The sequence below is a fragment of the Rhodococcus sp. NPDC059179 genome, from assembly GCF_042754885.1.
Classification (GTDB): Bacteria; Actinomycetota; Actinomycetes; order Mycobacteriales; family Mycobacteriaceae; genus Rhodococcus_G.
The window spans coordinates 321,105-436,447 of the sequence record NZ_JBHZBV010000003.1 but is presented as its reverse complement, the minus strand read 5'-3'; the positions used below and the strand labels follow the sequence as shown (position 1 = coordinate 436,447).

Sequence of the window (115,343 nt, the reverse complement as noted above, 5' to 3'; positions counted from 1 at the left end):
CGGCTGGCCAGGGTCAGGTCGCACACCACGTGCAGGGAGTGCCCGCCGCCCGCGGCCCAGCCGTTGACGAGGCAGATCACCACCTTCGGCATGAACCGGATCAGGCGCTGCACCTCGAGGATGTGCAGCCGGCCCGCACGCGCCTTGTCCACGGTGTCGGCGGTCTCGCCCACGCGGCCGGTGGCCGCATCCCGCTCCGTGTACTGGTAGCCGCTGCGTCCGCGGATGCGCTGGTCGCCACCCGAGCAGAACGCCCAGCCGCCGTCCTTGGGGCTGGGGCCGTTGCCGGTCAGCAGCACCGCGCCCACGTCGGCGGTCATCCGGGCGTGGTCGAGCGCGGCGTACAGCTCGTCGACGGTGTGCGGCCGGAACGCGTTGCGCACCTCGGGACGGTTGAAGGCGACGCGGACGGTGCCCTGCGTGATGTGCCGGTGATAGGTGATATCGGTGAGGTTCTCGAACCCGGGAACCGGACGCCACAGCTGCGGATTGAAGGTCACGATCGCCAAGGATATGCCCCGCGCCGCACGGGTCGCCGAAGGGCCGCACGACCCCGCTCGGCGGGTGCGAGGATGACCGCATGCTTCCCGCTCACCGCCAGGGTGCCTACCGGATCCGGTTCGACTGGGGTCCGGCGGGCGCCGCGGCCCTGGTGCCGGACTGTGATGTCGCGGTGGTCGTCGACGTGCTGTCCTTCACCACGACGCTGACCGTCGCGTTGGACGTGGGTGCGACCGTCTACCCGTACCGCTGGGATCCCGACTCAGCGGCCGACTACGCCGCCGAGCGCGAGGCGACGGTGGCGGTCGGCCGATCACGAGCCCTGCCGGGCGATGTGAGCCTCTCGCCCGGCTCGGTGCGCGCCGCCGCGAACCTCGACCGGCTCGTGCTGCCCTCGCCGAACGGGTCCGCGCTGTGCTTCGGGCTCGCGGATGCCGGGGTCGACGTGGTGGGGGCCTCACTGCGAAACGCCGCCGCGGTGGTGGGCTGGCTGTCGCGGCGCGCGGCGCCGGGTGCCCCGCTCCGCGTCGCGGTGATCGCCGCGGGGGAGCGCTGGCCGGACGGGTCGCTTCGGCCTGCGCTGGAGGATCTGTGGGGAGCAGGCGCGGTGCTCGCCGGGCTGGGAGCAATCGGCGGCGCAGGCGCGTCGCCCGAGGCCCGCGCCGCGGCGGAGGCCTTCGCCGCGGCCGAACCGGATCTGCCGGCGCGGCTGCGAGACTGCGCGAGCGGCCGGGAACTCGTCGCGAAGGGGTTCGCGGACGACGTGGAGATCGCGGCCGAGGTCGACACCAGTGCCGTTGTCCCGCTGCTGCGGGGCGAGGCGTTCGAGGATGCGGCAGCGTCATGATCGGAGGAACAGCATGACCAACGCCGCGCCGCTGCCCCCGCTGGACGAAGTGCGTGCGGGGGCCACCGTGGTGAGCCTTCCGATGCGAGTCCGGTTCCGCGGCATCACCACTCGCGAGGTGCTGCTCCTGCGCGGGCCCGCCGGCTTCGGCGAGTTCGCACCCTTCCCCGAGTACGCAGACGCCGAGGCCGCGGCCTGGCTGCGCTCGGCGATCGAGGCCGCGTGGCTGGGTCCGCCCGCGCCGCTGCGCGCCATGGTGCCGATCAACGCGACGGTGCCCGCGGCCCCGGCGGCGCGGGTGCCCGAGATCCTGTCCCGGTTCCCTGGTGCGCGGACGGCGAAGGTCAAGGTCGCCGAGAGGGGCCAGTCGCTCGCCGATGACCTGGCCCGGGTCGCCGCGGTCCGCGAGCACATCGAGCATGTGCGGGTCGACGCGAACGGCGGCTGGAGCGTCGACGAGGCGCAGCAGGCTCTGCTGGCGCTGTCCTCGGACGGGCCGCTGCAGTACGCGGAACAGCCGTGCGCCTCCGTCCCCGAACTGGTCGAATTGCGCAGGCGCCTCGCCGATCACGCGACGGCGACCGGAGGGGTGCGGGTGCCGATCGCCGCGGACGAGAGCATCCGGCGGGCCGAGGACCCGATGCGGGTCGTGCGCGCGGGCGGGGCGGACGTGGCGGTGGTGAAGGTCGCGCCCCTCGGCGGCATGCGGGCTCTGCTGCGGCTCGCAGGGGAGCTGGCCGGGCACGGGGTGCCGGTGGTGGTCTCGAGTGCCCTGGATTCAGCGGTCGGGATGGGGGCCGGGCTGGCGGCGGCCGCCGCGCTGCCCGACCTCGAGTACGCCTGCGGGCTCGGCACCGGCGGCCTGTTCGAGGCGGACGTCGCGGCGCCGCGCGAGGTGGTGAACGGGTCCATGTCGGCGTCGACGGTCGCGCCGGATCCCGCGCGGGTGGCCGCCCTGCTGGCCGCGCCGGAACGGACACAGTGGTGGCTGGCACGGCTCGCCCGGTGTCATGGACTGCTCGATGGATGCTGAGTAATCCCGGTGGGCTCCGCGTCGTATAGGGTCGGGCCTCGATATTCAAGTCAACATCGGAGGCATTGAAAGTGGTTGCAGCACTGAATGACACCCTGCTCGACCCGTCCCGGCTGCCCGCCGTGGTCGCGGACGTGCAGGATCTCATCGACGCCGAGGTCTCGGACAAGAAGGGCGCCTCGGGCCTGGCAGTCAAGGGCGGCTACGGCGCGGTGAAGAAGGTCGGACCGTCGATCGTGCCGGACGCCGTCGAGGGCCTGCTGCCGGGATTCATCTCCCGCCTCGAGCCGTTCTGGCAGGACTTCGGCGCGGCAGGCGGAGCCGGATTCGGCGACTTCCTCAGCGCGCGTAGCGATCAGGTCGCGGACGCGCTGCTCGGGGTGACCGACGAGAAGATCGAGGGCACCGACAAGGGCGCGATCAAGAAGGTCTACGCGACCATGCGTCCCTCGGCGAAGAAGAACGTCATCGAGGCGCTGCCGCGACTCGGTGCGCTCGTCGAGAAGCACGCGAGCTAAGCAGCTTCGCCGCCCGTGCGTGGATAACGGGTCTATGGACCCGCTATCCACGCACAGGTGCGTCAGCGCCAGTATCCGGTGAACGAGATGTCGGACTTGGGGAACTTCCGCTCGTTCACCAGGTGCCTGCGCAGCCCGGTGGCCAGTTCGGACTCGCCCGCGAGGAACGAGTAGGACGGACCCGACGGCAACTCCGCCCGCTGCACCGTCTCGAGCGCGAGCGCGCCGGGGCGCGCCGTTGGATCGGTGCGCACCAACCACTGCAGATTCACCCCCGCGGGGATCGCGACGTCCTGCGCGTCGTCCGGGTGCGCGATCTCCACGAACACCTCGGCGCGCAGATAGGCAGGAGCCGAGCCCAGGATCCCGACGATCGCGGGCAGCGCACTCTCGTCACCGACGATCAACTGCCACTGTGCTTCTGGCGTCGGGTTGTAGATCAGTCCTTCGTCCAGCAGCGCCATCTCGTCGCCAGGAGACACCGAGTTCGCCCAGTCCGACGCGGCCCCGCCGCCGTGCGAGGCGAAGTCGATGTCCAGTTCCGGCACGTCCATGCCGAACAGGGAATCCTCGGCACGCCTGAAGGCTCGCACCGTGTAGTTGCGCTGTTCCGGACGCGTGGCCTTCGGTATCGCGAGGAACTGGGCGTACCAGAGCATGCTGGTCGCGCTCGGCAGTCGCAGCTCGCTCTGGCCCGCCTGCGGGAAGAACATCCGGAACCAATGGTCGAAGCCCATCGGCGTGAAGCCTGCGAGCTCCTCCCCGCCGACGGTGACGCGAACGAAGTTCGGGCTGATCTGCTTGCTCCCGAGCACCCGCGCCCGGATGAACTCGCGGTGCTCGGGCTTGATGAACTTGCTGCGCTTGGCCATGGTCTCGTTCCTCGCGGGTCGGTTAGCTCAGGCAATCCTAACTGACGGTGTGGCCGGACCGCCGCCCGTCGGGAGGCGGCCGTCTGACACCCTTGATCCGTGAACCCGTCCACAGCCCAGGCCACCGCCGTCGTCGACGAATTGATCCGCGGCGGGGTACTCGATGTGGTGCTCTGCCCGGGCTCGCGCAACGCGCCGTTGGCCTTCGCCCTGCAGGCCGCCGACACTGCCGGGCGGATGCGGCTGCACATGCGGATCGACGAGCGCACCGCCGGATTCCTCGCGGTCGGCCTCGCCATCGGCAGCGGCCGCCCGGTGCCGATCGTGATGACCTCCGGCACCGCCGTGGCGAACCTCGGTCCCGCGGTGCTGGAGGCGAACTATGCCCGGGTCCCGCTCGTGGTGCTCAGCGCGAACCGGCCCTACGAGCTGCTCGGCACCGGGGCCAACCAGACCATCGAGCAGCTCGGCCTGTTCGGCAGCCAGGTACGGGCGACCATCAGCCTCGGCCTCGCCGAGGACGGCAGCGCTGAAGGGTCGCTCCGCGGGCTCCGCGCCAGTGACCAGAACAGCCAGTGGCGCTCGGCGGTGTGCCGGGTACTCGCGGCGGCCAGGGGTGCGCGGTCGGGCAACGCGGGACCCGTGCACTTCGACGTGCCGCTGCGGGAGCCGCTGGTGCCGGACGTGCACGTCCAGGGCCCGGTGCACGAGGGGCGCCCCGACGGCGCCCCCTGGACGACCACCGCGCACGCAACCCTCGACGTACCGCTCGAGCTGGACCTGACGCCGGACACCGTGGTGATCTCCGGCCATGGCAGCGGTCACCGGCCGGAACTCGCGGGCCTGCCGACCGTCGCCGAGCCGACCGCGCCCCTGCACGGGCTGCCGCTGCATCCACTGGCACTGCCCCAGCTCAAGCCCCGCCAGGCGGTGATCACCGGCAGGCCGACGCTGCACCGCCCGGTGGCCAAGCTGCTCGCCGACCCCCGGGTGTCGGTGTTCGCGCTCACCACCGGCCCGCGCTGGCCCGACGTGTCCGGCAACGTGCTGGCCACCGGCACCCGCGCCGTCACCTCCGGCGCCCCGGAACAGGCCTGGCTCGACCGTTGCAGGCATCTGACGGAACATGCGGACAAGGCTGTGCGGCAACAGCTCTCGGCGCACCCGAAGCCGACCGGGCTGCACGTGGCCAAGGTCGTGATGGACTCGCTGTGCGACGGCGACCAGCTGCTGCTCGGTGCCTCGAACCCGGTCCGGGACGCGGCGCTCGTCAGCTATCCGCGGCCGGGCGTGAGGGTGCTGTCGAACCGCGGCGTCGCGGGCATCGACGGGACCGTGTCCACGGCGGTCGGCGCGGCGATGGCCGCCCCGGGCGCGGACACCCGCACCCTCGCGCTGATGGGCGACCTGACCTTCCTGCACGACGCCTCCGGCCTGCTGATCGGCACCGGCGAGCCGAGGCCGCGGGACCTGACGATCGTGGTGGCCAACGACGACGGCGGCGGCATCTTCGAGCTGCTCGAGCAGGGCGACCCGCAGTACGCGGGCGTCTTCGAGCGGGTGTTCGGCACCCCGCACGGGATGGACCTGGCCGCGCTCTGCGCCGCCTACCGGGTCGAGCACCGCGCGGTGAACCCCGAGCAGTTGGCGGTGGCGCTGACCGAGCCGAACACCGCGGGCATCCGGGTCCTCGAGGTCGCAACCGAACGATCCGGACTGCGGGAGCTGCACGCCGCGGTGCGGGCGCAGCTGTGACGCCGAAGGCCGCCGGACGGGTCCGGCGCGGAATCCTGGCCGCCGCGATCGGCCTCTCGGTGCTCGCCGTGCTGCTGGTGGTCGCGGCCTGGCGCAACGACCTGACGATCGAATCCGACAAGGGTGTGGCCACCGCCGAGGTGCTCTCGGCTGGTGCGTTGCGCTCGGCGATCAGCTTCGTCACGCCGGACGGTGTCACGAAGAACCCGCGGCTGGGCGTGCTGTACCCGACCGAGCTGACCGTCGGCCAGCGGATCGACGTTGAGTACGCCAAGTCCGATCCCGATCTGGTCCGGGTGTCCGGCCGCGACGTCCGGGTTGCGCTGATCCCGGCCGGTTCCGTGATCGCGGTGACGTGGCTGCTCGCGTTGCCGGCCTTGTGGCTGGTCCGGCGGCGCACGGTCGCTGCCTGAGCCGGTAGCCGAGGTTTCGCCGGAACTTTGCCGGCGCGACACCTGCGCCGCCCCGTCCCGGCCAGCGCGGCGCGGACACTGGTGTGGTGCGAGTAGCCATCGTCGCGGAGTCGTTCCTGCCGAACATGAACGGGGTCACCCACTCGGTGATCCGGGTTCTCGAGCACCTCCGGCGCCACGGACACCAGGCGCTGCTCGTCGCCCCCGACACCGTCGCAGGCAGGCCTGCCGCGCCAACCGAGCACGACGGATTCCCCGTGCACCGCGTGCCAGCCGTGATGATTCCGAGGATCAGCTCCCTGCCGGTCGGACTTCCGCAGCCGGGGATCACCTCGGCGCTGCGTTCCTTCGACCCGGACGTGGTGCACCTCGCGTCGCCGTTCGTGCTCGGCGCGGGCGGGCTGGCGGCGGCGAACCGGCTGGACGTGCCGGCCGTCGCGGTCTACCAGACCGATGTCGCCGGCTTCGCGGAGAGCTACGGGCTGGGACTGACGAGCAGGGCGGCGTGGCGATGGACCCGACGCCTGCACCGCGGCGCCGCCCGCACCCTCGCCCCGTCGACCGCGGCGGCCCTGGCGCTCGAATCGCGGGGTGTGCCACGGGTGTTCCGCTGGGCCCGAGGCGTGGACACCACCCGGTTCGCGCCCTCCCGACGCAGCGCCGCGCTGCGGGCGAGCTGGTGCGATGGCGACCGGCTGGTGGTCGGGTTCGTGGGACGGCTGGCACCGGAGAAACACGTCGAGCGACTGGCCGCGCTGGCCGCCGACTCCGGCCTGCAACTGGTGATCGTCGGCGACGGTCCCGAGCGGGCGCGCTTGCAGCGGTTGCTGCCGTCTGCCGTGTTCACCGGGCAGCTCGGGGGCGACGAGCTGGCCCGCGCCTACGCGAGCCTCGACCTGTTCGTGCACCCGGGCGAGCACGAGACCTTCTGCCAGGCGGTGCAGGAGGCGTTGGCGAGTGGGGTCCCGGTGATCGGCCCGGATGCGGGCGGCCCCCGCGACCTCGTCGGGCACTGCAGCAACGGGTACCTGCTGCCGGTCGAGCGCTTCGAGGAGCTGTTGCCCGGTGCCGTGATCGCGCTGCGGGACCGGGCCACCCGCGCCCGGTTCGGGGCGTCCGCCCGGCGGTCGGTGCTCCACCGCACCTGGCCGTCGGTGTGCGGCGAGCTGCTCGACCACTACGCGGACGTGACGGGGGCGTGCGATGTCCACGGGCGGCGCTCGGCCTGAGCGGGTTGCCCGTGAACTGGGCGCAAGGTGCCGGACGCGCGCCTGTACCGTCAACGGTGTGGCAACAACACACGGCTCGAGGGCGTCGCTGGAGAAGGATCCGCACGAGGTGGCGTCGATGTTCGACGGCGTCGCCAAGCGCTACGACCTCACCAACACGGTGCTCTCGTTCGGTCAGGATCGCAGTTGGCGCAAGGCGACCCGCGCGGCGCTCGACCTGAAGCCGGGGGAGCGGGTGCTCGACCTCGCGGCGGGCACCGGGGTCTCCACCGTCGAGCTCGGCAGGTCCGGCGCCTGGGTGGTGGCCACCGACTTCTCCAAGGGCATGCTGCACGCGGGCGCGCAGCGACGGGTGCCGATGGTCGCGGGCGACGCGATGGCCCTGCCGTACGCGGATTCGGTGTTCGACGCCGCGACCATCTCCTTCGGGCTGCGCAACGTCTCCGACTTCGAGGCGGGTCTGCGGGAGATCGCCCGCGTGACCAAGCCGGGCGGGCGCCTGGTGGTCAGCGAGTTCTCCACGCCGACCTTCGGCCCGTTCCGCACGATCTACATGGAGTACCTGATGAAGGCGCTGCCGATGGTGGCGCGCGCGGTGAGCAGCAACCCCGACGCCTACGTGTACCTCGCGGAGTCGATCCGGGCCTGGCCGACCCAGCAGGAGTTGGCGGTCAAGATCGAGGCGGCCGGCTGGAAGAACGTGAAGTGGCGCAACCTGACCGGCGGCGTCGTCGCGTTGCACCGCGCGCAGCGATAGCGACCGCGCGCGGGGTCTACGGGTACCGTGAACCCACAGGGGACCGTGGGATGAGAGTGGCCGTTCGATGGTGCTCGCCGTGCGGGGCAAGGCCGGAAACCTGCCCCTCGAGCTGACCAGTTTCGTCGGCCGTCGCCGCGAGGTGACCGAGGCGAGGCGGCTGCTTTCTGTCTCGCGCCTGGTGACGTTGACCGGGATCGGCGGGGTCGGCAAGACCCGGCTCGCGCTGCGGGTGGCCGCGGATTCTCGGCGCGCATTCGACGACGGTGTCTGGCTCGTCGAACTCGGTGAGGTCCAGGACCCAACGCTGGTGGCGGACACGGTGGCCGCGGCACTCGGACTGCGGGACCAGCCCGCTCACACCCTGGCCGACGTGCTGGTGGAGCATCTCGCCGCCCGCCACCTGCTGCTGGTGTTGGACAACTGCGAGCACCTGGTCGATGACGTCGCGGCATTGGCGGAGGCGCTGCTCAGGTCCTGCCCCGAGCTGCGAATCCTCGCCGCGAGCCGCGAAGCCCTCGGCATCGGCGGAGAGGCGGTGCTGCGGGTGCCGCCGCTGACGGTCCCCGACACCGAGCGAACGCCGTCGCTACAGGGCCTTCCCCGGTACGACGCGGTGGTGCTGTTCACCGAACGGGCCGCGGCCGCGGTTCCCGAGTTCACCCTCACCGAGGGCAACCGGCACGCGGTCGCCGGGATCTGCAATCGGCTGGACGGTCTGCCGCTGCCGATCGAGCTGGCCGCGGTGCGATTGCGCGCGATGTCCGCCGAACAGGTTCTGCAGCGGCTGACGGACCGCTTTCGGTTGCTGACCCTGGGCAGCCGGGGCGCGCCGACCCGCCAGCAGACGTTGCGGTCCAGCATCGAATGGAGCCACGACCTGTGTTCGGATCGGGAACAGGAGTTGTGGGCCCGGCTGTCGGTGTTTGCCGGTGGGTTCGAGTTCGACGCGGCGGAGGGGATCTGCGCCGGGAATCTGACGCCGGACGACCTGCTCGATGTGCTGGCGTCGTTGGTCGACAAGTCGATCTTGATCCGCGAGGAGCCGGACGCGGTGGTGCGGTTCCGGTTGCTGGAGACCCTCCGCGACTACGGCAGGGAGAAGCTCCGGGAATCCGGTGACGAAGACGTCGTGCATCGGCGGCACCGCGACTGGTACGCGCGGCTGGCACGGCAAGCCGAGGTCGAGTGGGTCGGGCCCTGCCAGGCTGCATGGATCGCCCGGCTGGAGCGGGAACAGCCGAACCTGCGTGATGCGCTGCAGTTCAGTCTGACTGCGCCGGGCGACGCCGAGGCCGACGTCTGCCTGCGGATGGTCAATTCCCTCTACCTGTTCTGGAACTGCCGCGGCCTGGTCGGTGAGGGGCGGCGCTGGCTGGACCGAGCTCTGGCGCGGTCGCGCGGTCGGCGGACGGCGGACCGGGTGTTCGCGCTGTTCGGGGACAGCGTGATGGCGGGCTTACAGGGCGAACTCGATGCCTGCGCCACCGCGGTGGTGGAGTGCAGCGCCCTGGCCGACGAATTGGGCGATCCCGTGGTGCTGGCCGCAGCCGGGTACGCGACCGGCTTCTTGTCACTGTTCAGGGGCGATCTCGCGGGCGCGGAAGGTTCGTTCGAGGATGCCCTGGAGAGGAGCAGGCCAACGGGAGAACTGCTGCGGCCGATCGGAGGGCTGCTCGGGTTGGCGGTCGCCACCGGACTGCTCGGCAACGAGGCTCGGGCCGTCGCCTGCCACGAGCAGGTTCTCGCCATCACCGAACCGCGCGGTGAGTCCTACTACCGCGCGTACTCGCTCTGGGGGCTCGGGCTGGCGGCGCTGCATCAGGGCGACCCGGGGCGGGCAGCCGCGCTGATAGCGCAGGGACTGCGCCTGATCCGGCAGGTCCATGACCCGATCATCGCCACCTGGTGCCTGGAGGCGATGGCGTGGATCGCGGCGGTCGAGAACGCGCCAGAACGCGCCGCCGTCCTGTTGGGCGCGGCCGACGCGCTGGCGAAGTCGGTGGGGAGCGCTGCCGTCACCCTGCCGAACCTGCTCGCCCACCACGCGAAATGCGAGCAACGGGCGCGCGCGGCCCTCGGGGACCGGGAGTTCGAGGAGGGGTTCGGCAGGGGCGCGCGGAGGGGCTTCGACGACGCGGTGGCATACGCGCTCGGGGAACGGAGCCCCGACGCGACGCAGACCGAGGTGGAGGCGGTGAGCCTGACCCGGCGTGAACTGCAGGTCGCCGACCTGGTCGCGCAGGGCCTCACCAACAGGGCGATCGCCGCGAAGCTGGTCATCTCGCCGCGGACGGCCCAGGGGCACGTCGAGCACGTCCTGGAGAAGCTGGGGTTCAACTCGCGGACACAGATCGCCGCCTGGTTTGTCGAGCGAACGCGGGGTCGGGCTCCGGAAAATCAGGTCGGATCCGACCAGAAACAGGGTTCCTGACCAGAAACAGGTATGCCCCCGGGTAGTTCTGCCCTGACCGACGGGGTGCATACCGGGCAACGTGTGCTGGGTCATATCCGCCACCGTGAAGCCGAGGTCCCGATGCTGCCGCACCCGACATCGCATCCCCAGATCGACAGCCAATCCAGGAACATCAGCTGGACAAACACCCTCGTCGAGGGTCGGGCGGCGTCCTACGGCGTCGCGGGCACGGGCGCGCCGGTGGTGTTCCTGCACGGGTTCGGGCTCACGCCGCGTTCGTACGAACGCGCGCTGCTGCGGATGGCGAGTCAGGGAGTGCGGGTGTACGCGCCTGCCCTTCCAGGATTCGGCGGCACGGCCGAACTCCCGGAACGGGAGCGGAACCTGGCCGGGTACGCGCGCTGGCTCGGCGGATTTCTCGACTCGATCTCCGTCGCCGGACCGGTGACGGTCATCGGACACTCGTTCGGAGGGGGGGTCGCGATCCAGTCCGCGCACGACCTCGGTCCCAGGGTGGCGCGGCTGGTGCTGGTCAATTCGGTTGGCGGGGCGGCATGGTCCCCCTCGGGCGGGGGCGTACGCCCGATCGGCGAGCGGCCGTTGTGGGATTGGTGCGCGGCGGCAACCGTTGACGCGCTGGCCATTCGCCCGTCCGCCGCGGGCATGCTGGCGATCACGGCCGACGCGGTGGGCAACCTGCTTCGCAATCCGCTGGCGATCTGGCGGCTCGCGCACCTGGCCAGGACGGCGGATCTGCGGGGTGAACTCGACGAGTTGGCCGAGCGCGGCCTGCCGGTGACGCTGCTCTGGGGCTGCGACGACACGTTCATCCCGCGCGCCAGCTTCGAATCCCTGTGCTCCGCGCTCCGCAATCCCACGGTCGTCACCGTCGCAGGCAGCCACGGCTGGCTGATCGACGACCCGCACGGATTCGGTACCGCGATGGCGACCGTGCTCGATGCGGGGCAGGGGAACGCGGAGCCGATGGCGCGGGCGGGGGCGAGGTCGTGACGGCCCCGGGCGGGACCCACCTGTGGCCAGGCTTGGCTGGCGGCGCCCTGATGATCCGGCGCTGTGAATGCTGCGCACTGCTGCTGGCGCCGGTCGCGGTGACCTGCTCGTCGTGCGGGAGCGGCCACCTGTCGCGGGTGCCGTCGTCCGGGGTCGGGTCGATGATCACGTGGAAAGTGGCCGAACGCGTGCGGGTCGGTTCGTACGACGACGCCATGCCGTGCATGCTGGCCGTCGTCGCGCTCGATGACGGACCCTGGATCTGCAGTTGGATCGAGGGCGAGGTCGCGATTCGGCCCGGCCGGTCGGTTCGGGTCCAATTCGATCACCTTGAGGCGGACGAGCGGTACCCGGTATTCCATGGATGTCAGCGGGTTCCCGCCGTGCAGGTCGCCTGAGACGGGCCCGCTGGGACCGGCGCCGGGGGTACCGTCGACGGCAGGGGACCGCGCGAGTTGAGAGTGACGTTCGATGGCGCCCGCTGTTCGGGGCAGGGTCGGGAACCTGCCCCTCGAGCTGACCAGTTTCGTCGGCCGTCGCCGCGAGGTGACAGAGACGAGGCGGCTTCTTTCTGTCTCGCGGCTGGTGACGCTGACCGGGATCGGCGGGGTCGGCAAGACCCGGCTCGCGCTGCGGGTGGCAGCGGATTCGAGTCGGGTATTCGAGGACGGGGTGTGGCTGGTCGAGCTGGGCGAGCTGCAGGAGGACGTCCTGCTGCCCGCCATGGTGGCCGCCGCGCTCGGGTTGCGGGAGCAGTCTGCCGATCACGGGCTGGACTCGTTGGCGGAGTATCTCGCCGATCGACGGTTGCTGCTGGTGCTGGACAACTGCGAGCACGTGCTCGACGCGGCCGCGGCGCTCGCCGACGCGCTGCTGCGGCGCTGCCCAGAACTGCGAATCCTGGCGACCAGCCGCGAACCGCTTGGCATCGGAGGCGAGGCCTCGCTCCGGGTGCCGCCGCTGTCGGTCCCGGATCAGGACCGGCGCTCGCCCCCGCGCGGGCTGCCCCGCTGTGACGCCGTGACGCTGTTCGCCGAACGAGCGTGCGCCGTGGTGCCCGACTTCGGGCTCACCGAGGACAACCAGGTCGCCGTGGCCGGGATCTGTCAACGGTTGGACGGACTGCCGCTACCCATCGAGTTGGCGGCCGTTCGCCTGCGGGCGATGTCCGCGGAGCAGATCCTCGACCGGCTGAACGATCGGTACCGCCTGCTGACCGGGGGGAGTCGTGGCGCGCCTTCGCGTCAGCAGACGCTGCGACTGTGCATCGACTGGAGCCACGAGCTGTGCACCGAGCGGGAGCGGATGCTGTGGGGGCGGATGTCGGTGTTCGCCGGTGGATTCGAGCTCGATGCGGCCGAGGGCATCTGCGCGGGCGACCTCACCCCGGACGACCTGCTGGACGTGGTCGCGGCGCTGGTCGACCGGTCGATCCTGATCCGGGAGGAAGCGGGCGCCGTGGTGCGGTATCGGCTGCTCGAGACGCTGCGCGAATACGGCCGCGAGAAGTTGCAGGAGTCCGGCGAGTACGCGTCGATGCGACGACGGCACCGGGATTGGTACAAGCAGCTCGCGTCGCGCGCGGAGGCCGAGTGGATCAGTTCGGGGCAGGTCGAGTGGATCGCGCGCCTGGGGCGGGAGCAGCCGAACCTGCGCGAAGCGATGGAGTTCTGTCTGACCGAGCCGGGCGAGGCGGAGGCCGGTCTGCGGATCGCCAACGCCCTCTACCTGTTCTGGCTTTCCCGCGGCCTGCTCGGGGAGGGCAGACACTGGCTCGACCTCGCACTCGACCGCCAGGCCGGACAGCCGACCGCAGAGCTGGTCAGAGCCCTGTACGCGGCCAGCATGCTGGCAGGCAACCAGGGCGACATCGCGGCGGGGGCGTCGCTGCTCGAGCGGGCCCGTGAGGTGGCGGAGGCCCTCGACGATGCGTCGCTGCGCGCCATCGTCACCCACGGAGTCGGGCAGCTCGCGATCTTCAGCGGCGACCTTCGCCTGGCCGTCGCCTGCTTCGAGGAAGTGCTCGACACGTTCCGTGCCGACAAGAACCCGCTGAGGCGGATCGCGACCCTGCTCGGACTCGCGCTGGCCTGCGGTCTGCTCGGCGATGCGCCGCGTGCCGTCGCCTGTCAGGAAGAGGCACTCGCGATCACCGAATCCCGAGGCGAATCCGCTTATCGGGCGTACTCGCTGTGCACCCTCGGGCTGGCGCTGTGGCAGAGCGATCCCCGGCGGGCGACGGGGCTGTTCGAGCAGGGCCTTCGGCTCAGCCGGGCCGTGGACGACCTGCTCGGTTCGGCCATCTGCGTCGAGGCGCTGGCCTGGATCGCCGCGAGTGATCGGCGCACCCGGCGCGCCGCGGTGCTGCTCGGGGCCGCCCAGTCGCTGTGGCGGGCCGTGGGGAGCCACGGGGTCGTGGTGCCAACCCTGCTCGGCTACCACGAGGAATCCGAGCGACAGGTCCGGACCGCGCTCGGCGAGCGGGCCTTCGACGCGGCCGTCGGTCAGGGCACGAGCCTGAGCTTCGACGACGGCGTCGCGTACGCGCTGGACGAGCAACCCCAGGCCGCCGAGCCGACCGCAGGCGCCGCCCCGAGCCTGACCAGGCGTGAGCGACAGGTCGCCGACCTGGTCGCGCAGGGGCTGACCAACAAGGCGATCGCCGAGCAGCTGGTGATCGCCGCGCGCACGGTCGAGGGCCACGTGGAGCACGTCCTCGCCAAGCTCGGGTTCACCTCCCGCGCGCAGATCGCCGCATGGGTCGTCGAGCGGACCCAAGTCGACGGTCAGCCGCCTTAACCGGGCGTGGGGTTCGGTACCCGACGAAAAACAGGTACCTACCCCGGTGGTTCCACCGTCGCCGGAAACCCGGACAAAAGGAACAGTGTGACTTGTCGCACTGGATCCGTTGAAACCGAGGTTCCCGATGTTCGAGCAGCAAACGCAGTACGCCGTTGCAGGCGCGGGTGAGGTCCGGGCCCGGCACCGGGCGCTGATGATCCTGCGCTGCGAGCAGTGCTCGACGCTGCTGGCGCCCGAGGCGGCGGCATGCACATCGTGCGGGCGCAACGAGCTCGAGCGGGTGCGGGCCACCGGCACGGGGACCGTCGTGTCCTGGACGGTGGTGGACTGCTCGTCCGCCGACCTCCCGCTCACACTGGTGCCCTGCACGCTCGCCATCGTCGAGCTCGACGAGGGCCCGTGGATCTACACGTGGATCGAGGGCGAGCTGTCGATGCAGCCGGGTCGGTCGTTGCGCGTGGAATTCCGGGAAGCGGAGTCGGGGGAGCGGTTCCCCCTGTTCGTCATCAGTCAGCGCTGATCCACCAACACCCGAGTCAGCTGAACGGCGGCCGGGAGTCGAACCGAAGCGAGGACGACCCCGACGCCCGCCACGCCCGCGCGGTCAGGTCGAGGTCGGCGTCCGTCACGAGATTGCCCATCACCCGGACCGCGATCGTCATCAACGCGCGCGAGCGCATCGCCAGCGGGCCTGCGGCGGGCAGCACCCGCGGCACGGTGAGCAGGCCCGCGAGCCGGCGCGCGATCGAGAACGCCTGCCCGTAGCGCTCCCGCAGCAGCGTCGGCCACAGCTCGGTGAGGTCGCCGGCCCCGAGCACCCCGGCCACCATCGAGCCGGTCTCCAGGCCGTAGTCGATGCCCTCGCCGTTGAGCGGATTCACGCAGGCCGCGGCGTCGCCGATGATCGCCCAGTTGACGCCCGCAACCCCGGACACCGCCCCGCCCATCGGCAGCAGCGCCGACGCGACAGCGCGCACCTGGCCGTCGAGACGCCACTCGTCGCGGCGCTGCTCCGCGTACAGCTCGATCAGCGGGCGCAGTGCGCCGGGTGCGGGCCGCTTCGCGGTGGCCAGGGTGCCGACCCCGAGATTGACCTCGCCGGTGCCGAGCGGGAACACCCAGCCGTAGCCGGACTGCAGGGTCCCCTCACGGTCCCGAAGTTCGAGGTGCGAGGTGATCCACGGGTCGGTGCTGCGGCCGGAGCGGATGTAGGCGCGCGCGGCCACCCCGTACGCGGTGTCGCGATGCCACTCGCGGCCGAGACGCTTGCCGAGGGTCGAGCGCACACCGTCGGCGACGATGAGGTGCTCGCACCGAACCGTGCGCGTCCCCTCCGCCGTCTGCAGCGTCACCGACCGCACCCGGTTACCGTCCCGGTCGGCGTCGACGGCCTTGGCGCCCTGCACCATCCGGGCGCCCGCATCGAGCGCGACCTGCCGGATCCGGTCGTCGAGTTCGGTTCTCGGGACGGCGCTGCCGGTGCTCGGCAGCGACCCGCCGGGCCACGGCAGCTGTAGCTCCTGCCCGAACCCGCTCAGCCGGAGACCGTGGTTGGTGGCGCGGGTGGCGAGCCAGTCGCCGAGGCCGAGATGCTCGAGTTCCGCCACGGCGCGCGGGGTGAGTCCGTCGCCGCACGTCTTGTCCCTCGGGAAGGTCGCGGAGTCGGCGAGCAGTACGTCGCGGCCGGCGCGCGCCGCCCACGCCGCCGCCGCGGAACCGGCGGGACCTGCACCGATCACCACCACCTCGGCGTGCGCGGGGACGTCGTCGGGCGCCACGGACGGGGCGGCGGAGGGATCGGAGTCGACAGGCGGGGGCACCACCCCAGTATCTTCTCAGGCCGGGGGCGACCGCTGTGGTCAGCCCGACGGGCCGCGAACCCGATAGGTTCACTACCGTGACAGTTATGGCATCGGTTGCTGGGCATCACGCGAGACGGGATGGGAACTGAGATCGTGAGCACGAGCGAAGCGATGGGCACGGTCGTTGCAGGCGTGGATCTGGGGGATCCGGCGCTGGCCGAGGTGGTGCGTGGGGGCCTCGCAGAGGTCGAGAGCCTGCTGGTGAGCGAGCTGTCGGACGGTGAGGACTTCCTCACCGAGGCGGCGCTGCACCTGGCGAAGGCGGGCGGCAAGCGGTTCCGGCCGCTGTTCACCCTGCTGACGGCGCAACTAGGCCCGAACCCGACAGATCCGGCCACGGTCACCGCGGCCACCGTCGTCGAGCTGGTGCACCTGGCCACGCTCTACCACGACGACGTGATGGACGAGGCGACGATGCGCCGCGGCGCCCCGAGCGCGAATTCGCGCTGGGGGAACTCCATCGCGATCCTGGCGGGTGACTACCTGTTCGCGCACGCGTCCCGGCTGGTGTCCACGCTCGGACCGGAGGCGGTGCGCATCATCGCCGAGACCTTCGCCGAGCTCGTGACCGGGCAGATGCGCGAGACGATCGGCGTCAAGGAGCAGCAGGATCCCGTCGAGCACTACCTGAAGGTGGTGTGGGAGAAGACCGGATCGCTGATCGCGGCGTGCGGGCGGTTCGGCGGAACCTTCTCCGGAGCGAGCGCCGAGGACGTGGTCCGCCTCGAGCGGCTCGGCGACGCGGTCGGCACCGCATTCCAGATCTCCGACGACATCATCGACATCTCCTCGGTGGCCTCGCAGTCCGGCAAGACGCCTGGCACCGACCTGCGCGAGGGCGTGCACACCCTGCCGGTGCTCTACGCGCTGCGCGAGGAGGGCCCCGACGCGGATCGCCTTCGGGTGCTGCTCGACGGTCCGGTCACCGACGACGACGCCGTCGCGGAGGCGCTGGCGCTGCTGGAGCGTTCCCCCGGCATGGCGGCGGCGAAGGCGAAGCTGGCGGAGTACGCGGATTCGGCGCACGCGCAGCTCGCGGAACTTCCGCAGGGACCGGCGAACGATGCGCTCGGGCGCCTGGTGGACTACACGATCGCGCGGGTCGGCTGACGGTGGCATCTGGCGTGGGAACGTCGCTCGGGGCTCTTTCGTTGATTAACTGAGTGTTCCGCGAGAGAGGGGCCGACGTGCACCGGTATTCCAACGGGTTGAAGACCTTTGCGTTGCTGGTGGGGATGTCCGCGCTGATCGTGTTCATCGGGGCGCTGTTCAACAACAAGAGCATCCTGATCTTCTCGATCGTCCTCGCGGTCGGGATGAACGGCTACGCGTACTTCAACAGCGACAAGTTGGCGCTCAAGGCCATGCACGCGCAGCCGGTGACCGAGGTCGAGGCACCGGTCATCTACAAGATCGTGCGCGAGCTGGCGACCACCGCGCACCAGCCGATGCCCAGGCTCTACATCAGCCCGACGACCGCGCCGAACGCCTTCGCGACCGGTCGCAACCCCCGTAATGCGGCGGTGTGCTGCACCAGCGGCATCCTGCAGATCCTCGACGAGCGGGAGCTGCGGGCCGTGCTAGGCCACGAGCTCTCGCACGTGTACAACCGCGACATCCTGATCTCGTCGGTCGCGGGTGCGATGGCGGCGGTGATCTCGGGTCTTGCCAACATGGCGATGTTTGCGTCGATGTTCGGCGGCCGGGGTGAAGGCAGGCCGAATCCGCTGGCGCTGCTGCTCGTCTCGTTGCTCGGCCCGATCGCGGCCTCCGTGGTGAAGATGGCGGTTTCGCGCTCGAGGGAGTACCAGGCCGACCAGTCCGGCGCCGAGCTCAGCGGTGACCCGCTGGCGCTGGCATCGGCGTTGCGCAAGCTGGAACGCGGCGTCGAGGCCGCCCCGTTGCCGCCGGAGCCGAAGATCGCCGCGCAGTCGCACATGATGATCGCGAACCCGTTCCGAGCCGGCGACAAGATGAGCCGGATGTTCGCCACGCATCCGCCGATGGCGGACCGCATCGATCGCCTGGAGAAGATGGCGGGCCGTCGGCTGCCGGAGTGAGCTGAATCCCGATCTCGTTGGGGCTCAGGGTCGTTCGTGGGTATTGACGCGGAGGGGCCGTACGGCCGTCGCGGCACGTGCGGCCCCTTCGCGAGGTTCTGTGATCAGCGATAGTTGACGAACTGCAGGGCGATGCCGAAGTCCTCGCCCTTGAGTAGCGAGATGATGGCCTGCAGGTCGTCGCGCTTCTTGCTGCTGACGCGGAGCTCGTCGCCCTGGATCTGCGCCTTGACGCCCTTCGGGCCCTCGTCGCGGATCTTCTTGGAGATCTTCTTGGCGTTCTCGGTGGTGATGCCCTGGACAAGGGTCCCGCTCAGCTTGTAGATCTTGCCCGACTGCGCGGGCTCGCCTGCGTCGAAGGCCTTGAGCGAGATGTCCCTGCGGATCAGCTTCTCCTTGAACACCTCGAGCGCGGCCAGCAGCCGCTCCTCGGTGTCCGCGGTCAGGGTGATCGCCTCCTCGCCGGACCAGTCGATGCTCGCCCCGGTGTTGCGGAAGTCGAAGCGCGTCGACAGCTCCTTGGCTGCCTGGTGCAGTGCGTTGTCCACTTCCTGTCGGTCAACCTTGCTCACCACATCGAAGGACGAATCCGCCACGGCAACTCCCTTGTTCATCGTGCGCGAGCCTGCGCTCACGCGTGAGAACCCCACGATAACCACACGGTTTGCGTTTACCCGCCTGGGTAGAGGTATTCTCTGTCCGCACCAGAGAAGGTCCGGATCGCTTCGGATCGGACCTGGATGTCACCCGGCAGATTGCCCGAGCGGCCAATGGGAGCGGACTGTAAATCCGTCGGCTTATGCCTACGTAGGTTCGAATCCTACATCTGCCACAACCGGGTCCCGGTGAGCGCGAGCTCGCCGGGACTCGTTGATTACATGGATGGAAAGAGCTCCTGACCTGCGGGTTTGGCACTCGGCCCCGCCGCTGTGTAATCTCTTGGAGGCTTCAGCGCATGAACGAAGTGCGCGGAAGCATGCCCCCTTAGCTCAGTCGGCAGAGCGTTTCCATGGTAAGGAAAAGGTCAACGGTTCGATTCCGTTAGGGGGCTCGCTGGATTGGGTGTCCATTGACTGGGCGCCGATGCACCGAGGCGGTGTAGCTCAGTTGGTAGAGCAAACGACTCATAATCGTTGTGTCGCCGGTTCAAGTCCGGCCATCGCTACACAAGTGGACACAAAGCACACTCCCTGATTGACCCCGATCAGATTTATCCGAAAGAAGGCATACCGTGGCCTCGACTGACGTTCGACCCAAGATCACCTTGGCCTGCGAGGTATGCAAGCACCGCAACTACATCACCAAGAAGAACCGGCGCAACGATCCCGATCGTCTCGAGATCAAGAAGTTCTGCCCGAACTGCGGAACGCATCAGGCGCACCGCGAGTCGCGCTAGTACTCTTCGAGTCGACGCGGAGATCGTAGGGGTCGGATCACGGCTTCCTGGCCTAAGCTGCGTCCCAAGCAGATAGGTTGCGTTTCGGTGAAACTGAGTTCTGATCTCGTTGGCCTGCACCACAGGTTCAGCGACTACTACGAGGTCGGTCGTGAGAAGGTGCGCGAGTATGCGCGCGCCGTCAAGAGCGACGACCCGGTCTACCGCGACGAGGCGGCCGCCAGGAAGATCGGCTACGACACGCTCGTGGCCCCGCTGACCTTCATCGCGGTCTTCGGCTTCCTCGCACAGGAAGAGTTCTTCAAGGCCCTGGACGTCGAGCTCGATCTCAGCCGCGTTCTGCACACCGACCAGCGTCTGGTCTTCCACCGTCCGATCAAGGTCGGCGACCGTCTGTACTGCGACGTGTACGTCGACTCGATTCGTGTGATGGGCGGCAGCGACATCGTCGTGACCCGCAACGAGATCACCGACCAGGACGGCCAGCTGGTCCAGACCACGTACACCACGTTGGTCGGCCGGCATGCAGAGGAAGGCGAGTGATGTCCGTACGCGATTTCACGGAGATCTCCGTCGGCCAGGAGCTGCCCGAAGAGACCGTTTCGTTGACCCGGTCCGATCTGGTCCAGTACGCAGGCGTTTCGGGCGACCCGAACCCCATTCACTGGGACGATGCGACGGCACAGAAGCTCGGCCTCCCCAGCGCGGTTGCGCACGGCATGCTCACCATGGGCATCGGTGCCGGCTACGTCACGTCGTGGCTCGGCGATCCCGGTGCGGTCACCGAGTACAGCGTCCGATTCACCAGCCCCGTCGTCGTACCCAACGACGGTAAGGGCGCCGACATCGTGCTCACCGGCAAGGTGAAGTCCGTCGACGAGGAGACCCGCTCCGCCGTGGTCGCCATCGTCGCCAAGGTGGACGACAAGAAGATCTTCGGTCGCGCCACCGCGACCGTCCGCTTCGGCTGAGCAACCGGCCGGATTGGGTTTGTTCGACTACCGTGAAGTACACTGAGATTTCTGGGATCACTCAGCGCTGCGCGCTGCCCTACGAGCCCGTTCGGGCCGCTGAGGGTGGCGCGCGTGTTGTGTGGTCACGGAGAGGTTGATCGGTTCGGATCATGAAGATCCGGACGCGTCGGTCAACCAGAGGGGCGTAGCTCAACTGGCAGAGCAGCGGTCTCCAAAACCGCAGGTTGCAGGTTCAAGTCCTGTCGCCCCTGCCCCGGATGTCAGCGACTGAGAGGAACGACGGTGAGCGAGGATCGCGGAAAGGCCGACAGCGCGGCGGGGTCTCCGGACGTCGACGCCACTTCGGCCGGCGCGAGTGATTCCGCTCCCGTCGCCTCTCGGCCGACTGGAAAGCGTCCGGGTCGTCGTACCAACGCCGCGCAGGCGTCGACCGAGTCGACTGCCGCGAAGGGCGCAGGCACTCCCGTGGCCACGAAGGCCAAGCCGGAGAAGCCGCGCAAGGAGAATCTCTTCAAGCGCCTGAGGAAGTTCCTGCGTGAGGTGATCGCGGAGCTCCGCAAGGTGATCTGGCCTAACCGCAAGCAGATGATCACCTACACCACCGTTGTCCTGGTGTTCGTGGCCTTCATGGTGGCGTTCATCAGTGGATTGGACCTGGCGTTCATCAAGGGCGTCAGTTGGCTGTTCGGCTGACGCCGGACACCGAACGCGATGAGAGGAAGCGAGTGCGCCAGTGAGCACCCCCGAGAACGACGCAATTGAGGCTGCAGCCGCGGAGCATGTTGCCGATGACGCGGTCGCCGCGGAGTCCGCTGACGCCGCAGTCCTCGGCGAGGGTGACGCTCCCGAGGCCGACGCTCCCGTCGAGGAGACCGCCACTCCCGCAGACGACACCGTCGCCGACGAGGCCATCGCCGCCGAGTCCGAGGAGCCGGTCGATCCCGTCGCCGAGATGAAGGCCGCGCTGCGGCGCGCCCCCGGCGACTGGTACGTGATCCACTCGTACGCCGGGTACGAGAACAAGGTGAAGACCAACCTCGAGACCCGCGTGCAGAACCTGGACGTCGGCGACTACATCTTCCAGGTCGAGGTCCCGACCGAAGAGGTCACCGAGATCAAGAACGGCCAGCGCAAGCAGGTCAATCGCAAGGTGCTGCCCGGCTACATCCTGGTCCGGATGGAGCTCAACGACGAGTCGTGGGGCGCGGTCCGCAACACCCCCGGTGTGACCGGATTCGTCGGCGCCACCTCGCGTCCGTCGCCGTTGACCATCAACGAGGTCGTCAAGTTCCTGATGCCGCAGGAGGGCGCGAAGAAGCCCGTCGCCGCTGCCGCCGGAACCGGCGACGCCGCAGCCTCCGTCGCGAAGCCGCTCATCGAGGTGGACTTCGAGGTCGGTGAGTCGGTCACCGTCATGGACGGCCCGTTCGCGACGCTGCCCGCCAGCATCAGCGAGGTCAACGCCGAGCAGCAGAAGCTCAAGGTCCTCGTGTCGATCTTCGGTCGCGAGACGCCGGTCGAGCTGTCCTTCACGCAGGTCGCGAAGATCTAGCCACAAACTTGCACTGCAGTAGCAAGACACACACAAGAAATTAGGAACGAAAGATGCCCCCCAAGAAGAAGAAGCTCGCCGGGCTCATCAAGCTTCAGATCCAGGCCGGTCAGGCTAACCCTGCACCGCCCGTGGGTCCCGCGCTTGGTCAGCACGGCGTGAACATCATGGAGTTCTGCAAGGCCTACAACGCGGCGACCGAGTCGCAGCGCGGCAATGTGATCCCCGTGGAGATCTCCGTCTACGAGGACCGGACCTTCGACTTCAAGTTGAAGACCCCGCCCGCCTCCCGCCTGCTGCTCAAGGCTGCCGGTGTGCAGAAGGGCTCCGGCGAGCCGCACAAGACCAAGGTCGCCACGGTGACCATGGACCAGGTGCGCGAGATCGCGAAGACCAAGCAGGAAGACCTCAACGCGAACGACATCGAGCAGGCCGCGAAGATCATCGCCGGCACCGCACGCTCGATGGGTATCACCGTCGAGGGCTAAGCAGCTTCGCTGCTTGTGCGCGCGTCTCACCCCGATAGGGGTACAACTCGCGCACAGTTCCAGATCGCGTGGGAGGGCCTGCCAGGCCCGAAACCACAACTGAACCGTTAGTAAGGACAGAACAAATGGCAAAGCGCAGCAAGGCGTATCTCGCCGCCGCCGAGAAGGTCGACCAGACCAAGCTCTACAGCCCACTGCAGGCTGCGAAGCTGGCCAAGGAGACCGCCTCCACGAAGATGGACGCGACCGTCGAGGTCGCCGTCCGTCTTGGCGTCGATCCCCGCAAGGCGGACCAGATGGTCCGCGGCACCGTCAACCTCCCGCACGGCACCGGTAAGACCGCCCGTGTGATCGTGTTCGCAGTCGGCGAGAAGGCCGCCGAGGCCGAGGCCGCAGGCGCCGACGCCGTCGGTGCGGAGGATCTGATCGAGCGCATCCAGGGCGGATGGCTGGACTTCGACGCCGCGATCGCCACCCCGGATCAGATGGCCAAGGTCGGCCGTATCGCCCGCGTCCTCGGACCGCGTGGCCTGATGCCGAACCCGAAGACGGGCACCGTCACCGCTGACGTGACCAAGGCCGTCAACGAGATCAAGGGCGGCAAGATCAACTTCCGCGTCGACAAGCAGGCCAACCTGCACTTCGTGATCGGCAAGGCGTCCTTCGACGACGCCAAGCTGGTGGAGAACTACGGCGCAGCGCTGGACGAGATCCTGCGTGCGAAGCCGTCCTCCGCCAAGGGCCGCTACGTCAAGAAGGTCACGGTTTCGACCACCACCGGTCCGGGCATCCCGGTGGACCCGAACCGCACCCGCAACCTCCTCGAGGATGCCGACGCGTAAGCAGTCTCAAGCAACGAAGAAGGCCGGTACGGATTTCCGTACCGGCCTTCTTCGTGTCTGGCTTCCCTACTCCTGCCGGTCGGCATCGTCTGTCCGCCAGGCGAGCAGGACGGCGTTCTCCTTGGACGGCGCCCACGGCAGGAATATCGCGACGATGACCGCGCAGACCACCACCGCGCCGGTCGCGACGAGGGAGGCGGTCTGGGAGCCCTGGAGAACCGCAGTCTTCATCGCCGTGATGAGGTTCTCGCGCTGCGGTTCGAGAATCGTGGGGATCTCCCGCTTGCGGATCTCGAGGACACTGAGCACGGTGGCCCGCGCGAAACCCTTCTCGTCCTCGTTCATGAGCATGTCGGGCACGCGGTCGATGATCGGCGAGATCTTCGTCGAGTAGTAGGAGGCCACGATGGACCCGAGGACTGCGACGCCGAGGGTCCCGCCGACCTCGCGGGTGGTGTCGTTGACCGCGGACCCGGCCCCGGCCTCATCGAGCGGGAGCGAGGACATGATCGATTCCGTTGCGGGTCCCTGGACGATCGCCAGGCCGAGAGCCATCGAGACCATCGACGGCAGCACGTCGGCCAGGTAGGTGCTGTCGACGTCGACGAGTCCACCGAGATAGAGCCCGACACCCGTCAGCAGCAGCCCGAAGACGATCACCGCGGTGGTGCCGATGCGCTGCGCGAGCAGCGTGGCGATGGGCGCGCCGACCGCCACACCCACCGCGAAGGGGAGCGAGGCGATCCCGAATTCCAGTGGTGTGTACTCGCGCACTCCCTGGAAGTACTGGGTGATCAGGAACAGGAAGCCGAACATCGAGAAGTATGCGATCGCGATCGCCAATGCGGGCAGTGAGAACCGGCGGATCCGGAACAGACGCATGTCGAGAATGGGGGAGTCCGTGCGCAGCTGCCACCAGACGAAGGCGCCGAGGAGTGCCGCTGCGACCGCGATGCCGCCGAGGGTGGCGAGGCTGACCCAGCCGAAGCGCGGGGCCTCGATGATCGACCAGACCAACAGCGTGATCCCCGCGATGGACAGCGCGATCCCGAGCGGGTCGAGGCGGCCGACGATGGCGGCCTTGGACTCCGGGACCAGGAGCAACGTCGCGATGATGGCGACCACCGCGACGGGGACGTTGATCCAGAACACCGAATGCCACGAGAAGTGCTCGAGCAGCCAGCCGCCCGACATCGGTCCGATGGCGATGGCGAACCCGGCCATCGCCGTCCATGCCGCGATCGCAAGCGCGCGTTCGCGGACGTCGGTGAAGATGTTGATGATCAGGGCGAGCGTGGCAGGGAAGACCGCGGCGGCGAACACGCCCATCGCGGCGCGCGCGGCGATGACCTCGCCGAGGGTCTCGGCGTTGGCGCCCGCCACGGACATCACCCCGACGCCGATGAGGCCGATGATCATGATTCGGCGCCTGCCGTACCGGTCGCCGAGGTTGCCGCAGGCCAACAGCAGGCCGGCGAAGGTGAGTGTGTAGGCGTCGACCACCCACTGGAGTCCGCTCACCCCCGTGTGGAGTTCGACGCCGATCGAGGGCAGGGCGACGTTGACGATGGTGTTGTCGAGAACCACCAGGAGTTCCGCCAGGCAGATCACGGCAAGCGCCGCGAATCGACCGGCGCGCGAGGAGATCAGCTCGACCCTGGACTCGGGTGGGTTGGTGTGTTCCAACGTGGTCATGGTTCGCCACGGTACAGCTATGTGTAACTACATATAACAGTCATTGCGTGAGTCCTCGGTCACCGAGGCGGCCAAATGTGATGGCCCCCACTGTCGCCCTGTCGGGGGCGCCCTCGTTTTGGATGGTCGCGATAGTTCCGGTACTCTCTCGGGAAGAGTTCGATCTATTTCGAGTTCACCCCAAGAAGTTCTACCCAAGACCGTTGGTCACCGATGTCGCGAGACATCGGTTGAAGGTTCGGGATATTGCCCGGCGGCCCACGCAGGAGGACGAGGCAGGGGAGTGGTGGGCCTTCGCGTGAGCTGGGTCCGGATCTCTTCGTGACGCCCCGTGTGCCTGCACCGGGGCGTTTTGCATTGTCACGGCCCGCGCCTGCACGTCAGGTGCGCCAACACGATGTCACGAGAGGAGGCGAAGTATGGCAAAGCCCGAAAAGATTTCCGCAGTCACGGAGATCACTGAGCAGTTCAAGGGTTCGACTGCCGCCGTGATCACTGAATACCGTGGTCTGTCGGTGACCAGTCTGACGCAGCTGCGACGCGCGCTCGGAGCAGGCGCAACCTACTCCGTCGCCAAGAACACCCTGGTCAAGCGCGCCGCCGCAGAGGCGGGCGTCGAGGGCCTTGACGACCTGTTCGTCGGACCGACCGCCATTGCGTTCATCAAGGGCGAGCCGGTTGACGCAGCGAAGGCCATCAAGGCCTTCGCGAAGGACAACAAGGCGCTCGTCATCAAGGGCGGCTACATGGACGGCAATGCGCTGTCCGTGGACGAGGTCAACAAGATCGCGGACCTCGAGTCCCGCGAGATCTTGCTGGCCAAGCTCGCCGGCGCGATGAAGGGCAACTTGGCAAAGGCCGCTGGCCTGTTCAATGCCCCGGCATCGCAGGTGGCCCGTCTGGCCGCCGCGCTGCAGGAAAAGAAGGCCGCGGAAGGCGGAGCCGTCGAGGCTCCCGTCGAGGTTGCTGCCGAAAGCTGATCCGCACCCGCGCATCACTGCTATAACCCCGCCCGGTCGCGGATCAGCGACATGGGACTTACAGGAAGGACCGCCACAATGGCGAAGCTCAGCACCGAAGAGTTGTTGGACCAGTTCAAGGAGCTCACCCTCCTCGAGCTCTCGGAGTTCGTGAAGGCGTTCGAGGAGACCTTCGAGGTCACCGCTGCCGCGCCGGTCGCCGTTGCCGCCGCCGGTGCCCCGGCCGCCGCCGCTGACGCCGCCGAGGAGCAGGACGAGTTCGACGTCGTCCTCGAGTCGGCCGGCGACAAGAAGATCCAGGTCATCAAGGTCGTCCGTGAGGTCGTCGCGGGCCTGGGCCTGAAGGAGGCCAAGGACCTCGTCGAGGGTGCGCCGAAGGCGATCCTCGAGAAGGTTGCGAAGGACGCGGCCGAGGCCGCCAAGGAGAAGCTGGTCGCCGCAGGCGCCACCATCTCCATCAAGTAAGACCGCCGCGTCACGACGCAGCGCTCACGCTCGAAAAGAGGGTTGTTCCCCGGAAGGGGAGCAGCCCTCTTTTTCGATTTCGGAACCAGGTCCAAACTGGACGCTCGATCAGTCGATCCTGGGCTTGTTTCCGCAGGTCAGCACGGCTAAATCTACCGCGCACGGGGTGGATTGCCATTGGTACTTACTCGTGAGTAGTATTCGCAGTCACAGGTACCACTTCGATGCGATAGAGTGACCCAACCCACATTGGGTCCGGGTGTCGAAAAGCGTGGAGGTTTTCGGTGGGAGTAGAGGTAGTCGTCGAGGGACTCACGAAGTCGTTCGGCTCGCAGAAGATCTGGCAGGACGTCACATTGACGCTCCCCCCAGGAGAGGTCACCGCCCTCCTCGGTCCGTCAGGTACCGGTAAGTCGGTGTTCCTCAAGTCGCTGATCGGGCTGCTCCGGCCGGAGCGCGGCTCGATCGTCATCGACGGGACCGACATCTTGGAGTGCTCCAGCAGGGAGCTCTACGAGATCCGGAAGATGTTCGGGGTGCTGTTCCAGGACGGTGCGTTGTTCGGGTCGATGAACCTGTTCGACAACGTCGCCTTCCCGCTGCGCGAGCACACCAAGAAGTCCGAGTCCGAGATCCGCAACATCGTGATGGGCAAGATGGAGCTCGTCGGACTCATCGGTGCCGAGAACAAGCTCCCCGGCGAGATCTCCGGCGGTATGCGCAAGCGCGCCGGGCTGGCAAGGGCGCTCGTGCTGGACCCGGAGATCATCCTGGTCGACGAGCCCGACTCGGGCCTGGATCCGGTTCGTACGACGTACATCAGCCAGCTGCTGATCGACATCAACTCGCAGATCGATGCGACCATCCTCATCGTTTCGCACAACATCAACCTCGCGCGCACCGTGCCCGACAACATCGGCATGCTGTTCCGCAAGGAACTCGTCATGTTCGGCCCCCGCGAGGTGCTGCTCACCAGCGACGAGCCGGTGGTCAAGCAGTTCCTCAACGGCAGCATGCTCGGCCCGATCGGCATGTCGGAGGAAAAGGACGAGGCGCAGATGGCGCAGGAGCAGGCGATGGTCGATGCCGGCCACCACCACGGCGGCGTCGACGACGTCGAGGGCATCGTCCCGCAGATGCGGGCCACACCCGGCATGCCCTTCCGGCAGGCCGTCGCCCGTCGCCAGGAGCGGGTCCGTCAGATCATGCACACGTTGCCGCACAACGCCCAGATCGCGATCCAGGAGAGCCTTGACACCGAAGACACCACTGCGGTGATGCCCGCATATGACGACTCCGGCCTGGAGACGTCCACCTGGGGACGCGGGTAACACGCGCAAATGGGGGGTACCAAGAGCACACTGCTGGGTCCGCTGACGGCCGCGTTGACACAGGCCGGGTTGATATTTCAGCTTTTCGTTGATGTCGTCCGGAATACGTTCAGGAAGCCGTTCCAGTTCCGGGAGTTCATCGAACAGGCCTGGTTCATCGCGAGCGTGACGATTCTGCCGACCGCGCTCGTCGCGATTCCGTTCGGCGCGGTCGTATCACTGCAGACCGGATCGCTGATCAAGCAGCTCGGCGCCGAATCCTTCACGGGCGCGGCCAGTGTGCTGGCGGTGATCCAGCAGGGCAGTCCGATCGTGACAGCGCTGCTGATCGCGGGTGCGGCCGGTTCGGCCGTCACCGCCGATCTCGGTTCGCGGACCATCCGCGAGGAGATCGACGCGATGGAAGTGCTCGGTATCAACCCGGTCCAGCGTCTCGTGGTTCCCCGTGTGCTCGCGATGATCCTGGTCGCTGTGCTGCTCAACGGCCTCGTGTCGGTGGTCGGAATCGCGGGTGGGTACTTCTTCAACGTGATCCTTCAGGGCGGCACCCCCGGCGCCTACCTCTCTTCGTTCTCCGCGCTCGCCCAGTTGCCGGACCTCTACATCGCCGAGGCGAAGGCGGCCGTCTTCGGCGTCATCGCGGGCGTGGTCGCGGCGTACAAGGGACTGCACCCCAATCCGGGTCCGAAGGGTGTTGGCGAGGCCGTGAACCAGACGGTCGTCATCACCTTCTTGCTGCTGTTCTTCGCCAATCTGATCCTGACGATGGTGTACCTGCAAGTCGTTCCGGCCAAGGGGGCCTAACCCATGACGATCGCCAAGGGTCGCGGCGACCGGACGCTGATGCGTGCGCGCAAGGTCACTCGCGCGCCGCTGAACGTTCTGGATCGCGCGGGCGACCAGATGTCCTTCTATGCCAGGGCAATCGGCTGGATCCCGCGGACGCTGACGCATTACGGCAGGGAGGTGCTGCGGCTACTCGCCGAGGTCACCTTCGGCAGCGGTGCGCTGGCCGTCATCGGCGGCACCATCGGTGTCATCGTGATGATGTCCGGATTCACCGGCGTCGTCGTGGGTCTGCAGGGGTACGCGGCACTCGAACAGCTCGGCAGTTCGGTGCTGACCGGCTTCCTGTCCGCGTACGTCAACACCCGTGAGATCGCCCCGCTGGTTGCCGCCCTTGCGCTTTCGGCCACGGTGGGCTGTGGCTTCACCGCCCAGCTCGGTGCCATGCGCATCTCGGAGGAGATCGACGCCCTCGAGGTCATGGCGGTGCCGAGTGTGCCCTTCCTGGTCACCACCCGGATGATCGCCGGTTTCGTCGCGGTCGTCCCGCTCTACATCGTCGGTCTGCTCGCGGCCTATCTGGCGTCGAGACTGATCAACACCGTCTTCAACGGACAGTCGAGTGGGTCCTACGACCACTACTTCAACCTGTTCCTACCGCCCGCTGACGTCTTGTGGTCATTCGGCAAGGTGCTGATCTTCGCGTTCGTGCTGATCATGATCCACTGCTACTACGGCTACCACGCCTCCGGCGGACCTGCGGGCGTCGGCGTGGCCGTCGGCCGGGCGGTGCGGACCGCGATCGTGACGATCGCGGTGCTGGACTTCTTCCTCAGCCTTGCGATCTGGGGCACCACGACCACAGTGAGGGTGGCCGGATGACCAACGGTGGTTCGGTGCTGCGCCGACGCATTCTCGGCCTCGCGTTCTTTCTCGTACTCGCGCTCTTCCTGGCGTTCACGATCGGCATGTACAACAAGGCGTTCAAGGAGGTCGTGAAGGTCAACCTCGTGACCGACACGGTCGGGAACTCGTTGCCCAACCACGCTGACGTCAAGGTCCGCGGGCTGATCGTGGGTGAGGTCCGGTCCGCATCGACCGAGGACGGCAAGGTCACCTCGGTGCTCGCGATCGACCCGGACAAGGCGGAGCTGATCCCGTCCAACACCACGGCGCGGCTGCTGCCGAAGACCCTGTTCGGTGAGCGGTACGTCTCGCTGATCGTGCCTCCTGGCGACACCGCGGCCCCGATCTCGCAGGGCGACACGCTCATGCAGGACAAGAGCGGCAACGCCATCGAGGTCGGCGAGTTGCTCGACGGGCTGCTGCCGCTGCTGCAGGCCGTCCCGCCGCAGGACCTGGCGAACACTCTCGGCGCGCTGTCACAGGCGCTGACCGGGCGCGGCAACGAGATCGGGTTGAGCATCGAGCGCTTGGAGACCATCTTCGCCGGGGTCAACACCGAGCTGCCGAACCTTCGGGAGGGCCTGCGCGGCCTCGCGGATTTCTCGCAGACCTATGCGGACGCGGCGCCGGAGCTGATCAACGCGTTCGACAACCTGCGGACCACCGGCGCGACCGTGGTCCAACAGCAGAACCAGATCCGGGCACTGATGTCCTCGCTCACCGCGACGGGCGGCAGCACCGCGGACTTCCTGGAGACCAACAAGGATTCGCTGATCTCCATCGCGGCGGACTCCCGGGAGGCGCTCGAGGTGCTGGCCGCGGCCTCGCCGACCTTCGGCTGCACGTTCGCCAACTTCGTTCCGATCGTGAAGAGCGCCAGCGCGATTCTGGGACTGAACGATGACCTGAGTCTCAAGGACCATCCCGGCGCCCGCGCCGCGACGGTGTTCGTCAACCCCAAGGGCCGGTATCTGCCGAACCAGGACGAGCCCAGGCTCTTCGACGTCCGGGGGGCAAAGTGCTACCAGCCTGCGGAACCCGGCTACAAGTTCGGTCAGTACCCGGGTGGTTCCTACAACGACGGCGCCTACCAGGTGCCCTCGCGTAATCCCGGACCGGCCTACGTGCCGTCGCCTGCCGCGCCGCAGTACTCGGTGATCCCGAATCCCGCGGGTGGGCAGAACACGCCGGCCGACTACACCGGATCGACACTCGAGCAGGACACATTGGCAGTCATCTACGGGGAGGGCACCGGCACCCTGCCGGAGGCCGTGCCGGGTTGGGCGACATTGCTGGGCGCACCGGCATTGAGGGGAACGGAGGTGAGCGTCCGATGAGAGGTCTCGCGGCTCCCCTGATCAAGCTCATCATCTTCGCCGTCGTCACCGTGATGGCGACCGCGACGCTGGCCCTGACCATCGGGAACACCGGCGGCGGTGGCGGCACCAAGTTCAACGCGATCTTCACCGACGTCGCCTCGCTGAACAAGGGCGACGAGGTCCGCATCGCGGGCGTCCGCGTCGGGCAGGTCGACAAGATCGCGATCGTGAACGACCGCGAGGCGCAGGTCCAGTTCTCGCTGACCGACCGGGACTGGCTCCCCGCCAGCTCGACGGCCACGATCCGCTACCGAAACCTGGTGGGGCAGCGCTACATCGCGCTCGAACAGGGCGAGGGCGCGCAGGGCATGAAGCTGTCCGGTGGGGAGACCATCCCGCTCGAGCGGACCAGTCCCGCGGTCAACCTGACGACCCTGTTCAACGGGTTCCGTCCGTTGTTCCAGACGCTCAGCGCCGACGACGTGAACAAGCTGTCGTTCCAGATCATCCAGGTGTTCCAGGGCGAGGGCGGCACGATCTCGGAGCTGGTGCGCAACACGGCCAGCCTGACGAACACCATCGCGGACAAGGATCGAGTGATCGGCGACGTGATCAACAATCTCAACGGGGTTCTCGACACCGTCAACAGCCACGACGACGAATTGAGCTCGCTCATCGTCAACACCCAGCAGCTCGTCACGGGGCTGGCGAACGACCGCGGCGTGGTCGGCAGCGCGGTGACCTCGCTTGCCGGGCTGACCGACGCGACGGCCGACGTGCTCGAACCGACGAGGCCGTCGATCCAGGGCTCGGTGTCGGCGCTGAACACGCTGGCCGGGACGCTCAACGCGCAGAGCGACAAGTTGGACAAGATCTTCACCACCCTGCCGGTGAAGCTGGAGAAGCTGAGCCGGATCGCCAGCTACGGCTCGTGGTTCCAGTTCTACCTGTGCGGTATCGATGTGGTCGCGGGTCCCGGTGACTCGCCGTACCTCAACCTGCCGACCGGACTGCCGACCGTCAACCAGCCGATCTACACCAATTCCGCACCGCGGTGCTCGGCGAACGGGGCCGGCCAGTGAGGCAACGTCGTAGCCCAGCCGCCATCGGCGCGCTAGGCATCGTGGTCGCGCTGCTGGCCACGCTCTCCGCCTTCTTCCTCGACGACCTGCCGCTGATCGGTGCGGGCGCCACCTACCGGGCGCAATTCACCGAGGCGGCCGGGCTCAAGCCGAGCAACGAGGTTCGCATCGCGGGCGTCAAGGTCGGCAAGGTGACCGCCGTCGAGCTCGACGGCGACAAGGTCGAGGTGGCCTTCAAGGTCAAGGACGCCTGGGTGGGCGACCAGACCACGGCGTCGATCCAGATCAAGACGATCCTCGGGCAGAAGTACCTGGCGCTCGACCCCCGTGGGTCCGAGAACCTCGACGCGAGCGACACCATCCCGTTGGAGCGCACCACGTCCCCGTACGACGTGCTCGACGCGTTCGGGGACGCGACCACCACGCTCGACGCGATCGATGTGCCGCAGCTGGCGCAGAGCATGGAGACGCTGTCCGAGGCGTTCTCGGGTACCCCCGCGGACATCCGGGCCTCGCTCGACGGGGTGACCCGGCTGTCGAAGACCATCGGCAGCCGTGACGAGGAGCTGCGCAAACTCCTCGACGCGACCGCGGGCACCTCGAAGGTGCTGGCCGATCGCAATGCCGAGTTCACCCAGCTGATCGGCAGCGCGGGGCTGCTGCTCGGCGAGCTGAACAGTCGTCAGCAGTCGATCTCGCAGCTGCTCAGCGGCACGCAGCGGCTCTCGCAGCAGCTGACCGGTCTGGTCAGGGAGAACGAGGCGCAGATCGGTCCCGCGCTCGAGCAGCTCCGCGGCGTCGTGCAGATCCTGCAGGACAACAACGACAACCTGAACCGGGCGATCAAGCTGTATGCGCCGTTCACGCGGCTGTACTCGAACATCGTCGGCAACGGTCGTTGGTTCGACCAGGTGGTCGTGAACCTGACGCCGCCCGCACTCCCGCTCATCCCGGGTTACCGCGATCCCGTTCGAACCATTGGGGGTAACTGATGACCGGCGTGAGCCCTGGAAGGCTGCAGAAGTTCAGCGGGCGGCAGATCACGGCCACCGCGCTGTTCCTGGTGGCACTGCTGGTGCTGGGGTTCGGCGGCTGGTGGCTGCTCACCCGCGCGGGGACGACCAAGATCACCGCGTACTTCGACAAGTCGGTCGGCATCTACGACGGCTCGGACGTCCGGGTGCTCGGAGTGAAGGTCGGCTCGGTGAACCAGGTGGAGCCGCTGGGTGATCAGGTTCGGGTGACCATGCGTGTGGACCGGGGCGTGCAGATCCCGGAGGGCGCGAAGGCCGCGCAGATCACGCCGTCGGTCGTGTCCGACCGCTACATCCAGCTCGCCCCGGCCTACTCGGGCGGCGAGGTGATGGCCTCCGGGGCCACCATTCCGCGCGAGCGGACCGCGACGCCGGTCGAGGTGGATCAGCTCTACGCGAGCATCGACGAGCTGTCGAGGGCGCTCGGGCCGGAGGGCGCGAACCGGGACGGTGCGCTGTCCGAGTTCGTCGATACCGCCGCCAAGAATCTCGACGGCAACGGTGAGGCGCTCGGCGCGACCATCACCGAGCTGTCCAAGGCGGCGGAGACGCTGAACCTCAACCGGGGCGACCTCTTCGAGACCATCCGGAACCTGCAGACCTTCGTCAGCGCGCTGGCAGCCAACGACGAGCAGGTGCGCCAGTTCAACTCGCAGCTGTCCGATCTCACCGGCTTCCTTGCCGGGGAACGGCAGAATCTCGGCACCGCGCTGAACCAACTGTCCTTCGCGCTCGGCGACGTGGCGGTGTTCGTTCGCGACAACAAGGACATCGTCACCAGCAACGCGGACGGGCTGGTCCAGGTGACGCAGACGCTCGCCGACAACCGGCAGGACCTGGTCGACGCGCTGACCTACCTGCCGCTGGCGATCAGCAACGTCGTCAACTCCTATGACGCAGAATCCGGAACGCTGGCCTCGCGGGTGAACCTGCCCGAGACGCAGGACCCGTTCGGCACCCTGTGCAAGCTGATGGACCTCGGCAAGCTGATGCCGGGCGACCCGAAGTTCGACGCGCTGGGCCGTCAGATGGCGCCGCTGATCCAGAACTGCAAGACGATCATGGATCAGGTGACCGCGGGCGTGAAGACGCCGACGCTGAACCTGCCGTTCGGAATCCTCAGCGGCGACAACCTGCAGCGGCCGTCGGCGCCGGGCACGGTTCCTGGAAACATCTCGCCGAGGCTCGGTAACTCGCAGGCCCCTGGTCTGAGCGACCAGAACATTCCGCGGGGTGGGCAGTGAAACGAGGGTGGGAATTGTCACAGCAGCGGTCCATGAAGCGCGCACTCGTGATCGGTGCCGGCGCCTGCGTCATCGCGGTGGCGGTCTCGGGCTGCGGCTCCAATGGCATCTACAGCATCCCGCTGCCCGGCGGTGCCGACCTGGGCAGCGACCCGATGCACCTGACCGTCGAGTTCGATGACGTCCTCGACCTGGTCCCGCAGTCCACCGTCAAGGTCGACGGCGTCCCGGTCGGCCGGGTGGAGAACATCGGTGTGCCCGACGACGGCTGGACGGCCGCCGTCGACGTCGTCATCGACTCCGCGGTCGACCTCCCCGCGAACGCGCTCGCGTCCGTGCAGCAGACCAGCCTGCTCGGTGAGAAGTTCATCGAGCTCAAGGCCCCGCCCGCCGACGCCGACACGGCCAGGCTCGCCGACGGGTCGACGATCCCGGTGAACCGGACCCGGCACGCCACCGACATCGAGCAGGTGCTCGGTGCGCTGTCCCTGCTGCTCAACGGTGGCGGGGTGGCCCAGTTGCAACCGATCATCCACGAGCTCACCGTCACGTTCGACGGCCGCGAGGCCAAGGTGCGCGGGCTGCTCGAGCAGGCGAACACCCTGATCGACGGGCTGAACAAGCAGCGCGATGACATCACCAGGGCCCTCGACGGTCTGGACACCCTGACCGGGCGGGTCAACGAGCAGACCGATCAGATCGGCAAGATCCTCGAGGAGATCCCGACCGCGGTGCATGTGCTGAACGAGCAGCGGCCGCAGTTCATCCAGATGCTCACGCAGCTGGATCGGCTCGGCCAGGTCGGCACCGACGTGCTGGTGCAGTCCAAGGACAACCTGATCGCGGACCTGCGTGCGCTGCGCCCGACCCTGCAGGCGCTCGCCGCCTCGGGCGACGACCTGGTGACCGTGCTGCCGCTGATTCCGACCTTCCCGTTCCCGGACGGCGCGGAGAAGGTCATCCACGGCAACTCGATGAACCTCTTCCTGTCCCTGGACATGCGGCTCGGCCAGCAGTTCGAGGCGCTCGGCGTCGGGATGCCCGATCCGGTCTATGTTCCGCCCGCGGTCGGGTACGGCGGCTATATGCCGAAGGTTGATCCGTCGAACCCGTACTACAACGGGAACGGTCCGCGACCCGGTTGGCCCACGGTGTCGATCCTCCCGCTGCCGCCGATCATTCCGCAGCCCGCGCCCGCTCCTGGCGCCCCGGTGCCGCCCGGCACCGAACCCGTGGGTGGCAAGAAGGACGAGGCGCCGCAGAATCCGCTGAGCGGACTACTCGACAAGCTGGGGGTGGGTGGCCGATGAGATCTGCTCTGGTGCGCTATCAGTTGGTGGCGTTCGCACTCGTCGCGATCCTCGGCCTGCTCTACGTCGGCGCGAAGTACGTGCGGCTCGACAACCTGCTCGGGTTCGGCCAGTACACGGTGCAGGCGGACTTTGCCGATTCCGGTGGCATCTTCACCAACGCCGAGGTCAGCTACCGCGGCGTGCCGGTCGGCTCGGTGGGGGACCTGCACCTGACCGAGGACGGCGTGCTGGTCGACCTCAAGATCAACACCAGCGCCCCGGAGATCCCGTCGTCGGCCAAGGCCGTGGTCGCGAACCGGTCTGCGATCGGTGAGCAGTACGTCGACCTGCAGCCGACCAGCGACGAGGGCCCCTACCTGGAGGACGGTTCGCTGATCGTCCGCAGGGACACGGCGACCCCGGTGCCCGTCGAGGACGTGCTGGCGAGCACGAACTCCCTGGTGCGCTCGGTGCCGTTGAAGGCGCTCAACACGACGGTCACCGAGCTGGGCAAGGCCTTCAACGGCAAGGGCGATGACCTGCAGGTGCTGGTGGATTCGCTCAACTCCCTCTCGGAGGAGGGGATCGAGAACCTGCCGCAGACGCTGACGCTGATCCGGGACACCCGCACCGTGCTCGACACCCAGTCGGCGCAGTCCTCCTCGATTCGGCAGTTCAGCACGGACCTCAATCTGGTCGCCGCGCAGCTGCGGGCCAACGACCCGGACCTGCGCCGGCTCATCGAGACCGGCACCGCGGCCAGCGGTGAGGTCGGCTCGCTGATCGACTCGGCTGGGCCCGCGCTGACCACCGACCTGAACAACCTCGCGCTCCTGTCGGAGGAGCTGGGCCCCCGCACGATGGCGCTCAACATCCTGTTGACGTTCCTGCCCGCGCTGTCCGCGGGTGCGAGCACCGCGGCAAACGGCGACGGCACCCTGCACCAGGGGCTGCTGCTGGAGACGAACAACCCGCCGCCGTGCACGCAGGGCTACGAGGGCACCTACGAGATCCTCGCGAAGATGAAGCGGGAGAACCCGAACTTCGACGACACCCGCGACGACTTCCCGCTGAACATGAACGCCAACTGCACGACCCCGCTCGGCAGCGTGACCGGCGTCCGAAGCGCCAATCGGATCGTGTACGCGGACCCGGCAATTCCGCAGCCGTGGGACAACAAGCCGAAGGTCGATCCGGACAAGCTCAATCTCAACCCGATCGCCACTCAGCTGGCACCGCTGCTCGGCATCCACCCCAAGTGATGCCGACCTGGTCGGGGCGAGCAGAAGTTACCAAAGAGTAGGGTAGAAAACGTGATGCGTAGCACGAAACTGCTGAAGCCTGTTCTCGCTGCGGTGAGTGTGCTCGCCATCGGGGCCCTCGTGGCCGCCGTCTGGTTCGGGTTCGGGTGGGGCCAGGCCCTGTTCTCGGACAAGCCGGCGGCCGCCGCCCGCGACGATGCGCTGACCGGCGCGCGTCAGGCGGCGATCAACCTGAACACCGTGGACTCGGCCGACCTGGACCAGACGTTCGCGAACATGGAGTCGTCGATCACCGGCGACGAGATGCTCAAGGCCCTGGCCGAGACCAAGGATCAGATGGCCGAGCAGGTCAAGCAGACCGGGGCCAAGAGTGAGGCTCAGGTGCTCGATGCAGCGCTGACCGGCATCAGCAGGGACGAGGGCACCGCGAACTCGCTCGTCGTGCTCACCACGACCACGACGTGGCCGAACCAGCCGACGAGCAAGGTCAAGGTGACGATGCGGATCGGGCTGACCGAGGTCGACGGCGTCTGGAAGGCCTCGGACGTCGAGAACGTCGGTCCGCCGCTGGCAATGGACCCCGGCACCCCGGCTCCGGAACCAGCACCCGCCCCGGCGCCGGGAGAGGCCCCTGTCCCTGCCCCCGCTCCCGAGTCCGGCGGACAGTAGGGCCCGACGGCCCTGCAATCGCGGACGATCCGGCAGCGGAAGATCTAAGGAGTATCGAAAAGTGCCCCCACGTCGTCGTACCACCAGCACGCCCCAGGTCAAGGGGCGTCGACCCCGCGTGGCAGGCACCGGGTCCACCGCGGCCCGCGCGGCCACGACGTCCGAGTCCGCCGCCGCGTCCTCGAGCTCGGCTGAGCCGCTCGCCGATCCGGCCGTGGTCGAGGCGCCCGCAGCCGAGACCCCGGCAACCGAGGTCGAGGGCACCGGGGCCGCCGAGATGACCGCCACGGCTGAGCAGGCCCCGAAGACGGTCAACCGGACCAGCTCGCTTCGCCCGAGGGCGACCGGCGCCGCCGCGGAGGCTCCCGTCGATGCGGGTGACGAGGCCGCGGACACGGCGGGCTGGAAGCGGGTCGCGGTGATCGGGCTGGTGGCGCTCGGCCTCGGCGTCTTCGCGCTCGTCGCCGCGCTCCGGCCCGGCGCCGACGTGTCGAATCAGGCGTGGGTCGACACCGCGGCGACCTCGAAGGTCACCGCGGATGCCAAGCACGCCATCCAGACGCTCTACACCTACAAGTTCGACACGGTCGAGCAGGACTTCGACAACGCTCGGGCGGTGCTCAGCGACGGCATGCGCGAGGAGTTCGACCGGACCGCAGCCGTCACCAAGGACGCCGTCATCCAGACGAAGACCGCGACGAACGCCGAGGTGACCGACATCGGCCTGAAGCTGCTGTCGGACGACCGCGCCGAGCTCGTGGCCAGCATGAACGTGAGCGCGACCAACGACGGTGCGGCACAGGGCAGCGCGCAGGGACCGCTGTCGGTGACCATGGCGAAGTCCGGCGACACCTGGCTGATCGCGGACATTCGGGACCGCTGACCGGGGTCCGGATCGGGTGTCCCGGCTGTGATCGCGGGGCAAATCGCCGGGACGTGTCTTGACGCGGCGGGGTTGAGGCGTCACTCTATTGGCGAGACATGCGAGTGATCGTTTCTTGATCGACTCGGGTCCGCGCAAGAACGCGCCGGCGCAAATGGAGGCACCGGGCGCGGGGGATTGCACGGACACCAGGCTTGGGCGCCGTTTGGGCTGCCCTGCCCAGTTGTATTCTGCGCCAACTTCGGGTACCTTTGGACGTTGCGCTGGCTGCCTCCTGTCCACCTCTCCACCTCACCGCCTGTGAAGCGTTCGCTTCCTGCGTCTGTTGGCGAGTTTCGTTCGGGTTGTGACCAGCGAATTCGCCCCACATGAAGAAGCAGATACAGCGGCGGTCGCGCAGCACGAGCGGCCCGCGTGAGGTGCTGGAAGGACGCATCTTGGCAGTCTCTAGCCAGACCAAGGCAAATGCCGGAATCCCCGGAGCCCCGAAGAGGGTCTCGTTCGCGAAGATTCGCGAACCTCTCGAAGTTCCAGGGCTACTTGATCTACAGACGGATTCTTTTGAATGGTTGATCGGATCGCCTGCTTGGCGTGAGCGGGCAGCCGCTCGCGGCGACGGCAGTGTCACCGGCGGTCTGGAGGACATCCTCACCGAGCTGTCCCCGATCGAGGACTTCTCGGGATCGATGTCGCTGTCCTTCTCGGACCCGCGCTTCGACGAGGTCAAGGCCTCGACCGATGAGTGCAAAGACAAGGACATGACCTACGCGGCGCCCTTGTTCGTCACCGCGGAGTTCATCAACAACAACACCGGCGAGATCAAGAGCCAGACGGTCTTCATGGGTGACTTCCCGATGATGACCGACAAGGGCACCTTCATCATCAACGGCACCGAGCGCGTCGTCGTCTCGCAGCTCGTCCGCTCCCCGGGTGTGTACTTCGACCACTCCGTGGACAAGGGCACCGAGAAGGACCTGCACAGCGTCAAGGTGATCCCCGGCCGCGGTGCGTGGCTGGAGTTCGACGTCGACAAGCGCGACACCGTCGGCGTCCGCATCGACCGCAAGCGCCGTCAGCCGGTCACCGTGCTGCTCAAGGCCCTCGGCTGGACCACCGAGCAGATCACCGAGCGCTTCGGCTTCTCCGAGATCCTCATGGCCACCCTGGAGAAGGACAACACGGCAGGCACCGACGAGGCGCTGCTCGACATCTACCGCAAGCTGCGTCCGGGCGAGCCGCCCACGAAGGAGAGCGCGCAGACCCTGCTGGAGAACCTGTTCTTCAAGGAGAAGCGCTACGACCTCGCCCGCGTGGGTCGCTACAAGATCAACAAGAAGCTGGGCCTGAACCACGGCCAGCCGATCACCGCGTCGACCCTCACCGAGGAAGACATCGTCGCGACGATCGAGTACCTGGTGCGCCTGCACGCCGGTGACACCGCGATGACGGCGCCCGAGGGCGTCGAGGTTCCCGTCGAGGTCGACGACATCGACCACTTCGGCAACCGTCGTCTGCGTACCGTCGGCGAGCTGATCCAGAACCAGATCCGGGTGGGCCTGTCCCGCATGGAGCGCGTGGTCCGCGAGCGGATGACGACCCAGGACGTCGAGGCGATCACGCCGCAGACCCTGATCAACATCCGTCCCGTCGTGGCCGCGATCAAGGAGTTCTTCGGAACCTCCCAGCTCTCGCAGTTCATGGACCAGAACAACCCGCTGTCGGGCCTGACCCACAAGCGTCGCCTGTCGGCGCTCGGCCCCGGTGGTCTGTCCCGTGAGCGCGCCGGCCTCGAGGTGCGAGACGTGCACCCGTCGCACTACGGCCGCATGTGCCCGATCGAGACCCCTGAGGGCCCGAACATCGGCCTGATCGGCTCGCTGTCGGTGTACGCGCGGGTCAACCCGTTCGGCTTCATCGAGACCCCGTACCGCAAGGTCGTCGACGGACAGGTCACCGACCAGGTGGACTACCTGACCGCCGACGAGGAGGACCGCCACGTCAAGGCCCAGGCCAACGCCGCGGTCGACAAGAACGGCCGCCTCACCGAGGATCGCGTCCTCGTCCGCACCAAGGGCGGCGAGGTCGAGCTGATCCCGGCCAAGGACGTCGACTACATGGACGTCTCGCCGCGGCAGATGGTGTCCGTCGCCACCGCGATGATCCCGTTCCTCGAGCACGACGACGCCAACCGTGCCCTGATGGGCGCGAACATGCAGCGTCAGGCCGTGCCGCTGGTCCGTTCCGAGTCGCCGCTCGTCGGCACCGGCATGGAGCTGCGCGCCGCGGTCGACGCGGGCGACGTGGTCGTCAGCGAGAAGTCCGGTGTCATCGAGGAGGTCTCGGCCGACTACGTCACCGTGATGGCGGATGACGGCAGCCGCAAGACCTACCGGATGCGCAAGTTCGCGCGCTCGAACCAGGGCACCTGCGCCAACCAGCGTCCGATCGTGGACGAGGGTGACCGGGTCGAGTCCGGCCAGGTCATCGCAGACGGTCCCTGCACCGAAGCCGGTGAGATGGCGCTGGGCAAGAACCTGCTCGTGGCGATCATGCCGTGGGAGGGCCACAACTACGAGGACGCGATCATCCTGTCGCAGCGCCTCGTGGAAGAGGACGTCCTGACCTCGATCCACATCGAGGAGCACGAGATCGATGCCCGCGACACCAAGCTCGGTGCCGAGGAGATCACGCGCGACATCCCGAACGTCTCCGACGAGGTCCTCGCCGACCTCGACGAGCGCGGCATCATCCGTATCGGTGCCGAGGTTCGTGACGGAGACGTGCTGGTCGGAAAGGTCACGCCGAAGGGCGAGACCGAGCTGACCCCCGAGGAGCGCCTGCTGCGCGCCATCTTCGGTGAGAAGGCCCGCGAGGTGCGCGACACGTCCCTCAAGGTTCCGCACGGCGAGAACGGCAAGGTCATCGGCATCCGCGTGTTCTCGCGGGATGACGACGACGATCTGCCCCCCGGTGTCAACGAGCTGGTCCGCGTCTACGTGGCCCAGAAGCGCAAGATCCAGGACGGCGACAAGCTCGCAGGCCGGCACGGCAACAAGGGCGTCATCGGCAAGATCCTCCCGCAGGAGGACATGCCGTTCCTGTCCGACGGCACCCCGGTCGACATCATCCTGAACACCCACGGCGTGCCGCGTCGTATGAACATCGGTCAGATCTTGGAGACCCACCTCGGGTGGATCGGCAAGACCGGCTGGAACGTGCAGGTGGCCAGCGACGGCACCCGTCCGGATTGGGCAGAGACCCTGCCCGAGGAGATGCTCTCGGCCCCGGCCGACAGCAACATCGCCACCCCGGTGTTCGACGGTGCGAAGGAAGACGAGCTGACCGGTCTGCTCGGCGCGACCCTGCCGAACCGTGACGGCGAGCAGATGGTGGGCCCCGACGGAAAGGCCACCCTGTTCGACGGCCGCTCCGGCGAGCCGTTCCCGTACCCGGTCTCGGTCGGCTACATGTACATCATCAAGCTGCACCACCTGGTCGACGACAAGATCCACGCCCGTTCGACCGGTCCGTACTCGATGATCACCCAGCAGCCGCTCGGCGGTAAGGCCCAGTTCGGTGGCCAGCGCTTCGGTGAGATGGAGTGCTGGGCGATGCAGGCCTACGGCGCGGCTTACACGCTGCAGGAGCTGCTCACCATCAAGTCGGACGACGTGGTCGGCCGCGTGAAGGTGTACGAGGCGATCGTCAAGGGCGAGAACATCCCCGAGCCGGGCATCCCCGAGTCGTTCAAGGTGCTCCTCAAGGAGCTCCAGTCGCTCTGCCTCAACGTGGAGGTGCTGTCCTCGGACGGCGCGGCCATCGAGATGCGCGACGGCGACGACGAGGACCTCGAGCGTGCGGCAGCGAACCTGGGCATCAACCTGTCCAGGAACGAGGCGGCGACCGTGGACGATCTCGCGAACTAGGTGTTTGGTCCCCGGGCCACGTCGAAAGATGTGGCCCGGGGGCGTAGCCCACATTTGAATTTGGCAGACAGGTAGGCGCTGAAAAGCGCACACCATAATCCCTCTGGGGAAAGGAAGTTACGTGCTCGACGTCAACTTCTTCGATGAACTCCGCATCGGCCTTGCCACCGCTGAGGACATCCGTCAGTGGTCGTTCGGCGAGGTCAAGAAGCCGGAGACCATCAACTACCGCACGCTCAAGCCCGAGAAGGACGGCCTCTTCTGCGAGAAGATCTTCGGCCCCACCCGGGACTGGGAGTGCTACTGCGGTAAGTACAAGCGCGTCCGCTTCAAGGGCATCATCTGCGAGCGCTGCGGCGTCGAGGTGACCCGCGCGAAGGTGCGTCGTGAGCGCATGGGCCACATCGAGCTCGCCGCTCCGGTGACCCACATCTGGTACTTCAAGGGCGTGCCGAGCCGCCTCGGCTACCTGCTGGACCTGGCGCCGAAGGATCTCGAGAAGATCATCTACTTCGCCGCCTACGTGATCGTCGCGGTCGACGACGAGCTGCGCCACAACGAGCTCTCCACCCTGCAGGCCGAGATGGAGGTCGAGAAGAAGTCCGTCGCCGACCAGCGCGACGCCGACCTCGAGGCCCGCGCCCAGAAGCTCGAGGCCGACATCGCCGAGCTCGAGGCCGAGGGCGCCAAGTCCGACGTGCGTCGCAAGGTCAAGGACGGCGGCGAGCGCGAGATGCGTCAGCTCCGCGACCGTGCGCAGCGCGAGCTGGACCGGCTCGAGGAGATCTGGACCACCTTCACCAAGCTCGCTCCGAAGCAGCTCATCGTCGACGAGGGCCTCTACCGCGAGATGGTGGACCGCTACGGCGAGTACTTCACCGGCGCGATGGGCGCGGAGTCCATCCAGAAGCTGATGGAGAACTTCGACATCGACGCCGAGGCGGAGATCCTCCGGGAGACCATCCGCAGCGGCAAGGGTCAGAAGAAGCTGCGCGCGCTCAAGCGCCTCAAGGTCGTCGCGGCCTTCCAGTCCACCGGCAACTCGCCGATGGGCATGGTCCTCAACGCTGTGCCGGTGATCCCGCCGGAGCTGCGTCCGATGGTTCAGCTCGACGGTGGCCGGTTCGCCACCTCCGACCTGAACGACCTGTACCGCCGCGTGATCAACCGCAACAACCGCCTCAAGCGACTGATCGACCTCGGCGCGCCCGAGATCATCGTCAACAACGAGAAGCGGATGCTGCAGGAGTCCGTCGACGCGCTGTTCGACAACGGCCGTCGTGGACGTCCCGTCACGGGTCCGGGCAACCGCCCGCTGAAGTCCCTGAGCGACCTGCTCAAGGGCAAGCAGGGTCGTTTCCGTCAGAACCTGCTCGGCAAGCGCGTCGACTACTCGGGCCGTTCGGTCATCGTCGTCGGCCCGCAGCTCAAGCTGCACCAGTGCGGTCTGCCGAAGCTGATGGCACTCGAGCTGTTCAAGCCGTTCGTGATGAAGCGCCTGGTCGATCTGAACCACGCGCAGAACATCAAGTCGGCCAAGCGCATGGTCGAGCGTCAGCGCGCCCAGGTGTGGGACGTCCTCGAAGAGGTCATCGCCGAGCACCCGGTGCTGCTGAACCGTGCACCCACCCTGCACCGCCTCGGCATCCAGGCCTTCGAGCCGCAGCTCGTCGAGGGCAAGGCCATCCAGCTCCACCCGCTGGTGTGTGAGGCCTTCAACGCCGACTTCGACGGTGACCAGATGGCCGTGCACCTCCCGCTGTCCGCGGAGGCGCAGGCCGAGGCCCGCATCCTGATGCTGTCCTCGAACAACATCCTGTCGCCCGCATCGGGTCGTCCGCTCGCCATGCCGCGTCTGGACATGGTGACCGGCCTCTACCACCTGACCCGTCTGGACGAGGGTGTCGTGGGCGAGCTCGTCGCCGCAGGCAAGGATCGTCCCGAGGTCGGCGCCTACTCGTCGCCCGCCGAGGCGATCATGGCCGTCGATCGTGGCGCGCTGAAGGTGCAGGCCCTGATCAAGGTCCGCCTCACCACGCAGCGTCCGCCGCGCGAGCTCGAGGACGAACTGTTCCCCGACGGCGGCTGGAACTACGGCGACGGCTGGATTGCCGAGACCACCCTCGGTCGCGTGCTCTTCAACGAGCTGCTCCCCGCGGACTACCCGTTCGTGAACGAGCAGATGCCGAAGAAGCGTCAGGCGACGATCATCAACGATCTCGCCGAGCGTTACCCGATGATCGTGGTCGCGCAGACCGTGGACAAGCTCAAGGACGCCGGCTTCTACTGGGCGACCCGTTCGGGCGTCACGGTCTCGATCTCCGACGTCCTGGTGCCGCCGAGCAAGTCCGAGATCATGGACAAGTTCGAGGCGCAGGCCGAGCAGATCGAGAAGAAGTACCAGCGCGGTGCCCTCAACCACACCGAGCGCAACAGCGCCCTGGTGAAGATCTGGTCCGAGGCCACCGACGAGGTCGGAAAGGCCATGGAGGCCTTCTTCCCCGACGACAACCCGATCCCGATGATCGTGAAGTCCGGCGCCGCCGGCAACATGACGCAGGTTCGGTCGCTCGCCGGTATGAAGGGCCTGGTGACGAACCCGAAGGGTGAGTTCATCCCGCGTCCGATCAAGTCTTCCTTCAAGGAAGGCCTGACCGTTCTCGAGTACTTCATCAACACGCACGGCGCCCGTAAGGGTCTGGCAGATACCGCGCTGCGTACCGCCGACTCGGGTTACCTGACCCGTCGTCTGGTGGACGTCTCGCAGGACGTCATCGTTCGCGAGACGGACTGTGGCACCGAGCGCGGCATCGTCACCACGATCGCGGAGAAGCAGGCCGACGGCTCGCTGATCCGGGATGCGCACGTGGAGACCAGCACCTACGCCCGCACGCTGGCCGCCGACGCGGTCGACGCCAACGGCGCGGTCATCGTCGAGCGTGGCGCCGACCTGGGTGACCCGGCGATCGACGCGCTGCTCGCGGCGGGTATCACCGACGTGAAGGTGCGCTCCGTGCTCACCTGCACCACCGGCACCGGCGTCTGCGCCACCTGCTACGGCCGCTCGATGGCGACCGGCAAGCTGGTGGACATCGGTGAGGCTGTCGGCATCGTCGCCGCCCAGTCCATCGGTGAGCCGGGTACCCAGCTGACCATGCGTACCTTCCACCAGGGTGGTGTCGCAGGCGAGGACATCACCGGTGGTCTGCCGCGTGTCCAGGAGCTGTTCGAGGCCCGCGTCCCCAAGGGCAAGGCCCCGATCGCCGATGTCACCGGACGGGTGCAGCTCGAGGACGGCGACCGCTTCTACAAGATCACCATCGTCCCGGACGATGGCGGCGAAGAGGTCGTCTACGACAAGCTGTCCAAGCGTCAGCGTCTGCGCGTGTTCAAGCACGACGACGGCTCCGAGCGCCTGCTGGCGGACGGTGACCACGTCGAGGTCGGCCAGCAGCTCATGGAGGGCGCTGCCGATCCGCACGAGGTGCTGCGCGTCATGGGCCCGCGTCAGGTGCAGATCCACCTGGTCAACGAGGTTCAGGAGGTGTACCGGAGCCAGGGTGTGTCGATCCACGACAAGCACATCGAGACGATCGTTCGTCAGATGCTGCGTCGCGTGACGATCATCGACTCCGGCGCCACCGAGTTCCTGCCCGGTTCGCTCACCGAGCGTTCCGAGTTCGAGGCGGCCAACCGTCGCGTCGTCGCCGAGGGTGGTGAGCCCGCTGCCGGTCGTCCGGTGCTCATGGGTATCACCAAGGCCTCGCTGGCGACCGACTCGTGGCTGTCGGCGGCGTCCTTCCAGGAGACCACTCGCGTGCTGACCGATGCGGCCATCAACTGCCGCTCGGACAAGCTGATCGGTCTCAAGGAGAACGTGATCATCGGCAAGCTGATCCCCGCGGGCACCGGCATCAACCGGTACCGCAACATCCAGGTTCAGCCGACCGAAGAGGCGCGCGCCGCGGCGTACGCCGTGCCGTCCTACGACGACCAGTACTACAGCCCGGAAGGCTTCGGCCAGGGCACCGGTGCTGCGGTTCCGTTGGACGACTACGGCTTCAGCACCGACTACCGGTAACTGCGGCTACGCCGCCTGTGAGTGATTTTCACCCTCCCCGGGGTGAAAATCACTCACAGTGCGAAGCGCATGCGGCCCCCGCCCCAGGAATGGGTGCGGGGGCCGTTTCGCGTCTAGTGTTGGTGGGAGATTGCCCGGCATCGGCCCGGGTGACTGGCACGGAGGATTTCGATGGCAGGCAAGGGAATGGACCGCTCCAAGGCACAGTCGGCGCTCGAGGTGGTCCGCGAGAACCCCGCCATCTCGCTGGTCGCCGCCGCACCCGCGATCGTGATCTTCGGCCTGGTCTGGTGGCTGGCGAGCTTCGGCACCGCACTGATCCTGGCGATCGTGCTCGGTGTGGTCGTGGTGGCTGGCAAGAAGTTCCTCGCCTGACCCCGCGGTGCGGGGCTGCGAAGCAGGTCACGGCGGGCCGGCCCGACCGTCGGGTAGAATCTGCGTCCAAATGATCGACGCAGGCCACGGGGCTCCGGGCCGACGTTGATGTGTATCCAGGTCACACGTGCCTTTCGGCGAGTGCCGATGAATTAGAATGTGACAGCGCTACGCCGTGGACGCGCGCTGAGTGGTAGCGGTGGAATGAGACGGCGGGGGTCGAATCGATCCACCGCCAGACGTTGTCCAGGGTTCTGGCGTGTTTGCGGCGGAGTAGGGGGAGGGGGGATCTTCCGTGGGGGTAACGGACCGTGCGGTTTCGGCGATGAGTCGTATATGTCATGAGTATTCGCCCGTGCCTCCTGTGCAGTCGGGGCATGGGAGCAGCGCCTGCAGGTCATGTGGAAGCGTCGATGTGAGAGTGCAGCGCCCAGGCCGGGGGTGACCTTCGAGTACCCCCGCGACCGTTCATGTGCAGATTGTTCGAGTAGGAGTGAATGTTGGACCCCAGGGCCGAGTCATCCGGGTACGCGCAGTCGTCTGGCGATGACGCGGAGCTGCCAGACGGTGTGTTCGACCTTTCGGCGGCCCAACGTGGGATCTGGTTTTCACAGCAGCTCGCGGGCGATGTGCCCATCAATATCGCACAGTATGTCGAGGTCGAAGGCGCTTTCGATGTCGATGTCCTGAACCTGGCATCCGTAGAGGTCGGCAAGGAATTCGGGTCGGCCTTCCTGCGGATCGTCGAGATCGACGGCCATCAGTATCAGCGAGTCGACCTGGACATCGAGGATTCGGTGACCTATCTCGACCTTCGGGGCGAGAGCGACCCGATGTCGGCTGCGATGACGTGGATGCGCAACGAGTACGGGCGTCCCGTCGACCTTGCCAGCGACAGGTTGGTCGTCTCCTACGTCCTCCACGTCGGTGAGGGGCACCACCTCTGGTACTGCCGCATTCACCACATTGCGCTCGACGGGTTCGGTGCGATGGCCATGATGACCCGGACTGCCGAACGCTACGGCGAGATTCTCGAGGGGCGTGCGGCTGCGGCACCGAAGGCCGGAGCCCTGACGGAGATCGTCGAGCACGAGGCCGCATACCGCAGATCAGATCGGTTCGGCAACGACCAGGAATACTGGAGGGGGAAGACAGCGGGCCTGTCCGAACCGCTCTCGCTGGCCGGCCGGACGGCGCCTCTGAGGATGCCGGCACGGCTCGCCTCGGGCACGCTGTCAACGGACGTCGCCGACCGGCTCGAGCAGCTGGTCATGAATTACACGAGCAGTGCGCCCATCGTTGTGGCGGCCTTTGCCGGGTTCCTGGCGCGGATGACCGGAGCAGGCGAAGTGGTGCTGAGCCTGCCGGTGTCGGCGCGCACCACCGCGTGGATGCGGCGATCGGGCGGGATGGTCTCGAACGTCGTGCCCCTGCGCATTCCGGTCGGTGCCGACGCCACGGTCGGCGACCTGACCGACCTGGCGCAGCTCGAGCTCACCGGCGCGCTGCGCAGGCAGCGTTACCGCCACGAGGACATCCGCCGGGACCGCGGCGAGGCCAGCAATCAGCTCGGGATGTTCGGTCCGTCGATCAACATCATGATGTTCCACCGCGAGATCAAGCTCGGGCCGACGGTCGGGAAGTTCAACGTTCTCACCACCGGACCGATCGAAGACCTGGCGTTGAACCTGTATCCGGGTGTCGCGGGCCAGTCCATTCGGATCGACTTCGAAGGCAATCCGAATCTGTACAGCCGCGAGGCCCTGACGGCCTTACGTCACAGGTTCGTCGAGTACCTCGAGGGGTTCCTGACCATCGGTGTGGACGGGTTGTCCAGGGACATCGAACTCCTCGACCAGCGGGAACTGCGGGAACTCGTCCCGGCTCGCGGACCGGAAAACTGTTCACCAATCCTGTTGACGGATCTGCTGGCGGCGGCGGTGCGCGACCCGCGCGCCACCGCGGTCGTGTTCGACGGCACGCGCCTGACCTACGGCGAACTGGATGAGCGGTCCAACCGGCTGGCCAGGGTGCTTATCGCGCGCGGCGCCGGTCCCGAGCGGTTCGTCGTCGTGGCGCTGCCGCGCTCGGTGGATCATGTCGTCGCGGTCTTGGCGGTGGCCAAGACCGGCGCGGCCTTCCTCCCCGTCGACCCGGCCAATCCGCGCGACCGGATCGAGCAGATGGTCGCCGATTCGCAGGCTGTCGCCGGCCTGACCAACAGCGTGAGCATCGGGGAGTTGCCGGAGCGGACGCAGTGGCTGGTTCTCGACGAGCCCGAGGCGCGGAACCTCTGCTCGGCCGAGTCGTCGGCACCGATCGACGACGACGCGCGAATCGCACCGATCCGGGCCGAGAACCCGGCCTACGGCATCTTCACCTCGGGCTCGACCGGTCGACCCAAGGGCGTGGTTGTCACCCACACCGGCCTGGCGAACCTCATCGCCGAGCAGCGCGAGAATCTCGGCGTGACCTCCGAGTCCCGCTGCCTCGCGGTGGCCTCAACGAGCTTCGACGTGTCGGTGTTCGAACTGTTATTGGCGGTCGGCTCGGGCAGCACGCTGGTGGTGTCCCCTCCGACGGTCTTCGGCGGCGACGAGCTGGCCGAGCTGCTCCGGCGTGAGCGTGTCACCCATGCGACGATCACCCCGTCGGTGCTGGCGTCCACTGACCCGTCCGGGCTCGACGATCTCGAGGTCCTCGTCACCGCAGGCGAGGCCTGTTCGGCCGAGTTGATCGCTCGTTGGGGCGTGGACCGGAAGATGCACAACTTCTATGGTCCGGCAGAGTCGACGATCGCCACGAACACCACCGCACCGATGGTGCCGGGTGCCCCGGTGACCATCGGTGGGCCGATCCGCGGCGTCAGCCAACTCGTGTTGGATGCGGGGCTGCGCCCGGTGCCGGTCGGGGTGGCCGGCGAGCTGTACACGGCGGGCGTCGGCGTCGGTCGTGGCTACCACAATCGGTTCGAACAGACCGCGGGCCGATTCGTGGCAAACCCGTTCGGGAAACCCGGGGAGCGGATGTACCGCACCGGCGACGTGGTGCGGTGGAACGCCGATCACGAGCTCGAGTTCCTAGGTCGCGCGGACTTTCAGGTCAAGATCCGTGGCCTTCGCATCGAGTTGGGTGAGATCGACGCGGTACTGAGTTCACATCCCGACGTCGAGGACGCTGTCACGGTCACCCACCTGAACGAGGCGGGTCAGACCGCTCTTGTCGGGTACGTCGTGCGAAATCTCAACGCGACGATCGAGCATGACGACCTGGTGCGGTACGCGAAGCAGACGCTGCCGGGATACATGGTTCCCACGGCGGTCATGGTGCTCGACCAGATGCCGCTGACGGTCAACGGCAAGATCGATCGTGCGGCGCTGCCCGAGCCGGTGTTCGAGGTTCGGGAGTTCCGCGCGCCGACCAATCCGATCGAGGAGATCGTCGCGGCGGTGCTGGCCGAGGTGTTGGGCCTTGACCGGGTCGGACTCGACGACGACTTCTTCGCTCTCGGCGGAAACTCCCTTGTCGCCATGCGGGTCGCGGGCAGGCTCGGCGCGACGCTGGACACTCGCGTCGTGGTGCGGGATCTGTTCGAGGCCCCGACAGTCGAGGCGCTGTCTCAGCGGCTGCTCGCGTCGGTCGGCAGTGGTCGAGCCGCGCTGACGGCGCAGTCGCGCCGAGAGCGGATTCCGTTGTCGCTGGCCCAGCAGCGGATGTGGTTCCTCAACCGCCTGGACCCGGACTCGGCCGCCTACAACATGCCCTTCGCGGTCCGATTGAGCGGTGCGCTCGATGTGGCCGCGATGGGCGCGGCCGTTCATGACCTGATGGAGCGGCACGAGTCGATCCGCACGGTGTTCCCGGACTCCGATACGGGCCCGCATCAGGTGATCGTTCCTGCCGATCGGGTCCTACCGAAGCTCGAACCGGTTGGTGTCCGTGAGGACGAGATCGTCACAGCGGTGCGGGATTTCGCACTTGCCCCGTTCGACGTGACAACCGAGGTCCCGGTGCGGGTGAAGTTGTTCCGGCTCGCTGCAGATGAGCACGTGCTCGCGTTCGTCGTGCACCACATCAGTGGTGACGGCTCGTCGACCTCGCCACTGGCGCGCGACATCCTGACGGCCTACCTTGCCCGCTCGGCGGGTGAGATTCCGGGTTGGGCGCCGCTTGCCGTGCAGTACGCGGACTTCGCGATCTGGCAGCGTGAGCTGCTCGGCGACGAGCAGGATCCGACCTCGCTGGCGGCCGAGCAGATCGAGTACTGGCGCAAGACCCTTGCCGGCGCGCCTGACGTGCTCGAATTGCCGACCGACCGCCCCCGGCCTGCCAAGCGTTCGCAGGAAGGTGCGGCCGTCTCGGTCGAGCTGGACTCGGACACCCACTCCCGTTTGCGCAAGCTGGCGCAGGAGCGCGGCGCGACGGTGTTCATGACGATCCACGCAGCGTTGGCGGTGCTTCTGGCCCGGACCAGCGGTACCCGTGACGTCACGGTCGGCACCCCGATCGCTGGGCGTGGCGAGGCCGCGCTCGACGATCTGGTCGGGATGTTCGTGGGCACGCTGGTGCTACGCACCGAGGTCGATCCGGCCGCATCGTTCGAGTCGCTGCTCGACCAGGCTCGCGAGGCCGATCTCAGCGCCTTCGCCAACGCCGACCTGCCGTTCGAGCGGCTGGTCGATGTTCTCGATGTGCCGCGTGACACCTCGCACAACCCGCTGTTCCAGGTGGCATTGTCCACCGACGAGAACGGCGAGGACTGGTTTGAGCTGCCGGGCCTGGCGGTGAGCGGGATCGACTTCGGCGCGCACGTCGAGAAGTTCGACCTTTCGGTCACCTATCAGGAGCGCAGGGACGTTGACGGCCGGGCCGGTGGGATCGCGCTGACGTTCGGGTACGCCACCGACATCTTCGATGCCGGCACCGTGGAGACCCTGATGCGGCGGTTCGGCCTCATCCTGGACGCGGTGGTTTCGGATCCGGCCGCGGTCGTGGGCGACCTGGCGATCACCTCGGAGTCTGAACTCTCGTGGCTGCTCGACCGCGAGGGCGCGAAGGTCGGCGAGCGGGAGACGTTGCCGCAGATCCTCACGGATTCAGCGCGGCGTCATGCGGACCGCATCGCGATATCGGGTGGCGGAGTCGAGCTCACCTATCGTCAGCTCGACGAACGCTCGAACGCGTTGGCTCGGGTGCTGATCGATCGCGGTGTTGGTCCGGAGACCTTCGTTGCTGTCGGCTTGACGCGTTCGATCGAGTCGGTCGTCGCGATCTGGGCGATCGCGAAATCAGGTGCTGCCTACCTTCCGGTGGACCCGGGCTACCCGGAGGCGCGCGTCGCGCACGTACTCGGTGACTCGGGCGCGTTCATGGGTATCACGGTGTCCGCCCACTCCGACGTTTTCGGCGCGGGCATCCCGTGGATCGTGCTCGACGATCCGGAGTTCGTCGTCGAGTGCGCCCGGCGTCCGGTTGACGCCATCTCTGACGCCGACCGGGTCCGACCGTTGCGGATCGACAACCCGGCCTACCTGATCTATACCTCCGGCACAACCGGTCTACCCAAGGGTGTCGCGGTTCCGCACGCCGGCCTGCGCCCACTGGCCGATGATCTGGTCGCGTACTACGGCGTGCGGCCCGACTCGCGGATGCTGCAGTTCGCGGCGATCAGCTTTGATGCCGCGGTCGGCGAGTACCTGGCGACCTTCGCTGCCGGTGCCGCGCTGGTCGTCGCGCCGACCAACCTCTACGGCGGGCAGGAGCTGGCGGAGTTCATCAGCGAGCAGCGGGTGACGACCTTCGTCAGCACCCCGACGGCCGTACAGACGATTGACGCTACCGGCCTCGAACTGGTCGAGACGGTGATCGTCGGTGGCGATGTGTGTCCGCCGGAGCTGGCGGCGCGCTGGGGCGGGCGGCTGCGCAACGCCTACGGCCCGACGGAAACCACGGTCATCGTCACGATCACCGATCCGTTGGGTACCGGCGACCCGATCACGATCGGTGCGCCGATGAAGGGCGTGTCCGCACTGGTCCTCGACGATCGGATGCGCCCGGTCCCGATCGGTGTGGCGGGCGAGCTGTACATCGCCAATGCCGGCCTCGCCCGTGGCTACGTGGACCGTGTGGGGCTGACCTCGCAGCGGTTCGTGGCGCACCCGTTCGGTGAGCCAGGGGAGCGGATGTATCGGACCGGTGACGTGGTTCGCTGGACCGAGAATGGTCAGTTGGCCTACGTCGGCCGCTCCGACTTCCAGGTGAAGGTGCGGGGGTTCCGCATCGAGCTCGGCGAGATCGACGCCGCGCTTTCCGCGCATCCCACGGTGGCGTTCGCCACCACCCAGGGCCGTACCGGGCCTGCAGGCGACACCATCCTGGTGTCCTACGTGATGCCGGTGATCGGCGCCGACGTGGACACAGCCGATCTGCTGGCATTCGTCGGTCGCACCCTGCCGGTGTACATGGTGCCGACGGCGATCGTCGTCCTCGACGAGGTGCCGATGACTTCGCAGGGCAAACTGGATCGCCAGGCACTTCCGCAGCCGGATCTCATGCAGTCGGTGCGCGAGTTCCGGGCGCCCGCTACCGCGGTCGAGAAGGTCGTGGCGTCGGTGTTCGCCGAGGTACTCGGTGTCGAGCGGGTCGGGTTGGACGACAGCTTCTTCGACCTGGGAGGCAACTCGTTGTCGGCGACCCGGGTTGCCGCGCGATTGGGGGCTGCGCTGGACACGGCGGTTCCTGTGCGGTTGTTCTTCGAGGCATCCACGGTGGCCGAGTTCGCTGCACGGGTCGTCGCAGGGGCAGGCAGGACCCGCAGGGGGCCCAAAGCCGGCCAGCGGCCCGCACGGGTCCCGCTCTCCCTGCCACAGCAGCGGATGTGGCTGCTCAACCGCATCGACCCGGACTCAGCGGTCTACAACATGCCGATCGCGCTGCGGATGTCGGGGACGCTCGATGTCGACGCACTGCAGGCCGCCGTGGTCGACGTTCTCACCAGACACGAGTCGCTGAGGACGCGGTATCCGGAGGTCGACGGTATCGCCCATCAGGTGTCGATTCCGGTCGAGCAGCTGGTCCCGGATCTGACTCCGGTTGAGGTGTCCCTGGACACGGTCTATCAGCACTTCGTCGACTTCGCGATGGTGGGTTTCGACGTGACGGCCGCGCCGCCGATCCGCCTGCGCTTGTTCCGGGTCGACGAGTCGGAGCACGTGTTGGCCGTGGTGGCGCATCACATTTCCGCCGACGGTTTCTCGCGCGCGCCGCTCTCGCACGACCTGATGGCGGCGTACGTCGCGCGGTCGCAGGGGCACGCGCCTGCCTGGGAGCCACTGGCCTTGCAGTACGCCGACTTCGCCTTGTGGCAGCGGGAGGAACTCGGGTCCGAGGACGACGCGGAATCGGAGGTTTCGCGTCAGCTGGACTTCTGGAAGAACACGCTGGCCGGCGGGGATCAGCTGAACCTGCCCACCGACCGCCCGCGCCGGGCGGAGCCCTCGCACGTGGGTGCATCGGTGCCGTTCAAGATCGAGCCGGACGTGCTCGAACGGCTCAAGGTGGTCGGCCGGGAGCACAACGCGAGCCTGTTCATGGTGATCCACTCGGCACTGGCCGTGCTGCTGGCGCGGTTGACCGGTAGTGACGATGTCACCATCGGTACCGCCACGGCGGGGCGTGGCGCGGCCGAACTCGACGGACTGATCGGCATGTTCGTCAACACGGTCGCGCTGCGGACTCCGGTGACCGCCGGGACGCCCTTCGCTGACCTGCTGCATGACGTGCGGGACCGGGACCTGTCGGCGTTTTCGCACGCCGACGTACCGTTCGAGCAGGTCGTGGACGCGGTGGGCGTCACCCAGTCCAGGTCCCGGCATCCGCTGTTCCAGACGGTCTTGGCTTTCCAGAACCTGGAATCGGTCGAGTTGGAGTTGCCGAACCTGACGGTCGGCGCACTCGACGGAATCCAGGAACCCGCGAAGTTCGATCTCCAGCTGACCGTGTCCGCGGGTGTCGAGCGCGAGGTCGAATGGTCGGAGGGCCTTGTCGCAGCGTTCACGTACGCGACGGACCTCTTCGACGAGGCGACGGTGCGGCGGTTCGCGGAGCGGTTCATCCGGATCGTCGAGGCGATCAGTGCGGATCCGTCCGTGGTCGTCGGCGACATCGAGATCCTCGACGACGCCGAGCGGGAGGCAGCGCGACCGGGCGGCGCCGGTGGCACGACGGCGCAGCCGTTGAGCCTCGGTGGGACGCTCCCCGAGATGTTCATGTCGACCGTGGAGTCCGATCCGGATGCCCCGGCCATCTCGGTCGGTGAGGACGAGATTGCGTATCGCGATCTGGACGCCCGGTCGAATCGAGTGTCCCGTGTCCTGATCGGTCGGGGCGTCGGCCCGGGTGACCATGTCGCGATCGGATTGCCGCGGTCGGTCGACTTTGTCGTGGCGCTGTGGGCGGTCATCAAGGCGGGTGCTGCGGTGGTGGTCGTGGATCAGACCGGCACTGGTGAGCCCGTCGACGGGCTACCCGTCGCGGCACGGACCTGGATCACCGAGTCGAGGCTGATCGCCGGCCTTTCTTCGGAGGTCGACCAGCTCTCGCTGGACGCGCCCGAGATCCGTGAGGGCATCTCGGCCCAGAAGTCTGCCCCGGTCTCGAACGCGGAGCAGGTCCGCGCGATGGCGGCCGACGATCCGGCGTTGCTGCTCACCGGCCTCGATGGCAGGGGCGGGGCGTCGCTGACGCACCGCGAGCTGTCGGCGGTGGTCGCCTCGCTGCGTGACTCGTTCGAGGTCTCCTACGAATCGCGGACCTACTCCTCGGAGCGGACGGCCGACGGAATGGTGGGCCTCGAGGTGCTGTTGGCGGGCGCCACCGGTGCCGCCGTGGCCATCGCGGAGGACGGTGCCGGATCCTTGGAGGATCGGCTGGCAGACGGATGGGTCACGCACGTGTTGGCGACCGAGCGGGAACTGCTGTCCGTGGCGCCCGACGACCTCGAGGATCTCGAGGTCGCGGTGGTGGTGGGCGGCGGCACCGGTGATGCGCTCCGCGATGCGTGGGAGCCCGACCGTCGGGTCGCCTCGGGCCGGGACATTCTGGCCGCGGTGGATGAGGCCAGACGCGCACGTGGCTGAGATGTCGGGAGAGATGCACAGCTGATCATTCTCAGCCCTTCGAATCCCTGCCACCTGCGGCGATCGGGCTCTGTTGGGTCTGGGCCGATAGGGTGTCAGACTGCACCACGATCGACAGTTTCAACACCTCCCGAGGAGTCCCGTTCGCATGAGTGACCGCCATCTCGACCCGACCGCTGCGGCTGGAGCTCAGGAGGGCCGCGAGGGTGGCGCAAAGTCGCCTCGGGCCCGCCGGAGCCGGCCCAAGCGCACCCGGGCCGTGCTGTTGCCGCAGATCCTGGCGGCCGCGGTAGGCGTCGACCCGGCGGCGACGGCACTGGTCGGGCCGGAGGCGACGCTGACCTACCGGGAACTCGACGAGCGTTCCTCGCGACTCGCGCGGGTCCTGATCGATCGCGGCGTCGGCCCGGAGTCGATCGTGGCCCTGGCGATTCCTCGGTCCGTGGAGTCGGTGACGGCGATATGGGCGGTCGTGAAGGCCGGTGCGGCCTATGTCCCGGTGGATCCAAAGTATCCGTCGGATCGCGTCGAGTACATGGTCACGGACTCCGGGGCGGCCGTCGGCCTGACCACTGCGGAGTTTGTCGATACCCTCCCCGGTTCCGCCAAGTGGTTGGTTGTCGACGGCGCCGAGATGTCGGCGGAATGCGCCAACCGGTCGAGCGAGCCGGTGACCTACCTCGATCGCCTGGCGGTGCTCCAGTCCGACCATCCCGCATACATGATCTACACCTCGGGCTCGACCGGCCGCCCGAAGGGCGTGGTGGTGACCCATGCCGGCGTGGCCAATCTGGTTGCCGAGCAGCGCGAGCAGTACGGGCTGACCGCCGATTCCCGGGTGTTGGCTGTCGCCTCGCCGAGCTTCGACGCATCGGTGTTCGAGTTCTTGATGGCGGTGGGATCCGGTGCTGCCCTGGTGATTTCGCCGCCCACTGTGTTCGGTGGTGCGGAGCTCGGCGAGCTGCTCCGCCGGGAGCGGGTGACCCACGCGATCATTACGCCGTCGGTGCTCGCCTCCGTCGACCCGACGGGGTGCGGCGATCTCGCGGTACTGGTGACCGCGGGCGAGGCATGCCCGCCGGAGGTCGTTTCTCGGTGGGCCCCCGGTCGACGGCTGTTCAACGGGTACGGCCCGACCGAGACCACCATCATGACCACCTGCGGCGAGGTGTCGGCGGGGGAGGCCGTGACCATCGGTCTGCCGGTCCGGGGCTTCTCCCTGCACGTGCTCGACGCCCGGCTCCGGCCGGTCCCGGTCGGTGTGGCAGGCGAACTGTATGCCGCGGGCATCGGTATCGCGCGTGGCTACCACGAACGGGCCGGACTGACCGCGGCCCGGTTCGTCGCGGACCCGTTCGGCGACGGCAGTGCTCGGCTGTATCGCACCGGCGACGTGGTGCGGTGGCGGGCGGACGGTTCCCTGGACTACGTGGGCCGATCCGACTTCCAGGTCAAGGTCCGCGGTTTCCGCATCGAGCTGGGCGAGATCGACGCGGCGCTGTCCGGGCACCCCGATGTGGACTTTGCCGTGACCGTCGGCCGCGACACCGCGGCGGGCGTCACGATCCTGGTGGCCTATGTGCTCCCCGTCCAGGGGTCGGTGATCGACACGGACGCGCTGGCCAGGTTCGTCGGGGAGTCGTTGCCCGCGTACATGGTGCCGTCGCAGGTGATGGTGCTCGACGCGATCCCGCTGACGCCGGTCGGCAAGCTGGACCGGGCTGCGTTGCCCGCTCCGGACCTGAGTAGTTCGCGGGACTTCCGGGCGCCCGAGTCGGAGGTGGAGATCGCCGTCGCAGCGGTTTTCGCCGACGTGCTCAAGGTCGACCTGGTGGGACTCGACGACGATTTCTTCGAGCTGGGCGGCAACTCGCTGGTGGCGACGCAGGTCGTCTCGCGGGTGAACGCGACAGTGGGAGTGCAGCTCGCTGTGCGCGATCTGTTCGATGCGCCGACGGTGGCGATGCTGGTCGAGCTCGCGCAGCAGCGGGCCGGGGCGGCGCCCCGTCCGGCGCTCGTTGCGGCGCCGCGTCCGGACCGCATCCCGCTCTCGTTTGCTCAGCAACGCATGTGGCTGACCAATCAGTACGACATCTCCTCGCCCGCGTACAACATGCCTGTCGCGCTGAAAATGGTCGGCCGAGTAGATGTCACGGCGATGCAGAGCGCCTTCGGCGATCTGATCGAGCGGCACGAGGCGCTGCGGACGGTGTACCCCGATTCGGCGGACGGCCCGTTCCAGCGAATTCTTCCTGCGTCGGAGGCGATTCCGGACCTGGCGCCGGAAACGGTAGCCGAGGACGACGTGCCCGCGCGGGTGTACGGCCTTGGGTCGGCGGGCTTCGACGTGTCGACGGATCTGCCGGTGCGGGGCAAGCTGTTTCAGGTTGCGGACGAGGAATTCGTACTGGTGCTCGTCTTGCACCACATCGCGGCCGACGGTGGTTCGCTCGCTCCTCTCGTTCGGGACCTGACCGCTGCGTACCTGGCCCACGCGGGTGGTCAGCTCCCGCAGTGGGAACCGCTGCCGGTGCAGTACGCGGACTACGCGATCTGGGAACGCGAACTCCTCGGCTCCGAGGACGATCCGGAGTCGCTGTCCAGCAGGCAGATCGCCTACTGGAAGCGCCAGCTGGCCGGCCTCCCCGAGGTACTCGAGCTGCCCGCCGATCGTGATCGCCCGGCGCAGCCGACGATGCGCGCGGCAACCGTTGAATTCACCGTCGCCCCCGAGGTGGTCGATGGGCTCAATGCTCTCGCCCAGTCCCACCATGCAACCCCGTTCATGGTGGTGCATTCCGCTCTGGCGGTGCTGCTCTCGCGCCTGTCCCACACCGACGATGTCGCCATCGGCACCCAGATCGCCGGTCGTGGCGAGCAGGCCATCGACAACCTCGTCGGCATGTTCGGCAACACCCTGGTCCTGCGCGCCGAGATCGATCCGAACGAGCCGTTCGCGGCCCTGCTGGACCGGGTGCGCGCCACCGATCTGGAGGCATTCGGCAACGCGGACCTGCCGCTGGACCGAGTGGTGGACATCCTCCGTCCCGGCCGGTCCATGGCATACGCGCCGCTGTTCCAGGTGCTGCTGATGCTGCAGAACTTCGAACAGACCGAGCTGCGGCTGCCGGACGTGACGATGTCGCAGTTCGAGATGCCGGTGACGGTCGCGAAGCTGGACCTGACCGTCACCCTGATGGAGCAGCAGACCGAGGCCGGCGTCGTCGCCGGGCTCGACGGTTCGCTGAACTACGCGACGGACCTGTTCGATCACGACACGATGCAGAGCTTCGCGGACCGTTTCGTCGCGGTCCTCGGCGCGATTGCCGCGGCTCCGTCGACGCCTGTCGGCGACCTGCCGCTCACGCGCGGGGCCGAGCTCGACCGGCTCGCGCAGGTCAACGACACCAGGGCCGAGCTGCCCGAGGCGACGTTGATGGACCTGTTCGACGAGCAGGTCGCTCGCACGCCGGATGCGACCGCGGTGATCTTCCGGGATCAGTCGCTGACCTACGCCGAGTTCGATGCGCGGGTGAACTCTCTTGCGCGGCACCTGATCTCGATCGGGGTGCGCCCGGAGTCGCTGGTCGGGCTGGCGGTTCGCCGCTCGATCGACGAACTGGTCGCGATGTACGCGGTCCTCAAGGCAGGCGGCGCGTACGTTCCGATCGACCCAGACCACCCGGACGAGCGGATCGAGTATGTGCTCGACAGCTCGGATCCGGTGGTGGTGCTGACGACCTCGCGCGATGCCGCGGATCTTCCTGCCGGTAGGGCGGCCGTACAGATCGACGCGCTGGATCTGTCCGGTGTCGACGCCACACCTGTCTCTGCGGTCGAGCGGCTGTCGACGTTGCGTCCGGCCAACACCGCGTACGTCATCTACACGTCGGGGTCGACGGGTCGACCCAAGGGTGTTTCGGTGAGCCACCGCTCGGTGGTCAACCAGATGCTGTGGATGCAGGAACAGTACGGGTTCGGCGCCGCGGACACCATGCTGCACAAGACGCCGTTCACGTTCGATGCTTCGGTGTGGGAGCTGTACCTGCCGCTGCAGGTCGGTGCTCGCCTGGTGATCGCCGAGCCCGATGGGCACCTCGACCCGGCCTACCTGGTCCGGGTCTCCGAGCAGTGGCAGGTGACGATTCTCGAGTTCGTCCCGTCGATGCTCGCGCTGTTCCTTTCCGACGCCGACCTGGTTCTGCCCAGTTCGTTGCGGTTCCTCTCCGTCGGTGGCGAGGCACTGCCGAGCAACCTGGTGGCGAGGTTCCGGGAGTCGAGTTCGGCGGTGTTGGACAACACCTATGGGCCCACCGAGGCCACGGTGACCTCGACGGTCTATCGCTGCGATTCCGATGTGCCGCGCAGTGTCCCGATCGGCGCACCGATCCGGGGCACGCGCAGCTATGTGCTCGATTCGCGGATGCACCCGGTGCCGATCGGGGTGCCGGGGGAGCTGTACCTGGCGGGTGTGCAGCTGGCCCGCGGCTATGTCGGGCGCACCGACCTCACTGCCGAGCGCTTCGTCTCCGATCCCTTCGGTGGGGCGGGCGAGCGGATGTACCGGACCGGCGACCTCGTTCGCTGGAACGATGCGGGCCAGCTGGAGTTCCTGGGCCGCACCGACTTCCAGGTCAAGGTGCGCGGTCTGCGCATCGAGCTCGGCGAGATCGAATCGGTGTTGGTGACCCACGACCAAGTGTCCCAGGCCGTCGTCGTGGTGCATCGCGATGAGCGCACCGGTGACCAGCTGGTCGGCTATGTGGTCGGATCGGCCGGCGAGGCGGTCGACCCGGAGGCGCTGATCGTCCATGCGGGAGAGGCGCTTCCGGCGTACATGGTGCCCTCCCAGGTGATCGTGCTCGACGCGCTGCCCCTGAACGCGAGCGGCAAGCTGGACCGAAAGGCCTTGCCCGCGCCGGTGTTCGAGTCGGTGACCCGTGAGTTCGTGGCCGCGTCGAACGGCGCCGAGAGCGCGATCGGCGAGATCTTCGCCGAGCTGCTCGGCGTGGAGCAGGTCAGCGTCGCCGATTCCTTCTTCGAGCTGGGCGGCAACTCCCTGGTCGGCATGCGTGCGATCGCACGGATCAACGACGCGCTGGGCGTTCGCATCGGTGTGCGTGACCTTTTCGAGTCGCCGACTGCGCGAGGTCTGGCCGCGGTGGTGGGCGAGCGCACCGGTGCGGGCGCCCGTCCGGTGCTGGGCAGCATCGCGCGCCCGCAGGAAATTCCGCTCTCGCCCGCGCAGCAGCGCATGTGGTTCGTCAACCAGTTCGACACCAGCTCACCGGCCTACAACATTCCGCTGGTGATCCGGCTGACCGGACCGCTCGACGTGGCCGCGCTCGAGTCCGCGGTCCGCGACGTGCTCGAGCGCCACGAGTCGCTGCGTACCGTCTTCCCCGGTTCGGCGTCGGGTCCGCACCAGGTGATCCTGCCTGCGGAGGACGTGCTGGTCGAGCTCGTTCGCGAGGATGTGGCCCCGGAGCTGCTGCAGGAGCGGGTCATCGCGCTCGTGTCCGCCGGGTTCGACGTCACGGCGAGCGTGCCGGTGCGAGGGGCACTGCTGCAGGTGGACGACGAGGACGCCGTGTTGGTGTTCGTCGTCCACCACATCAGCGCGGACGGCTTCTCGATGGATCCGCTGGGCCGGGACGTCATGATCGCCTACGCATCGCGGGCAGCCGGGCAGGAGCCCGCCTGGCAACCGTTGTCGGCGCAGTACGCCGATTACGCCCTGTGGCAGCGTGAACTGCTCGGCGCCGAGGACGACCCGGAGTCCCTGGCCGGGCGGCAGGAGGCGTATTGGGCCGAGGCGCTGGCCGGGCTTCCCGACCGGCTCGACCTGCCGTCGGACCGTCCGCGTCCGGCTGTCGCCTCGATGCGCGGCGCCGCGATCGACTTCACCATCGACGCGGCCACCCACGAGGGGCTGACGCAGCTCGGCCGCGCCAACGGGTCCAGCCTGTTCATGGTGGTGCACGCGGCCCTGGCGGTGCTGCTGGCCCGCTCGAGCAGCACCGAGGACATCGCGATCGGCACTCCGATCGCAGGCCGAGGCGAGGCCGAACTCGACGACCTGATCGGCATGTTCGTCAACACCCTTGTGCTGCGCACCCAGGTCGACGGGGGGCAGAGCTTCGAGGCTCTGCTCGGGCTGGCCAGGGACACCGATCTGGCGGCGTTCGACAACGCGGACGTGCCCTTCGAGCGGCTCATCGAGGTGCTCGGTACCGAGCGATCGACCGCGCGTCACCCGTTGTTCCAGGTTGCGCTCGCTTTCCAGAACCTCGGGCACATGGACTTCGATCTCGCAGGCCTGTCGATCAGCAGGGTCGGATTCGAGGTCGAGGCCGCCAAGTTCGACCTGTCACTCGAGTTGACCGGCGTGGGCGAGACCAGCGGCGATTTCGGCGAGATCACCGCCGAGTTGACCTACGCCACGGATCTGTTCGACGAGTCCACCGTCGCGGACTTCGCGACCCGTTTCGTCCGGCTCCTGCGTGCGGTGGTCGCGGACCCGTCGGTCGCGGTCGGCGACATCGAACTGCTCGACGACGACGAGCGCGCTGCACTGGCCCCGGTCTCCGGCGGCGATGGCGTCCAGGCGTCCACGCTGGCCGACCTTCTCACCGCAGCCGCTCGGATCGATCCCCTGGCGCAGGCGCTGTCGTTCGCGGGCGAATCGGCGAGCTATCGAGAGCTCGACGAACGCTCCTCGCGCCTCGCCCGGGTGCTCATCGGCCGTGGCCTCGGCCCCGGTGATTTTGTGGTGCTTGCCGTTCCGCGATCCATCGAGTCGGTCTTGTTGGTGTGGGCGGTCACCAAGGCAGGCGCAGTCTTCGTGCCGGTCGACCTGAACTACCCGGCCGAGCGCATCGAATTCATGATCGCCGACTCGGGTGCGACGGTGGGCATCACCGCCGCGGCCCACCGCGCGGAACTCCCCGACACGGTCGACTGGATCGTGCTGGACGAGCCCCGGTTCGATGAGCAGTGCGCGGCGCAGTCGTCCGCCGAGGTCACCGACGCCGAGCGCGTCGCGCCGTTGCCGGTCGAGGCGCCGGCGTACGTGATCTACACCTCGGGGTCGACGGGCAAGCCCAAGGGGGTCGTCGTACCCCACACCGGCATCGCCAATCTTGCCGCGGCGGTTCAGCTCGGCTTCCAGGTGACCGCCGATTCCCGCACGCTGCTCTTCACCTCGCCGAGTTTCGACGCCTCGCTGCTCGAGTTGCTGCTCGCGGTGTCGTCCGGCTCGACGATGGTGATCGCCCCGACGTCCATCTACGGCGGCGACGAGCTCGCCGAGTTCCTGCGCGCGGAGCGGGTGACCCATGCCTTCATCACCCCGGCCGCGCTCGCGTCCGTGGACCCGGCGGGGATCACCGAGCTGCAGACGATTGCCGTCGGCGGCGAGGGATTCGGGCAGGAACTGGTCGCGCGGTGGGCGCCGGGACGGCGCATGCTCAACGCCTACGGGCCGACCGAAACCACGGTCGCCTCGCATATCGGTCGGCCGATGGTGCCGGGTGGGGCCATGCCGTTCGGCGGCCCCATCATGGGCGTGTCGGCGGCGGTGCTGGACCGGCGTCTCCGACCGGTACCGATCGGCGTGACGGGTGAGCTGTACACGGCCGGACCCGGGCTGGCGCTCGGCTATCACGAGCGGCTGGCGCAGACGGCCGACCGCTTCGTGGCCAACCCCTACGGCGAGCCCGGATCGCGGATGTACCGCACCGGCGACGTCGTGCGCTGGAACCGCGACCTCGAACTCGAGTACGTGGGCCGCAGCGACTTCCAGGTCAAGGTGCGCGGGTTCCGCATCGAGCTCGGCGAGATCGATACGGTTCTGCTGTCCTACCCCGACGTCGAATTCGCCACCACCATCGGGCATCAGCTCCCCTCGGGGGCCACGGCCCTGGTGGCATATGTCATGCCTGCTCCGGGCGCGACCGTCGAGCAGGCCGAACTGCGCGCCTTCGTCGGCAAGTCGCTGCCAGCACACATGGTGCCCGCCTCGGTGATGGTGCTCGCGTCGATTCCGTTGACGCCCATGGGCAAGCTGGATCGCAAGGCACTGCCCGCGCCCGAGTTCGGCGGCGACGAGGACCGGTACCGCGAACCGCGAACGGATCTCGAGAAGGCGCTCGCGGAGGTGTTCGCCGAGGTGCTCGGCGTCGCCCGGGTGGGTCTCGACGACGACTTCTTCGCCCTCGGCGGCGACAGCATCGTCACGATCCAGTTGGTGTCCCGGGCCAAGGCCAGGGGGCTCGTGTTCGCGCCGCGGGACGTCTTCGAGTGCCGAACGGTTGCCGGTCTGGCGGACGTCGCGGTGTCGGGCGCGGAGAGCGTCATCGTCCTCGAGGAGTTGCCCGGTGGCGGCATCGGTTCGCGCCAGCTGACCCCCGTCGAGAACTTCATGGTCGAGCGTGGTGGCGGTTTCGACCGATTCTCGCAGGCACTGACGTTGGAGCTGCCGGTCGGGATCGACAGGGATGGCGTGCGGTCCACGATCGCCGCGGTGGTCGACCGTCACGACATGCTGCGCTCCCGCCTGGTGAAGTCGGACGCAGTCTGGACGGTGGAGGTCTCGCAGCCGGGTTCGGTCGACGTCGACGCGATGATCCACCGGGCCGCGTTCGATGCCGGAATCGCCGGCGAGGCGTTGGTCGAACTCGCTGCCGCGGAACTGGATTCGGCGATGGGCCGGTTGGATCCGGCGACCGGTGCGATGCTGCAATTCGTCTGGCTCGACCCGGAGGTAGAGCCGGGCCGAGCGGCAGACCGCTCGGGCCGGCTGGTCATCGCCGCGCACCACCTCGTCGTCGACGGGGTGTCCTGGCGAATCGTGGTGCCCGACCTGGTCACCGCATGGGCGGCGATCTCGGCGGGCATCGAGCCCGCGCTCGCCCCGGTGGGTACCTCCATGCGTCGCTGGGCGCACGGACTGCTCGACGAGGCTGCCTCGGCCACCCGAATGGCGGAACTGCCCGTGTGGGAGGCGATCCTGGACGGACCCGACCCGGATCTGGGCCGCCGGGCGTTCGACCCGGTTCAAGACACCGTGTCGACCATCGAGCAGTTCCGGGTGCAGGTCGGCGCCGACACCACCGCGTCGCTGCTGACCACGCTGCCGTCCACCTTCCATGGCGGGGTCAACGACGGACTGCTCGCCGCGCTGGCGTTGGCGCTCGCGCAGTGGCGACACCGTCGCGGTGTCGCCGAGTCCTCGACTCTGCTGCGCCTCGAGGGCCACGGCCGCGAGGAGGGCACCGTGCCGGGCGCGGACCTGTCGCGGACGGTGGGCTGGTTCACCACGATCTTCCCGGTCCGGCTCGACGTGGCAGGCATCGACCTCGTCGACGCGTTCGCGGGTGGTCCCGCGGCGGGGTCCGCCGTCAAGGCGGTCAAGGAACAGTTGCTCGCGGTGCCGGACAAGGGCATCGGGTTCGGCCTGCTGCGATACCTCAACGGCGCCACGGCGGACCGGTTGCGGGGGCGGCACACCGGTCAGATCAGCTTCAACTACCTGGGCCGGGTTGCCACCGGGGGCATCCCCGAGGGCATGGAGGGCCTGGGCTGGCTGCCCGCGAGCGACATCGGCGACCTGGGCGCCGTCATGGACCCGGACATGCCGGCGATGGCGGTCGTCGAGATCAATGCGATCGTCGCCGCCGACGAGCTGAGCGCGAGCTTCTCCTATCCGACGGGGGCGATCGACGCCGCGGACGTCCGTGAGCTGGCCGACCTGTGGGTGGAGGCGCTTGGCGCGCTGGCCGCACACACCCAGCAAGCGCACGCAGGCGGGTTGACCCCGTCGGATGTGCCGCTCGTGCAGGTAACCCAACGCGACATCGATGGCTGGGAGGCCACCTATCCCACCACGGTGGACGTACTGCCGCTCTCGCCGCTGCAGTCCGGTCTGCTCTTCCATTCCCGGCTGGCGCAGGACACGCTCGACGTCTACACCATGCAGGTGGTGCTCGAGTTGAGCGGTCAGGTCGATGGCGACCGGTTCCGGACGGCGTCCCGTGCGCTACTCGACCGGTACCCGAACCTGAGGTCCGCCTTCGTGGACGACGCCACCGGTGTGCCCGTGCAGGTCGTCGTCGACGCGGCCCCGGCGCCGTGGCGCGATGTGGACCTGCGTGGCCTGCCCGCCGACGAACGCGAGGACGAGCTCCGTCGGCAGCTGGAGCACGAGCGGCTGGCGAAGTTCGACATGACGGCACCGCCGCTGATCAGGTTCGCGCTGATCCGGTCGTCCGACGACCGCTACTCGTTGTCGATCGCCGCGCACCACATCCTCCTCGACGGCTGGTCGACGCCGCTGCTGATGAAGGACCTGCTGTTCCTCTACGCCACCCGGGGCGACGACGCGGTGCTGCCGCGGGTCCACTCCTACCGGAGCTACCTGTCCTGGTTGGCGGAGCAGAGTCGTCCGCGCTCGCTCGAGGCGTGGCGCGATGCGTTCGCCGGGACGACGGAACCGACGTTGCTCAGCGCCGTCGAGCCCGGTGTCGACCTGGCCACGACCGGCGGCCGCGTCGAGTTCGAGATCGACGAGGAGGCCACCAGGAGACTGGCGAAGCGGGCCTCCGACCTGGGCGTCACGATGAACACGGTGCTGCAGGCGGCGTGGGGAATCGTGCTCTCGCGGTTGACCTCTCGTGACGATGTGGTATTCGGCGCAACCGTGTCCGGTCGCCCCGCGGGCCTGGACGGCGTCGAGACGATGGTGGGGCTGTTCATCAACACGCTGCCGGTCCGGGTCCGACTCGACCCGGCCGAGGCGCTCGACGTGTTCCTGTCGAGGCTGCAGCGCGAGCAGGCTGCGCTGCTCGACCACCACTACGTTGGATTGGGCGAGATCCAGCAGGTCGCAGGCGCGGGCGCGCACTTCGACACCATCACGGTGCTGGAGTCGTACCCGGTCGACGAGGCCGGGCTGACGGAGGCCGCGGCGATCGACGGCATGTCGGTCACCGGCGCGCAGGTCGCCGACGCCACCCACTACCCGCTGTCCATGGTGACGTTCGTGGAGAGCAAGGTCGGCATCTCGCTGCGCTACCTTGACGCGCTGTTCACCCGCGACGAGGTCGCCATCATCGGCGATCGGCTGCTGCGCGTGATCGACGCCATCGCCACCGACCCCACCCGGCGGGTGGTGGATGTGGAGATCCTCGACGAGGCGGAGCGGGCTGACCTGCTCGGTCGCCGCGCAGCGGACGGACCGGCGCCGCAGTTGCTCCCCGAGATCCTGGCCGCGGCGGCACAGCCCGACCCAGATCGGCCTGCCGTGGTGTGCGGCGGCCAGTCGATCAGCTACCGGGAGCTCGACGAGCGGTCCTCGCAGCTGGCCCGCGCCCTGATCGGCCGCGGCGTAGGACCGGAGTCCGTGGTCGCGGCGGCGATTCCGAGGTCGGTGGAGTCCGTTGTCGCGGTGTGGGCGGTGACCAAGGCCGGCGGCGCCTTTGTGCCGGTGGACCCGAAGTACCCGGCCGAGCGGGTGGCGTACATGCTCACCGACTCGGCCGCCGTGCTGGGATTGACGCTGGCCGCACACCGCGATCAGTTGCCGGATGCGGTCGACTGGCTGGTTCTCGACGACGCGGCCGCCGACATTGCGGCGCATTCGTCGGCTCCGGTCACGGACGCGGACCGGCAGGCCCGACTCGGGTTGGCTCACCCGGCGTATGTGATCTACACGTCTGGCTCGACGGGACGCCCCAAGGGCGTCGTGGTCTCCCACGTGGGCATCGCGGGAGTTGTTGCGCAGCAGCGCGACTCATTTGACCTGTCGCCCGCTTCGCGGGTGCTGGCTGTGGCGTCGCCGAGCTTTGACGCGTCGGTGTTCGAATTGCTGATGGCCGTCGGCGTCGGCGCCACACTGGTGGTCTCGCCGCCGGACGTCTTCGGCGGTGACGAGCTCGCGGAGCTACTGGCCGCGCAGCGGGTGACCCACGCCGTGGTCACCCCGTCGGTGCTGGCATCGATGGATTCGTCCGTTCCGACGGATCTCGAGGTGGTCCTCGCCGCCGGTGAGGCGCTGCCGCCGGAGGTCGCGGCGCGCTGGGCGGCCGGCCGTCGGATGTTCAACGGCTTCGGCCCCACCGAGTTCACGATCTTCACCAGCGGCACCGAGGTGTTCCCGGGTGAGCCCGTGACGATCGGCGGTCCGGTCCGCGGGGTGGCGGCGTACGTGCTCGACGACCGGCTGCGTCCGGTGCCGGTCGGGGTTCCCGGCGAGCTGTACAACGCCGGTATCGCGATGGCGCGCGGCTACCTGAATCGGCCGGCCCTGACCGCCGACCGGTTCGTCGCGAATCCGTTCGGTGCACCCGGGGAGCGGTTGTACCGCACCGGAGACGTGGTGCGGTGGACCGCGGACGGGTCGCTCGAGTACGTGGGACGCAGCGACTTCCAGGTGAAGGTTCGCGGTCTGCGGATCGAGCTGGGCGAGATCGACGCCGAGCTCGCCGCGCATCCCGATGTGGAGTTCGCGACGACGATCGGCCACCGGCGGTCCTCGGGTGCGACGGCGCTGGTGTCGTACGCGCTGCCGACGCCGGGTGCGTCGGTTGACCCGCAGGCGCTGCGGGACTTCCTGGCCCGTTCGCTGCCCGCGCACATGGTGCCGTCGGTGGTCGTGCTGCTCGACGAGATCCCGTTGACCCCCGTCGGCAAGCTGGACCGGGCGGCGCTGCCGCTCCCGCAGCTCGGCTCGGGCGTCGAGTTCCGGGCGCCCGTGACTCCGATCGAGCAGGCCGTCGCCGATGTGTTCGCGGCGGTGCTCGGGGCCTCCCGCGTCGGCCTTGACGACGACTTCTTCGACCTCGGCGGCAATTCGCTGATCGCGACCCAGGTGACCTCGCGGATCAACGCCGCGCTGGAGACCAGGATCGGCGTGCGGGAGCTGTTCGAGGCCCCGACGGTGGCGGGCCTCGCCCTTGCGGTGGAGACCCTCGGCGCCGACGGCCGGGATCGTCCGGCGCTGACGGCAGGCCCGCGTCCGGACCGCATCCCGCTCTCGCTCGCGCAGCAGCGGATGTGGTTCCTCAACCAGTTCGACACCACCTCGCCTGCATACAACATCCCGTTGGCGATCCGGTTGTCCGGCGCGCTCGACACCGAGGCCCTCGATCTGGCCGTCCGGGACGTGGTGGCGCGGCACGAGTCGCTGCGCACCATGTACCCGAACTCGGATGACGGTCCGCGCCAGGTGATCCTGGAGCGAGGCGAGTTCGCGCTCGCGTCGGCCGAGGCCGCGGCGGAGGAGGTGCCGCAGCGGATCCTCGACCTGGTGTCCGAGGGCTTCGACGTGACCCGAGCCGTTCCGGTGCGGGGCATGCTGCTGCGGGTGGCGAGCGACGAGCACGTGCTCGCGCTGGTCATGCACCACGTGGCCGGGGACGGGTTCTCGCTCGGCCCGCTGGCGCGGGACGTCATGACGGCCTACCTCGCGCGAACTTCCGGTTCGGCCCCCGAGTGGGCGCCGCTGCCGGTGCAGTACGCCGACTATGCGCTCTGGCAGCGCGAGGTGATGGGGTCCGAGGCCGATCCGGAATCGGTTGCCGCTCGGCAGATCGCCTACTGGCGCGGTGCGCTGGCGGACCTGCCGGATCTGCTCGAGCTGCCCACCGACCGGCCCCGGCCTGCCGTGCAGTCGCTCAGTGGCGGGGCGGTTGCCGTCGAGATCGATGCGGACACCCATCGTGCACTTTCGGCCCTCGCTCGCGGGCAGAAGGCGTCGGTCTTCATGGCGGTGCACGCTGCCTTTGCGGTGCTGCTCTCGCGCTTGAGCGGTAGCGACGACATCGCCGTCGGTACACCCATCGCCGGTCGCGGCGAGCAGGAACTCGACGACCTCGTCGGTATGTTCGTCAACACGCTGGCGCTGCGCGTCCGGGTCGACCCCGATCTCGGCTTCGGCGACCTGGTCCGGCGCGCCAGGGGCGTCGACCTTGGCGCGTTCGGGCACGCCGACATCCCGTTCGAGCAGCTGGTGGAGGCGCTCAACCCGCGGCGTTCGACGGCGTACACGCCGCTGTTCCAGGTGGGATTCACCTTCCAGAACCTGGCGAAACTGCATTTCGAGCTGCCGAATCTGACGGTCAGCGCGCTGGAGGCCGATGCAGGGGTGGCGCAGTTCGACCTGCACCTGATCGTCGGGGAGAAGATCGGCGACGACGGAGCGGAGGGGGGCCTGCACGCCACCCTGCAGTACGCCGACGCGCTGTTCGAGCACTCCACCGCACAGCGATTCATCGATCAGTTCGTGACGATCGTGCGCTCGGTCGTCGAGGACGACCGCCGCGCGGTCGGCGACATCGACATCCTCGGTGTGGCGGAGCGGACGCGGCTGCTGACGGACCGCAACGCGACCGACCATCCGCTCCCGGACCGCACGCTGGTCGAGCTGTTCGACCGTCAGGTCGAATCGACGCCCGAGGCGACCGCGCTGGTGTTCGGCGAGGAGTCGCTGACCTACCGCGAGTTCGCCGATCGGGTGAACCGCCTGGCACGGCACCTGATCGGCACGGGCGTTGGCCCGGACGACCTGGTCGGTCTCGGCATGCGCCGTTCGATCGAGCTGCTGGTGTCGATGTACGCCATCGTCAAGGCCGGTGCCGCGTACCTGCCGATCGACCCGGACCACCCGGCCGAACGCACCGAGTACGTGCTGGCCGAGGCGGACCCGACCTGCGTGCTGAGCCGGTCGGAGGTCTCGCTGAGCCTCCCCGACGGCCTGCGACGGATCGACGTCGACGCGCTCGACCTGTCGGCCGTGGACCCGAGCCCGGTCACCGCGCTCGAGTTGCGGCGCCCGATCGATCCGGCGGACCTGGCGTACGTCATCTACACCTCCGGTTCCACGGGTCGGCCCAAGGGCGTCGCCCTGCCGCACCGCGCGGTGGTGAACCAGATGCTGTGGAAGCAGTCGACCTACCCGATCGGCACCGCGGACGCGGTGCTGCAGAAGACCCCGGCCACGTTCGACCTGTCGGTGTGGGAGCTGTGGTGGCCGCTCACCTCGGGCGCGAAACTGGTCATCGCGGAGCCGGACGGGCACCGCGACCCGGCCTACCTGGCCCGGCTGACCCGCGAACAGGGCGTCACCGCAGCGCACTTCGTGCCGTCGCTGTTGACGGCGTTCATGGCCGCGGCCGATCCGGCGGACTATGCGTCGATCCGGCGGGTGTTCTGCATCGGTGAGGCGCTGCCGCGCGAGACGGCGGAAGCGTTCGCTGCGGTCAGCGATGCCGACCTGTTCAACCTGTACGGGCCGACCGAGGCCGCGGTCTCGGTGACCCATCACCGGGTCGTCGCCGGTGGCGGCGCCTCGGTGCCCATCGGTGTCCCCGAGTGGAACACCCGTGTCTACGTGCTGGATTCGCGGCTGAACCCGGTGCCGCAGGGTGTCGCGGGTGAGCTGTATCTGGCGGGCCGTCAGCTGGCGCGGGGTTACTTCCGCAGGACAGGTCTGTCCGCTGAGCGGTTCGTCGCCGACCCGTTCGGGGCACTTGGTGAGCGGATGTACCGCACCGGCGACCTGGTGCGCTGGAATGCCGATGGCGAGCTCGAATACGTCGGACGCACCGACTTCCAGGTCAAGGTGCGTGGTTTCCGGATCGAACTCGGTGAGATCGAAACCGCACTGCTGCGCCACGATTCGGTCAACCAGGCCGTGGTGCTGGTGCACAGCTCCGGAGCAGGCGAGCAGTTGGTGGCCTACGTGGTGCCGGTGAGCGGTGGCGCCCTCGATGGTGCCCTCGTGCGCGACTTCGTCGCCGAGGCGCTGCCGAGTTACATGGTCCCGGCGCAGGTGCTGGTGCTCGACGAGTTGCCACTCAGTGTGAACGGCAAGCTGGACCGCAAGGCGTTGCCTGCGCCGGTATTCGAGGCTCGGGAGTTCCGTGCGCCCACCAATCCGGTGGAGGAGATCGTCGCGGCCGTGTACGCGGAGGTGCTCGGGGTACCGCTGGTCGGCCTGGACGACGATTTCTTCGAGCTGGGTGGCAACTCGCTGATCGCCACCCAGGTGACGGCGCGGTTGGGGTCCGCACTCGACACCGTCGTGCCGGTGCGGGCGTTGTTTACAGCGCCGACGGTCGCCGCGCTTGCCGTGGAGGTCGAGCGGCATATCGGCGAGGGTGGCCGTAAGGCTCTCGTCGCCCAGGAGCGTCCGGACATGGTCCCGCTTTCCCTTGCGCAGCAGCGGATGTGGTTCCTCAACCGGTTCGATCCGGAGTCGGCCGCGTACAACATTCCGGCCGCGATCCGGCTGTCCGGTGTGCTGGATATCGTGGCCCTGCAGGCCGCCGTCGCGGATGTCGTGGCCAGGCACGAGGTGCTGCACACGGTGTACCCGGAGACCGCTGACGGCCCGGCCCAGGTGATTGTGCCCGTCGTGGGCGCGGTCCCGGACCTGACGCCGGTGTCTGTGACCTCGACGGAGATCACCGGTGTCCTGACCGAGTTCGTGCAATCCGGGTTCGACGTAACAGCCCAGGTTCCGGTGCGGGCGATGCTGCTGCGCGTCGACGGCGTCCCGACCGAGCACGTGCTGGCCGTTTTGGTCCACCACATCGCCGCCGACGGTTCCTCGATGGCCCCGTTCACGCGAGACCTGATGGTGGCGTACGCGGCGCGCTCCGCCGGGGAGGTCCCGGGTTGGGCTCCGTTGCCGGTGCAGTACGCGGACTTTGCGCTGTGGCAGCGTGAGGTGCTCGGGTCGGAGGACGATTCGTCGTCGCTGATCTCGCAGCAGCTGGCGTACTGGAAGTCGGAGTTGTCCGGGTTGCCGGATCAGCTCGATCTGCCGACGGATCGGCCGCGGCCCGCCGTGCAGTCGTACCACGGCGGCCGGATCGACTTCCAGATCGATGCACGCCTGCATGCGGCGCTGGGAGATATTGCGCGGGCGCAGAACTCGACGCTCTTCATGGTCGTGCATGCAGCGTTCGCGATGTTGTTGGCCCGATCCTCCGGTACCCAGGACATCGCGGTGGGGACCCCGTTCGCCGGCCGTGGCGAGGCAGTGCTGGACGAGATGGTCGGCATGTTCGTCAATACGCTGGTCTTCCGGACGGTGATCGATCCCAACCAGTCGTTCACCGATCTGCTTCGGCGGGTGCGGGAGACGGACCTGGGGGCGTTCGGGAACGCGGACGTTCCGTTTGAGCGGTTGGTCGAGGTGTTGAACCCGACCAGGTCGACGGCGCGGCATCCGTTGTGCCAGGTGGGCTTCTCGTTCCAGAACGTGGCCCAGACCGAATTCGAACTGCAGGGACTGACTGTCGCAGCGGCGGATTTCGAGACCGAGATCTCCCAGTTCGATCTGCACTTCATCGTTGCCGACCAGTACGACGAGGACGGAAAGGCTGCGGGGCTGACCGGTGGGATCACCTACGCCAGTGCCCTGTTCGATCCGGCGACCGTTCAGGTGTTCGCGGATCGACTGCTGCTGATCCTCGAGGCGGTGGTGGCCGATCCGTCGGTGATCGTCGGCGATGTCGAGATCATGGACTCGGTCGAGTCCGGTCGGGTGCTCGGGGACTGGAATGCGACCGGTCATTCGCTTCCGGATCGTTCGTTGGTGGATCTGTTTGATGTGCAGGTGGCGCGGACGCCCTCGAACACTGCTCTTGTGTTCGAGGGGGAGTCGGTTAGCTACGGGGAGTTCGATGCCCGGGTGAATCGGTTGGCTCGCAGGCTGATCGCGGAGGGCGTGGGTCCGGAGTCGCTGGTTGGGTTGGCGATGCGTCGGTCGGTGGAGTTGATGGTCGGTATGTATGCGATCGTCAAGGCTGGCGGTGCGTATGTGCCGGTGGATCCGGATCATCCGGCGGACCGGATTGCGTTGGTGCTCGATTCGGCTGCGCCTGCGATGGTTCTCGTTCGCGGTGCGGACTCGGTGGAGTTGCCGGGCGAGGTGCGGGTGTTGTCGGTGGATACCGAGGATCTGTCGGGCTTTGATGCCTCGCCGGTGGTCGATGCCGATCGGGTGGCGCCGTTGCGGTCGTCGAACCCGGCGTATGTGATCTTCACGTCCGGGTCGACGGGTCGGCCGAAGGGTGTCGCGGTCTCGCATGCGGCGATCGTGAATCAGCTTCTGTGGAAGCAGGCGGAGTACGGGCTCGGCGGGCAGGATGCGGTGCTGCTCAAGACGGCGGCGACGTTCGACCTGTCGGTGTGGGAGTTCTGGTGGGCGTTGCAGACGGGTGCGCGGTTGGTGATCGCCCGGGCGGACGGCCATCAGGATCCTGAGTATCTGCTGGAGTTGATGGAATCTGAGTCGGTGTCGACGTTGCATGTGGTGCCGTCGATGCTGTCGATGTTGCTGGCGGATTCCGCGGTGTCGTTCCCGGAGAGCATTACTCGGGTGTTGGCGATCGGCGAGGCGTTGCCCGCGGCGACGGCGGCGCGGTTGCGTGCGGTCAGTGCGGCGAGGTTGGACAATCTGTATGGGCCGACGGAGGCTGCGGTCTCGGTGACCTCGTACCGGACGGGTCCGCAGGACACTGTGAGGGTTCCTATCGGTGCGCCGGAGTGGAACACCCAGGTGTTCGTGCTGGATTCGCGGTTGCGTCCGGTTCCGGTTGGTGTTGCGGGCGAGCTGTATCTGGCGGGTGCGCAGTTGGCGCGGGGCTATCACGGCCGCACGGATCTGACCGCTGACCGGTTCGTGGCGAGCCCGTTCGGGGATGGCGCCCGGATGTATCGCACGGGTGACGTGGTGCGGTGGTTGCCGGGTGGCAATCTCGACTATCTCGAGCGGGCCGATTTCCAGGTGAAGGTGCGTGGTTTCCGGATCGAGCTCGGTGAGATCGAGTCCGTGCTGCGGGCGCAGCCCGGGGTGGCGGAGACCGTGGTGGTGGCGCGTGAGGACGTGCACGCCGGTACCCAGTTGGTGGGTTACGTCGTGGGTGAGGCCGAGGGGCCCGCGCTGGACGGTCAGGTCATTCGGGACGGGTTGTCGGGTGCGGTGCCGTCGTACATGGTGCCGTCGGTGGTGATGGTGCTTGATGCGTTGCCGCTGAGCGTGAACGGGAAGGTTGACCGGAAGGCGTTGCCTGCTCCGGTGTTTGAGGCTCGCGAGTTCCGGGCGCCGACTACGCCGGTGGAGGAGATCGTCGCCTCGACCATCGCGGTGCTGCTCGGGGTTGAGCGGGTCGGGTTGGACGACAACTTCTTCGAGCTGGGTGGCAACTCGCTGATCGCGGCTCAGGTCGCGTCCCGTCTGGGTGCGGCGCTGGACTCGTCGGTGCCGGTTCGGGTGTTGTTCGATGCGGCGACGGTCGCCGGTTTGGCGGCTCTGGTCGAGCAGCAGGCAGGGTCGGGTCGGAGGCCGGTCTTGGTGGCGGGGGAACGTCCGGAGTCGATTCCGTTGTCGTTGGCGCAGTCTCGGATGTGGTTCCTCAACCGGTTCGATGCGGAGTCCACGGCGTACAACATTCCGGTGGCGATCCGGTTGTCGGGCGATCTGGATGTGGATGCGTTGCGGGCCGCGGTCGGCGATGTTGTTGCGCGGCACGAGGTGTTGCGGACGGTGTATCCGGAGACGGTGGATGGTGCGGTGCAGGTGATCGTGCCTGCCGCCGACGCGGTACCGGAGCTGTCGCCGGTGGCGGTCGCCGAGTCCGAGATGCTCGCCGTGGTCGGGGCATTCCTTCAGGGCGGCTTCGACGTCACCGAACAGGTGCCGCTGCGCGCCCTGTTGTTGCGTGTCGATCCGGCAGAGTCCGGGCCGGGCGCGGTGGCCGAGCATGTGTTGGCCGTGGTGGTTCACCACATCTCGGCGGACGGGTCGTCGATGGGGCCGCTTACCAGGGACGTGATGGTGGCGTACGCGGCGCGTTCCGCCGGGGAGGTCCCGGGTTGGGCTCCGTTGCCGGTGCAGTACGCGGATTACGCGTTGTGGCAGCGCGAGGTGCTCGGGTCGGAGGACGATTCGTCGTCGCTGATCTCGCAACAGCTGGAGTACTGGAAGTCGGAGTTGTCCGGGTTGCCGGATCAGCTCGATCTGCCGACGGATCGGCCGCGGCCCGCGGTCCAGTCGTATCACGGTGGTCAGGTCAAGCTCGAGGTCGGTGCGGATCTGCACCGCGGCCTCAGCGAGCTCGCGCGTACCCACAATTCGACCCTGTTCATGGTTGTCCATGCGGCGTTCGCGGTGCTGTTGGCGAGGTCGTCGGGCACCGAGGACATCGCGGTGGGGACGCCGTTCGCGGGTCGTGGAGAGGCCGCGCTCGACGACATGATCGGCATGTTCGTCAATACGCTGGTCTTCCGGACCCAGGTGGACAGCGGAGCCGACTTCGTCGAGTTGCTGGCGCAGGTGCGGGAGACGGACCTCGGGGCGTTCGGGAACGCGGACGTTCCGTTCGAGCGGTTGGTCGAGGTGTTGAACCCGACCAGGTCGACGGCGCGGCATCCGTTGTGCCAGGTGGGCTTCTCGTTCCAGAACATTGGCGCGACGCAGTTCGAAATGCCTGGTCTGTCGATTGCGGCGGTCAACTACGACGCGGAGATCTCGCAGTTCGATCTGCACCTGATCATTGCCGACCAGTACGACGGTGACGGGAACCCGGAGGGGATGTCGGCCGGGATCACCTATGCGACAGCGCTGTTCGATGAGGCGACGGTGGAGGCCTTTGCGGTCCGCTTCGTCAGGATCCTCGAGGCGATGGTCGCGGATCCGACCGCGGTGATCGGCGATGTCGAGATCATGGACTCGGTCGAGTCCGGTCGGGTGCTCGGGGACTGGAATGCGACCGGTCATTCGCTTCCGGATCGTTCGTTGGTGGATCTGTTTGATGTGCAGGTGGCGCGGACGCCCTCGAACACTGCTCTTGTGTTCGAGGGGGAGTCGGTTAGCTACGGGGAGTTCGATGCCCGGGTGAATCGGTTGGCTCGCAGGCTGATCGCGGAGGGCGTGGGTCCGGAGTCGCTGGTTGGGTTGGCGATGCGTCGGTCGGTGGAGTTGATGGTCGGTATGTATGCGATCGTCAAGGCTGGCGGTGCGTATGTGCCGGTGGATCCGGATCATCCGGCGGACCGGATTGCGTTGGTGCTCGAGTCGGCTGCGCCTGCGATGGTTCTCGTTCGCGGTGCGGACTCGGTGGAGTTGCCGGGCGAGGTGCGGGTGTTGTCGGTGGATACCGAGGATCTGTCGGGCTTTGATGCCTCGCCGGTGGTCGATGCCGATCGGGTGGCGCCGTTGCGGTCGTCGAACCCGGCGTATGTGATCTTCACGTCCGGGTCGACGGGTCGGCCGAAGGGTGTCGCGGTCTCGCATGCGGCGATCGTGAATCAGCTTCTGTGGAAGCAGGCGGAGTACGGGCTCGGCGGGCAGGATGCGGTGCTGCTCAAGACGGCGGCGACGTTCGACCTGTCGGTGTGGGAGTTCTGGTGGGCGTTGCAGACGGGTGCGCGGTTGGTGATCGCCCGGGCGGACGGCCATCAGGATCCTGAGTATCTGCTGGAGTTGATGGAATCTGAGTCGGTGTCGACGTTGCATGTGGTGCCGTCGATGCTGTCGATGTTGCTGGCGGATTCCGCGGTGTCGTTCCCGGAGAGCATTACTCGGGTGTTGGCGATCGGCGAGGCGTTGCCCGCGGCGACGGCGGCGCGGTTGCGTGCGGTCAGTGCGGCGAGGTTGGACAATCTGTATGGGCCGACGGAGGCTGCGGTCTCGGTGACCTCGTACCGGACGGGTCCGCAGGACACTGTGAGGGTTCCTATCGGTGCGCCGGAGTGGAACACCCAGGTGTTCGTGCTGGATTCGCGGTTGCGTCCGGTTCCGGTTGGTGTTGCGGGCGAGCTGTATCTGGCGGGTGCGCAGTTGGCGCGGGGCTATCACGGCCGCACGGATCTGACCGCTGACCGGTTCGTGGCGAGCCCGTTCGGGGATGGCGCCCGGATGTATCGCACGGGTGACGTGGTGCGGTGGTTGCCGGGTGGCAATCTCGACTATCTCGAGCGGGCCGATTTCCAGGTGAAGGTGCGTGGTTTCCGGATCGAGCTCGGTGAGATCGAGTCCGTGCTGCGGGCGCAGCCCGGGGTGGCGGAGACCGTGGTGGTGGCGCGTGAGGACGTGCACGCCGGTACCCAGTTGGTGGGTTACGTCGTGGGTGAGGCCGAGGGGCCCGCGCTGGACGGTCAGGTCATTCGGGACGGGTTGTCGGGTGCGGTGCCGTCGTACATGGTGCCGTCGGTGGTGATGGTGCTTGATGCGTTGCCGCTGAGCGTGAACGGGAAGGTTGACCGGAAGGCGTTGCCTGCTCCGGTGTTTGAGGCTCGCGAGTTCCGGGCGCCGCAGACCGATACAGAGAAGTCGGTGGCATCGGTGATCGCGTCGGTGCTCGGGGTCGAGCGGGTCGGGCTGGACGACAACTACTTCGAGCTGGGCGGCAATTCGCTCTCGGCGGTCCGAGTGGTCAGCGGCCTCCGCGACGAATGCGGCGCCGCTGTTCAGCTGCAGTGGTTGTTCATGGACCCGACGACCGAGTCAATTGCACGACGCATCGACGAGTCCAAGGATGCGGTCGCGGTTTCCGACGACGAAGCGCTCGAGGTATTGCTGCCACTGCGCACCCAGGGTGCCGAGCCGCCGCTGTTCTGTGTGCACCCCATCGTGGGACTGTCGTGGAGCTACGCCGGGCTGGCCAGCCACCTGGACCGAGTGCAGCCGATTTACGGCATCCAATCGCCGGCAATTCTCGAGCAGGGTGAGTTGCCGGAGTCGATCGGTGCACTTGCCGAGCGGTACGTGGACGAGATGCGTTCGGTGCAACCGGAGGGTCCGTACCGGCTCCTCGGGTGGTCGCTCGGTGGCGTGCTCGCTCACGAGATGGCCGTGCGACTTCAGGCAGATGGTCATCGGGTAGAACTATTGGCCATGCTCGACAGCTTCGCGGTACAGCCGAATGATGGCGATACGAGCAGTGGGGTCACGCTGGGTGACTTGCTCGGCGGTCTGGGCATCGATGGTGAGGTCACGATCACGGACTTCACCCCCGAATCCGCCCCGCGGCTGTTGGCGGCAATGCCGGGGACGCCAGCGTCGCTGACCGCGGAACGCATCGAGCGGATGATCGCGGGCGCGCTGCACACCGGGGAGTTGCTCGAGCGGCATCAGCCCTCGTTGTTCGACGGTGAGGTGTTGTTCTTCACCGCAGTAGCCGAGGATCCAACCGGTACGTTGGCGGCGTCGACGTGGCCAGCCTTCGTGTCGGGTTCCGTCGAGAATCATCCGGTCGACAGCACCCACTGGCAGATCACCTCGCCAGCTGCTTTGGAACAGGTGGGACCTGTCCTGCGTGCGCGGCTCGCGGACCTGTCCGTACAGGTGGTGAGGCGGTAACGCCGATCTGGTGGGATGGAACGCCACGGATCGTGGAGTGCATCGACAGCAGGGCGCGGGACCGAAAACGTGCCCTGCTGTCTTCCATACCCGGCGAATGCGCTTCTTTCGCGTTAGCCACCCATGCGACCGAGGGACTGTTAACCTCCCCAAAAACACTTGGATCTGGCAAAGGCGGACCATGGCGCGACGAGGTCGACCAGCATTGACGGGAGTCCAGCTCGACCCCCGCGATGCCATGAATCTCTACGCATCGACCGATCAGGTGATGGCGAGCATCGTGACCGCCTGTGTCGTCGACACCGGCTCGATGAACTCCGAGGACATGGTCGAGTGGTTCCGTCGTCGAACGGACGGCCAGCCGAACTTCAGGAGGCGGCTGTGCCGGGTTCCAGGGGATCTCGATTGCCCGTACTGGGTTGACGACGCGGACTTCGATGTGCGCAATCACATCGAGGTCAGGTCCTTTTCCGGTCGTCCCGGATGGGATGCGGTCGCCGGTGAGATCGCACGGCAGCTCGACACCGGCCTGGACATGTCACGTCCCCCATGGGGCGTTCAGCTGATCACCGGCGTGAGCGAGATTCCTGGTGTGCCGGACGGCGCGACGGTGGCCATCGTCAAGATGCACCACGCCGCCGTCGACGGTGTCGGGATGGCGGAACTGCTGTGCGCGCTGCTCGGCGACGCGCCCGCGGCGGTGGCGGAGAACACCGCCGGCGCTGTGCCCGAGGGTGCCCGACGGGTCACGCGCGCCCTGGTGCGGTTGCCGTTGAACATCGGGCGGTTGATTTCTGCTGGAGCCGCCTCGCTGGCGGCGTCGCGAATGCTCAAGGGTGAGGTCGCACGCGGCGAGATCCGTCTCTGCGACGGAAACCGGCCGCGCACTCGATTCAACACAGCGGTTACGCCGGACACCGTTGTCGAGGTGGTCGACTTCGACCTCGGGGCCGTGCGGGAGCTGAAGTCCTCGGTGGACGGCGCGACAGTCAACGACGTCGTCATGACCGTGATTGCCGGTGCGCTCGCCGAGTACCTGGCGGCGGCGGGGGAGGTGCCGCCGGCCTCGCTGGCGGCCACCGTTCCCTTCTCGACGCGGGGCATCCGTGAGTCGAACTCGGCGAATCAGCTCAGCATGAGCCGGATCGACCTGTGTACCCACGAACCCGCCCCGATTGCTCGCCTCAATGGAATCCGTGCCTCGACCCGAGACGCAAAGCAGCGTCAGCGCAGCGCCGCCACCGAGCGGGCCGGCAAGCTGGAGCATGCCATCCCGCCGTGGTTGGTCCGGACGCTGATCGCTGTCAGCCCCCCGCCTCCGGCTCCTTCGAGCGGCAAGCCGGTGTCGGCCAACACGACCATCTCGAATGTGCCCTTCGGCCCGGCGAACCTGTCGATGTTCGGCGCTCCGGTCGTGAACATGTTCATGCTCTCGCCTGTCCTGCCCGGATTCGGGCTGATCCACTTCGTGTCGTCCTATGGCAATCGACTGACGATCTCCGTCATCGTGGAGCGTTCGATGATGCCCGACCCGGCGGATTACGCGAAGCTGCTGCGCCGGTCCCTCGACGAGTTGGTCTCTGCCACCCGTTAGCCCCGATTGTTGAACCTGGGTATGTCGCACCGACATTCGAGTTGCGCGAGTGTACGGTCCATGCAGCGGTTCAAACTTGGGGAGGTTTGTTCGGGATGCTTGACGTGGACAGGGGATGGGTGGGGGCGGATCGGTCCCTACATCGGATGGCAGGTGCGGTCGTTTTCGCCGCGGCGGTGATGGCGTCGTCGCTGGTGGGCGTGGCCTCGGCCGGCCCGGTGGCGCCGAGTGCGGACCTCGCGTCGATCCGGGCGGCCGCACGGCCCGCAGCCGACGGTTCGCGGCTGACGCGGGTGGAGCACGCGAAGGGCAGCCAATTCGATATGTACGTCTATTCGGCTGCGATGGGGAAGGACATCCACCTCCGGGTCATTCGGCCCGCCGACGCCGGTGTCCCGCGCCCGACCCTGTATCTGCTCAACGGTTCCGGCGGCGGTGAGGTCGCGAACACCGGCTGGCCGGAGATGAGCGATGTCTTCGACTTCTTCGGGGACAAGCAGGTCAATGTCGTGATCCCGGTCGGCGGCAAGTACAGCTACTACACGGACTGGCAGCGGGACGATCCCATCCTGGGGCGCAACAAGTGGGCCACCTTCCTGACCGAGGAGCTTCCCCCGGTGGTCGATTCGGCGCTGGGCACGACCGGTGCCAATGCGATCGCCGGGCTGTCGATGGCGGGCACGTCGGTGCTCTCGCTCGCCCAGTCCGCCCCAGGGTTGTACAAGGGTGTCGCCTCGTACAGCGGGTGCGCGGAGACCAGTGCGGGTGTCGGGCAGAAGTACGTCCAAGTGGTCGTGGACGCCTATGGCGGCGGCAACACGGCCAACATGTGGGGGCCGGTCGGTGGACCCGACTGGGTGGCCAACGATCCGTACCTGGGTGCGGAGAAGCTGAGGGGGGTGCAGTTATACGTGGCGACGGGCACCGGTCTGCCGGGGGAGCACGACGTCCTGGTCAACCCCAGCGGTGAATCCGACCCGTACGCGTATCGCGACCCGACCCTTCTCGCGCAGCAGATTGTCATCGGTGGGGTGATCGAGGCCGCCACCAACGAGTGCACCCGCAGGCTCAAGGACAGGCTGGATTCGCTGGGCATACCGGCGACCTTCGACTTCAGGCCCACCGGAACCCATTCGTGGGGCTATTGGAACGACGACCTGCACGACTCGTGGCCGATGATGGCCGACTCCCTGGGCGTCTGAGTCCTGGGCGCCTGAGCCCGTAGGTCGCGTTAGTCGCAGGGCGCGGCGCGGCCGACGGAATACGAGGGGTCGAGCGCGGTCTGGATCAGGTACGTCGACCGCGGGTCGGTGGTCAGCTGGTTGTGGCCTGCTCGATTGGTCGCGCACCCGTCCTGCAGCCACACGTTCGTCACGCGGGCACCCGGTCCGGCCCGCAGGAACGTGGCGTCACCTGGGGTGGACAGGGAGTCGTATCGGGACGCGATCACGGTGTAGTCCACACCGGGGTCGGTGTCGCCGCCCGCGTTGAGATCGCGAAGGAAGGTCGACCCGACGAACTGCTGTCCGACGGAGGGCCCGATGACAGCGTTCATCAGCGGGCCCGCCGGTATGCCGATGCGCTCGGCCAGCGACACGAAGTCCTGCGCGCCGCCGAATGTGATGCCGCGGTTCGGCGTGCCCAGCATGGTCACGGTGCGCACCACATTCCGCCGGGGATCGGCGGGAAAGGTGCCACCCTCAAACCGCAGATACTGGCGCGCGACGAGGCCACCGAGCGAATATCCGACCAGGTCGACCTGGCCCGCGCCGGTGGCCCCGAGTACCCGGTCCACGAAACCCGACAGTTCGCGGGCGGACTGGGCGATGTCGCCGCCGCCAAAGGTGTGAAGCAGATTTCCGCCCGCGGCGCCGCCCTGCCCGTAGTCGAGGGTGTAAACGCAGTACCCCTCGTCCTTGAGTCGGGGTGCGAACTCGCCCCAGGTCAACTGCGTGCCGACTCCGGTGCCGTGCACCAGCACCACCGGGCGCGGATGCTCGGGGTTTGGCCTGCAGGACCAGTCGTTTGTGCCGGGAACGGTGCCGGACGGCACGGGGGCCGCCCACGCGGTGCCGGATGCAGCCGTGATGACGCTGCCCGCGACCAGAGCGGCGAGGAAGGCCGTTAGAGCTGTACGCACCCAAACCCTTTCGAGTACCGAATCGCGCTGAACGAGCGACCGCTTCACAGTATCGAACTCGCCTCACCGGCGGGGTGGTCTGTCCGAGCCAGTGGGACTGCGGATGTGCCGGCCGAGTAATCGTTCGACCTCTGTGACCTTCCTCGCACGACCAGGTATTGTTGCGAGAACAGGTTCTAGTTTTGGAGGAGGCCACAGTGGCGTTCGTGATCACCCAGCCTTGTTGCAACGATGCCAGCTGCACCGAGGTGTGCCCGGTGGACTGCATCCATCCGACGCCGGATGAGCGGGCCTTCAAGTCCACCGAGATGCTCTACATCGACCCGGAGACCTGCATCGACTGCGGGCTCTGCGTCGACGCGTGCCCGGTGGAGGCGATCTTCCGCGACGACGACCTGCCCGAGTCGATGCTCCGGTACTCCAAGATCAACGCCGACTACTTCGAGGGCACCGAACTCGAGGACTACGATCCCGCGCCCTCGCTGAAGTTCCCGAAGACCGCCGATGACCCGTTCCGCGTCGCCATCGTCGGCGCGGGACCGTCCGGATTCTACGCCTCCCGTGAGCTGCTGTCGTTCAAGCGCTCCGGCATCGAGGTCGACATGTTCGACCGGCTGCCGACGCCCTGGGGGCTGGTCCGCGCGGGCGTCGCGCCCGACCATCCGGAGACCAAGGCCGTCACCGACGTGTTCGCCGAGGTGTCGCGGCGCCAGGGCTTCCGCCTGCACCTGAACGTGGAGGTCGGCAAGCACCTGACGCACGAGGACCTGATGGAGCACCACCATGCGGTGCTTTACACGGTCGGTGCGCCGAGCGATCGGCACCTCGGCATCCCCGGTGAGGACCTGCCGGGCAGCCTCGCCGCCACCGAGTTCGTGGCCTGGTACAACGGCCACCCGGACTACGCAGACCGCACCTTCGACCTGACGGGCAACCGCGCCGTCATCGTCGGCAACGGAAACGTGGCGCTCGACGTGGCCCGCCTCCTGGTCACCGAGCCGGACAAGCTGGCCAAGACCGACATGGCCGAGCACGCGGTCGAGGCGCTGCGCGGCAGTGCCATCCGCGAGGTGGTGCTGCTGGGCAGGCGCGGACCCGTGCAGGCCGCCTTCACCAACCCGGAGCTGCTGGCGCTCGGACAGATGGCCGACGTGGACGTGATCGTCGACCCGGCCGAGCTGGAACTCGACGAGCACAGCGCGGCCGAGGTCGAGCAGAGCCCGGTCAAGCGGCTCAAGATGGAGATCCTGCGCGAGTACGCGGAGCGCCCCCTGGCGGGCCACGAGAAGCGGATCGTGCTGCGGTTCCTGGCCTCGCCGGTCGATATCAAGGGCGACGACCACGTCAGCGGGGTGGTGGTGGCGCGCAACGAGATGGTCGAGGGCCCGGACGGAACGATGCGGGCCAGCAGCACCGACCAGACGGAACTGCTCGAGACCCGCATGGTGCTGCGGTCGGTCGGGTACCGCGGCGTGCCGGTCGCGGACCTGCCGTTCGACGAGGCGCGCGGCACGATCTCCAACGTCGGCGGCCGGGTCACCTACCCGGAATCCGGTGAGCCGATGCCGGGCACGTACACCGCCGGCTGGATCAAGCGCGGGCCCTCAGGCGTGATCGGCACCAACCGGCAGTGCGCGCACGACACCATCGCGCTGATCCTCGAGGACCTGGCCGCGGACCGACTGCCCGCCCCGAAGGGCGACCGCGAGGCGCTGGAGGCGTTGCTGGCTGACCGTCAGCCCGAGGCGCTGGACTGGGCCGGGTGGAAGGCGATCGACGCCCGCGAGCGTGAGCTCGGCAAGGCCGCCGGTCGGCCGCGGGTCAAGCTGCTCGACGTCGTCGAGATGGTCGCGATCGCCCGCAAGTAGTCGATGTGGTGCGCCCCGGGCAGCCGGGGCGTACCACGCGCCGGGTTTCAGTTGTGGTCGAGTCCGGACACCCGGGCGGCGGCCTTCACGTCGTCGCCGACCAGGAACCACAGCCGCATCGACTCGGCGTCCTGTCGGCAGCGGACTCGGACGTGTTCGCCGGAGGTGATGGGCGCGTTGTACTCGATGACGGCGCGGTGCGGACCGGCCAGCAGCTCGGGCCTGCCGACGAGGTGGTCCTCCACGGCGTGCCAGTACGCCGCGTTGTTCACGTGCCCCAGCGGATCGAGATCGGTCGATCGCAGGTGGAACCTCGTGTCGGTGCCGTCGTCTTCCGGCGCCGGGCCGCCGAGCCAGGGGCGCCACTTGAGTCGGTGCTCGTCCGTCGACCTCGACAGCAGGGAGATGCACTGGTCGCTGATCCGGGTCGGCATCCCGCTGTCGGGGCTGATGTTGATCCAGAAGCCCTCGGTCTCGATCAGTGCGCCCTTGTCGCCGGTGAGTTGCACTCGCATCGCGGACCACCGGGTGGACAACGCCGAGCACCAGCGGCGCAGGTGGACGCGGCCGGGCCAGAGCGCCGGCCGAACCACGTCGATCACCGAGCGTCGGACGATCCAGATCGGATCGGTGTCGGCGAGCTCGGCGGCGTCGAGATTGTCGGAGGCGATGTCCTGCAGGTACCGGGCGATGCCGTCGAGCCGCAGCCGGTTGTCCGGGTCCACGTCGCCCGTGCGTACCGGCCGCGAGACGGAGAATCCCACTTTGTCGTCGGGTGGCGCGGTGAGTGGCTGATCGAAGTCCAAGACTGCGCTCCTCTGCGGTGGCTGCCGGCGTGACGCGAACAGTATCTTTCCTGCGCAGGCACGGCGAGACAAGGACTAGCGTCAGGAGTTCGGATCGCCGAACAGATGCGGCGCCGGGCGAAGACGGAGGTTCGTGGTGAAAGCAGTTGTGGTGTCGGAGTTGAGCGGCCCGGAGGGGATGGCGCTGCAGGAGGTGCCCGAGCCCGACGCGACGGGCAAGGTGCTGATCGACGTGCGGGCGACCGGGGTGTGTTTTCCCGACCTGCTCATCAGCTACGGCAAGTACCAGCTGCGCCCCGAGCCGCCGTTCATCCCGGGAGCGGAGGTGGCCGGGGTGGTGGTGTCCGCGCCGGAGGACAGCGGATTCGCGGCCGGTGACCGGGTGCTCGCGATGTCCGACCTCGGCGGGTACGCGGAGCGGGTGGCGATCGCGGCGCCCCGGGTGATGCCGATACCGGCCGAGCTGAGCTTCGAGGAGGCGGCGTCGCTCATCATCAACTATCAGACGATGGAATTCGCGCTGTCTCGCCGAGCGGGCCTGGTGGCGGGCGAGACGGTGGTGGTGCTGGGTGCGGCAGGCGGCGTCGGCACCGCGGCCATCCAGCTGGCGAAGGCGCACGGCGCACGGGTGATCGCGGTGGTCCGGCGGTCGGGGGCCGACGAGTTCCTCCGCGAGCTCGGCGCGGACGAGGTGGTGGCGCTCGACGAGGGCTGGGCAGCCCGGGTGGGCGAGCTGACCGGAAACCGCGGCGCGAACGTCGTGGTGGACCCGGTCGGCGGTGACGCCTTCGACGACGCGGTCCGGGTGTTGGCGCCGGAGGGCAGGCTGCTGGTGATCGGGTTCGCGGGCGGCGGCATCCCGTCGGTGAAGGTGAATCGGGTGCTGTTCCGCAACATCAGCATCGTCGGGGCGGCCTGGGGTGAGTTCCTGCGCACCGATCCCGGGGCGCTGGCGCGCACGCACGCGGACCTCGCCGAACTGGTCGCCAAGGGCTTGCGGCCGCTGGTCAAGGCCAGGTACCCGCTCGCCGATGCGGCCCGCGCGCTGGCCGACCTCGAGGCCGGTCAGGTGCTCGGCAAGGCCGTGCTCGTCCGCGAGTAGTGGCTCGGTGGCGACTGCCTCGGCCGACCAACTGCGCGCCCAGGGGAGCCCCCCATATCGCGTCGGTCCGGGGTAGAGGGCTTCGCACTGGCTCCAAGTACCACCAGTTCAGGCCGACTGACGATCCCGGCGTGCCGCCACGATGTGGCACTCGAAGGGCGCTTCGATACTGCCGGCGGGGGTGGTGAACGGTGCCAGAACGTCGTGGGCGTCGGCGCGGATGCGCTGGTACACGTCGTCGGAGATCCGTTCGAGCAGCGGTGTGCTCTCGACCTCGGTGGTCACGAACGCGTCGACAGAAGGCGCCCGGTAGGTGCCCAGGTGGGTGCGGGCGGTGGTGATCTGCAGCCCTGCCGACTCGACCAGGGCGGTGAGCTCCTCGAGGTTGCCGCACACGAAGTAGGTGCTCAGTAATGACATGGCCGCGGGGCCGGCGTGTCGGGCGGCCATGTCGACGAAGGGTTCGAAGGCGGGCTGGGCGTCGAGGGCGCCCGGGACCACGACCGCCACCGTCCCCCCGGTCGTGACGACCCGCGCCATCTCCTGGAGCGCACTGGGACGGTCGGGGAAGAACATGAGCGACAACTGGCAGAGGACCGTGTCGTAGGACTCGTCCGGGAAGGGGAGCGCGTTGGCGTTGCCCTGGCGGAACTCGATGTCGGGTCGGACGCGGCGGGCGACGGTCAGCATTGCCTCGTTCAGGTCCACCCCTACGATCGTGCCGTCGGGTGCGACCAGGTCGGCGGCGGTGCGGGCAACGATTCCGGTCCCACAGCCGACGTCGAGCACCCGCTGGCCCGGCGTGACTCCGGCAGCGTCGCAGAGGATCGGTGCCCACTGGGCGAAGAACGCCGGGACGAACGCGGACTCGTAGAACTCGGCCGCTTCGATGGGGATCTGGAAGGACTCGGAAGCTGCACGGGGGGTGGTCATGGTCTAATCGTGCTGCAACGGGCATGGGTCGTACAGCCCCCGCGTTGACCCATCCAAATGCCCGCGTAGCCACCTTCGTTGACTGTGCCCGCGTGACGGCGTGTCGATCGGGTCCTGTCCGGTGGTGCCCGCGGAGCACCATTCAGGTTGGCAAGTCCTCGTCCTGCTATCCCCGTCTGTCCGTATCGTCGACCGGAACCGGTGTCGTGTCGCACGCCGGCAGGACCTGTTGGGTGCTCGCGGTCACCCTCGCGACACCGAGTCCGAAGCCGCTCAGGCCGGCACATGGGACTCACGAAAGATCGAGGCTAGCGCGGGATGTGAAAGTCGGTGAGCCGCGCGCCCGAGTCGAGGATGTCCGCCCAGGTCCCGGTCACCGCCAGGGTCGCCATCGCCGAGGTGGGGAAGCGGTCCGAGATCCGGTCGGCGATCGGGCCGCCCGGATCGAGCCTGAGCGCGGTGTCCGGGATACCGGGTTCGTGCCCGACCACGAGCAGGGTCCGCACGGCGGCGTCGGTTCGCGCGATCTCCCGGAGCACCTCGTCGGCGCTCGCCCCGTACAGCGCGTCGGCGAAACGGGTGGGGCCGTCGATGCCACTGGCGGCGAGGGTGAGCCGGGTCCTCTCCGAGGTGGAGCACAGCACGGCGTCGACCGAGGGCTGGGTCAGTCGAATCCAATCGCCTGCGAGCCCGGCCTCGCGTTGCCCGCGTGGCGCGAGAGGCCGGTCGTGGTCGGCAACGCCGTCGGGGTAGGCGGACTTGCCGTGTCTCAGGAGGATCAGGACGCGGGAGCGCATGTCCCGACAGTAGCGACCGGCATGCCGAACTGAGCCTGCCGCGATATTCGATTGCCCGCCGGTGGCGGTCGTGATCGGATGGAGCTGCGGGCGATGGACCCGTCGGGGCGTGATGGCCTTCACACCATTTTCGCTAGGGCAATAGTTGCATTGTCGCTATTATTGCGCGAGTGGCCGCTTCCCCCGATGACCTGTATCAGGCACTCGAGGAGTTCATCATGCGGCTGCTCGGGATGGGCGAGTCGGAGTCGATGGACAAGCTGGTCGCCATGGACCTGTCCTTCTCGCAGGCGCGAACGCTGTTCATGCTCTTGCAGCACGGCAAGCCCGTCGCGATTCACGAGGTGGCGAAGGGTCTGCGGCTATCTGTCGCGGCCGCGGGCCGGAACGTCGACCAACTGGTGCACCAGGGACTCGTGGAGCGTCGCGAGGACCCGAAGGACCGTCGTATCAAGCGGATCTCGTTGACGGAGGCCGGACGTGCCATCGCCTCCGGACACATCGAGAGCAAGAGGGGTGAGTTGCGAGTTTTCGCGGCCCGCCTGTCGGACTCGGACCGTGACGGGCTGTACGAGTCGCTGAAACCCATTCTCGCGGGAGATGTTCTGCGAGCCAATTGTCAGGAGAATCCATGACGACGCCGACACCTCCGGGCGCCCCCGCGGCCTCGGACAAGATCGACGGCGCAGTTCTGAAGATCGCCAGCGTGGTGGTGCTCGGCGCCATCATGTCGATCCTCGATGTGACGGTCGTGAGCGTGGCGCTGCCGACGTTCATGACCGAGTTCGACGCGACCTACGCCACCGTCGCATGGACCATGACCGCCTACACCCTGGCGTTGGCGACCGTGATCCCCGTGACGGGCTGGGCCGCGGATCGTTTCGGCACCAAGCGTCTGTACATGGCCGCGCTGGTGCTGTTCGTGGTCGGTTCGGTGCTGTGCAGCATGGCATGGGACATCCAGTCCCTGATCGGCTTCCGCGTGCTGCAGGGCCTCGGCGGCGGCATGTTGATGCCGCTCGGCATGACGATCATGACCCGCGCCGCCGGACCGCACCGGGTCGGTCGCGTCATGGCGGTCCTCGGCATCCCGATGCTGCTCGGCCCGATCATGGGGCCGATCCTCGGCGGCTGGCTGATCGAGAGCGCGAGCTGGCACTGGATCTTCCTGATCAACCTGCCGATCGGCATCATCGCCCTGATCGCGGCCTACGTGCTGCTGCCCAAGGATTCGCCCAGCCCGTCGCAGTCCTTCGACTTCATCGGCATGCTGCTGCTCTCGCCGGGCCTGGCGCTGTTCCTGTTCGGGGTGTCCTCCATCCCGGAGACCGGAACCGTGGCCGCCACCCGGGTGCTCGTCCCGGCGATCATCGGTCTGGTCCTGGTGATCGGCTTCGTGTTCCACGCACTGCGGGCCGAGCATCCGCTGATCGACCTGCATCTGTTCAAGAACCGCAACCTGACGATCGCGGTTGTCACCTCGACGCTGTTCGTGATCGCGTTCATGGGTGCGGGCCTGCTGTTCCCGAGCTACTTCCTGCAGGTTCGCGGTGAGACGACGCTGGCCGCCGGATTGCTGCTCGCGCCGCAGGGTATCGGTGCCATGGTGACGATGCCGCTCGCAGGCAACCTGGTGGACAAGATCGGCCCCGGCAAGATCGTGATGACCGGTATCGCGCTGATCGCGGTCGGTATGGCCGTGTTCACCCAGGTCGGTGCGGACACCTCGTACGTGCTGCTGCTTGGCGCCCTGTTCGTGATGGGCCTGGGCATGGGCTGCACCATGATGCCGATCATGACCGCGGCGATGCAGACGCTGACCGATCAGACCGTGGCCCGCGGCTCGACGCTGATGAACATCGTCCAGCAGGTCGCCGGTTCCGTCGGTACCGCGGTCATGTCGGTGGTGCTCACCAACCAGATGCTCTCCCGGCCGCTGGCAGGACCGGCCACCGCGGCCGCGCATGACCCGTCGATCGCGGAGAAGCTGCCGCCCGGTGCGGTCGAGCAGGGGCTGAACGCGGCGGCCGACGCGTTCGGCAACACCTTCATGGTGGCGCTCGTGCTGATCCTGCTGACGCTGATCCCGGCCTTCCTGCTGCCGAGGACCAAGCCCGTGGCACCGGTCGACGCGACCCAGGTGATGACCCACTGAGTCGCACTCCGACCGCGATGGCCCGCACTCGAAGAGGGAGAGTGCGGGCCATCGTCGTTCGTGCCCTCGGCCTAACTCACGGCCGGCGCCGAGTCCCATTGGTACGCGGGATGCCCGGCCGCATGGGGGCGGTGGCCGCGGTGGAATACGCCCGACTCCCACGCAGTTAAAGTTCATGCAAACGTATTGAAATACGTTGCGGACATGTTCAGCGCAGCCAGAGGGAGACACCATGCAGATCGGAATCTTCAGCGTCGGCGACGTCACGCCGGATCCCACAACGGGGCGCGCACCGACCGAGAACGAACGCATCAAGGCGATGGTGACGATCGCGAAGCACGCGGAGGAGGTTGGCCTCGACGTCTTCGCGACAGGGGAGCATCACAACCCGCCGTTCGTGCCGTCCTCGCCGACGACCATGCTCGGCTACGTCGCCGCCCAGACCGAGAAGCTGATCCTGTCCACGTCGACCACGCTGATCACCACCAACGACCCGGTGAAGATCGCCGAGGACTACGCGATGCTGCAGCACCTCGCCGACGGTCGAGTGGACCTGATGATGGGGCGCGGCAACACCGCGCCCGTCTATCCGTGGTTCGGCAAGGACATCCGCGAGGGCATCCCGCTGGCGCTGGAGAACTACCAGTTGCTGCGCCGGCTGTGGGACGAGGACGTGGTGACCTGGCAGGGCCGGTTCCGCACCCCGCTGGAGGCGTTCACCTCCACCCCGCGTCCGCTCGACGGGATCGCTCCCTTCGTCTGGCACGGGTCGATCCGCAGCCCGGAGATCGCGGAGATCGCCGCGTACCACGGCGACGGATTCTTCGCGAACAACATCTTCTGGCCCAAGGAGCACTACATCGCGCTGATCAACCTGTACCGCGAGCGGTTCGAGCACTACGGGCACGGCCGCGCCGATCAGGCCATCGTCGGCCTCGGTGGCCAGGTGTTCATGCGCAAGAACTCGCAGGACGCGGTCGCGGAGTTCCGTCCCTACTTCGACAACGCGCCGGTCTACGGTCACGGCCCCTCGCTGGAGGAGTTCACCGAGCAGACGCCGCTGACCGTCGGAACCCCCGATCAGGTGATCGAGAAGACGCTGGCCTTCGCGGACTACTTCGGTGACTACCAGCGCCAGCTGTTCCTCGTCGACCACGCGGGCCTGCCGCTGAAGGCGGTGCTCGAGCAGCTGGACCTCCTCGGCGCCGAGGTCGCCCCGGTGCTGCGACGTGAGTTCGCGGCCCGGCGTCCGGCCCATGTGCCGGAGAACCCACCCACGCACGCGAGCCTGCTGGCGGTCAGGAGCGATCGCGTCGCCGCCGCCGGGGTGACGACCGATGTCGCCCACTGAGCGAACCGGCGGCCGGCGGCGGCGCAGCACCACCGAGCTGGCCGCAGGCGCCTGGGAATCGTTGTTCCGTGCCCAGGTCTCACTGATGCGACGGTTCGACGCGGACGATGCCTGGGATCCGTTGGGCCGCAGGGAGTATGACGTGCTGTTCACGCTCAGCCGGTGCCCGGACGGACGGGCCCGGCTGCACGAGCTGAACCGGGAGATCCTGCTGACCCAGCCGTCGCTCAGCCGGATGGTCGAGCGGCTCGAGGTGGCCGGTCTGGTCTCCAGGGAGCCGGATCCGCACGACAGGCGCGGCACGGTGGTGGCACTCACCGAGGCGGGCCGTGCCGCTCAGCGCAGCATCGGCCGCAGGCATGCCGCGCAGATCCGGCGGTATGTGGGCACCGCCCTCGACCGCGGGGAACTCGAGGAGCTCGAGCGCCTGACGACGAAACTGCGACTGGCACAGCAGTAATCGGGGGCGCGGCGCCGGGCTCAGCCGGCCAGGGCCGCCACCTCGCGCGCGCAGCCCCAGGAGAGGGTGACCCCCGCGCCGCCGTGTCCGTAACAGCAGATGATCCGGCGTTGGCCTGGAATTGCCTCCAGGCGCACGGACGGCCGGGTCGGACGCAGCCCGACGCCGCGCGAGAGGATCGGCGCGCCCCGCAGTTCGGGCATCAGCGCGTAGCAGCGCTCGAGGATCGCCCGTTCGGTGTCCGGATCGATCGCGGTGTCGAAGGACCCGAGATCGGCTGTGCCGCCGCACACCACGTCCTCGAACCGCGGCACGACGTAGGTAATCCCGGCCGGGTTGTCGTCGTCGATCAGCCAGTCGGTCAGGCCAGGGTTGCCCAGGCGCACCACCTGGCCGCGCAGTGGGATCAGCGGGTCGTCACCGGTCAGTGCGGCCGACCCCAGGCCTGCCGCGACCACGATCAGCTCGGCGTCGACCTCCGACAGGTCGCCGACCCGCCGCCTGAGCACCCGCACGCCCGCTCGCCCGCACTGTGCCGCCAGCCACGGGAGGTAGCGGCCCATGTCGATCACCGGGACCGTGCAGCGAACCCCGCCTGCCACCCCGGGCGGCAGGTCGTCGCCCGGCACCACCCGATACTCCGAAACTGCCGGGGTCCACCAGCGGTCCGGTGGTGCAGACCGCTCGAGGACGGTGCCGGTCCGCAGCGCCACGCCTGCCGCGGCGTCCGAGGCGAGGGCGGCGAACGCCGCCGCGGACTCGGCCGACCACCGCAGCACGGCATCGGCTGGCGCCGCCTGGTAGGGGAACCAGATCGCCGCCGCGACCGCGGACGTTGTGCCCCCGATCGGGTCGGCCGTCAGCACGGTGACGTCGTGCCCGGCTCGCGCGAGTTCGAGTGCGCAGGTCAGTCCGATCACGCCGCCGCCGATCACCGTGGCTTCGGTGCTCATGCGGATGTGGTGACCCGGCCGAGGTCGATGACTGTCGCGGTGCCCTGGGCAGCGGCGCAGAGCACCGGCCCGCTCTCGGTGTCCACGTAGATCTCGCAGCGGCACAGTGCCTGCCGACGGCCCGAACTCACCGCGGTCGCCACCGCACGCAATGCCGTGCCCACCGCCGGGCGCAGGTAGCTGATGCTGAAACCGGCCGTGACGATGCTCGGGCCGAGCACGGTGCCTGCCGCGAAGGTGAGCGCGTTGTCGGCCGCGTAGGACAGCACACCGCCGTGCACGAATCCGTGCTGTTGCAGCAGGTCCGGTCGGATCGCGATCTCGAGAGTTGCGGTGCCGTCGGCGAAGGCCGTCAACCGGGCTCCGACCAGGGTGCTGAAGGGCTGTGCGGCCAGGGTTTCGGCGGCCTCGTCGAGAGAAAAAGTCACGGGCAGTCCCTTTCGGTGGCGGTGACGAATCACGAGTGGTGCGCAAATGCGATGTTGCCATGGTCGAGGGTGCCCAGGTCGTCAGGAAACCCACACCACGCACCGGCGAGGCGCACGGACGGTGTCGGTGACCCGCGTTACGGTCGATGAGACGCCACCGGAAGACGGAAGAAGGCGCAAGATGGGCACTGAATCCGGTCCCACGCAACAACCAGGTGATCCCGTGGAATCGGGCGACTTGGAATTCACCGGGGAATGGCACTTCTACGCGGTGGTGGGAACCACCGTGCAGGGGAGGCACACCCTCGCCAGGTTCGGACCGCGGCCGACCGCGTTGGATGCGCTCCGGTTGGCCATCCACGCCGTCAACCACACGGCGTTCTCCCTGCTCGAGCAGGGTGTGAACGGCGACCCGTGCGCGGACATCCGTCTGCTGGAGCGCCTGCCGATCACCGAGTTCACCATCGAACGTCACCACCGGGTGACGCGGGTGGCCGACCGGCGTTGGGCGTTGACCGGGCGGAAACATCATCGGAAGGCGAGTCGACGAGATCGACCCGCCGCCGCCTGACGGGTATCGCGCGCACCGCGACCGCACCCGTCAGGTGCGGGCGAGGTGGAACCAGCGCGGGTTCGACCTTCGGACCGGCGGCGGCAGCACACCGGTGTCTGCGACGTCGGAGATCAGGCGCCACTGGGTGAACGTGCGTTCCACCTCGGCGCGGTCGGTGCCGCGGGGGAGCGGTCCCCGTCGGCCGGGACCGAACGCGAACATGAGCAGGCACGCCCCTGGTTCGGTGATCCGGGTGATCTCCGCGGCGTAGTCGATGCGCTCGCCTGCGGTGAGGCCGTGGAAACACCCGATGTCGAGCACGAGTCGGTAGCCGCGTCCGACCGACTTCTCGAGTTCGGTGACGTCGCCGAGCACGAACGTCGCGTCGACCCCTGCGGCCTCGGCCCGCGCTCGCGCCCGGTCCACTGCCAACGGCACCGCGTCGATGCCGGTGACCTGCCAGCCGCGTCGCGCCATCTCGATGGCGTGACCGCCGGTCCCGCAGCCCGCGTCGAGGGCCTTCCCCGGCGGGCCCGCCTGCGGGTCCTGGCCGTCCAGGAACGTCGCCAACTGCGCGCCGAGCGATCGACCTGCCCACTCCCACGGCGTGACGCCGAGCCGGTAGGCCATCCGGTATCCGACATTCACCGTTACCTCCCTGCGGGTTCTCGCCTGGGCCAGTGTGCGCCCCGAAAAATCCGTCTGTCCAGATACGGCAGGTCTCAACCGCGCCTGCGACCGAAAACGAAGTACGCGATCGGACCGGCGAAGTTGACGAACGATGCGGCGGTCCACACCCGCTTGGAACCCTTGATCTCGTCGGGGCTGCGCCTGCGGATGTCGAACAGCGCCGCAGCGGTCAACGCGATCTGTAGGACCGCGGCGACGGCGAGTGGCTTGCGGTAGCGGGGGTCGACTGACTTCATGCGGCTCATGACGCCATTATCCGTGTGCCCGAGCCTGAACTCTGTCCGAAAACAAGAACGTGTTCTATATTTGGACTGAGCGCCCGCGTAGTTGCGGCGCCGCCTACGCGTGCCACGCGCTGCGCACGATCCGCCGATCAATGGGAGTTCCCGACATGTACGAGTGGTCTGACACCGACCTGATGTTCCGCGACGCCCTGCGTGGCTTCATCGAGAAGGAGATCAAGCCGCACGTCGACAAGCTCGAGAGCGGTGAGCTGCCCCCGTTCGACATCATCCGGAAGATGTACTCGACCTTCGGCATGGACGAGATGGCGCGCGAGGGCCTGGAGAAGTCGCTGGCGAAGGAAGAAGCGAAGGCGAACGGCGAGACGGTGCCGGAGTCGGGCGACAAGTCGGCCGGCGGCTTCAGCGGCGCGGGCAGCATGGGGGTCGTGCTCAACAGCGAGCTGGCGGGCGTCAGCCTCGGACTGGTCGCGTCGATGGGCGTGAGCCTGGGACTGACCGTCGGCACCCTGCGAAGCCGCGGCACCCTCGCGCAGAAGAAGCGCTGGCTGCCCGAGCTCGTCACGATGGAGAAGGTCGGCGCCTGGGCGATCACCGAGCCGGACTCCGGCTCGGATGCGTTCGGCGGCATGAAGTCGTACGTCCGGCGCGACGGCGACGACTACATTCTCAACGGCCAGAAGACGTTCATCACCAACGGTCCCTACGCCGACGTGACCATCGTTTACGCGAAGCTCGACGAGGGCGACGCCTCCGTGGACCGACGCGACCGCAAGGTGCTCGGATTCGTGCTCGACAAGGGCATGGAGGGCTTCACCCAGAGCCCGCCGTTCAAGAAGATGGGCATGAACTCCTCGCCCACCGGTGAGCTGTTCTTCGACAACGTCCGGATCGGTAAGGACCGGCTGCTCGGGGAGACCGAGAACCCGGCCAAGGGCGACGGCAAGGCGAGCGCGAAGGAGTCCTTCGCCGCCGAGCGGATCGGCATCGCCTCCCTGGCGCTGGGCATCATCAACGAATGCCACCGGCTGTGCATCGACTACGCGAAGACCCGCAAGCTGTGGGGCAAGGAGATCGCCCAGTTCCAGCTCATCCAGCTCAAGCTGGCCGAGATGGAGGTCGCCCGGATCAACGTGCAGAACATGGTGTTCAACGCGATCGAGCGGACCGCCGCGGGTGACAAGGTGACCCTCGCCGAGGCATCGGCAATGAAGCTGTACTCCTCGCGCGCGGCCACCGAGGTCGCGATGGAGGCCGTCCAGTTGTTCGGCGGCAACGGCTACATGGCCGAGTACAAGGTGGAACAGCTTGCGCGCGACGCGAAGTCGCTGATGATCTACGCGGGCAGCAACGAGATCCAGGTCACCCACATCGCGAAGGGGCTCCTGGGCGCCTGACCCCGTCCGTCCTGCGCCGCCGTCACCCGAACTCGGGTGGCGGCGGCGCTGTCGTTTGCCGAGCGGCTCCCGGCGCGATCGGATACGACCCTCGCTGGTGGAGCCGACCACACCTAAGGTTGATGTATCTCTGGCCCGGACAAATCACTCTTGTAACTGTGCACCGCACGGATCGACAGGACTCGAGGTCCAGGGAAGAGGATCACTCCATGCCAACGGTATTCATCAAACGCAGGATCGCGGGTTCCACGCCGCACGAGGTGTTCGAGCAGAATCTGCGCTACGGATTTCGGCAGCTCGAGGGCGACCTCGTGTCGTTCCAGGGCTATTGGCAGGTCTCTGCGCGCGTCTCCTAGAACCGCTGTGCGCGTCGGGTGGAGAGAATTGGAGGACACCATGGAGCGACGCACAGGTGCGATCTCCTCGGCCGCGAGCGGATCCGTGCCGTATCCCGAGCAGTTTGCGCGACATTACCGTTCGGTCGGCCATTGGCGCGACGAGACCCTTCAGGAGTTCGCAGTTCGCCGATTGGATCGGCTCGGTGACCGAACGGCTCTGCACGGCCTGGATCACCGCGGCCGTGAACTCCGCCTGACCTACAGTGACCTGTCGGCGCGCGCCGCCCGGATTGCCGCAGGCCTCGCCGAACACGGCATCGGTGCGGGTGACCGCGTCGTTGTCCAGTTGCCCAACAGCATCGAGTTCGTCGAGGCAGTCCTGGCGCTCTTTCGGATCGGGGCGATACCGGTGTTCGCATTGCCCGCGCACCGACTCGAGGTGGCCGGCTTCATCGAACGCAGTGGCGCTGTGGCGTATCTCGTTCCCGCGGTGCATGCCGGAACCGACTATCGCGAGTTGGCAAGGGAGATAGGGCGTGCGGTGTCACGTCGCCCGCTGGTGGTCGTGGCGGGGGAGCCCGCCGAGTTCGTGTCGTTCGACAGTCTGCGCGAGTTTTCCCCGATGGACGATCTCGTGTGCGTCGACTCCGAGGACATCGCCTTGCTGCAGCTGTCCGGCGGTACGACCGGAGCGCCGAAGCTCATTCCCCGCACGCATGCGGACTACCTGTACGCGATCCGGGCGTCGGCGGACATCTGCGACCTCGGCTCCGGCACGGTGATGCTGGTCGCCTTGCCCGCCGCACATAACTTCTCGATGAGTTCTCCGGGATGGTTGGGTGCACTGCACGCGGGTGCGCAGGTGGTGCTTGCACCGGATCCTCTCCCGGACACCGCATTCGAGTTGATCGGGCGGTTCGGGGTGACGATCACCGGACTGGTGCCGTCCCTCGCCCTCGCCTGGCTGGCCGCACACGAGGGCGTCGACGACGACCTCTCCTCGCTCGAGGTCGTGCAGGTCGGTGGCGCAAAGCTGGGAGTGCATGCGGCGCGGCGTATCCGCGACGAACTCGGCTGTACCCTGCAGCAGGTGTTCGGGATGGCCGAGGGGCTGGTGAACTACACGAGGCTCGGCGACCCTGCGGACACCATCCTTGCGACACAGGGCCGTCCGGCCAGCCCCGATGACGAAATACGGATTGTCGATCATGCGGACAACCCGGTGCCGCGGGGAGAGGCCGGCCACTTGCAGACTCGTGGCCCCTGCACGATCAGAGGCTACTACCGCGCGCCCGAACACAACGTCGGCGCATTCACCGCAGATGGGTTCTACCGCACCGGCGATATCGTGCGCCTGACGGAAGACGGGAACCTCGTCGTAGAGGGCCGCTCCAAGGACCAGATCAACCGGTGTGGTGAGAAATTCGCTGCCGATGAGATCGAGCAGACACTGATGACTCATCCGGATGTCAGAGAGGCCGCCGTCGTCGCCGTTCCGGACGATCTTCTCGGCGAGCGGAGTTGCGCGTTTCTCGTGATTGCGCAGAACGCGGGGAAGATGCCTGCGCCCTGCATGATCCGACAGTTTGTGCGCGGCTGCGGGCTCGCGACCTACAAGATTCCGGACCAGATCGAGTTCGTCGCCGGACTGCCGAAAACGGCTGTCGGAAAGATCGACAAGCGGGCTCTTCGTGATCGAGCAGAAGAGGGAAGATGATGGGACTACCGACATCCGTCGCATACGATATGCCGACCGACGGCCCAGCGAACCGCGTCAGCTGGGAGGTCGATCCCAACCGGGCGGTTCTGCTGATCCACGATGTCCAGGAGTACTTCATCCGGGCGTTCGATCGACACTCGTCCCCGATCACCGACGTGATTTCGAACATCACCCGGCTGAGACGAGCGGCCTACTCTGCCGGTGTCCCGGTGGTCTATACCGCGCAGCCGGGGAACCAGTCGCCCGAACAACGCGCACTCCTGATGGATTTCTGGGGTGCTGGGATCACGGGAGACTCGACCGATACCGCCGTCGTCGCCGCGCTCGCCCCCGGGCCGCATGACCTCACGCTCACCAAATGGCGATACAGCGCTTTCGTCAAGACGGAGCTCGGTGAGCGGATGAGTCGATGGGGGCGCGATCAGCTGATCGTGACCGGCGTTTACGCCCACATCGGTTGTCTCGCAACGGCGATGGATGCCTTCATGCGAGACATCCAGCCGTTTCTGGCGTACGACGGAGTTGCCGACTTCAGCAGGGCGGACCACACCGCCGCGATGACCTACGCCGCCACTCGCTGCGGCGCGGTCCATGCCACCGAGCGAATCGTCGGGATGATCGACCGGGACGCGTCGTTGTCGGGTCAATCGGAGACAGCGGCGTGATCTCTCGCCGCTGTGCAGGCCAGCTCATCGAGGGCAATCCCGAACGCCGTGAGAACGGCGCGTTCCTGGTCCGGGCTGATGATCGCAGGCGGCGTCATTCGCAGTACCGCGTGGTTGTTGAGGCAGTGGTTCCGTTCCGCCGCCTGGCAGGGCGTGCGTGCGGGCTTCATGCCGCCGCGGCCCTGCATTTCGCGCTCTTCGGGATGAAGTACCGCACGACGGTGCGTTCCAATGCCTGCTTGGCGTTGGAGCGGGAAGCCTCCACACCCTCGAACCTGCCCGATCCCAGATCGGAGGCGAAGTGGTCGGCGGTGAACACCGAACTGAACGCCAGCATGTTCTCGAACAGCAGCATGTTGCGTGTTCCCAGGGTGTCGCGAAAGGCCGGAAAGACCAGGCGCTGAATCGTATCGAGTGAAACGTAGGGCACGTCCACGCGATCGAAGCCGTACTCCTCGCGCACGGTCATGGCAGCATCCATGATCTCCGAGATCGTGAGGGACCTGCTGCCTGCGGTCAGCCAGTAGGTGCCGCCGTCGAGGTCCTGATCGAGCACGCGGGCGACGGCGGAGGCCAGGATGTCTTGCGGGACAAAATCGATCGCGGCGTCCTCACCCAGCACGCAGGCGGGAATCATTCCCTTGACCCAGGCGCCGATCAGACTGTGCAGACCTTGGCGACGAGCAACCGTGCCCGACGATGAATCCCCGATGATCAGGGACGGCCGCAGGATCACGTAGTTCAACCCGCTGTCCTCGACCGCCTGCTCGCCTGCCTGCTTGCTCTGCAGGTACGCATCACGGCCGACCGCGCACGTCGTTCCCATCACACGGCGAGAGACGTCCCACCGTGAGACGAACGACGAACTCACATGGACGAAGTCCGCGCCCGCGCGCCGCGCCAGCTCGAGCGTGTGTCGCGTGCCCTGCGCGTTGACCGACTCGAACCGATCCCGATCAGCGGTGAAGTCGACCACCGCGGCAAGGTGAACCACTCGGCCGACGCGGTTCGCGACTTCGGCGTAGCGATCACCCAGGCCCAGGTCGGCGACCGTGGTATCACCCCTGCACCAGGTCACATTCGCCTGCGCAGGACCTGGCTTACGTCGGTAGAGGGCAATCACCGGACGGTCGGTGACCTGCTCGAGCAACGCTGAGCCGAGCACCCCGGTCGCACCGGTGACGAGCACCGCTGGTGCTTCGCTGGCAACCTTCATTCGTTCCACATCCTTGTGCGCGTGAGGTTTCCGAGTTCGCGAGACCCGCGAACCACGCGGTGGTGGTCGTGGTCCCCGACGTGGCCAAGGGAGCTGACCGCCTGTGAATTCGAGTGTTGTCGACGCGCGCAGCGGCGACTATCCCCTTCAGGGCGGAGTGACCGCACCGAAGGGGTGAGGACTGTTCAACCCTGTGGTGGGGTTCAGGCCGCCGTCAGCCGGTAGAAGCGCCAGAATCCGAAGTCCTCGATCGGGAGTATCTCGAATCCGGTGAAACCGGCCTCGAACGCATATCCGCGCAGTGTGTCTGGGCGCATGACGGTGCCGGTGGCCGCCGTCGGCCGGTGGTTCATTCCGTCCGGCAGGCAGACGAGCAGGCTGAAGCCGTACATGAGTCGCTCGGTCTCGTCGCCGGGAGCGTCGAAGGAGTCGGCGACCGCCTCATCCATGATGACGACGCAGCCTCCGGGGGCCAGCGCCAGCCTGGCGGCGGCGAGCACCCCGACGGGGTCGGGCATGTCGTGTATGCACTCGAAGGCAAAGATCGCGTTGAAGGCCGACGCGGGCAGCCTGGCCGCATCGTCGCAGTGGAAGGCGATGCGGGGAGCGATGTCCGGGTGGCTGTCGCCGTTTCTCGAGGCCAGCTGCGCCGAGGCCGTGTCGATGTCGTAGCCGTCCACGGTGGCCGCCGGATACGCTCCGGCGAGCGCGATGGTCGACCATCCTCCGCCGCAGCCCAGGTCGGCGATCCGGGTCCCCGGCTCGCGGAGCAGGGCGTCCAGGTCGGAAACCGACCGCAGTGCCTTCGGCAGGGCAAGCTCGTACCAGGGGCGGTTCATCTCGGCCTGCGATTCGCGGGCGTCGGCACCGTACTGGGCCCAACCGACCCCGCCGCCGGTCCGATAGGCCTCGAGCAGCGCAGGCATCTGCCCGGCCGCGGCGCAGAACATTCGGGCCAGCGGGGCGAGGTACGCGAGGCTGGACCCGTCGGTGAGCACCTCCGCAGCCGCGTCCGGCAGCGTGAACCGGACGGGTTCGCCGTCGACCACCTCGATCACCCCGGTGACCGCCTGCTGCTCGAGCCATTCGCGCGCGTACCGCGGGTGCGTGTCGGTGCGGGCGGCGAGTTCCTCCGGCGTCGCGGGGCCATCGGCCCGCAGGCTCCGATACCACCCGAGGCGGTCGCCCAGGTAGATGGACAACAGGTCGGCAGTGCCGAGCGCGGCTTCGAGGAGACGTTGGGCCATGGCGTCCGCGGTCGCGTCAACGGGTTGTGCTGTGGACATGAGCGCTCTCCCGCGTCTCGGATGCGTCGGATGTGTCCCTCGAGACCATCGTCGTCCGTGCGCGGCACGCTGTCACGGTTCGTTCATCGGGGTGAAGAACCGCGGCGGCGGATCAGCCCTTGGCGTCGGTGCGGGTGAGTTCCTCGACCTGGCGACGCAGGGTGGACTCGGTGTACTTGATCGCCGTTCCGACGAGCGGTTCGACGATCTTGGCGAGCACCTTGCCCGCGAGCCCGCCCGGCAGCGAGTACTCGAAGTCGACCGTCATCTCGGTGCTGTCGTCGGCCGTGGGGGCGAAGCGCCACGTCGAGGTGTTCGAGATCCCGTCGACCGAGGCGAGCGTGATCAGCCGGTCCTGCTCCCATTCGGTGATGGTGACCCTGGAGTTCAGTGACTTGGGGCCGAGCTGCATCGTGGCGTCGTAGGTTGCTCCGAGCCCCTGGGTCTGCTCACCGACCGGCTTGAACTTGGTCACCCCGAACATCCATGCGGGCACATTGGTGTAGTCGTCGACATAGGCGAACCCCGCGCGCACCGGAACCTTCGCGACCGCGGTGATGTGAATCTTGCCCATGTCTCTCCTCGTGCCGGCGTCGACCCCGTTGGTCGTACGCAGACGGTACTAGAATTCACAGCTAGTTGGACAACGGTTCGACTCTGAATTTGGCGGCTTCATTACAGTTGGGTGCATGGATCAGCGCGAGCGCGACGCCCAAGGCCGGCCGCTCAATGCGCGCCCCCGCGACGGGCTGGGTCGGCCGTTGGCGCGCGGCGTCGCTGGGGTCGGGCGGGTGCCGGAGGAGGTTCGGCTGACGCCGGCCGAGGCGATCACGGAGGCCCAGCGACTGCTGGACGCGGGCATGCCGTTCCATGCACACGAGGTGCTGGAGGGTTCGTGGAAGATGGCGCCGGATTCCGAACGCGACCTCTGGCAGGGTCTCGCTCAGCTCGCGGTCGGGCTGACGCATCTACTGCGTGGCAACACCGTCGGCGCGCAGTCGTTGCTGCGGCGCGGGCAGGACCGGATTCGTGGGTTCGAGCTCGACCCTCCGCACGGACTGGATGTCGCAGGACTGCTGGTCTGGTCGGAGTGGGTGCTGGGCGAGTTGGGAAGTGCGGGCCGCGGTGCCCCGGAGCCGAGTCCGCCCCGGCTGCTGCGAGGGGACGGCTGACCGCGGCGTCCGCTTCGGATGTATCGAAAGATGCCGACACCCGGGGGCTGGTCACCGCGGGACGGACGGCTCGCGGATCCGCGCGCTCGGCGCACGGACCCGCGCACCTCGATCAGGGGAAGGTGCTACCGACGTTTCCGGTGCTACTGCCGATGAACTGTCCGCCGTCCTCGGTAGCGGTCGCCGGCGGGAGGATCTCCATCAGGGTGGCGATCAACTTGGTCAGGTCCATATCTCAGCTCCTGGTGAGTCTCAGTTGTGGGGGACGCGCCCTCGGACCGGGCGCGTGTCCAGTTCTACCGCACGCGCCGCGGGCGCGGGATCGATTCGGTGATACCCGCACTTCCGACGTGCACGCGAAACATGTTGCTGCATAGTAATTTCGGGGTCTAACGGATCTCCTTCGGTGTGCGGAACCTGATCCCGTCGGTCCCGCTGTCGGCTCTCGACAGCACTGTGGGGATGCCGATTCATCGACATCCCCACAGTGTGCTCGCCCGACTATTCCGAGCTGGCGGACTCCTCCGAGGAGCCGAGGATGCCGAACACGGTGCTGAGGGCGCCGAAGAGGGTGGAAAGGTCAGACGACAAGGTCATGGATTCTCCTGTTTGTTCACTGGGTGGCGCAGCCAAGCCGCGGTCCCGGTAGTTCTACCTGAGATGATCTCGGTCCGATCACATTCCGGTATCAGTGTGATCTACATCACATACCTGACGGTGTTTGGTTTCGGCTGCCCACAGTGGGCGTGGTCAGCTGCCGAAGCCGATCTGACCACCCCAGGGGAGGCCGATCATGCTGCCGACAAACCCGGTGTCCTGGGCGTATCCGGGCGCCTGGGTGAGGGCGTTGAGCATTGCAGGTAAGTCGATCGGGGGCATCTGGGCTCCTTGTGTTTCGGTGAATTCGGTCAGCGCCCCAGGGTCTGGCGCGAACCAGTCTTACCGCACCGGATGCCGATTCTGGGTGGAATTGAACGCATTGCGGTAGCGGCCAGATTCGTTGTTGCGCAATATGTTTCGATGATCTAACTACTGACGCCCGCATGAGGATGCGGCGGATTGGATCGACTGTTGCGCGGCATGCTCGCTCAATGCGGACTGGACGCCTGACCTGTTCTTGCAGTATCTAACCGCACCGCGGTGGTTTGGGCATGCGTATCCCGCCGATTTGCTTGGGCTTCGCTGCGTCGGGTGGAGGCCGGGCCCCAATAACAAGCAAGCATGCTTGATTTTTATAGCGGGCGGTGTGATGCTGGGCACGGTACTTCTCGAGGGAGCATTCATGGCCGATTTGAACACCACCATCAGGGACTTGCAGGCGGAGGGCGAGCACCTCGACGCGCTGGTTGCGAGCCTGACCGATGAACAATGGGCAGGTCCGACGCCCGCCGAGGGGTGGTCGATCGCCCACCAGATCGGACACCTGGCCTGGACCGATCGCGCCTCGCTGCTGGCGGTGACCGATCCCGATGCCTTCGCCGAGTCGGTGGCGGAGGCATGGAAGAACCCCCTCGGTTTTGTCGACGAGGCCGCCGAGGTCGAGGCCGCGCGGCCCCCAGCCGAGCTGCTGGCGGACTGGCGCGCGGGCCGGATCAAGCTGGCAGAGGCGCTGGCGGCGGTGCCGAACGGGATCAAGCTGCCCTGGTACGGCCCGCCGATGAGCGCGATGTCGATGGCCACCGCCCGGCTGATGGAGACCTGGGCGCACGGCCAGGACGTCGCCGAGGCGCTCGGCGCACCGGCCCCGCCGACCAACCGGCTGCGCAGCATCGCGCACCTCGGCGTCCGTACCCGCGATTTCGCCTACGCGGTCAACAACCTCACCCCGCCTGCCGAGGAGTTCCGGTTCGAGCTGACGGCCCCCCCGGCTGACGGAGTCGGCACCGCCGACGCGGTCGACGAGGTCTGGACCTGGGGGCCGGAGGATGCGGCGCAGCGCATCACCGGGCCTGCCGCCGACTTCTGCCTCCTGGTCACTCAGCGCGCGAACCCGGGGGACTTGAACCTGACCGCCGTGGGACCCGATGCCACGAGATGGCTCGGCATCGCCCAGGTCTTCGCCGGTCCTCCCGGCGCGGGCCGTGACCCGAAGGCGGACGCATGACGAACCCCGTCCGGATCGGAAACTGCTCGGGCTTCTACGGCGACCGCATCTCGGCGATGCGCGAGATGCTCGAGGGCGGCGAACTCGACTACCTCACCGGTGACTATCTCGCCGAGCTGACCATGCTGATCCTCGGCCGGGATCGGATGAAGGATCCCAGCCGCGGCTACGCCAAGACGTTCCTCCGCCAGGCCGAGGACTGCCTGGGGCTGGCGCTGGACAAGGGCGTCAAGATCGTCGCCAACGCGGGTGGGCTGAACCCGGCCGGATTGGCGCAGGCGTTGCGTGAGTGCAGCGACCGGCTCGGCCTCGGGGCGACCATCGCGCACGTCGAGGGCGACGATCTCATCGCCCGCGCAGCCGAGCTGGGGCTGGCAGGCCGGACCGGGGAGCCCGCACCCTTGACCGCCAACGCGTACCTCGGCGCCTGGGGGATCGTCGAGTGCCTCAACGGAGGCGCCGACCTGGTCGTCACCGGCCGGGTCACCGACGCATCGGTGATCGTCGGGCCCGCCGCGGCGCATTTCGGCTGGGGTCGAACGGATTTCGATCAGCTCGCAGGCGCGGTGGCCGCGGGTCATGTGATCGAGTGCGGCACCCAGGCCACCGGCGGCAACTACTCCTTCTTCACCGAGATCGCCGACATGCGACGGCCCGGCTTCCCGATCGCCGAGATCTACCCGGACGGATCGTCGGTCATCACCAAGCACGAGCGGACCGGGGGCGCGGTGAGCGTCGGAACCGTCACCGCGCAGCTGCTCTACGAGATCACCGGCGGTCGCTACGCCGGACCGGACGTGACCACCCGGATGGACTCCCTCGAGCTGACCCCGGACGGCCCCGACCGGGTCCGGATCAGTGGTGTCGTCGGGGAGGCGCCGCCCCCCACGCTCAAGGTCTCGCTCAACGCCCTCGCCGGGTTCCGCAACGAGGCCACGATGATCCTCACCGGCCTCGACATCGAGGCCAAGGCAGAGCTCGCCCGCGGGCAGCTCGAATCCTGGATGACCACGAAGCCGGCCGAGCTGACCTGGACCCTGGTCCGGACCGATCGCCCGGACGCCGACACGGAGGAGACGGCAAGCGCGTTGCTGCGCTGCGTGGTTCGCGATCCCGACCCGAACGCCGTCGGGCGCGCCTTCTCCTCGGCGACGGTCGAGCTCGCGCTGGCGAGCTACCCGGGCTTCAGCCTGACCGCGCCGCCGTCGAACGGTCAGCCGTATGCGGTGTTCACCCCCGGCTACGTCGACGCGGGCGAGGTGCCGCACACCGCGGTCCTCGCGGACGGCAGCCGCATCCCGATCGAGCCGAGCGTGCCGACGCTGGCGCTGGCCGACGTGGACGATCCGGCGCTGCCCGAACCGCTGCGGCCGATGCCCACGATCCGCGTCCCCCTGGGCACCATCGCCGCGGCCCGCAGCGGGGACAAGGGGGGCAACGCGAACGTCGGCGTCTGGGTCCGCACCGACGACGAATGGCGCTGGCTGGCGAACACGTTGACCGTCGAGGAGCTGCGGCGCCTGCTGCCTGAGGCCGCCGGACTCCCGGTCACCCGCTACCTGCTGCCGAAGCTGCGCGCCGTCAACTTCGTCATCGAGGGCATCCTCGGCGCCGGCGTCGCCTCGCAGGCCCGGTTCGACCCGCAGGCCAAGGGTCTCGGGGAATGGTTGCGCGCGCGGCACATCGACATACCCGAAGAACTTCTGCTGGGCAATGAACCCCTTGGAGGAACGCTGTGAGTGTGTGGACCACCGACGAGCGACGGGCACTGCGCGAGACCGTGCGCCGCTTCGTCGACCAGGAGGTGCTGCCGTACCTCGATGACTGGGAGCGAGAGGGTGCGCTGCCGCGCGAGCTGCACAAGAAGGCGGGCGCGCTCGGGCTGCTCGGCGCCGGATTCCCCGAGTCGGTGGGCGGATCCGGCGGCGACCTGGTCGATGCCGTGACCATCTGCGAGGAGATGCACTATGCGGGCGGCTCAGGGGGGTTGTTCGCCTCCCTGTTCACGTCGGGGATCGCGCTGCCACACCTGGTTGTGGCTGGTGACGATCGGCAGATCGACCGCTGGGTGCGGCCCACCCTCGCAGGCGAGATGATCGGGTCGCTCGCGATCACCGAGCCCGGCGGCGGCTCGGATGTGGGGCACCTGCGGACGACGGCGGTTCGGGACGGCGACGAGTACATCGTCAACGGTTCCAAGACGTTCATCACCTCCGGCTGCCGCGCCGACTTCGTCGTCACCGCGGTCAGGACGGGTGGACCAGGTGCCGCCGGAGTGTCGCTCCTGGTGATCGAGAAGGGCACTGGGGGTTTGGATGAGACGCCGGGATTCGAGGTTTCCCGCAAGCTGGAGAAGATGGGCTGGCTGGCCTCCGACACCGCGGAGCTGTCCTTCACCGATGCGAGGGTTCCGGTGGAGAACCTGGTCGGCGCGGAGAACAGCGGCTTCCAGCAGATCGCTCAGGCCTTCCTCACCGAGCGGATCGCGCTTGCCGCGCAGGCCTACTCGAGCGCGCAGCGGTGCCTGGACCTGACCCTGCAGTGGTGCCGGGACCGGGAGACGTTCGGCCGCCCGCTGATCAGCAGGCAGTCGGTGCAGAACACCGTCACCGAGATGGCGCGCCGGGTCGATGTGGCGCGGGTGTACACCCGCTCGCTCGTCGAGCGCTCGCTGGAATCTGAACAGGACTTCATCGCTGAGGTCTGCTTCGCGAAGAACACCGCGGTCGAGGCAGGCGAGTGGGTGTCGAACCAGGCCGTGCAGTTGTTCGGCGGGCTCGGCTACATGCGGGAAAGCGAAGTCGAAAGGCAGTACCGGGACATGCGAATCCTGGGGATCGGCGGCGGAACAACCGAGATCCTCACCGGATTGGCGGCAAAGCGATTGGGGTATCAGTCATGACACGACTCAGGTCCACCCTCGACACCGGGTCGGAGGTGTACACGACCGCGGTGGAGACGATGAACACCAAGCTCGGCGAGCTCGAGGTGGAGCACGCCAAGGCCCTCGCGGGCGGCGGCGAGAAGTACGTGGAGCGGCACCACAAGCGGGACAAGCTGCTCGCCCGCGAGCGGATCGAGCTGCTGCTCGACCCGGACTCGCCGTTCCTCGAACTGTGCGCGCTCGCGGCCTGGGGCAGCGAGTTCCCGGTCGGGGCCAGCACCGTGGTCGGTATCGGCGTCGTCGAGGGCGTCGAGTGCCTGATCGTCGCGAACGATCCCACCGTGCGTGGTGGCGCCAGCAACCCATGGACGCTGCGAAAGGGGTTCCGGGCCAACGACATCGCGAAGGCGAACCGGCTCCCGGTGATCTCCCTGGTCGAGTCGGGTGGAGCGGACCTGCCGTCGCAGAAGGAGGTCTTCATCCCGGGTGGGCAGATGTTCAAGGACATCACGCAGGCCTCCGCCGCGGGGATCCCGACCATCGCGCTGGTGTTCGGTAACTCCACCGCGGGCGGTGCCTACATCCCGGGCATGTCCGATCACGTGGTGATGATCAAGGAACGATCCAAGGTCTTTCTGGCGGGCCCGCCGCTGGTGAAGATGGCCACCGGGGAGGAGTCGGACGACGAATCACTCGGCGGCGCCGAGATGCACGCCCGCAAGTCGGGCTTGGCTGACTACTTCGCCGTCGACGAGCAGGATGCGATCCGCATCGGGCGCAGCATCGTCAAGCGGCTGAACTGGCGCAAGCAGGGACCGGCGCCGCGCGCCGAGGTGATCGAGCCGCTGGAGGACCCCGAGGAGTTGCTCGGGATCGTCCCCGCCGACCTGAAGATCCCGTTCGATCCGCGCGAGGTCATCGCGCGGATAGTCGACGGCTCCGACTTCGACGAGTTCAAGCCGCTCTACGGTTCGTCGCTGGTGACCGGATGGGCCGAGCTGCACGGGTACCCGATCGGCATCCTGGCGAACGCCCGCGGCGTGCTCTTCAGCGAGGAGTCGCAGAAGGCGACCCAGTTCATCCAGCTCGCGAACCGCTCCAACACCCCACTTCTGTTCCTGCACAACACCACCGGCTACATGGTGGGCAAGGAATACGAAGAGGGCGGCATCATCAAGCACGGTTCGATGATGATCAACGCGGTGGCGAACTCGAAGGTGCCGCACATCTCCATCCTGCTCGGTGCCTCGTACGGCGCAGGCCATTACGGCATGTGTGGGCGGGCCTTCGATCCGCGCTTCCTGTTCGCCTGGCCGAGCTCGAAGTCCGCCGTCATGGGCGGCGCGCAGCTCGCGGGTGTCATCTCCATCGTCGGACGCGCCTCGGCGGAGTCGCGCGGTCAGGTGTTCGACGAGGCCGCCGACGCGGGCATCAGGGCCATGATCGAGAACCAGATCGAGGCCGAGTCGCTGCCGATGTTCCTCTCCGGCCGGCTCTACGACGACGGCGTCATCGATCCCCGCGATACCCGCACGGTGGTGGGAATGTGCCTGTCGGCCATTGCCACCGCCCCGATCCAAGGCACCGAGAACTTCGGCGTCTTCCGCATGTGAGGCAGACCGTGATGAATTCCCCAATCGTTGCGCTCGCACCGGCGATCCAGACAGTCCTGGTGGCAAACCGCGGCGAGATCGCGCGCCGGGTGTTCGCGACCGCGCGTCGGTCCGGCATCGGCACCGTCGCGGTGTTCTCCGACGCGGACGCGGCAGGCCCGCACGTGGCCGAGGCCGACGCGGCGATCCGGCTCGCAGGCAACACCCCGGCCGAGACGTATCTGCGGGCCGACCTCATCATCGAGGCCGCTCGGGCCGCGGGCGCGGACGCCATCCACCCCGGGTACGGATTCCTCTCGGAGAACGCGGAGTTCGCGCGGGCCGTCGGGGATGCGGGCCTGACCTGGGTCGGTCCGCCGGTCAAGTCCATCGAGTCGATGGGTTCCAAGGTCGAGTCCAAGAAGCTGATGGACGCCGCGGGCGTGCCTGTCCTCGCCGAGCTAGACCCCGAGGAGGTCACCGAGGCGCACCTGCCGGTGCTGATCAAGGCCTCGGCCGGCGGCGGCGGCCGAGGCATGCGCGTGGTGCGCGACTTGTCGGCGCTGGCGGGCGAACTGGAGGCGGCCCAGCGCGAGGCCCTGTCCGCGTTCGGTGATCCGACGGTGTTCTGCGAGCGGTACCTCGAGACCGGACGGCACATCGAGGTGCAGGTGATGGCCGACAAGCACGGCACGGTGTGGGCGGTGGGGGAGCGTGAGTGCTCCATTCAGCGCAGGCACCAGAAGGTGGTGGAGGAGGCTCCGTCACCGCTGGTCGAGCGGACTCCCGGCATGCGGGAGCGGCTGTTCGAGGCGTCACGGCTGGCCGCGAACGCCATTGGCTACGAGGGCGCGGGCACCGTCGAGTTCCTCGCTGACGAGCAGGGCGAGTTCTTCTTCCTGGAGATGAACACCCGGCTGCAGGTCGAGCACCCGGTCACCGAGTGCACCACCGGGCTGGACCTGGTGGACCTGCAGCTGCGGGTCGCCTCCGGCGCGGCGCTGCCTGCGGATCCACCCGCGCTGCGGGGACACTCGATCGAGGTCCGCCTCTACGCGGAGGACCCGGCGAAGAACTGGCAGCCCCAGAGCGGGACGGTGCACCGCATCGAACTCCCCGGCGCGGTGGAGGAATTCGCCGTCCTGGACCGGCAGGGCGTCCGGCTGGACTCGGGTGTCGTGGCAGGCTCGGTCGTCGGGGTGCACTACGACCCGATGCTCGCGAAGGTCATCTCGTTCGCGCCGACCCGCGGACAGGCCGCGCAGTTGCTCGCCACGACGCTGGCGCGCACCGAGCTGCACGGGCTGCGGACCAACCGCGACCTGCTGGTGAACATCCTGCGTCATCCCGCCTTCCTGGCAGGGGACACCGACACCGCCTTCTTCACCACCCACGGCCTGGACAACCTGGCGCGGCCGCTGGCCGATCCAGGCGCCGAGGCGCTGTCCGCGCTCGCGGCGGCGCTCGCCGATGCCGCGGCGAACCGGGCGGCCGCGCGCGTCGACGGGCGCATTCCGAGCGGCTGGCGGAACCTGACGTCGCAGCCACAGCGCAAGCGGTACTCGACCGCGACGGGCGAGTACGACATCCGATACCTGCTCGGACGCAACGGTCTTCGCGCCGACGGCTTCGAGCACGTCGCGCTGGTCTCGTCGGCGCCGGATGCGGTGGTGCTGGACGTGGAGGGTGTGCGTCGCACGTTCGACGTGGCCCGGTACGGCGACGAGGTGTTCGTCGACTCGGCGCTCGGACCGGTGGCGCTGACCGCGACGGCGCGGTTCGTCGATCCGGCGACGATCGTCGCGGCTGGCTCGCTGCTCGCACCGATGCCGGGCGCGGTCATCAGGCTCGGCGCCGCCCAGGGCGATTCGGTCACCCAGGGCCAGCCGATCCTCTGGCTCGAGGCGATGAAGATGGAGCACACCATCACCGCTCCCGCGACCGGGGTGCTCGCGCTGCTGTCGGTCTCGGTCGGCCAACAGGTCGACGTCGGATCCGTCCTTGCCATTGTTGAAGCTGAAGAGACAGAAGAGGAATCGGCATGAGTTTTATCGAGAGCGACGAGCAGAAGGAACTGCGCGCGTCGGTGTCCAGGCTCGGCGAGCGCTTCAACTACGTCGACTACGTGCTCCCGAAGGGCCGCAAGGGTGAGCCCCTGACCGAGCTGTGGAACGAGGCGGGCAAGCTCGGTTTCCTCGGGGTCAACCTGCCCGAGGAGTACGGCGGCGGAGGCGCGGGCATCTACGAACTCGCGCTCGTGCAGGAGGAGTTGTCCGCGCACGGGGCCGGTCTGCTGCTCGTGGTGGTCTCGCCCGCGATCTGCGGCACCATCATCGGCAAGTACGGCACCGACGCCCAGAAGCAGGAGTGGCTGCCAGGCCTGGCCGACGGCAGCAAGATCATGGCGTTCGGCATCACCGAGGCCGATGCCGGATCCAACTCGCACCAGATCTCCACGACGGCACGCCGGGATGGTGACGGGGCGAGCGGAGCGACGGGGGATCAACGCGACTGGATCCTGTCCGGGAACAAGATCTTCATCTCGGGCGTGGACCAGGCAGACGCGGTGCTGATCGTCGCGCGCACCGAGGACCACAAGACCGGCAAGCTCAAGCCGGCGCTGTTCATCGTCCCCACCGACGCCGAGAACTTCGTGAAGACGCCGATGGATATGGACATCATCGAACCGGATCACCAGTTCACGCTGTTCCTCGACGATGTCCGGCTGCCCGCCGACGCGTTGGTCGGCTCGGAGGACGCGGCGCTGATGCAGCTGTTCGCCGGGCTGAACCCGGAGCGGATCCTCGGGGCGTCGATGGCGATCGGCATGGGCCGCTACGCGCTCGATGCCGCGGTGAAGTACGCGCAGGAACGCACCGTGTGGAAGACGCCGATCGGCGCGCACCAGGGCATCTCGCACCCGCTGGCGCAGGTGAAGATCGAACTGGAGCTGGCCAGGTTGATGATGCAGAAGGCCGCGGTGCTCTACGACAGCGGCGACGACTTCGGTGCAGCCGAGGCCGCGAACATGGCCAAGTACGCGGCAGCCGAGGCCAGCATCAAGGCGCTCGATCAGGCGATCCAGACACACGGTGGAGCCGGGCTCACCAAGGAGTACGGCCTCGCCGCGATGCTGGGCGCGGCCCGGATCGCGCGGGTGGCGCCGGTGAGCCGGGAGATGATCCTCAACTTCGTCTCCCAGCATTCGCTCGGTCTACCGAGGTCGTACTGACCATGACGGCTCCGGAGACGAGCGCGCCCTTCGTCCGCTACGAGGTCGCGGGCGGGTTCGCCACCGTCACCCTGGACTCGCCGACCAACCGCAACGCGATCTCGTCGCGGTTGGTCGGTGAGCTCCGGCGGGCCTTGGCCGACGCGGGGGCCGACGACTCGGTGCGTGCGGTGGTGCTCACCCACACCGGTGGCACCTTCTGCGCTGGCGCGGACCTGTCGGAGGCGAGCGGAGCCACGGATGTGGATCCGGCCGAGCTGGCGGCGCAGCGCACCGCCCAGATGACCGGGCTGCTACGGGAGTTCCTCGAACTACCGAAGCCGATCGTCGCCCGGATCGACGGGCACGTGCGCGCGGGCGGCATGGGACTGGTCGGCGCGTGCGACATCGCGATCGCCGGTCCCTCGAGCACCTTCGCGCTGACCGAGGCGCGGCTGGGGCTGGCGGCGTCGATCATCTCGCTGACCGTGCTGCCCAGGCTGACCTCCCGTGCGGCGGGACGGTACTTCCTGACCGGGGAGAAGTTCGGTCCGGCCGAGGCGGAACGGCTCGGCCTGATCACGATCGCGGCGGAGGACACGGCGGCGACAGTTGCGGCACTGTCCGCGGAGCTCGCGCTCGCGTCGCCGCAGGGCCTGGCCGAGTCGAAGCGCCTGACCACCGCACGGATGCTCGCGGACTTCGACCGTTACGGTGAGGAACTCGCTGCGCAGTCGGCGAGGCTGTTCGGTTCGCCGGAGGCCATCGAGGGCATGACGGCCTTCTTGCAGCGCCGCCCGCCTGCGTGGGCGCCGGGCGAATAGAAGGAACGTCGAGGGAGTGTGTGGTGGCCGGATGCGACAGGACCCGCGCTCGAGTAGCCGAGCGCGGGTCCTGTCGGGTGTCGGAGAGCGACTACTGGGGCAGCGCGTCCGAGGAGCCCGCGAAGAAGCTCAGCGCGCCAGTGAGGTCGCTGACGGCGCCGGCGAAGTCGGAGGCGAAGTCGAGGAACGGAATGATCTCTGCAGAACCCATGATGTGCTCCTTGGTAGTGATAGGTGATTTTCGGTGGGGCGCATCGGTAGCACCGCTAACCTTCGTACCGGCGGGTAACGGCCGTGACAAGGCAATTGTGGCGCAGATAACGTAAAGGTAACGGAAATTTACATGGGCGCGGGAGGTGTGCCGAATGCGTGAACCGCAGCAGGACCGCAGCCGGCTGACGCGGCAGCGGCTACTGGAGGCGACCATCGACTGCCTGGCCGAGCAGGGCTGGGCCGCGACGACGGTCGGTGTGGTCGCGCAGCGTGCCGGCGTGTCTCGTGGCGCGGCGCAGCATCACTTCCCGACCCGCGAGGATCTGATCACGGGCGCGCTGGAGTTCATGTTCGACAGCCGGATGGAGGCTGCCCACCTGGAGGCCACCGGCCTGCCCGCCGGGCCGGGCCGCACCGAGGCCGTCGTGACCCGGCTCGTGGAGTACTACACCGGCACCCTGTTCAAGGCGGCCCTGCAGGTGTGGACCGCGGCCGCCTCGGACCCGGCCCTGCGAGAGCGGGTGCTGCCGTTGGAGGAGAAGTTCGGCCGGGTCGCGCACCGGACGGCGGTCACGCTGCTCGGGGTCGAGGACGGCGACCTCATCGCGCACCGGTGGGTCCAGCTCACGCTCGACCTGGCGCGCGGCCTCGGGCTGGCCGATGTGCTCACCGACGATTCGAAACGGCGGGCCGAATTGATCAAGCAGTGGGCCGCGGACCTCGATGCGGTCCTGCATCGCAGTCGGTCGGGGGAGCCGGAACCGGCGGCACTGTCGTGACCCGCGCATGGCGTTACCACTGATCGGCTCGCTTTGACCTGAAGGCGCGCCGCCGGGTATCGTTGTGGGTCGTGCCCGGCCTGCCCGGGTCGATTTGTGTGCCTAGCAAGGTAAGGCTGCGCGCGCGTTCTCTTCGGAGACGAGCATTCGGCTGCCTGTGTGGGGGTATGCGACACGCCCGACCTCGGGGTCGAGGGACGGGTGAGGAGCAGCGATTTCTTGCTCCAACTGCTAGATCCCTAATTACACAACGACCAGGTTTGCCCAGCGCAAGCCGGTCGACAGAAGAAAGCCGGTATATGCCAACCATCAACCAGCTGGTCCGAAAGGGGCGTCGCGACAAGGTCGCGAAGCTCAAGACCGCTGCCCTGAAGGGAAGCCCGCAGCGTCGTGGTGTGTGCACCCGCGTGTACACCACCACCCCGAAGAAGCCGAACTCCGCGCTCCGTAAGGTCGCGCGCGTGCGCCTGACCAGCTCGGTCGAGGTCACGGCGTACATCCCCGGTGAGGGCCACAACCTGCAGGAGCACTCGATGGTGCTCGTCCGCGGCGGTCGTGTGAAGGACCTCCCGGGTGTTCGCTACAAGATCATCCGCGGCTCCCTCGACACCCAGGGTGTCAAGGGTCGCAAGCAGGCACGCAGCCGCTACGGCGCCAAGAAGGAGAAGAGCTAATGCCACGTAAGGGCCCCGCTCCCAAGCGCC

Annotated in this window: 80 protein-coding genes and 4 tRNA genes (2 of these 84 cut by a window edge); 67 read left to right on the top strand and 17 right to left on the bottom strand. The window is 67.9% G+C overall.

Going from position 1 to position 115,343, the window contains the following annotated elements; genetic code table 11:
• On the bottom strand, window positions 1-500 hold the 5' portion of the coding sequence (locus ACFXMV_RS10165) for a 1,4-dihydroxy-2-naphthoyl-CoA synthase (protein WP_378499157.1). Its footprint begins 418 nt before the window's first position; only the first 500 of its 918 coding nucleotides appear in the window; it begins with the start codon at window positions 498-500; its stop codon lies off the left edge, out of view.
• A gap of 80 nt (window positions 501-580) precedes the next feature.
• Between ACFXMV_RS10165 and ACFXMV_RS10160 the strand changes: the two genes are divergently transcribed.
• From ACFXMV_RS10160 to ACFXMV_RS10150, 3 genes are all read left to right on the top strand, one after another.
• Complete coding sequence (locus ACFXMV_RS10160; RefSeq protein WP_378499156.1) at window positions 581-1,348, top strand: 2-phosphosulfolactate phosphatase; 768 nt, start codon at window positions 581-583, stop codon at window positions 1,346-1,348.
• A gap of 13 nt (window positions 1,349-1,361) precedes the next feature.
• Window positions 1,362-2,381 (top strand): o-succinylbenzoate synthase, encoded by a 1,020-nt coding sequence (locus ACFXMV_RS10155; protein WP_378499155.1) that lies wholly within the window; start codon window positions 1,362-1,364, stop codon window positions 2,379-2,381.
• A 71-nt stretch (window positions 2,382-2,452) separates the two neighbouring features.
• Window positions 2,453-2,899, top strand: a complete 447-nt coding sequence (locus tag ACFXMV_RS10150) for a DUF6918 family protein (RefSeq protein ID WP_378499154.1) — start codon at window positions 2,453-2,455, stop codon at window positions 2,897-2,899.
• Window positions 2,900-2,961: 62 nt separating this feature from the next.
• Here the strand turns inward: ACFXMV_RS10150 and ACFXMV_RS10145 are convergent, their stop codons facing one another.
• Window positions 2,962-3,771, bottom strand: coding sequence for a siderophore-interacting protein (locus ACFXMV_RS10145; protein WP_378499153.1), 810 nt, complete (start codon window positions 3,769-3,771; stop codon window positions 2,962-2,964).
• Window positions 3,772-3,870: 99 nt separating this feature from the next.
• Here ACFXMV_RS10145 and menD point away from each other — a divergent pair, with 99 nt between their 5' ends.
• The 9 genes from menD (at window position 3,871) to ACFXMV_RS10100 (ending at window position 14,674) form a co-directional block, all read left to right on the top strand.
• Window positions 3,871-5,526 carry a 2-succinyl-5-enolpyruvyl-6-hydroxy-3-cyclohexene-1-carboxylic-acid synthase gene (gene menD, locus ACFXMV_RS10140; protein ID WP_378499152.1) on the top strand — a complete coding sequence of 552 codons (1,656 nt, stop codon included), beginning with the start codon at window positions 3,871-3,873 and terminating at the stop codon, window positions 5,524-5,526.
• Window positions 5,523-5,939 carry a DUF3592 domain-containing protein gene (locus ACFXMV_RS10135; protein WP_378499151.1) on the top strand — a complete coding sequence of 139 codons (417 nt, stop codon included), beginning with the start codon at window positions 5,523-5,525 and terminating at the stop codon, window positions 5,937-5,939. The genes menD and ACFXMV_RS10135 overlap by 4 nt, the downstream gene beginning before the upstream one ends.
• A gap of 86 nt (window positions 5,940-6,025) precedes the next feature.
• Entirely contained in the window at window positions 6,026-7,168 is a 1,143-nt protein-coding gene (locus ACFXMV_RS10130) for a glycosyltransferase family 4 protein (RefSeq protein ID WP_378502941.1), read from the top strand.
• Between the two features lie 58 nt (window positions 7,169-7,226).
• Window positions 7,227-7,925, top strand: a complete 699-nt coding sequence (locus tag ACFXMV_RS10125; protein ID WP_378500280.1) for a demethylmenaquinone methyltransferase — start codon at window positions 7,227-7,229, stop codon at window positions 7,923-7,925.
• A 67-nt stretch (window positions 7,926-7,992) separates the two neighbouring features.
• Entirely contained in the window at window positions 7,993-10,359 is a 2,367-nt protein-coding gene (locus ACFXMV_RS10120) for an ATP-binding protein (protein ID WP_378500281.1), read from the top strand.
• A 63-nt stretch (window positions 10,360-10,422) separates the two neighbouring features.
• Window positions 10,423-11,352, top strand: a complete 930-nt coding sequence (locus ACFXMV_RS10115) for an alpha/beta fold hydrolase (protein ID WP_378500282.1) — start codon at window positions 10,423-10,425, stop codon at window positions 11,350-11,352.
• Window positions 11,349-11,750 (top strand): Zn-ribbon domain-containing OB-fold protein, encoded by a 402-nt coding sequence (locus ACFXMV_RS10110; RefSeq protein WP_378500283.1) that lies wholly within the window; start codon window positions 11,349-11,351, stop codon window positions 11,748-11,750. The genes ACFXMV_RS10115 and ACFXMV_RS10110 overlap by 4 nt, the downstream gene beginning before the upstream one ends.
• Window positions 11,751-11,823: 73 nt before the next feature.
• Entirely contained in the window at window positions 11,824-14,151 is a 2,328-nt protein-coding gene (locus ACFXMV_RS10105; RefSeq protein ID WP_378502940.1) for an ATP-binding protein, read from the top strand.
• 127 nt (window positions 14,152-14,278) lie between these two features.
• The gene (locus ACFXMV_RS10100; protein WP_378500285.1) at window positions 14,279-14,674 is read left to right on the top strand and encodes a Zn-ribbon domain-containing OB-fold protein; all 396 of its coding nucleotides are present in this window, start codon (window positions 14,279-14,281) and stop codon (window positions 14,672-14,674) included.
• A gap of 16 nt (window positions 14,675-14,690) precedes the next feature.
• Here the strand turns inward: ACFXMV_RS10100 and ACFXMV_RS10095 are convergent, their stop codons facing one another.
• Window positions 14,691-15,932, bottom strand: a complete 1,242-nt coding sequence (locus ACFXMV_RS10095; protein ID WP_378502962.1) for a geranylgeranyl reductase family protein — start codon at window positions 15,930-15,932, stop codon at window positions 14,691-14,693.
• A 162-nt stretch (window positions 15,933-16,094) separates the two neighbouring features.
• Here ACFXMV_RS10095 and ACFXMV_RS10090 point away from each other — a divergent pair, with 162 nt between their 5' ends.
• Both ACFXMV_RS10090 and htpX read left to right on the top strand, forming a co-directional pair.
• Window positions 16,095-17,126: a polyprenyl synthetase family protein gene (locus ACFXMV_RS10090; protein ID WP_378501928.1), complete on the top strand. Its 1,032-nt coding sequence runs from the start codon at window positions 16,095-16,097 to the stop codon at window positions 17,124-17,126.
• 77 nt (window positions 17,127-17,203) lie between these two features.
• Window positions 17,204-18,076 (top strand): zinc metalloprotease HtpX, encoded by an 873-nt coding sequence (htpX, locus tag ACFXMV_RS10085; RefSeq protein ID WP_378501927.1) that lies wholly within the window; start codon window positions 17,204-17,206, stop codon window positions 18,074-18,076.
• 104 nt (window positions 18,077-18,180) lie between these two features.
• Here htpX and ACFXMV_RS10080 read toward each other — a convergent pair whose 3' ends face one another.
• On the bottom strand, window positions 18,181-18,672 hold the full coding sequence (locus tag ACFXMV_RS10080) for a YajQ family cyclic di-GMP-binding protein (protein WP_027500670.1): 492 nt from the start codon (window positions 18,670-18,672) through the stop codon (window positions 18,181-18,183).
• Between the two features lie 153 nt (window positions 18,673-18,825).
• Here ACFXMV_RS10080 and ACFXMV_RS10075 point away from each other — a divergent pair.
• The 11 genes from ACFXMV_RS10075 (at window position 18,826) to rplA (ending at window position 23,328) form a co-directional block, all read left to right on the top strand.
• Window positions 18,826-18,908 (top strand) — tRNA-Tyr (locus ACFXMV_RS10075).
• 146 nt (window positions 18,909-19,054) lie between these two features.
• Window positions 19,055-19,127 (top strand) — tRNA-Thr (locus ACFXMV_RS10070).
• Window positions 19,128-19,168: 41 nt separating this feature from the next.
• Window positions 19,169-19,241 (top strand) — tRNA-Met (locus ACFXMV_RS10065).
• Window positions 19,242-19,307: 66 nt separating this feature from the next.
• On the top strand, window positions 19,308-19,472 hold the full coding sequence (rpmG, locus tag ACFXMV_RS10060) for a 50S ribosomal protein L33 (RefSeq protein WP_027500669.1): 165 nt from the start codon (window positions 19,308-19,310) through the stop codon (window positions 19,470-19,472).
• Window positions 19,473-19,559: 87 nt separating this feature from the next.
• Window positions 19,560-20,015 carry a (3R)-hydroxyacyl-ACP dehydratase subunit HadA gene (gene hadA / locus ACFXMV_RS10055; protein WP_378501613.1) on the top strand — a complete coding sequence of 152 codons (456 nt, stop codon included), beginning with the start codon at window positions 19,560-19,562 and terminating at the stop codon, window positions 20,013-20,015.
• On the top strand, window positions 20,015-20,443 hold the full coding sequence (hadB, locus tag ACFXMV_RS10050) for a (3R)-hydroxyacyl-ACP dehydratase subunit HadB (protein WP_378501614.1): 429 nt from the start codon (window positions 20,015-20,017) through the stop codon (window positions 20,441-20,443). Before hadA ends, hadB begins: the two co-directional genes overlap by 1 nt.
• A 181-nt stretch (window positions 20,444-20,624) precedes the next feature.
• A tRNA-Trp gene (locus ACFXMV_RS10045) sits at window positions 20,625-20,697 on the top strand.
• A gap of 31 nt (window positions 20,698-20,728) precedes the next feature.
• Entirely contained in the window at window positions 20,729-21,139 is a 411-nt protein-coding gene (gene secE / locus ACFXMV_RS10040; protein WP_378502939.1) for a preprotein translocase subunit SecE, read from the top strand.
• A 40-nt stretch (window positions 21,140-21,179) separates the two neighbouring features.
• Window positions 21,180-21,998, top strand: coding sequence for a transcription termination/antitermination protein NusG (gene nusG / locus ACFXMV_RS10035; protein ID WP_378501616.1), 819 nt, complete (start codon window positions 21,180-21,182; stop codon window positions 21,996-21,998).
• A 53-nt stretch (window positions 21,999-22,051) separates the two neighbouring features.
• On the top strand, window positions 22,052-22,486 hold the full coding sequence (gene rplK / locus ACFXMV_RS10030) for a 50S ribosomal protein L11 (RefSeq protein ID WP_027500664.1): 435 nt from the start codon (window positions 22,052-22,054) through the stop codon (window positions 22,484-22,486).
• Between the two features lie 125 nt (window positions 22,487-22,611).
• A complete protein-coding gene (gene rplA / locus ACFXMV_RS10025; protein WP_378502375.1) occupies window positions 22,612-23,328 on the top strand; it encodes a 50S ribosomal protein L1 in 717 nt (238 codons plus the stop codon).
• A gap of 66 nt (window positions 23,329-23,394) precedes the next feature.
• Here rplA and ACFXMV_RS10020 read toward each other — a convergent pair whose 3' ends face one another.
• Entirely contained in the window at window positions 23,395-25,023 is a 1,629-nt protein-coding gene (locus tag ACFXMV_RS10020) for an MFS transporter (protein ID WP_378502938.1), read from the bottom strand.
• A gap of 419 nt (window positions 25,024-25,442) precedes the next feature.
• Here ACFXMV_RS10020 and rplJ point away from each other — a divergent pair, with 419 nt between their 5' ends.
• From rplJ to ACFXMV_RS09920, 20 genes are all read left to right on the top strand, one after another.
• Window positions 25,443-26,003 carry a 50S ribosomal protein L10 gene (rplJ, locus tag ACFXMV_RS10015; protein WP_378502518.1) on the top strand — a complete coding sequence of 187 codons (561 nt, stop codon included), beginning with the start codon at window positions 25,443-25,445 and terminating at the stop codon, window positions 26,001-26,003.
• A gap of 78 nt (window positions 26,004-26,081) precedes the next feature.
• Window positions 26,082-26,468 carry a 50S ribosomal protein L7/L12 gene (gene rplL, locus ACFXMV_RS10010; protein ID WP_378502937.1) on the top strand — a complete coding sequence of 129 codons (387 nt, stop codon included), beginning with the start codon at window positions 26,082-26,084 and terminating at the stop codon, window positions 26,466-26,468.
• A 284-nt stretch (window positions 26,469-26,752) separates the two neighbouring features.
• Window positions 26,753-27,799: an ABC transporter ATP-binding protein gene (locus tag ACFXMV_RS10005; RefSeq protein WP_378502936.1), complete on the top strand. Its 1,047-nt coding sequence runs from the start codon at window positions 26,753-26,755 to the stop codon at window positions 27,797-27,799.
• A 9-nt stretch (window positions 27,800-27,808) separates the two neighbouring features.
• The gene (locus ACFXMV_RS10000) at window positions 27,809-28,603 is read left to right on the top strand and encodes an MlaE family ABC transporter permease (protein ID WP_378502192.1); all 795 of its coding nucleotides are present in this window, start codon (window positions 27,809-27,811) and stop codon (window positions 28,601-28,603) included.
• 3 nt (window positions 28,604-28,606) lie between these two features.
• Window positions 28,607-29,467: an MlaE family ABC transporter permease gene (locus ACFXMV_RS09995; protein WP_378502935.1), complete on the top strand. Its 861-nt coding sequence runs from the start codon at window positions 28,607-28,609 to the stop codon at window positions 29,465-29,467.
• Entirely contained in the window at window positions 29,464-30,828 is a 1,365-nt protein-coding gene (locus ACFXMV_RS09990; protein ID WP_378502934.1) for an MCE family protein, read from the top strand. The genes ACFXMV_RS09995 and ACFXMV_RS09990 overlap by 4 nt, the downstream gene beginning before the upstream one ends.
• On the top strand, window positions 30,825-31,892 hold the full coding sequence (locus ACFXMV_RS09985) for an MCE family protein (protein ID WP_378502466.1): 1,068 nt from the start codon (window positions 30,825-30,827) through the stop codon (window positions 31,890-31,892). The genes ACFXMV_RS09990 and ACFXMV_RS09985 overlap by 4 nt, the downstream gene beginning before the upstream one ends.
• Window positions 31,889-32,884, top strand: a complete 996-nt coding sequence (locus tag ACFXMV_RS09980; RefSeq protein WP_378502933.1) for an MCE family protein — start codon at window positions 31,889-31,891, stop codon at window positions 32,882-32,884. The genes ACFXMV_RS09985 and ACFXMV_RS09980 overlap by 4 nt, the downstream gene beginning before the upstream one ends.
• The gene (locus ACFXMV_RS09975; protein WP_378501267.1) at window positions 32,884-34,170 is read left to right on the top strand and encodes an MCE family protein; all 1,287 of its coding nucleotides are present in this window, start codon (window positions 32,884-32,886) and stop codon (window positions 34,168-34,170) included. The genes ACFXMV_RS09980 and ACFXMV_RS09975 overlap by 1 nt, the downstream gene beginning before the upstream one ends.
• 32 nt (window positions 34,171-34,202) lie before the next feature.
• Window positions 34,203-35,480 (top strand): MCE family protein, encoded by a 1,278-nt coding sequence (locus tag ACFXMV_RS09970; RefSeq protein WP_378501268.1) that lies wholly within the window; start codon window positions 34,203-34,205, stop codon window positions 35,478-35,480.
• A complete protein-coding gene (locus tag ACFXMV_RS09965) occupies window positions 35,477-36,724 on the top strand; it encodes an MCE family protein (RefSeq protein WP_378501269.1) in 1,248 nt (415 codons plus the stop codon). Before ACFXMV_RS09970 ends, ACFXMV_RS09965 begins: the two co-directional genes overlap by 4 nt.
• 54 nt (window positions 36,725-36,778) lie before the next feature.
• A complete protein-coding gene (locus ACFXMV_RS09960) occupies window positions 36,779-37,393 on the top strand; it encodes a hypothetical protein (RefSeq protein WP_378502961.1) in 615 nt (204 codons plus the stop codon).
• Window positions 37,394-37,454: 61 nt separating this feature from the next.
• Complete coding sequence (locus ACFXMV_RS09955) at window positions 37,455-38,276, top strand: hypothetical protein (protein WP_378502932.1); 822 nt, start codon at window positions 37,455-37,457, stop codon at window positions 38,274-38,276.
• 419 nt (window positions 38,277-38,695) lie between these two features.
• Window positions 38,696-42,202: a DNA-directed RNA polymerase subunit beta gene (rpoB, locus tag ACFXMV_RS09950; RefSeq protein ID WP_378500348.1), complete on the top strand. Its 3,507-nt coding sequence runs from the start codon at window positions 38,696-38,698 to the stop codon at window positions 42,200-42,202.
• Window positions 42,203-42,323: 121 nt separating this feature from the next.
• A complete protein-coding gene (locus ACFXMV_RS09945; protein WP_378502931.1) occupies window positions 42,324-46,283 on the top strand; it encodes a DNA-directed RNA polymerase subunit beta' in 3,960 nt (1,319 codons plus the stop codon).
• 171 nt (window positions 46,284-46,454) lie between these two features.
• The gene (locus tag ACFXMV_RS09940) at window positions 46,455-46,658 is read left to right on the top strand and encodes a hypothetical protein (protein ID WP_378501300.1); all 204 of its coding nucleotides are present in this window, start codon (window positions 46,455-46,457) and stop codon (window positions 46,656-46,658) included.
• Window positions 46,659-47,155: 497 nt separating this feature from the next.
• A complete protein-coding gene (locus ACFXMV_RS09935; protein WP_378502930.1) occupies window positions 47,156-55,795 on the top strand; it encodes an amino acid adenylation domain-containing protein in 8,640 nt (2,879 codons plus the stop codon).
• 148 nt (window positions 55,796-55,943) lie between these two features.
• Window positions 55,944-79,166: a non-ribosomal peptide synthase/polyketide synthase gene (locus tag ACFXMV_RS09930; RefSeq protein WP_378614251.1), complete on the top strand. Its 23,223-nt coding sequence runs from the start codon at window positions 55,944-55,946 to the stop codon at window positions 79,164-79,166.
• A gap of 205 nt (window positions 79,167-79,371) precedes the next feature.
• Window positions 79,372-80,760 (top strand): wax ester/triacylglycerol synthase domain-containing protein, encoded by a 1,389-nt coding sequence (locus tag ACFXMV_RS09925; protein ID WP_378502928.1) that lies wholly within the window; start codon window positions 79,372-79,374, stop codon window positions 80,758-80,760.
• Window positions 80,761-80,906: 146 nt separating this feature from the next.
• Complete coding sequence (locus ACFXMV_RS09920) at window positions 80,907-81,962, top strand: alpha/beta hydrolase (RefSeq protein ID WP_378502927.1); 1,056 nt, start codon at window positions 80,907-80,909, stop codon at window positions 81,960-81,962.
• A 29-nt stretch (window positions 81,963-81,991) separates the two neighbouring features.
• Here ACFXMV_RS09920 and ACFXMV_RS09915 read toward each other — a convergent pair whose 3' ends face one another.
• Entirely contained in the window at window positions 81,992-82,900 is a 909-nt protein-coding gene (locus ACFXMV_RS09915) for an esterase/lipase family protein (protein WP_378498612.1), read from the bottom strand.
• Window positions 82,901-83,097: 197 nt separating this feature from the next.
• On the opposite strand from ACFXMV_RS09915, the gene ACFXMV_RS09910 reads away from it, so the two are divergent.
• Window positions 83,098-84,768: a 4Fe-4S binding protein gene (locus ACFXMV_RS09910; protein ID WP_378498611.1), complete on the top strand. Its 1,671-nt coding sequence runs from the start codon at window positions 83,098-83,100 to the stop codon at window positions 84,766-84,768.
• 47 nt (window positions 84,769-84,815) lie between these two features.
• Here ACFXMV_RS09910 and ACFXMV_RS09905 read toward each other — a convergent pair whose 3' ends face one another.
• Window positions 84,816-85,574, bottom strand: a complete 759-nt coding sequence (locus tag ACFXMV_RS09905) for an acyl-[acyl-carrier-protein] thioesterase (RefSeq protein ID WP_378498610.1) — start codon at window positions 85,572-85,574, stop codon at window positions 84,816-84,818.
• Between the two features lie 136 nt (window positions 85,575-85,710).
• Between ACFXMV_RS09905 and ACFXMV_RS09900 the strand changes: the two genes are divergently transcribed.
• Entirely contained in the window at window positions 85,711-86,676 is a 966-nt protein-coding gene (locus ACFXMV_RS09900; RefSeq protein WP_378498615.1) for an NADPH:quinone oxidoreductase family protein, read from the top strand.
• 108 nt (window positions 86,677-86,784) lie between these two features.
• On the opposite strand, the gene ACFXMV_RS09895 is transcribed toward ACFXMV_RS09900, so the two are convergent.
• Window positions 86,785-87,609 (bottom strand): class I SAM-dependent methyltransferase, encoded by an 825-nt coding sequence (locus tag ACFXMV_RS09895; protein ID WP_378498609.1) that lies wholly within the window; start codon window positions 87,607-87,609, stop codon window positions 86,785-86,787.
• Between the two features lie 308 nt (window positions 87,610-87,917).
• Window positions 87,918-88,406 (bottom strand): SixA phosphatase family protein, encoded by a 489-nt coding sequence (locus ACFXMV_RS09890; RefSeq protein ID WP_378498608.1) that lies wholly within the window; start codon window positions 88,404-88,406, stop codon window positions 87,918-87,920.
• A gap of 218 nt (window positions 88,407-88,624) precedes the next feature.
• Between ACFXMV_RS09890 and ACFXMV_RS09885 the strand changes: the two genes are divergently transcribed.
• The 4 genes from ACFXMV_RS09885 to ACFXMV_RS09870 all read left to right on the top strand — a co-directional run bounded on the left by ACFXMV_RS09885 (window position 88,625) and on the right by ACFXMV_RS09870 (window position 92,372).
• The gene (locus ACFXMV_RS09885) at window positions 88,625-89,041 is read left to right on the top strand and encodes a MarR family winged helix-turn-helix transcriptional regulator (RefSeq protein WP_378498614.1); all 417 of its coding nucleotides are present in this window, start codon (window positions 88,625-88,627) and stop codon (window positions 89,039-89,041) included.
• Window positions 89,038-90,561 (top strand): DHA2 family efflux MFS transporter permease subunit, encoded by a 1,524-nt coding sequence (locus ACFXMV_RS09880; RefSeq protein ID WP_378502926.1) that lies wholly within the window; start codon window positions 89,038-89,040, stop codon window positions 90,559-90,561. The genes ACFXMV_RS09885 and ACFXMV_RS09880 overlap by 4 nt, the downstream gene beginning before the upstream one ends.
• Window positions 90,562-90,793: 232 nt before the next feature.
• Window positions 90,794-91,912 (top strand): LLM class flavin-dependent oxidoreductase, encoded by a 1,119-nt coding sequence (locus tag ACFXMV_RS09875; RefSeq protein ID WP_378498606.1) that lies wholly within the window; start codon window positions 90,794-90,796, stop codon window positions 91,910-91,912.
• Window positions 91,899-92,372 carry a MarR family winged helix-turn-helix transcriptional regulator gene (locus ACFXMV_RS09870; protein WP_378498605.1) on the top strand — a complete coding sequence of 158 codons (474 nt, stop codon included), beginning with the start codon at window positions 91,899-91,901 and terminating at the stop codon, window positions 92,370-92,372. Before ACFXMV_RS09875 ends, ACFXMV_RS09870 begins: the two co-directional genes overlap by 14 nt.
• Before the next feature lie 20 nt (window positions 92,373-92,392).
• Here the strand turns inward: ACFXMV_RS09870 and ACFXMV_RS09865 are convergent, their stop codons facing one another.
• Window positions 92,393-93,325 carry an FAD-dependent oxidoreductase gene (locus ACFXMV_RS09865; protein WP_378498604.1) on the bottom strand — a complete coding sequence of 311 codons (933 nt, stop codon included), beginning with the start codon at window positions 93,323-93,325 and terminating at the stop codon, window positions 92,393-92,395.
• The gene (locus ACFXMV_RS09860) at window positions 93,322-93,753 is read right to left on the bottom strand and encodes a PaaI family thioesterase (RefSeq protein ID WP_378498603.1); all 432 of its coding nucleotides are present in this window, start codon (window positions 93,751-93,753) and stop codon (window positions 93,322-93,324) included. The genes ACFXMV_RS09865 and ACFXMV_RS09860 overlap by 4 nt, the downstream gene beginning before the upstream one ends.
• Before the next feature lie 223 nt (window positions 93,754-93,976).
• Between ACFXMV_RS09860 and ACFXMV_RS09855 the strand changes: the two genes are divergently transcribed.
• Complete coding sequence (locus ACFXMV_RS09855) at window positions 93,977-94,324, top strand: hypothetical protein (protein ID WP_378498602.1); 348 nt, start codon at window positions 93,977-93,979, stop codon at window positions 94,322-94,324.
• A gap of 30 nt (window positions 94,325-94,354) precedes the next feature.
• Here ACFXMV_RS09855 and ACFXMV_RS09850 read toward each other — a convergent pair whose 3' ends face one another.
• Together ACFXMV_RS09850 and ACFXMV_RS09845 are read right to left on the bottom strand one after the other, a co-directional pair.
• Window positions 94,355-94,954, bottom strand: a complete 600-nt coding sequence (locus ACFXMV_RS09850) for a class I SAM-dependent methyltransferase (protein ID WP_378502925.1) — start codon at window positions 94,952-94,954, stop codon at window positions 94,355-94,357.
• Window positions 94,955-95,028: 74 nt separating this feature from the next.
• A complete protein-coding gene (locus ACFXMV_RS09845) occupies window positions 95,029-95,241 on the bottom strand; it encodes a PLD nuclease N-terminal domain-containing protein (RefSeq protein ID WP_378498599.1) in 213 nt (70 codons plus the stop codon).
• A gap of 146 nt (window positions 95,242-95,387) precedes the next feature.
• Between ACFXMV_RS09845 and ACFXMV_RS09840 the strand changes: the two genes are divergently transcribed.
• The 4 genes from ACFXMV_RS09840 to ACFXMV_RS09825 all read left to right on the top strand — a co-directional run bounded on the left by ACFXMV_RS09840 (window position 95,388) and on the right by ACFXMV_RS09825 (window position 99,358).
• Entirely contained in the window at window positions 95,388-96,635 is a 1,248-nt protein-coding gene (locus tag ACFXMV_RS09840; protein WP_378498598.1) for an acyl-CoA dehydrogenase family protein, read from the top strand.
• Between the two features lie 209 nt (window positions 96,636-96,844).
• The gene (locus ACFXMV_RS09835) at window positions 96,845-96,991 is read left to right on the top strand and encodes a hypothetical protein (protein ID WP_378498597.1); all 147 of its coding nucleotides are present in this window, start codon (window positions 96,845-96,847) and stop codon (window positions 96,989-96,991) included.
• A gap of 40 nt (window positions 96,992-97,031) precedes the next feature.
• Window positions 97,032-98,690 carry a (2,3-dihydroxybenzoyl)adenylate synthase gene (locus ACFXMV_RS09830; RefSeq protein ID WP_378498596.1) on the top strand — a complete coding sequence of 553 codons (1,659 nt, stop codon included), beginning with the start codon at window positions 97,032-97,034 and terminating at the stop codon, window positions 98,688-98,690.
• Complete coding sequence (locus ACFXMV_RS09825) at window positions 98,690-99,358, top strand: isochorismatase family protein (RefSeq protein WP_378498613.1); 669 nt, start codon at window positions 98,690-98,692, stop codon at window positions 99,356-99,358. The genes ACFXMV_RS09830 and ACFXMV_RS09825 overlap by 1 nt, the downstream gene beginning before the upstream one ends.
• A gap of 166 nt (window positions 99,359-99,524) precedes the next feature.
• On the opposite strand, the gene ACFXMV_RS09820 is transcribed toward ACFXMV_RS09825, so the two are convergent.
• The 3 genes from ACFXMV_RS09820 to ACFXMV_RS09810 all read right to left on the bottom strand — a co-directional run bounded on the left by ACFXMV_RS09820 (window position 99,525) and on the right by ACFXMV_RS09810 (window position 102,434).
• Window positions 99,525-100,574: an SDR family oxidoreductase gene (locus tag ACFXMV_RS09820; protein ID WP_378502924.1), complete on the bottom strand. Its 1,050-nt coding sequence runs from the start codon at window positions 100,572-100,574 to the stop codon at window positions 99,525-99,527.
• Window positions 100,575-100,777: 203 nt separating this feature from the next.
• The gene (locus tag ACFXMV_RS09815) at window positions 100,778-101,860 is read right to left on the bottom strand and encodes a class I SAM-dependent methyltransferase (RefSeq protein WP_378501774.1); all 1,083 of its coding nucleotides are present in this window, start codon (window positions 101,858-101,860) and stop codon (window positions 100,778-100,780) included.
• Between the two features lie 112 nt (window positions 101,861-101,972).
• Window positions 101,973-102,434 carry an SRPBCC family protein gene (locus tag ACFXMV_RS09810; RefSeq protein WP_378501775.1) on the bottom strand — a complete coding sequence of 154 codons (462 nt, stop codon included), beginning with the start codon at window positions 102,432-102,434 and terminating at the stop codon, window positions 101,973-101,975.
• Between the two features lie 115 nt (window positions 102,435-102,549).
• Here ACFXMV_RS09810 and ACFXMV_RS09805 point away from each other — a divergent pair, with 115 nt between their 5' ends.
• The gene (locus ACFXMV_RS09805; RefSeq protein ID WP_378501776.1) at window positions 102,550-103,032 is read left to right on the top strand and encodes a DUF309 domain-containing protein; all 483 of its coding nucleotides are present in this window, start codon (window positions 102,550-102,552) and stop codon (window positions 103,030-103,032) included.
• A 750-nt stretch (window positions 103,033-103,782) separates the two neighbouring features.
• Here the strand turns inward: ACFXMV_RS09805 and ACFXMV_RS09800 are convergent.
• Window positions 103,783-103,911, bottom strand: a complete 129-nt coding sequence (locus ACFXMV_RS09800; protein WP_378502923.1) for a hypothetical protein — start codon at window positions 103,909-103,911, stop codon at window positions 103,783-103,785.
• Window positions 103,912-104,314: 403 nt separating this feature from the next.
• Between ACFXMV_RS09800 and ACFXMV_RS09795 the strand changes: the two genes are divergently transcribed.
• The 10 genes from ACFXMV_RS09795 to rpsG form a co-directional block, all read left to right on the top strand.
• The gene (locus tag ACFXMV_RS09795; RefSeq protein ID WP_378502922.1) at window positions 104,315-105,136 is read left to right on the top strand and encodes a TIGR03084 family metal-binding protein; all 822 of its coding nucleotides are present in this window, start codon (window positions 104,315-104,317) and stop codon (window positions 105,134-105,136) included.
• A complete protein-coding gene (locus ACFXMV_RS09790) occupies window positions 105,133-106,875 on the top strand; it encodes an acyclic terpene utilization AtuA family protein (RefSeq protein WP_378501245.1) in 1,743 nt (580 codons plus the stop codon). Before ACFXMV_RS09795 ends, ACFXMV_RS09790 begins: the two co-directional genes overlap by 4 nt.
• Window positions 106,872-108,038 (top strand): acyl-CoA dehydrogenase family protein, encoded by a 1,167-nt coding sequence (locus ACFXMV_RS09785; protein WP_378501244.1) that lies wholly within the window; start codon window positions 106,872-106,874, stop codon window positions 108,036-108,038. The genes ACFXMV_RS09790 and ACFXMV_RS09785 overlap by 4 nt, the downstream gene beginning before the upstream one ends.
• Window positions 108,035-109,633, top strand: coding sequence for an acyl-CoA carboxylase subunit beta (locus ACFXMV_RS09780; protein ID WP_378502921.1), 1,599 nt, complete (start codon window positions 108,035-108,037; stop codon window positions 109,631-109,633). The genes ACFXMV_RS09785 and ACFXMV_RS09780 overlap by 4 nt, the downstream gene beginning before the upstream one ends.
• Before the next feature lie 11 nt (window positions 109,634-109,644).
• The gene (locus ACFXMV_RS09775) at window positions 109,645-111,657 is read left to right on the top strand and encodes an acetyl/propionyl/methylcrotonyl-CoA carboxylase subunit alpha (RefSeq protein WP_378501661.1); all 2,013 of its coding nucleotides are present in this window, start codon (window positions 109,645-109,647) and stop codon (window positions 111,655-111,657) included.
• Window positions 111,654-112,844, top strand: a complete 1,191-nt coding sequence (locus ACFXMV_RS09770) for an acyl-CoA dehydrogenase family protein (protein ID WP_378501660.1) — start codon at window positions 111,654-111,656, stop codon at window positions 112,842-112,844. The genes ACFXMV_RS09775 and ACFXMV_RS09770 overlap by 4 nt, the downstream gene beginning before the upstream one ends.
• 2 nt (window positions 112,845-112,846) lie before the next feature.
• On the top strand, window positions 112,847-113,647 hold the full coding sequence (locus ACFXMV_RS09765) for an enoyl-CoA hydratase family protein (protein WP_378502920.1): 801 nt from the start codon (window positions 112,847-112,849) through the stop codon (window positions 113,645-113,647).
• A gap of 365 nt (window positions 113,648-114,012) precedes the next feature.
• Window positions 114,013-114,639 carry a TetR/AcrR family transcriptional regulator gene (locus tag ACFXMV_RS09760; protein WP_378502075.1) on the top strand — a complete coding sequence of 209 codons (627 nt, stop codon included), beginning with the start codon at window positions 114,013-114,015 and terminating at the stop codon, window positions 114,637-114,639.
• A gap of 299 nt (window positions 114,640-114,938) precedes the next feature.
• Window positions 114,939-115,313 (top strand): 30S ribosomal protein S12, encoded by a 375-nt coding sequence (gene rpsL / locus ACFXMV_RS09755; protein ID WP_027500620.1) that lies wholly within the window; start codon window positions 114,939-114,941, stop codon window positions 115,311-115,313.
• On the top strand, window positions 115,313-115,343 hold the beginning of the coding sequence (gene rpsG / locus ACFXMV_RS09750) for a 30S ribosomal protein S7 (protein WP_027500619.1). It continues 440 nt past the right edge of the window; only the first 31 of its 471 coding nucleotides appear in the window; the start codon lies at window positions 115,313-115,315; the stop codon falls past the right edge of the window. Before rpsL ends, rpsG begins: the two co-directional genes overlap by 1 nt.

Excerpts from the sequence above, each read along its gene's own strand:
- ACFXMV_RS09830 (WP_378498596.1), top strand. The coding sequence starts at position 97,032 with ATGGAGCGACGCACAGGTGCGATCTCCTCGGCCGCGAGCGGATCCGTG.
- ACFXMV_RS10090 (WP_378501928.1), top strand. The coding sequence starts at position 16,095 with ATGGGAACTGAGATCGTGAGCACGAGCGAAGCGATGGGCACGGTCGTT.
- ACFXMV_RS09990 (WP_378502934.1), top strand. The coding sequence starts at position 29,464 with ATGACCAACGGTGGTTCGGTGCTGCGCCGACGCATTCTCGGCCTCGCG.
- ACFXMV_RS09970 (WP_378501268.1), top strand. The coding sequence starts at position 34,203 with ATGAAGCGCGCACTCGTGATCGGTGCCGGCGCCTGCGTCATCGCGGTG.
- ACFXMV_RS09875 (WP_378498606.1), top strand. The coding sequence starts at position 90,794 with ATGCAGATCGGAATCTTCAGCGTCGGCGACGTCACGCCGGATCCCACA.
- rplJ (WP_378502518.1), top strand. The coding sequence starts at position 25,443 with ATGGCAAAGCCCGAAAAGATTTCCGCAGTCACGGAGATCACTGAGCAG.
- ACFXMV_RS09895 (WP_378498609.1), bottom strand. The coding sequence starts at position 87,609 with ATGACCACCCCCCGTGCAGCTTCCGAGTCCTTCCAGATCCCCATCGAA.
- hadB (WP_378501614.1), top strand. The coding sequence starts at position 20,015 with ATGTCCGTACGCGATTTCACGGAGATCTCCGTCGGCCAGGAGCTGCCC.
- ACFXMV_RS09815 (WP_378501774.1), bottom strand. The coding sequence starts at position 101,860 with ATGTCCACAGCACAACCCGTTGACGCGACCGCGGACGCCATGGCCCAA.
- ACFXMV_RS09810 (WP_378501775.1), bottom strand. The coding sequence starts at position 102,434 with ATGGGCAAGATTCACATCACCGCGGTCGCGAAGGTTCCGGTGCGCGCG.
- ACFXMV_RS09795 (WP_378502922.1), top strand. The coding sequence starts at position 104,315 with ATGGCCGATTTGAACACCACCATCAGGGACTTGCAGGCGGAGGGCGAG.
- ACFXMV_RS09775 (WP_378501661.1), top strand. The coding sequence starts at position 109,645 with ATGAATTCCCCAATCGTTGCGCTCGCACCGGCGATCCAGACAGTCCTG.
- ACFXMV_RS09985 (WP_378502466.1), top strand. The coding sequence starts at position 30,825 with ATGAGAGGTCTCGCGGCTCCCCTGATCAAGCTCATCATCTTCGCCGTC.
- ACFXMV_RS09975 (WP_378501267.1), top strand. The coding sequence starts at position 32,884 with ATGACCGGCGTGAGCCCTGGAAGGCTGCAGAAGTTCAGCGGGCGGCAG.
- ACFXMV_RS09765 (WP_378502920.1), top strand. The coding sequence starts at position 112,847 with ATGACGGCTCCGGAGACGAGCGCGCCCTTCGTCCGCTACGAGGTCGCG.
- ACFXMV_RS10020 (WP_378502938.1), bottom strand. The coding sequence starts at position 25,023 with ATGACCACGTTGGAACACACCAACCCACCCGAGTCCAGGGTCGAGCTG.
- ACFXMV_RS09995 (WP_378502935.1), top strand. The coding sequence starts at position 28,607 with ATGACGATCGCCAAGGGTCGCGGCGACCGGACGCTGATGCGTGCGCGC.
- ACFXMV_RS09885 (WP_378498614.1), top strand. The coding sequence starts at position 88,625 with ATGCGGCTGCTCGGGATGGGCGAGTCGGAGTCGATGGACAAGCTGGTC.
- ACFXMV_RS10120 (WP_378500281.1), top strand. The coding sequence starts at position 7,993 with ATGGTGCTCGCCGTGCGGGGCAAGGCCGGAAACCTGCCCCTCGAGCTG.
- ACFXMV_RS09845 (WP_378498599.1), bottom strand. The coding sequence starts at position 95,241 with ATGAGCCGCATGAAGTCAGTCGACCCCCGCTACCGCAAGCCACTCGCC.
- rplA (WP_378502375.1), top strand. The coding sequence starts at position 22,612 with ATGGCAAAGCGCAGCAAGGCGTATCTCGCCGCCGCCGAGAAGGTCGAC.
- ACFXMV_RS10105 (WP_378502940.1), top strand. The coding sequence starts at position 11,824 with ATGGCGCCCGCTGTTCGGGGCAGGGTCGGGAACCTGCCCCTCGAGCTG.
- ACFXMV_RS09920 (WP_378502927.1), top strand. The coding sequence starts at position 80,907 with ATGGCAGGTGCGGTCGTTTTCGCCGCGGCGGTGATGGCGTCGTCGCTG.
- rplK (WP_027500664.1), top strand. The coding sequence starts at position 22,052 with ATGCCCCCCAAGAAGAAGAAGCTCGCCGGGCTCATCAAGCTTCAGATC.
- ACFXMV_RS09825 (WP_378498613.1), top strand. The coding sequence starts at position 98,690 with ATGGGACTACCGACATCCGTCGCATACGATATGCCGACCGACGGCCCA.
- ACFXMV_RS09965 (WP_378501269.1), top strand. The coding sequence starts at position 35,477 with ATGAGATCTGCTCTGGTGCGCTATCAGTTGGTGGCGTTCGCACTCGTC.
- ACFXMV_RS10100 (WP_378500285.1), top strand. The coding sequence starts at position 14,279 with ATGTTCGAGCAGCAAACGCAGTACGCCGTTGCAGGCGCGGGTGAGGTC.
- ACFXMV_RS09820 (WP_378502924.1), bottom strand. The coding sequence starts at position 100,574 with ATGAAGGTTGCCAGCGAAGCACCAGCGGTGCTCGTCACCGGTGCGACC.
- ACFXMV_RS09800 (WP_378502923.1), bottom strand. The coding sequence starts at position 103,911 with ATGCCCCCGATCGACTTACCTGCAATGCTCAACGCCCTCACCCAGGCG.
- rpsL (WP_027500620.1), top strand. The coding sequence starts at position 114,939 with ATGCCAACCATCAACCAGCTGGTCCGAAAGGGGCGTCGCGACAAGGTC.
- ACFXMV_RS09940 (WP_378501300.1), top strand. The coding sequence starts at position 46,455 with ATGGCAGGCAAGGGAATGGACCGCTCCAAGGCACAGTCGGCGCTCGAG.
- ACFXMV_RS09880 (WP_378502926.1), top strand. The coding sequence starts at position 89,038 with ATGACGACGCCGACACCTCCGGGCGCCCCCGCGGCCTCGGACAAGATC.
- ACFXMV_RS09805 (WP_378501776.1), top strand. The coding sequence starts at position 102,550 with ATGGATCAGCGCGAGCGCGACGCCCAAGGCCGGCCGCTCAATGCGCGC.
- ACFXMV_RS09865 (WP_378498604.1), bottom strand. The coding sequence starts at position 93,325 with ATGAGCACCGAAGCCACGGTGATCGGCGGCGGCGTGATCGGACTGACC.
- ACFXMV_RS09890 (WP_378498608.1), bottom strand. The coding sequence starts at position 88,406 with ATGCGCTCCCGCGTCCTGATCCTCCTGAGACACGGCAAGTCCGCCTAC.
- ACFXMV_RS10160 (WP_378499156.1), top strand. The coding sequence starts at position 581 with ATGCTTCCCGCTCACCGCCAGGGTGCCTACCGGATCCGGTTCGACTGG.
- ACFXMV_RS09790 (WP_378501245.1), top strand. The coding sequence starts at position 105,133 with ATGACGAACCCCGTCCGGATCGGAAACTGCTCGGGCTTCTACGGCGAC.
- ACFXMV_RS10145 (WP_378499153.1), bottom strand. The coding sequence starts at position 3,771 with ATGGCCAAGCGCAGCAAGTTCATCAAGCCCGAGCACCGCGAGTTCATC.
- rplL (WP_378502937.1), top strand. The coding sequence starts at position 26,082 with ATGGCGAAGCTCAGCACCGAAGAGTTGTTGGACCAGTTCAAGGAGCTC.
- ACFXMV_RS10155 (WP_378499155.1), top strand. The coding sequence starts at position 1,362 with ATGACCAACGCCGCGCCGCTGCCCCCGCTGGACGAAGTGCGTGCGGGG.
- ACFXMV_RS09930 (WP_378614251.1), top strand. The coding sequence starts at position 55,944 with ATGAGTGACCGCCATCTCGACCCGACCGCTGCGGCTGGAGCTCAGGAG.
- ACFXMV_RS09835 (WP_378498597.1), top strand. The coding sequence starts at position 96,845 with ATGCCAACGGTATTCATCAAACGCAGGATCGCGGGTTCCACGCCGCAC.
- ACFXMV_RS09770 (WP_378501660.1), top strand. The coding sequence starts at position 111,654 with ATGAGTTTTATCGAGAGCGACGAGCAGAAGGAACTGCGCGCGTCGGTG.
- ACFXMV_RS09960 (WP_378502961.1), top strand. The coding sequence starts at position 36,779 with ATGCGTAGCACGAAACTGCTGAAGCCTGTTCTCGCTGCGGTGAGTGTG.
- ACFXMV_RS09870 (WP_378498605.1), top strand. The coding sequence starts at position 91,899 with ATGTCGCCCACTGAGCGAACCGGCGGCCGGCGGCGGCGCAGCACCACC.
- ACFXMV_RS09760 (WP_378502075.1), top strand. The coding sequence starts at position 114,013 with ATGCGTGAACCGCAGCAGGACCGCAGCCGGCTGACGCGGCAGCGGCTA.
- ACFXMV_RS09935 (WP_378502930.1), top strand. The coding sequence starts at position 47,156 with ATGTTGGACCCCAGGGCCGAGTCATCCGGGTACGCGCAGTCGTCTGGC.
- ACFXMV_RS09780 (WP_378502921.1), top strand. The coding sequence starts at position 108,035 with ATGACACGACTCAGGTCCACCCTCGACACCGGGTCGGAGGTGTACACG.
- ACFXMV_RS09840 (WP_378498598.1), top strand. The coding sequence starts at position 95,388 with ATGTACGAGTGGTCTGACACCGACCTGATGTTCCGCGACGCCCTGCGT.
- ACFXMV_RS10000 (WP_378502192.1), top strand. The coding sequence starts at position 27,809 with ATGGGGGGTACCAAGAGCACACTGCTGGGTCCGCTGACGGCCGCGTTG.